General features: G+C 41.1%; 97 protein-coding genes, 7 pseudogenes, 1 riboswitch and 1 other annotated feature (1 of these 106 cut by a window edge). Of the genes and pseudogenes, 66 read left to right on the top strand and 38 right to left on the bottom strand.

Annotation, left to right across the window (positions count from 1 at the left end):
- Window positions 1–26: 26 nt before the first annotated feature.
- Window positions 27–644, bottom strand: a pseudogene (locus LQ216_RS08050) (substrate-binding domain-containing protein); the annotation flags it as partial.
- A gap of 17 nt (window positions 645–661) precedes the next feature.
- Here LQ216_RS08050 and pgmB point away from each other — a divergent pair.
- The 3 genes from pgmB (at window position 662) to LQ216_RS08035 (ending at window position 2,447) form a co-directional block, all read left to right on the top strand.
- Window positions 662–1,315 carry a beta-phosphoglucomutase gene (pgmB, locus tag LQ216_RS08045; protein ID WP_230128655.1) on the top strand — a complete coding sequence of 218 codons (654 nt, stop codon included), beginning with the start codon at window positions 662–664 and terminating at the stop codon, window positions 1,313–1,315.
- A gap of 159 nt (window positions 1,316–1,474) precedes the next feature.
- Window positions 1,475–1,867: a thiol-disulfide oxidoreductase DCC family protein gene (locus LQ216_RS08040; RefSeq protein ID WP_230128653.1), complete on the top strand. Its 393-nt coding sequence runs from the start codon at window positions 1,475–1,477 to the stop codon at window positions 1,865–1,867.
- A gap of 73 nt (window positions 1,868–1,940) precedes the next feature.
- Complete coding sequence (locus LQ216_RS08035; protein ID WP_230128651.1) at window positions 1,941–2,447, top strand: GNAT family N-acetyltransferase; 507 nt, start codon at window positions 1,941–1,943, stop codon at window positions 2,445–2,447.
- Between the two features lie 125 nt (window positions 2,448–2,572).
- On the opposite strand, the gene LQ216_RS08030 is transcribed toward LQ216_RS08035, so the two are convergent.
- Window positions 2,573–2,725 (bottom strand): lmo0937 family membrane protein, encoded by a 153-nt coding sequence (locus LQ216_RS08030; protein WP_230128649.1) that lies wholly within the window; start codon window positions 2,723–2,725, stop codon window positions 2,573–2,575.
- Window positions 2,726–2,943: 218 nt separating this feature from the next.
- On the opposite strand from LQ216_RS08030, the gene LQ216_RS08025 reads away from it, so the two are divergent.
- From LQ216_RS08025 to LQ216_RS07965, 13 genes are all read left to right on the top strand, one after another.
- Window positions 2,944–3,762, top strand: coding sequence for a radical SAM protein (locus tag LQ216_RS08025; RefSeq protein WP_230128647.1), 819 nt, complete (start codon window positions 2,944–2,946; stop codon window positions 3,760–3,762).
- Between the two features lie 562 nt (window positions 3,763–4,324).
- On the top strand, window positions 4,325–4,456 hold the full coding sequence (locus LQ216_RS08020) for an FbpB family small basic protein (RefSeq protein WP_230128645.1): 132 nt from the start codon (window positions 4,325–4,327) through the stop codon (window positions 4,454–4,456).
- 19 nt (window positions 4,457–4,475) lie between these two features.
- Window positions 4,476–4,862 carry a sporulation protein gene (locus LQ216_RS08015; RefSeq protein ID WP_230128644.1) on the top strand — a complete coding sequence of 129 codons (387 nt, stop codon included), beginning with the start codon at window positions 4,476–4,478 and terminating at the stop codon, window positions 4,860–4,862.
- Window positions 4,863–4,889: 27 nt separating this feature from the next.
- Window positions 4,890–5,165: a DUF1232 domain-containing protein gene (locus LQ216_RS08010; RefSeq protein ID WP_230128643.1), complete on the top strand. Its 276-nt coding sequence runs from the start codon at window positions 4,890–4,892 to the stop codon at window positions 5,163–5,165.
- A gap of 36 nt (window positions 5,166–5,201) precedes the next feature.
- Window positions 5,202–5,984 carry a TerC family protein gene (locus tag LQ216_RS08005; RefSeq protein WP_230128642.1) on the top strand — a complete coding sequence of 261 codons (783 nt, stop codon included), beginning with the start codon at window positions 5,202–5,204 and terminating at the stop codon, window positions 5,982–5,984.
- A 194-nt stretch (window positions 5,985–6,178) separates the two neighbouring features.
- Entirely contained in the window at window positions 6,179–7,513 is a 1,335-nt protein-coding gene (locus LQ216_RS08000) for a hemolysin family protein (protein WP_230128641.1), read from the top strand.
- A gap of 209 nt (window positions 7,514–7,722) precedes the next feature.
- Window positions 7,723–8,802 (top strand): YheC/YheD family protein, encoded by a 1,080-nt coding sequence (locus LQ216_RS07995; RefSeq protein WP_230128640.1) that lies wholly within the window; start codon window positions 7,723–7,725, stop codon window positions 8,800–8,802.
- 61 nt (window positions 8,803–8,863) lie between these two features.
- Window positions 8,864–9,850 (top strand): LacI family DNA-binding transcriptional regulator, encoded by a 987-nt coding sequence (locus LQ216_RS07990; protein ID WP_230128639.1) that lies wholly within the window; start codon window positions 8,864–8,866, stop codon window positions 9,848–9,850.
- A gap of 135 nt (window positions 9,851–9,985) precedes the next feature.
- Complete coding sequence (locus LQ216_RS07985) at window positions 9,986–11,416, top strand: sucrose-specific PTS transporter subunit IIBC (protein WP_230128638.1); 1,431 nt, start codon at window positions 9,986–9,988, stop codon at window positions 11,414–11,416.
- 69 nt (window positions 11,417–11,485) lie between these two features.
- Window positions 11,486–12,955 carry a sucrose-6-phosphate hydrolase gene (locus LQ216_RS07980; RefSeq protein ID WP_230128637.1) on the top strand — a complete coding sequence of 490 codons (1,470 nt, stop codon included), beginning with the start codon at window positions 11,486–11,488 and terminating at the stop codon, window positions 12,953–12,955.
- Between the two features lie 257 nt (window positions 12,956–13,212).
- Window positions 13,213–14,187, top strand: a complete 975-nt coding sequence (locus LQ216_RS07975; RefSeq protein WP_230128635.1) for a carbohydrate kinase — start codon at window positions 13,213–13,215, stop codon at window positions 14,185–14,187.
- Window positions 14,188–14,538: 351 nt separating this feature from the next.
- Window positions 14,539–15,417: a methyl-accepting chemotaxis protein gene (locus LQ216_RS07970; protein ID WP_230128633.1), complete on the top strand. Its 879-nt coding sequence runs from the start codon at window positions 14,539–14,541 to the stop codon at window positions 15,415–15,417.
- 44 nt (window positions 15,418–15,461) lie between these two features.
- Complete coding sequence (locus LQ216_RS07965) at window positions 15,462–16,922, top strand: aldehyde dehydrogenase family protein (protein WP_117307570.1); 1,461 nt, start codon at window positions 15,462–15,464, stop codon at window positions 16,920–16,922.
- A gap of 125 nt (window positions 16,923–17,047) precedes the next feature.
- Here the strand turns inward: LQ216_RS07965 and LQ216_RS07960 are convergent, their stop codons facing one another.
- The gene (locus tag LQ216_RS07960; protein ID WP_117307571.1) at window positions 17,048–17,227 is read right to left on the bottom strand and encodes a hypothetical protein; all 180 of its coding nucleotides are present in this window, start codon (window positions 17,225–17,227) and stop codon (window positions 17,048–17,050) included.
- A 442-nt stretch (window positions 17,228–17,669) separates the two neighbouring features.
- Here LQ216_RS07960 and LQ216_RS07955 point away from each other — a divergent pair, with 442 nt between their 5' ends.
- A complete protein-coding gene (locus LQ216_RS07955) occupies window positions 17,670–18,644 on the top strand; it encodes an SDR family oxidoreductase (RefSeq protein ID WP_230128823.1) in 975 nt (324 codons plus the stop codon).
- A 174-nt stretch (window positions 18,645–18,818) separates the two neighbouring features.
- On the top strand, window positions 18,819–21,956 hold the full coding sequence (locus LQ216_RS07950; protein ID WP_230128631.1) for an efflux RND transporter permease subunit: 3,138 nt from the start codon (window positions 18,819–18,821) through the stop codon (window positions 21,954–21,956).
- Between the two features lie 217 nt (window positions 21,957–22,173).
- Here LQ216_RS07950 and LQ216_RS07945 read toward each other — a convergent pair whose 3' ends face one another.
- The 4 genes and pseudogenes from LQ216_RS07945 to LQ216_RS07935 form a co-directional block, all read right to left on the bottom strand.
- Window positions 22,174–23,187, bottom strand: a complete 1,014-nt coding sequence (locus LQ216_RS07945) for a DUF4885 family protein (protein ID WP_230128629.1) — start codon at window positions 23,185–23,187, stop codon at window positions 22,174–22,176.
- Between the two features lie 146 nt (window positions 23,188–23,333).
- The gene (locus LQ216_RS20495; protein WP_354958720.1) at window positions 23,334–23,501 is read right to left on the bottom strand and encodes a hypothetical protein; all 168 of its coding nucleotides are present in this window, start codon (window positions 23,499–23,501) and stop codon (window positions 23,334–23,336) included.
- 32 nt (window positions 23,502–23,533) lie between these two features.
- A pseudogene (locus LQ216_RS20490) lies at window positions 23,534–23,653 on the bottom strand (phospholipase); the annotation flags it as partial.
- An 88-nt stretch (window positions 23,654–23,741) separates the two neighbouring features.
- Window positions 23,742–24,133 (bottom strand): annotated as a pseudogene (locus LQ216_RS07935) (hypothetical protein); the annotation flags it as partial.
- A 171-nt stretch (window positions 24,134–24,304) separates the two neighbouring features.
- Between LQ216_RS07935 and LQ216_RS07930 the strand changes: the two are divergent.
- A complete protein-coding gene (locus tag LQ216_RS07930) occupies window positions 24,305–25,147 on the top strand; it encodes a methyl-accepting chemotaxis protein (protein WP_230128627.1) in 843 nt (280 codons plus the stop codon).
- A 109-nt stretch (window positions 25,148–25,256) separates the two neighbouring features.
- Here LQ216_RS07930 and LQ216_RS07925 read toward each other — a convergent pair whose 3' ends face one another.
- Entirely contained in the window at window positions 25,257–26,135 is an 879-nt protein-coding gene (locus LQ216_RS07925) for a LysR family transcriptional regulator (RefSeq protein ID WP_230128626.1), read from the bottom strand.
- A gap of 180 nt (window positions 26,136–26,315) precedes the next feature.
- Here LQ216_RS07925 and LQ216_RS07920 point away from each other — a divergent pair, with 180 nt between their 5' ends.
- Both LQ216_RS07920 and LQ216_RS07915 read left to right on the top strand, forming a co-directional pair.
- Entirely contained in the window at window positions 26,316–27,506 is a 1,191-nt protein-coding gene (locus LQ216_RS07920) for an MFS transporter (RefSeq protein ID WP_230128624.1), read from the top strand.
- A gap of 206 nt (window positions 27,507–27,712) precedes the next feature.
- Window positions 27,713–29,173, top strand: coding sequence for an aldehyde dehydrogenase family protein (locus LQ216_RS07915; RefSeq protein ID WP_230128623.1), 1,461 nt, complete (start codon window positions 27,713–27,715; stop codon window positions 29,171–29,173).
- An 80-nt stretch (window positions 29,174–29,253) separates the two neighbouring features.
- On the opposite strand, the gene pepT is transcribed toward LQ216_RS07915, so the two are convergent.
- Both pepT and LQ216_RS07905 read right to left on the bottom strand, forming a co-directional pair.
- Entirely contained in the window at window positions 29,254–30,486 is a 1,233-nt protein-coding gene (gene pepT / locus LQ216_RS07910; RefSeq protein ID WP_230128622.1) for a peptidase T, read from the bottom strand.
- Between the two features lie 109 nt (window positions 30,487–30,595).
- A complete protein-coding gene (locus LQ216_RS07905) occupies window positions 30,596–31,078 on the bottom strand; it encodes a QueT transporter family protein (protein WP_230128621.1) in 483 nt (160 codons plus the stop codon).
- Window positions 31,079–31,085: 7 nt separating this feature from the next.
- A riboswitch (PreQ1 riboswitch) is annotated at window positions 31,086–31,130 on the bottom strand.
- A 222-nt stretch (window positions 31,131–31,352) separates the two neighbouring features.
- Between LQ216_RS07905 and LQ216_RS07900 the strand changes: the two genes are divergently transcribed.
- The 3 genes from LQ216_RS07900 to LQ216_RS07890 all read left to right on the top strand — a co-directional run bounded on the left by LQ216_RS07900 (window position 31,353) and on the right by LQ216_RS07890 (window position 34,976).
- Entirely contained in the window at window positions 31,353–32,753 is a 1,401-nt protein-coding gene (locus LQ216_RS07900) for a M20/M25/M40 family metallo-hydrolase (protein WP_230128620.1), read from the top strand.
- 165 nt (window positions 32,754–32,918) lie between these two features.
- The gene (locus tag LQ216_RS07895; RefSeq protein ID WP_230128619.1) at window positions 32,919–34,193 is read left to right on the top strand and encodes an MFS transporter; all 1,275 of its coding nucleotides are present in this window, start codon (window positions 32,919–32,921) and stop codon (window positions 34,191–34,193) included.
- A 321-nt stretch (window positions 34,194–34,514) separates the two neighbouring features.
- A complete protein-coding gene (locus tag LQ216_RS07890) occupies window positions 34,515–34,976 on the top strand; it encodes a hypothetical protein (RefSeq protein WP_230128618.1) in 462 nt (153 codons plus the stop codon).
- Window positions 34,977–35,074: 98 nt separating this feature from the next.
- Here the strand turns inward: LQ216_RS07890 and LQ216_RS07885 are convergent, their stop codons facing one another.
- Window positions 35,075–36,217: a CAP domain-containing protein gene (locus tag LQ216_RS07885; RefSeq protein ID WP_230128617.1), complete on the bottom strand. Its 1,143-nt coding sequence runs from the start codon at window positions 36,215–36,217 to the stop codon at window positions 35,075–35,077.
- A 368-nt stretch (window positions 36,218–36,585) separates the two neighbouring features.
- Between LQ216_RS07885 and LQ216_RS07880 the strand changes: the two genes are divergently transcribed.
- Complete coding sequence (locus LQ216_RS07880) at window positions 36,586–38,805, top strand: GGDEF and EAL domain-containing protein (protein ID WP_230128615.1); 2,220 nt, start codon at window positions 36,586–36,588, stop codon at window positions 38,803–38,805.
- Between the two features lie 79 nt (window positions 38,806–38,884).
- On the opposite strand, the gene LQ216_RS07875 is transcribed toward LQ216_RS07880, so the two are convergent.
- The gene (locus LQ216_RS07875) at window positions 38,885–39,070 is read right to left on the bottom strand and encodes an SE1832 family protein (protein ID WP_230128613.1); all 186 of its coding nucleotides are present in this window, start codon (window positions 39,068–39,070) and stop codon (window positions 38,885–38,887) included.
- A gap of 206 nt (window positions 39,071–39,276) precedes the next feature.
- Here LQ216_RS07875 and LQ216_RS07870 point away from each other — a divergent pair, with 206 nt between their 5' ends.
- Window positions 39,277–40,284, top strand: a complete 1,008-nt coding sequence (locus tag LQ216_RS07870; protein WP_230128611.1) for a nuclease-related domain-containing protein — start codon at window positions 39,277–39,279, stop codon at window positions 40,282–40,284.
- Between the two features lie 235 nt (window positions 40,285–40,519).
- Window positions 40,520–42,058, top strand: a complete 1,539-nt coding sequence (locus tag LQ216_RS07865; RefSeq protein ID WP_230128609.1) for a glycoside hydrolase family 55 protein — start codon at window positions 40,520–40,522, stop codon at window positions 42,056–42,058.
- Between the two features lie 204 nt (window positions 42,059–42,262).
- On the opposite strand, the gene hpaB is transcribed toward LQ216_RS07865, so the two are convergent.
- Together hpaB and LQ216_RS07855 are read right to left on the bottom strand one after the other, a co-directional pair.
- Window positions 42,263–43,711, bottom strand: a complete 1,449-nt coding sequence (gene hpaB, locus LQ216_RS07860; RefSeq protein WP_230128608.1) for a 4-hydroxyphenylacetate 3-monooxygenase, oxygenase component — start codon at window positions 43,709–43,711, stop codon at window positions 42,263–42,265.
- Window positions 43,712–43,839: 128 nt separating this feature from the next.
- Complete coding sequence (locus LQ216_RS07855; protein ID WP_230128606.1) at window positions 43,840–44,814, bottom strand: nuclease-related domain-containing protein; 975 nt, start codon at window positions 44,812–44,814, stop codon at window positions 43,840–43,842.
- 326 nt (window positions 44,815–45,140) lie between these two features.
- Here LQ216_RS07855 and LQ216_RS07850 point away from each other — a divergent pair, with 326 nt between their 5' ends.
- From LQ216_RS07850 to LQ216_RS07840, 3 genes are all read left to right on the top strand, one after another.
- Window positions 45,141–46,700 (top strand): phosphodiester glycosidase family protein, encoded by a 1,560-nt coding sequence (locus LQ216_RS07850; protein WP_230128604.1) that lies wholly within the window; start codon window positions 45,141–45,143, stop codon window positions 46,698–46,700.
- 173 nt (window positions 46,701–46,873) lie between these two features.
- Window positions 46,874–47,725, top strand: coding sequence for an endonuclease/exonuclease/phosphatase family protein (locus LQ216_RS07845; protein WP_230128602.1), 852 nt, complete (start codon window positions 46,874–46,876; stop codon window positions 47,723–47,725).
- Window positions 47,726–47,962: 237 nt separating this feature from the next.
- The gene (locus LQ216_RS07840; RefSeq protein WP_230128819.1) at window positions 47,963–52,468 is read left to right on the top strand and encodes a phosphodiester glycosidase family protein; all 4,506 of its coding nucleotides are present in this window, start codon (window positions 47,963–47,965) and stop codon (window positions 52,466–52,468) included.
- Window positions 52,469–52,787: 319 nt separating this feature from the next.
- Here LQ216_RS07840 and LQ216_RS07835 read toward each other — a convergent pair whose 3' ends face one another.
- Entirely contained in the window at window positions 52,788–53,702 is a 915-nt protein-coding gene (locus LQ216_RS07835) for an FkbM family methyltransferase (protein WP_230128600.1), read from the bottom strand.
- A 254-nt stretch (window positions 53,703–53,956) separates the two neighbouring features.
- On the opposite strand from LQ216_RS07835, the gene LQ216_RS07830 reads away from it, so the two are divergent.
- A complete protein-coding gene (locus LQ216_RS07830; protein WP_230128598.1) occupies window positions 53,957–54,769 on the top strand; it encodes a uroporphyrinogen-III synthase in 813 nt (270 codons plus the stop codon).
- Between the two features lie 49 nt (window positions 54,770–54,818).
- On the opposite strand, the gene LQ216_RS07825 is transcribed toward LQ216_RS07830, so the two are convergent.
- Window positions 54,819–55,163, bottom strand: a complete 345-nt coding sequence (locus tag LQ216_RS07825; protein WP_117307605.1) for a hypothetical protein — start codon at window positions 55,161–55,163, stop codon at window positions 54,819–54,821.
- A gap of 101 nt (window positions 55,164–55,264) precedes the next feature.
- On the bottom strand, window positions 55,265–56,509 hold the full coding sequence (locus LQ216_RS07820; RefSeq protein WP_230128596.1) for a lipase: 1,245 nt from the start codon (window positions 56,507–56,509) through the stop codon (window positions 55,265–55,267).
- Between the two features lie 412 nt (window positions 56,510–56,921).
- Here LQ216_RS07820 and sigH point away from each other — a divergent pair, with 412 nt between their 5' ends.
- A complete protein-coding gene (gene sigH / locus LQ216_RS07815) occupies window positions 56,922–57,548 on the top strand; it encodes an RNA polymerase sporulation sigma factor SigH (RefSeq protein WP_230128818.1) in 627 nt (208 codons plus the stop codon).
- A gap of 80 nt (window positions 57,549–57,628) precedes the next feature.
- Here sigH and katA read toward each other — a convergent pair whose 3' ends face one another.
- The 3 genes from katA to LQ216_RS07800 all read right to left on the bottom strand — a co-directional run bounded on the left by katA (window position 57,629) and on the right by LQ216_RS07800 (window position 60,115).
- Complete coding sequence (gene katA / locus LQ216_RS07810; RefSeq protein ID WP_230128594.1) at window positions 57,629–59,086, bottom strand: catalase KatA; 1,458 nt, start codon at window positions 59,084–59,086, stop codon at window positions 57,629–57,631.
- A 365-nt stretch (window positions 59,087–59,451) separates the two neighbouring features.
- Complete coding sequence (locus tag LQ216_RS07805) at window positions 59,452–59,706, bottom strand: hypothetical protein (RefSeq protein ID WP_230128592.1); 255 nt, start codon at window positions 59,704–59,706, stop codon at window positions 59,452–59,454.
- A gap of 172 nt (window positions 59,707–59,878) precedes the next feature.
- On the bottom strand, window positions 59,879–60,115 hold the full coding sequence (locus LQ216_RS07800) for an alpha/beta-type small acid-soluble spore protein (RefSeq protein ID WP_117307609.1): 237 nt from the start codon (window positions 60,113–60,115) through the stop codon (window positions 59,879–59,881).
- A gap of 380 nt (window positions 60,116–60,495) precedes the next feature.
- On the opposite strand from LQ216_RS07800, the gene LQ216_RS07795 reads away from it, so the two are divergent.
- Both LQ216_RS07795 and LQ216_RS07790 read left to right on the top strand, forming a co-directional pair.
- Window positions 60,496–61,860: a hypothetical protein gene (locus LQ216_RS07795; RefSeq protein WP_230128590.1), complete on the top strand. Its 1,365-nt coding sequence runs from the start codon at window positions 60,496–60,498 to the stop codon at window positions 61,858–61,860.
- Window positions 61,861–62,083: 223 nt separating this feature from the next.
- Window positions 62,084–62,374 (top strand): annotated as a pseudogene (locus LQ216_RS07790) (DoxX family membrane protein); the annotation flags it as partial.
- Window positions 62,375–62,430: 56 nt separating this feature from the next.
- Here LQ216_RS07790 and LQ216_RS07785 read toward each other — a convergent pair.
- Window positions 62,431–62,787: a helix-turn-helix domain-containing protein gene (locus tag LQ216_RS07785; RefSeq protein WP_290369246.1), complete on the bottom strand. Its 357-nt coding sequence runs from the start codon at window positions 62,785–62,787 to the stop codon at window positions 62,431–62,433.
- 157 nt (window positions 62,788–62,944) lie between these two features.
- On the opposite strand from LQ216_RS07785, the gene LQ216_RS07780 reads away from it, so the two are divergent.
- Window positions 62,945–63,817: an SDR family oxidoreductase gene (locus LQ216_RS07780; RefSeq protein WP_230128588.1), complete on the top strand. Its 873-nt coding sequence runs from the start codon at window positions 62,945–62,947 to the stop codon at window positions 63,815–63,817.
- 245 nt (window positions 63,818–64,062) lie between these two features.
- Here LQ216_RS07780 and tnpB read toward each other — a convergent pair.
- Window positions 64,063–65,248: pseudogene (gene tnpB / locus LQ216_RS07775) on the bottom strand (IS200/IS605 family element RNA-guided endonuclease TnpB).
- A gap of 262 nt (window positions 65,249–65,510) precedes the next feature.
- Between tnpB and LQ216_RS07770 the strand changes: the two are divergent.
- Both LQ216_RS07770 and LQ216_RS07765 read left to right on the top strand, forming a co-directional pair.
- Window positions 65,511–65,945, top strand: coding sequence for a DMT family transporter (locus tag LQ216_RS07770; protein WP_230128586.1), 435 nt, complete (start codon window positions 65,511–65,513; stop codon window positions 65,943–65,945).
- A gap of 126 nt (window positions 65,946–66,071) precedes the next feature.
- A complete protein-coding gene (locus LQ216_RS07765; protein ID WP_230128584.1) occupies window positions 66,072–66,437 on the top strand; it encodes a hypothetical protein in 366 nt (121 codons plus the stop codon).
- Window positions 66,438–66,474: 37 nt separating this feature from the next.
- On the opposite strand, the gene LQ216_RS07760 is transcribed toward LQ216_RS07765, so the two are convergent.
- The 4 genes from LQ216_RS07760 to LQ216_RS07745 all read right to left on the bottom strand — a co-directional run bounded on the left by LQ216_RS07760 (window position 66,475) and on the right by LQ216_RS07745 (window position 69,355).
- Complete coding sequence (locus tag LQ216_RS07760) at window positions 66,475–67,518, bottom strand: ABC transporter substrate-binding protein (RefSeq protein ID WP_290369248.1); 1,044 nt, start codon at window positions 67,516–67,518, stop codon at window positions 66,475–66,477.
- 84 nt (window positions 67,519–67,602) lie between these two features.
- Complete coding sequence (locus tag LQ216_RS07755; protein ID WP_230128580.1) at window positions 67,603–68,091, bottom strand: ABC transporter substrate-binding protein; 489 nt, start codon at window positions 68,089–68,091, stop codon at window positions 67,603–67,605.
- An 87-nt stretch (window positions 68,092–68,178) separates the two neighbouring features.
- Entirely contained in the window at window positions 68,179–69,069 is an 891-nt protein-coding gene (locus LQ216_RS07750; protein WP_117308651.1) for a manganese catalase family protein, read from the bottom strand.
- A 61-nt stretch (window positions 69,070–69,130) separates the two neighbouring features.
- Window positions 69,131–69,355, bottom strand: a complete 225-nt coding sequence (locus LQ216_RS07745) for a YuzF family protein (protein ID WP_117308650.1) — start codon at window positions 69,353–69,355, stop codon at window positions 69,131–69,133.
- A 179-nt stretch (window positions 69,356–69,534) separates the two neighbouring features.
- On the opposite strand from LQ216_RS07745, the gene LQ216_RS07740 reads away from it, so the two are divergent.
- Entirely contained in the window at window positions 69,535–70,101 is a 567-nt protein-coding gene (locus LQ216_RS07740) for a bifunctional transcriptional activator/DNA repair enzyme AdaA (RefSeq protein WP_230128578.1), read from the top strand.
- Between the two features lie 20 nt (window positions 70,102–70,121).
- On the top strand, window positions 70,122–70,583 hold the full coding sequence (locus LQ216_RS07735; protein ID WP_230128576.1) for a methylated-DNA--[protein]-cysteine S-methyltransferase: 462 nt from the start codon (window positions 70,122–70,124) through the stop codon (window positions 70,581–70,583).
- A 104-nt stretch (window positions 70,584–70,687) separates the two neighbouring features.
- Here the strand turns inward: LQ216_RS07735 and LQ216_RS07730 are convergent, their stop codons facing one another.
- A complete protein-coding gene (locus LQ216_RS07730; protein WP_230128574.1) occupies window positions 70,688–71,311 on the bottom strand; it encodes a flavodoxin family protein in 624 nt (207 codons plus the stop codon).
- A gap of 117 nt (window positions 71,312–71,428) precedes the next feature.
- Entirely contained in the window at window positions 71,429–72,763 is a 1,335-nt protein-coding gene (brnQ, locus tag LQ216_RS07725; RefSeq protein ID WP_230128572.1) for a branched-chain amino acid transport system II carrier protein, read from the bottom strand.
- Window positions 72,764–72,813: 50 nt separating this feature from the next.
- Window positions 72,814–73,063 (bottom strand) — a binding site (T-box leader).
- A 178-nt stretch (window positions 73,064–73,241) separates the two neighbouring features.
- Between brnQ and LQ216_RS07720 the strand changes: the two genes are divergently transcribed.
- From LQ216_RS07720 to LQ216_RS07710, 3 genes and pseudogenes are all read left to right on the top strand, one after another.
- A complete protein-coding gene (locus tag LQ216_RS07720) occupies window positions 73,242–73,868 on the top strand; it encodes an exonuclease domain-containing protein (RefSeq protein ID WP_230128570.1) in 627 nt (208 codons plus the stop codon).
- Between the two features lie 653 nt (window positions 73,869–74,521).
- A complete protein-coding gene (locus LQ216_RS07715; protein WP_230128568.1) occupies window positions 74,522–77,770 on the top strand; it encodes a family 43 glycosylhydrolase in 3,249 nt (1,082 codons plus the stop codon).
- A 100-nt stretch (window positions 77,771–77,870) separates the two neighbouring features.
- A pseudogene (locus tag LQ216_RS07710) lies at window positions 77,871–78,183 on the top strand (heavy metal translocating P-type ATPase); the annotation flags it as partial.
- 318 nt (window positions 78,184–78,501) lie between these two features.
- Here LQ216_RS07710 and LQ216_RS07705 read toward each other — a convergent pair.
- The 3 genes and pseudogenes from LQ216_RS07705 to LQ216_RS07695 all read right to left on the bottom strand — a co-directional run.
- A pseudogene (locus tag LQ216_RS07705) lies at window positions 78,502–78,834 on the bottom strand (MFS transporter); the annotation flags it as partial.
- Between the two features lie 63 nt (window positions 78,835–78,897).
- Window positions 78,898–79,224 (bottom strand): YnfA family protein, encoded by a 327-nt coding sequence (locus tag LQ216_RS07700; RefSeq protein ID WP_230128812.1) that lies wholly within the window; start codon window positions 79,222–79,224, stop codon window positions 78,898–78,900.
- Between the two features lie 354 nt (window positions 79,225–79,578).
- Entirely contained in the window at window positions 79,579–80,610 is a 1,032-nt protein-coding gene (locus LQ216_RS07695; protein ID WP_230128567.1) for an NAD(P)/FAD-dependent oxidoreductase, read from the bottom strand.
- Window positions 80,611–80,848: 238 nt separating this feature from the next.
- On the opposite strand from LQ216_RS07695, the gene LQ216_RS07690 reads away from it, so the two are divergent.
- The 6 genes from LQ216_RS07690 to LQ216_RS07665 all read left to right on the top strand — a co-directional run bounded on the left by LQ216_RS07690 (window position 80,849) and on the right by LQ216_RS07665 (window position 87,850).
- Window positions 80,849–81,082: an excisionase family DNA-binding protein gene (locus LQ216_RS07690; RefSeq protein WP_230128565.1), complete on the top strand. Its 234-nt coding sequence runs from the start codon at window positions 80,849–80,851 to the stop codon at window positions 81,080–81,082.
- Between the two features lie 460 nt (window positions 81,083–81,542).
- A complete protein-coding gene (locus LQ216_RS07685; RefSeq protein WP_230128563.1) occupies window positions 81,543–84,263 on the top strand; it encodes a dynamin family protein in 2,721 nt (906 codons plus the stop codon).
- A gap of 147 nt (window positions 84,264–84,410) precedes the next feature.
- Complete coding sequence (locus LQ216_RS07680; RefSeq protein ID WP_230128561.1) at window positions 84,411–85,148, top strand: alpha/beta fold hydrolase; 738 nt, start codon at window positions 84,411–84,413, stop codon at window positions 85,146–85,148.
- A gap of 189 nt (window positions 85,149–85,337) precedes the next feature.
- On the top strand, window positions 85,338–86,153 hold the full coding sequence (locus LQ216_RS07675; protein WP_230128559.1) for a basic amino acid ABC transporter substrate-binding protein: 816 nt from the start codon (window positions 85,338–85,340) through the stop codon (window positions 86,151–86,153).
- Window positions 86,154–86,474: 321 nt separating this feature from the next.
- Window positions 86,475–87,131 carry an amino acid ABC transporter permease gene (locus tag LQ216_RS07670; RefSeq protein WP_230128557.1) on the top strand — a complete coding sequence of 219 codons (657 nt, stop codon included), beginning with the start codon at window positions 86,475–86,477 and terminating at the stop codon, window positions 87,129–87,131.
- Entirely contained in the window at window positions 87,128–87,850 is a 723-nt protein-coding gene (locus LQ216_RS07665; RefSeq protein WP_230128555.1) for an amino acid ABC transporter ATP-binding protein, read from the top strand. The genes LQ216_RS07670 and LQ216_RS07665 overlap by 4 nt, the downstream gene beginning before the upstream one ends.
- 100 nt (window positions 87,851–87,950) lie before the next feature.
- Here LQ216_RS07665 and LQ216_RS07660 read toward each other — a convergent pair whose 3' ends face one another.
- The gene (locus LQ216_RS07660; protein ID WP_230128553.1) at window positions 87,951–88,310 is read right to left on the bottom strand and encodes a hydrolase; all 360 of its coding nucleotides are present in this window, start codon (window positions 88,308–88,310) and stop codon (window positions 87,951–87,953) included.
- 185 nt (window positions 88,311–88,495) lie between these two features.
- Between LQ216_RS07660 and LQ216_RS07655 the strand changes: the two genes are divergently transcribed.
- The 3 genes from LQ216_RS07655 (at window position 88,496) to LQ216_RS07645 (ending at window position 91,664) form a co-directional block, all read left to right on the top strand.
- Window positions 88,496–89,647, top strand: a complete 1,152-nt coding sequence (locus tag LQ216_RS07655; protein WP_230128551.1) for a betaine/proline/choline family ABC transporter ATP-binding protein — start codon at window positions 88,496–88,498, stop codon at window positions 89,645–89,647.
- Window positions 89,640–91,199 (top strand): glycine betaine ABC transporter substrate-binding protein, encoded by a 1,560-nt coding sequence (locus LQ216_RS07650; protein ID WP_230128549.1) that lies wholly within the window; start codon window positions 89,640–89,642, stop codon window positions 91,197–91,199. Before LQ216_RS07655 ends, LQ216_RS07650 begins: the two co-directional genes overlap by 8 nt.
- 204 nt (window positions 91,200–91,403) lie before the next feature.
- Window positions 91,404–91,664, top strand: a complete 261-nt coding sequence (locus tag LQ216_RS07645) for a hypothetical protein (RefSeq protein WP_230128547.1) — start codon at window positions 91,404–91,406, stop codon at window positions 91,662–91,664.
- Between the two features lie 23 nt (window positions 91,665–91,687).
- Here the strand turns inward: LQ216_RS07645 and qoxD are convergent, their stop codons facing one another.
- The 5 genes from qoxD to LQ216_RS07620 all read right to left on the bottom strand — a co-directional run bounded on the left by qoxD (window position 91,688) and on the right by LQ216_RS07620 (window position 96,019).
- Window positions 91,688–91,969, bottom strand: coding sequence for a cytochrome aa3 quinol oxidase subunit IV (qoxD, locus tag LQ216_RS07640; protein ID WP_230128545.1), 282 nt, complete (start codon window positions 91,967–91,969; stop codon window positions 91,688–91,690).
- Window positions 91,970–91,971: 2 nt separating this feature from the next.
- Window positions 91,972–92,568: a cytochrome aa3 quinol oxidase subunit III gene (gene qoxC / locus LQ216_RS07635; RefSeq protein ID WP_230128544.1), complete on the bottom strand. Its 597-nt coding sequence runs from the start codon at window positions 92,566–92,568 to the stop codon at window positions 91,972–91,974.
- Window positions 92,568–94,514, bottom strand: a complete 1,947-nt coding sequence (gene qoxB, locus LQ216_RS07630) for a cytochrome aa3 quinol oxidase subunit I (protein WP_230128542.1) — start codon at window positions 94,512–94,514, stop codon at window positions 92,568–92,570. The genes qoxC and qoxB overlap by 1 nt, the downstream gene beginning before the upstream one ends.
- A gap of 60 nt (window positions 94,515–94,574) precedes the next feature.
- On the bottom strand, window positions 94,575–95,537 hold the full coding sequence (gene qoxA / locus LQ216_RS07625) for a cytochrome aa3 quinol oxidase subunit II (RefSeq protein WP_230128540.1): 963 nt from the start codon (window positions 95,535–95,537) through the stop codon (window positions 94,575–94,577).
- A gap of 347 nt (window positions 95,538–95,884) precedes the next feature.
- Complete coding sequence (locus tag LQ216_RS07620; RefSeq protein WP_230128538.1) at window positions 95,885–96,019, bottom strand: BA3454 family stress response protein; 135 nt, start codon at window positions 96,017–96,019, stop codon at window positions 95,885–95,887.
- A gap of 165 nt (window positions 96,020–96,184) precedes the next feature.
- Here LQ216_RS07620 and LQ216_RS07615 point away from each other — a divergent pair, with 165 nt between their 5' ends.
- From LQ216_RS07615 to LQ216_RS07570, 10 genes are all read left to right on the top strand, one after another.
- Window positions 96,185–97,933, top strand: a complete 1,749-nt coding sequence (locus LQ216_RS07615; RefSeq protein WP_230128536.1) for a methyl-accepting chemotaxis protein — start codon at window positions 96,185–96,187, stop codon at window positions 97,931–97,933.
- A gap of 689 nt (window positions 97,934–98,622) precedes the next feature.
- Window positions 98,623–99,120 carry a preQ(1) synthase gene (queF, locus tag LQ216_RS07610; RefSeq protein ID WP_230128534.1) on the top strand — a complete coding sequence of 166 codons (498 nt, stop codon included), beginning with the start codon at window positions 98,623–98,625 and terminating at the stop codon, window positions 99,118–99,120.
- Window positions 99,121–99,297: 177 nt separating this feature from the next.
- Window positions 99,298–99,876: a DUF6230 family protein gene (locus tag LQ216_RS07605; protein ID WP_230128533.1), complete on the top strand. Its 579-nt coding sequence runs from the start codon at window positions 99,298–99,300 to the stop codon at window positions 99,874–99,876.
- Window positions 99,877–99,890: 14 nt separating this feature from the next.
- Complete coding sequence (locus LQ216_RS07600) at window positions 99,891–100,280, top strand: DUF6114 domain-containing protein (RefSeq protein WP_230128531.1); 390 nt, start codon at window positions 99,891–99,893, stop codon at window positions 100,278–100,280.
- A 13-nt stretch (window positions 100,281–100,293) separates the two neighbouring features.
- Complete coding sequence (locus LQ216_RS07595; protein WP_230128528.1) at window positions 100,294–101,460, top strand: hypothetical protein; 1,167 nt, start codon at window positions 100,294–100,296, stop codon at window positions 101,458–101,460.
- 166 nt (window positions 101,461–101,626) lie between these two features.
- Window positions 101,627–102,610, top strand: coding sequence for a BMP family ABC transporter substrate-binding protein (locus LQ216_RS07590; RefSeq protein ID WP_230128526.1), 984 nt, complete (start codon window positions 101,627–101,629; stop codon window positions 102,608–102,610).
- Between the two features lie 20 nt (window positions 102,611–102,630).
- On the top strand, window positions 102,631–104,283 hold the full coding sequence (locus LQ216_RS07585) for a HAMP domain-containing methyl-accepting chemotaxis protein (protein ID WP_230128524.1): 1,653 nt from the start codon (window positions 102,631–102,633) through the stop codon (window positions 104,281–104,283).
- Window positions 104,284–104,469: 186 nt separating this feature from the next.
- Window positions 104,470–105,837, top strand: a complete 1,368-nt coding sequence (locus tag LQ216_RS07580; protein ID WP_230128522.1) for an aspartate kinase — start codon at window positions 104,470–104,472, stop codon at window positions 105,835–105,837.
- Window positions 105,838–106,582: 745 nt separating this feature from the next.
- A complete protein-coding gene (locus LQ216_RS07575; RefSeq protein WP_230128520.1) occupies window positions 106,583–107,524 on the top strand; it encodes a VanW family protein in 942 nt (313 codons plus the stop codon).
- 188 nt (window positions 107,525–107,712) lie between these two features.
- On the top strand, window positions 107,713–108,102 hold the full coding sequence (locus LQ216_RS07570) for a rhodanese-like domain-containing protein (protein ID WP_230128518.1): 390 nt from the start codon (window positions 107,713–107,715) through the stop codon (window positions 108,100–108,102).
- 268 nt (window positions 108,103–108,370) lie between these two features.
- Here the strand turns inward: LQ216_RS07570 and LQ216_RS07565 are convergent, their stop codons facing one another.
- The gene (locus LQ216_RS07565; protein WP_230128516.1) at window positions 108,371–108,676 is read right to left on the bottom strand and encodes a hypothetical protein; all 306 of its coding nucleotides are present in this window, start codon (window positions 108,674–108,676) and stop codon (window positions 108,371–108,373) included.
- Window positions 108,677–108,961: 285 nt separating this feature from the next.
- Between LQ216_RS07565 and LQ216_RS07560 the strand changes: the two genes are divergently transcribed.
- The 5 genes from LQ216_RS07560 to LQ216_RS07540 all read left to right on the top strand — a co-directional run.
- Entirely contained in the window at window positions 108,962–110,683 is a 1,722-nt protein-coding gene (locus LQ216_RS07560) for an ABC transporter ATP-binding protein (RefSeq protein ID WP_230128514.1), read from the top strand.
- 92 nt (window positions 110,684–110,775) lie between these two features.
- Complete coding sequence (locus LQ216_RS07555) at window positions 110,776–112,512, top strand: ABC transporter ATP-binding protein (RefSeq protein WP_230128810.1); 1,737 nt, start codon at window positions 110,776–110,778, stop codon at window positions 112,510–112,512.
- Between the two features lie 277 nt (window positions 112,513–112,789).
- Window positions 112,790–113,221: a DUF4064 domain-containing protein gene (locus LQ216_RS07550; RefSeq protein ID WP_230128512.1), complete on the top strand. Its 432-nt coding sequence runs from the start codon at window positions 112,790–112,792 to the stop codon at window positions 113,219–113,221.
- Between the two features lie 150 nt (window positions 113,222–113,371).
- Window positions 113,372–113,629 carry a type B 50S ribosomal protein L31 gene (locus LQ216_RS07545; protein ID WP_230128510.1) on the top strand — a complete coding sequence of 86 codons (258 nt, stop codon included), beginning with the start codon at window positions 113,372–113,374 and terminating at the stop codon, window positions 113,627–113,629.
- Window positions 113,630–113,852: 223 nt separating this feature from the next.
- Window positions 113,853–115,343 carry the 5' portion of a carbon starvation CstA family protein gene (locus LQ216_RS07540; protein ID WP_230128508.1) on the top strand. 561 nt of this gene lie beyond the right edge of the window, so 1,491 of the gene's 2,052 nt are visible here — the first part of the coding sequence; the start codon lies at window positions 113,853–113,855; the stop codon falls past the right edge of the window.

The following is a 115,343-nucleotide window of genomic DNA, read 5'->3' as shown; positions in this document are numbered from 1 at the left end:
GCGATGTAGAAAAGTGGTCTTTTTTGTTACGCTCTGCTTGGGATTTTAGCAACAGATTCTTGTATGATTCTTTCTGTTGGGATGATTGTCCGGGCAATCGTTTTTTTATTTTGTCTAATTTTAGAAAAGAGAAGCTCAGTTCCTTCTTCTCCTAATCGATTGACTGGAATCCTGATACTCGTCAATGCAGGAGTTAAAAATGGTGAAATATTGGAATTGCTGTAGCCAACTATGGATAGCTCCTCCGGAATCGAAATTCCATTATCAGCCGCTGCTTTATAAATACTCATAACTTTTAAATCATCTGTTGCGACAACAGCTGTAGGTCTGTTTGGTGTCAAAAGAAGTCTTTTGGCAGCCTGATAGGCGCTTTCAACTGTATATCCACTATCAATAACCCATTCGTTCCTTAGAGGCAGGCCATGATCTACTATGCAATTTTTATATCCTTCCAGTCGATCAACAGAAACATGATAATCAGGGGGTGAATGCAAACACGCAATAGCATTATGTCCTTGATCAATTAAATACTCTGTTAAATCGTAATTATCCTGATAGTTATTGGTGTCGACAGAAAAGATATTTTTAAAATCACCGTCTACTTTTCCAATAACTACAATTGGAATATCAAAACCATCTAATTGGTTGAAAAAGTCCTCATTTGCAGGAGAACTTAGATGGAGTCATTACTGATACCGCGCATTATCATTTTTTAGCTTGGCGGCAATTGGCGGAAGAACTAGGGATAACAATAGACGAAGTATTTAATGAACGGTTGAAGGGAGTAAGCCGGATGGATTCCCTGGAGTTGATTTTACAATTCGGAAACCGGCAAAACGACTTTACTTTAGCAGAAAAAGAAAAAATGGCTGAAAAGAAGAACCTTCATTACTGTGAGTTCTTGACCGAATTAACGCCAAACGATGTTCTGCCTGGAATTTTGGACCTTATTGCAAATATTAAAGTCGAAGGAATTCCAATAGGGCTTGCTTCGGTCTCAAAAAATGCAAGCACCGTCTTAAAGGCCCTCCAGTTAGAGAATGCATTTGATTACGTGGTGAATGCTGCAAAAATCAAAAACTCCAAACCCGATCCGGAAATTTTTTTAACAGCATGTAGCCAGCTTGGTGCGGATCCAAAACAGTCAATAGGCATTGAAGATGCGGCGGCAGGAATTGATTCCATCAAAGCGAGCGAAATGTTCGCGGTCGGTGTAGGCAATACCCTCCATAAATCCGATTACCAGGTGGCTACAACTGACCTGCTTCAATGGGATACGATAAAAGCTGAATATAAAAAATGGATAGAAGCGTAGTTCATAAAAGTAAGCTTGTAAATCGAATTGAATTTACAAGCTTTTTTAATTGAAAAACATTCCTATTATAGAATGAGTGATAAGTTATAATTAGAATAAAAGAGAAAAACAAGGGCGTTTATCAACCGACAACTAATCTATTTACCGAGGTGAAAAACAATGGGCGACATAGTTTTATTCGATGGTGTATGTAACTTCTGTAATAGCAGCGTCCAATTTATCTTAAAGAAGGATCCTGAAGCTCATTATAGGTTTGGTTCGCTTCAGAGCGATATTGGTAGAGAACTGATTGAAAAGTATGGATTATCGCAGAGTTTAAATAGCATTGTTCTAATAGAAAATGATAAAAGCTATATAAAGTCCACTGCTGCCTTGAAGATTAGTAGAAACCTGAAGGGTGGCTGGAAGCTGCTTTCTATCCTACATATCATACCAAAGCCGATAAGGGATTTCTTTTACGATATCATTGCCAGGAACCGCTATAAATGGTTCGGAAAACAAGACAGCTGTATGCTGCCGTCACCTGAGTACAAGGATAGGTTCATCGATTAAAGATAGAATGATTGCTTTCATAAGCAAAGGGGCAGGCATAATTCGGTATTATAGAGAAAATGGGGGGATTGTGTTGGCAAGAGATGTGAAGGTTGAGGAATTGAATGTAATTGGAGATAACATAGATGAACTTTCCGAGCTTCTGGTAGAGGTAGTTGAAGATGGTGCGGCAATTGGGTATCTTCCCCCATTGGAAATGCACGAGGCCCGAAACTACTGGGAGTCTCTGTTAAAGCCTAATGTAATTCTATATATAGCCAAAATTAATAATGAATTAGCGGGAAGCATTCAATTACATTTTCCCACGAAACAGAATGGACGTCATAGGGGAGAAATCGCAAAAGTAATGACACATCCTAATCATAGACGAAATGGGATCGGTCGTTTATTGATGCAGAGAGTGGAAGAAAGGGCGAAGCAAGAGGGGTTATCCCTTCTGATTCTGGATACAAGAGAAGGAGACGTTTCGAACCAACTCTATCTTTCCATGGGTTATGTTGCAGCAGGACGAATCCCTAATTATGCGAAGTCAGCGGATGGGCAGTTGCATGCAACCATTCTTTATTATAAGTCTTTATAATAACCATAATTAAATAATAATCGCCTGCTTAGTTCAACTACTTACCATTCGATTAAAAACGAACAAGTAAGGGCTGAGCTAAAAGACTCAATCTCCCTTTAGCCAGCCCTTTTTCCTAAATGTTGCTAAACTTTATTACGCCCTCTCCCTTTCACGAGCTTTATTACCAAAACGACAACAGCAATAATCAATAGAAAGTGTATGATTCCCCCAGCAATGTCCAAAACCAACCCTAACACCCAAAATAGTAGTAATGCACCTATAACTGTCCAAAGCATATTTTCAGCCTTCTTTCTGCTTTATTTTAATTTCTTAGAATCTTTAGTTGTTTTGTTCCCGAAACGTTGTGAGGATAAACTTTTAGAGTCAAGCGTATCTGACGAATATTAAATTTAAGCTGTTTTGTATACAGACTTCCAGATATATGGTATATTTTTTCACTAATTCTTATCCGATTAGCTATGTGCTCAAGTTAGAAAAAGGGTGTGTGATACAGTTGAAATTGCAGGTAACAGATATTGTTTCGAAAAGTATATTAACACCTGGAAAAGGGCAATTAGACGATTATTCGCATTCTTTGAACCCATATGCCGGCTGTGCTTTCGGGTGTTCCTATTGTTATGTAAGGCAGCTGCCTGTTTCCCTATATCGCGAAGAGGACTGGGGAACATGGGTGGATGTGAAGACCAATGCAGCTGAACTATTAAGAAAAGAATTGATAAGAGCTAAGAAAAAAGGTCCGGTCAATATCTTCATGTCTTCTGCAACCGATCCATACCAGCCGATAGAGGCGAAAACTAATTTAACAAGAAGTTTGCTGGAAGTAATGCTGGAAGAGCAGCCGGATTTCTTATTTGTACAAACCCGTTCACCGTTAGTAAAACGGGATATCGACTTATTTAAACAATTCGGCAATAAGATTAGAATTTCGTTGACGATTGAAACAGATAAAGAAGAAATCAGAAAGGCCTTTTCACCTTCGGCTCCGCCCATCCCCGCCAGAATGAAAGCATTAAAAGAGATATCCGAAGCGGGCATCCTGACGCAAGCTACCATCTCCCCTCTGTTACCTTGTTCAAGAGAATTCCCAAAGAAACTGAAAAACATTGCTAGCCGAGTAACGTTGGATGATTATTGGATGGGAGATGGAAGCGGGGGAAGACGTACCGAGAAGTTAGGTATCTATAAAATATATCAACAAACGGGCATGGAAAAATGGTTTAATCCGACTGCTTATAAAGTAGTTCTAAAAATGCTGCAGGCGGAGCTTGGTGAAGTGGGTCTTTCTAAGGAAGGCTTCAGACCGGGACAATAAAAAAGGTTTCTTCATCGCTCGTAAAATTCAATAACCGCTCGTAAATCTGGATAATCGCTCGTAAAATTCAATAACCGCTCGTAAATCCGGATAATAGCTCATAAAATTCAATAATCGCCCGTAAATTCAAATAATAATAGCTCATAAAGTTCAAGAATCACTATTACGATATCAGCCGGCTGCACGGAGAACCGACAACCAGCAAAACTAGGCCATTATCGCACAAATGTGTCCAAAGTGTGAAAATCCATTTACTAAATCATTTGAAATAATAAAAAAACTTTGACACTTTCTGCGTTCATATAATATGATTAATTTAACTAGTTGAATCGTTCTCCTAAAGGGGAGTAGCTTTTACAACAAAGTCGTCATTTCGGAGGTAACACTCCCGGCTTTGTTGGCAACGTGACGTTGTTAGCAAGACCTTTACCGATTGGTAGAGGTCTTTATTTGTTTTTAAAGCCTTTGCCATATCATGGCGAAGGCTTTTTAATTTAGAAAATAATGGCCTGGAGATGGCTTTTCAACTTAATTAACTACGAAGGATTGGAGAGATGATGTCATGAAAAGAATGAAAAGGTCTTTTTCTGAATTAATGCAGAAAAACAAAGAAGAGCTTCTGAAAGATAAATCGCAGCTCGAAAAAATTGAAAAGCGTGTAGATGAAAAATACGCAAAAAGCTTAAATAACTAATAATCCAGGAGGATAATCATTGATACTGAGAAAATACATGTCTCTTTTAGGCATTGGGTCTGCAAAAATCGATCTTGTACTGGAACAGGAGGCATATAAGCCTGGCGATCCGGTTCATGGGTACTTCCATATCAGAGGCGGTACCATCGAGCAGCAATTAAAACGAATTGACTGTGATTTGGTAGTAGCGGATAAAACAGAAATGGAAAAGGTCATTGATTCAAGAACGATTCTGACCACAACGCGTATTAATGCGGAAGAATCGAACAAGATCTCTTTCGCCTTTCAACTTCCGGCTTCTGTTTTGGCTTCGACGGAAGAAATATCATACCGTTTTAGAACAAGGCTCACTTTTAACGAAGGTGTACACAGCAGTGACCAGGATATGATTCAAATCGTCCAGTAACCAAGTTCAGATGAAAAAGGTGATCGTTTGTTCAAGTTTATAAAAAGAATCGGGTTCATTCTAAAGTTCTGGAAGTTCATCCCTTTCCTCATCGACTTTTTCAAATCAAAAGAGGTGGAATCCTCTAAGAAAACGCTGGGAATCTTACTCGTTTTGACATATGCGTTTTTTCCTTTTGATTTAATTCCGGATTTTCTGTCTTTGGTCGGGATCATCGATGATGTGGTTATCGCGGGATTTGTCTTTGAGAGAATGGTCAGAATGGCTCCGGATTCACTTAAAGAAAAGCATGGCTTTATCTGAGAATACAAATAATAAAATGTAAAGAGGAGTAATGTAATGGATGTTTCGCTTTTATTAGAATATGGATGGGTATTATTGCTTTTAATTGGTATTGAGGGACTGCTGGCAGCGGATAACGCGCTTGTATTAGCCATCATGGTTAAGCATTTGCCGGAAGAAGAGCGAAGGAAGGCACTGTTTTACGGTCTTGCGGGTGCATTTGTGTTCCGTTTTGGTTCCTTATTTGCGATTTCCTTCCTTGTCGATGTATGGCAGGTGCAAGCGATAGGTGCTCTTTATTTGTTATTTATCGCCTTTAACCATATATTCAGGAAGCTCATTGTGAATAAAGGAAAAGAAAAGGCTGAGGAACAAAAGGAGAAGAAGAAGTCAGGGTTCTGGGGCACTGTTTTTAAAGTGGAATTAGCTGATATCGCGTTTGCGGTCGACTCCATTCTTGCGGCCGTCGCCCTGGCAGTGACACTCCCAAATACAAACCTTCCGCAAATCGGCGGACTGGACGGGGGTAAATTCCTAGTCATCTTTGCCGGAGGTATGATCGGTCTGATCATTATGCGTTATGCTGCGAATTTCTTTGTTGATTTACTTCATAAAAAGCCAGGCTTAGAAGTAGCGGCCTTTATGATCGTAGGCTGGGTAGGGGTGAAGCTATCGGTCTATACATTATCCCACCCGGAGCTTGCCGTATTGCCTGAAGGGTTTGCAAGTTCAACTGCGTGGAAGGCGACATTCTATATAGTGCTTCTATCGATCGCGGCAGGCGGTTGGTTCCTATCTAAGGAAAAAAAAGAGTTGCCTTCTGAAAATGTACTGAAGTAAATTTATTTGAAGTAAGCTGGTAAATTCGATAAGGTTTAAATATACAAGCTTATATATCCTGCATTGTATTAGCTTTGGCTACACACAATGCAGGATATACATTTGTGCAAGAAATGAATAAAATGGCTTATAATATGAAGAATACAGAAGAGCCCTAATATATTATTATGTAAATCACCTGGAGGTTGGATTTTTTGGGAACTGAAATATTGGTACTTGTCGTACTGATAATTTTAAATGCGTTTTTTGCGGCATCTGAAATTGCGTTAATATCACTAAATGATAATAAAATTAGGCTAATGGCTGAGGGTGGACATAAAAAAGCCAAAATGCTTCAGAATCTTCTTTCCGAACCAAGCAGATTTTTGGCTACTATTCAAATCGGTATTACACTTGCCGGTTTCCTGGCAAGTGCCTTCGCTGCTGGAAGCTTTTCAGGGAGATTGGCAGAAGTCCTACTTGAACTCGGTGTGCCGCTTTCTGAAAGTTTACTGGAAACGATATCCGTCGTGGTGATAACCTTGGTGTTATCCTATTTTACGCTGGTAGTCGGCGAACTCGTACCAAAAAGGCTTGCGTTACAAAAGTCGGAAGCCATTGCTTTTTTCGCCGTAACCCCATTGACGATTTTATCTAAAGTTTCTGCTCCTTTTGTTAAGTTATTAACCCTATCTACAAATCTTATCGTTCGTCTATTCGGTGTGGATCCTAATGCCGAGGATGAGAACGTAACCGAAGAAGAAATTCGGATGATGGTTGACGTCGGTAAGGAAAAAGGAACCATCCAGGAAGCAGAAAAAGTGATGATCAACAATATTTTTGAGTTTGACAATAAAACAGTGTCCGATATTATGACACACCGGACAAGCATTGTTGCAATTCCCATATCTTTCAGCTTAAAAGAGACTGTCCAGGTGGCAAATGTGGAAAAATACACGAGGTTTCCTGTGTATGAGGAAAATATCGATCATATCATCGGGATCCTGCATTCAAAGGATTTGATCCAGTTTGTCGAAAACTCTGATGATGGACAATTTAACCTTAGAGACATGATCCGGGAACCTTTCTATGTTCTTGAATCACAAAAGATCGACCATTTGTTTAAAGAGATGCAAAAAAACAATGTGCATATGGCGATTGCCATTGATGAATATGGCGGAACTGATGGAATCGTTACGATAGAGGATCTGATCGAAGAAATTGTTGGAAATATTTTTGATGAATATGACGAGCTTGTCATCGATGATGAGGAAATCAGGGTACTTGACGAAAATACGTATCTGATTGGCGGAAGAACCAATTTATATGAAGTTGAGGATCTTTTGAAAATAGAATTACCAAATCAGGATTATGATACGTTAAGCGGCTTTGTTATCGGTCAGCTTGGGTATATACCTAATCCGGATGAACGACCGGCCGTCGAATATGAAGACATCGTCTTTACAGTGGAAGAAATGGATGATAGAAGAATCATCAAAGTAAAAGTACATGTTAAGGAAGATGATGAAAGTATCGGTGGCGAGGAATAATTAGTTTTAATGAAAGCAGACCATTACGTTGGGTCTGTTTTTTTGCGCAATAAAATACTTATTTCTCACATCTTATGTCTATACCAATAATGGCAGTCCTCCATAAGATAAAGGACAAGGTGTGGAATGGAAAGAGGGACCTATGTCCAGGTTGTCCATTCCAAAGCTTTCAGTCTTAGCCAGATGATTATAAGGAGGACTTACTAAGCGTGGAGGAATCAACAAATTACCTTGGGATACTGGCTACTCCCAAACCAACCACTCCCCCTTTTTCAAGAGTAGAGTATTATCAATTTTTATCAGTGGAAGGCAGTAAAAGGGGATTGCCTGTTTATATATTTTTGCCGGATCAGGTGAGCTACCAGAAAAAAACGATAATAGGTTATCGTTACTCACTAGAAAATTCATGGGAAAAATCAAGATTGCCTCTCCCTTCTGTTGTTTATGATTGTCTTTGGGATCGGATGAGGTATCAATCTCAGGTAAAATGGCTTAAATCCCAACCGGGCATTACTTTCCTTAATCAAATACTGGTTGACAAAATAAAAATATTCGATACTCTTTTGCAATACGAGGAATGGGCTGCTTATTTACCGCCCACTAAGTCGATTACCTCTATACAAGTCATAGCTGATATGCTTCATGAATATGGTTCCATTATCATTAAACCAGTTCATAGCGCAGGTGGGAAAGGCGTTATCAAAATCATTTCAAAACAAGATTTTCATCTGGCAGAAGGAAGAGACCTCAAAAATCACATCTTTCGAAAAAAATTTCCCAATAGAATCGGTCTATATCAATGGATTCGTAAATTGACAAAAGTGAAAATGCTCGTTCAGCCTTACCTTGAATTCTCAACTCCTGAAGGTTCCCCTTATGATATACGGATACTTGTAAAAAAGGATAAAAAAGGAGAATGGGTAGAGACAGGGAGGGCTGTACGTTCCGGTGTATTGAATGGGTTAACCTCCAATATAAGCGGAGGTGGAGCTGCATATGCCGTCATGCCTTTCTTGGAAAGGCTATTCGACTTAGAACAAAGAATGATAATCGAGGAAAAGTTAAGCTATATCGTTCGAAATCTACCTCCTTTCTTTGAAAGCAAGCATGGTCGAATGGTTGAACTTGGGCTTGATATCGGCATAGACAGGGAAGGGAATGTATGGATTATTGAAGTGAATACAAAGCCTGGAAGGGAGTCGTTCAGGAAAATTGATAACGGAGATAAATATGAAACGGCTTTATTATCTCCACTTGAATATGCGCAGTACCTTTTAACGAAAAAATGAAACATGCGAGGCTCTATCATGTATACTTATCGTAAAGAAAGGTTTTTGTGGAGTTGAAAAAATGGTAACCATTGATGATATTGCAAAAATTGCCGGTGTTTCAAAGAGTACGGTTTCACGATTTTTGAATGGTGGTTCCATTAGTGAAGTTACCAGGAGAAAAATTGAAAGTGTTATTGCTGATACCGGGTATTCCCCTAATAAATTTGCACAAAGTTTAAAAGCCAAAAAGACAAATATTATTGGCACAATCGTACCCCGTCTGGATTCGTTTGCTACATCGCAAACGCTAATTGGAATTGATGATCAGCTTAGAGATCTTAACTGCCAGATGGTCATCTCCAATTCCAGCCAGGATTTATCTCGTGAAATCGAAAATATTCATAATCTGGCCAAACAAAAGGTGGCGGGCATTATTTTACTTGCCGCGGAAATCACCGCTGATCACATAGAGGCCTTTAAAAAGGTTGAAATTCCGGTCATATTGGTTGGTCAACAGCATGATCAATTTCACAGTGTCATTCATGATGATTTTGAGGCAGCCTATGAGCTCGGGGGATATATTCTTGAAAGAGGCCATCGAAAAATCGCCTATTTGGGAGTTACTGAGAAAGATATCGCAGTAGGGGCCAAGCGGAAAAAAGGCTTTAAGAAAGCGGTCGAAGCAAGAAACGATTGCAACGTACATTATTTCGAAACAAGCTTTAAGATCGATGATGCCGTTAAAAAAGTGCCTGGGATCATTGAAGAGTGTAATCCTTCTATCATCGTCTGTGCGACAGATAATATTGCATTAGGTGTGCTTAAGGCGGCATATTCAATGGGGTTGCGTGTACCGGAAGACTTATCCATTACGGGATTTGGCGGTTATGATATTACAGGGATTACATATCCGGGCATCACGACGGCTAAATTTTTTTATAAAGAGGCGGGTCAACTCGCTGCTAGAAATATTATTCAGCTTGTGCAAGGAGAAGAATTAAATAAAATCACACTTTCCACATTTAAAATTATCGAACGAGAAAGCGTTGACAAAAAAATATATTAATCTTATAATCTATTTGAAACCGGTTCCAATGTTTTTTCTCATTAAATGGAACCGGTTCCGTAAAACAGAGTTTTTTTTAAATGAAAATGGAACCGGTTCCAATTATCTAATATAAAGAATGAGGGAGAGAATCAGATGAATTATACCAGCATTGCTCAGGAAATTTTAGTGGCTATCGGCGGAAAAGAAAATGTTGATGCTGCAGCACACTGTGCGACAAGATTACGTTTAGTTTTACATGACGAAGATCAGATAGACCAGGCTAGACTGGATGAGATGGACGAAGTAAAAGGGACTTTCTCAACAGGAGGGCAATATCAAATTATTCTTGGATCAGGGACAGTAAACGAGGTCTATAAGGAATTCGCCAAGCTGACAGGTCAATCCGAGATGTCAACGAAGGAAGTAAGCAAAGCGGGAGCAAAAAAAATGAACCCGCTTCAGAGATTCGTTAAGATGCTTTCCGATATTTTCGTGCCGATTATTCCGGCGATTGTTGCCGGCGGTCTTCTAATGGGATTGAATAATCTATTGACGGCCAAGGACTTTTTCATAGAAGGGCAATCATTGATTGAAGCCTATCCGAATATCGCGGATTTAGCAGCGTTGATTAATACGTTTGCGAATGCCGCATTCGTTTTCTTGCCGATTTTAATTGGCTTTTCGGCGACGCAAAGATTTGGAGGGAACCCTTACCTCGGGGCAGCACTTGGAATGTTGATGGTCCACCCGGATTTACTGAACGGCTATGGCTATGCGGATGCTGTCGCAAAAGGCGAAGTGCCGGTATGGAGTATTTTTGGCTTCGATATTGAGAGGGTTGGCTATCAGGGCAGTGTACTTCCTGTTTTAGTTTCTTCATTTATCCTTGCCAGGATTGAAACCTTTTTAAGAAGAAGAGTTCCTTCTTTTCTTGATAACTTAGTAACACCGTTGTTGGCGATTTTCATTACAGGGGTACTGACATTTATGTTTGTTGGACCAGTTACCCGGAGTGCAGGGAACCTTTTGACTGATGGTCTTGTATGGCTATATGATACGACTGGTTTTGTCGGCGGGGCTTTGTTTGGACTGGTTTACGCGCCGATCGTTATCACCGGTATGCACCACAGCTTTATCGCAGTGGAAACACAGCTTCTGGCTGATATCGCTAAAACGGGAGGCTCTTTTCTATTCCCGATTGCGGCCATGTCCAATATAGGTCAGGGAGCGGCGACACTGGCGGTGCTTCTTCTCACCAGGGATGCCAAGGTAAAGGGAACGGCTTCCGCAGCGGGGATTTCAGCGCTTCTTGGCATTACAGAACCTGCGATGTTTGGAGTTAACTTGAAATTGAAGTATCCTTTTATTGGAGCCATTGTCGGAGCGGCGGTAGGTTCCGGATTTGTTACATTGTTCAAGGTGAAGGCAATCGCTTTAGGGGCTGCCGGTCTTCCGGGGATTATTTCGATTAAACCTGGCACGATTACTTTCTATATTATAGGAATGGCCATTGCCTTTGCGGTTGCATTCCTAGTAACAATCATCCTCGGTAAGCGTGATGCCAGAAGACAAAAAGTAAGTTAATATTAAAAAAAATGGCGGGGGAATCGGAGGAGCGGATTCTCCTCCTTTCATTTAAGGAGCAAAAGAGATATGGAATGGACAAGACAACAACGTTATCGCCGGCTTGAGGACGAGAGCCCGGCAGTGATCCAACAATTGACGCACCAAGTAGAAATGTGTCCATGGCGTCAAACTTTTCATATTCAGCCTCGTACAGGTTTACTGAATGACCCAAACGGATTTTCTTATTTCAACGGATATTATCATTTATTCTATCAATGGTTCCCGCTAGGGCCGGTGCACGGCTTGAAATATTGGTACCATATGAAATCGAAAGATCTGGTGAATTGGGAAGATGCAGGCATTGGGATTAAGCCGGGAGAGCGTTATGACAGCCACGGAGCTTATTCCGGAAGTGCGATTGAACATGATAAAAAGCTTCATCTGATTTACACTGGAAATACACGCGATGAAAATTGGGAAAGACATCCGTATCAGCTTTTGGCTATCATGAACGAAAAAGAAGAGATAACGAAATGGGAGCAACCGGTTATTGCGGAAGTGCCTAATGGATATACAGCCCATTTCCGTGACCCGAAAGTCTGGAAACACGGGGACAGATTTTATGCTGTAATCGGTGCCCAGCGCGAAGATGAAACAGGGTGTGCTGTATTATACAGCTCCCTTAATTTAACAGACTGGAAGTTTGAAGGGGAACTGGAGACGAATCTTCGTGGTTTCGGCTATATGTGGGAGTGTCCCGACTATTTCGAGCTTGATGGACAAGGGATTTTTGTTTTATCTCCACAAGGTCTTCATGCGGCAGGTGATGAATTTCAAAATATTTATCAATCAGGCTATATAATAGGAAAGACATTAAATTTGCCCGATAGAAAGTTTGAACACGGCACTTTCCGCGAGCTCGACAGAGGATTCGATTTCTATGCGCCGCAAACGATGATGGCGCCGGATGGGAGAAGAATCATGATCGGATGGATGGGATTGCCGGAGATCGACTACCCAACGGACAAAAATGGCTGGGCACATTGTTTAACAGTGCCCCGACAATTATCGGTCAAGGACGGAAACCTTATTCAGAAGCCGGTAAGCGAGTTTAAGTCACTTCGAAAAGAAGAGGTGGCGTTTGAGGCTCGTCTCGAAAATGAAGTGAAAACTTTTGATGGCTTCTCAGGCTCAAGATTCGAACTAATGTGTGAAGTCTCTGATTTAAATGTTGAGGAATTCGGCATAGAGTTTCGTGCCAGTGAATCAAAACGAACGGTTATTGAATATAATGCCTTGGAAAAAAAGGTAATTCTTGACCGAAGCGAGTCTGGCGAAGCATTCGGGTTGGAGTATGGAACTTCAAGATCATGCCTTCTTGATGCGGAGAAATTCGTTTTTCATCTGTTCGTGGACACTTCATCGGTTGAAATTTTTATTAATGACGGGGTAGAAGTCTTTACTTCCCGCATTTTCCCGGATGCGGATTGTCAACAGATCCGTTTTTATGCAAAAAAGGGAAGTGTGGCAGTCAGCGCTCGAAAATGGGAACTATAAGTTGCGGATTTCGTGGATCGAGCAGAAACATAAATGATCGAGCAAAAACTAGGATAATCGAGCAGAAAAATAAATAATCGAGCAGAAATACGAATGATCGAACGGAAACAGATAATCAAGTAGAAAATAAACTTCAATAGTGATCCTTAGATTTGAGATCTGGAAAAAACTCCAAAAACCACTCTTAACAACTAAAATTACGTCTAACCACTAAATAAATAATGAACTTTAAAAATTCAAAAGGAGGAGCATCTGAAATGAGCCATTTATATTCACTTGGGGAAGTTCTAATCGATTTTATCCCTCTCCAAAAAGGGAAGGCGCTTAAAGATGTCACATCATTTGAGCGTGCACCTGGCGGAGCCCCTGCCAATGTAGCGGCGGCCGTGGCCAAATTTGGCGGTACAGCTACGATGATTACGAAACTCGGGGAGGACGCCTTTGGAGACTTTCTCATAGAAAAATTGAGCGAAACGGGAGTAAGCACTGACAAAATCCTCCGGACAGCAGAAGCGAATACTGCGCTCGCTTTTGTTTCGTTGCGCGATGATGGCGAGCGGGACTTTTCCTTTTATCGCAAGCCGTCTGCCGATCTTTTGTTATCTGAAGATGAGATAAACAGAGACTGGTTTACAGTAGGGGACATTTTGCATTTTGGATCGGTTGATTTAGTAGAAAGTCCTATGAAATATGCGCATGTTAAAGCGATCGAACAGGCTAACTCAAAAGGAAGCTTGATCAGCTTTGACCCAAATGTCAGACTCCCTCTGTGGGAAGATCCAGAAAATTGCAGGCAAACGATTCTCGCTTTTATCCCTAAGACTCATATTTTAAAAATATCGGATGAAGAATTGCCATTCATCACGAACATCCACCATCAGGAAGAAGCTATCCAATCTTTGTTTGTTGGAGATGTTGCGGTCATCATTCTTACAAAAGGTGCGGACGGTGCTGATTTATATATACAGAGAGAGAAATTTCAATCCAAGGGATACACTGTGAATGTTCAGGATACAACCGGTGCCGGGGATGCTTTTATCGGAGGCTTTCTCTATCAGCTGTTGGAACGGCATGTAAACCAAGCCAATCTGGTAGAAATTTGTGCAACAGGCCACAAAGAGATTCTCGAATTTGCCAATGCCAGCGGGGCACTCACAACTACCGGAAAAGGTGCAATCAGTTCTATTCCTTCTAAAGAAGAAGTCCTGAAACTCATCAACAAAGCAATCTAATTAGAAGGTTCACGCGCCGTCCATACGAGTCAGTCGTTAATAAATTAAAAATCTAATTAGTTTAAAGAGACAGTTATGCTTTAATAGTAAAGCTGTCTTTTTATTTAATTTAAGTTCTACTGAAAACAGTGTGACCAAGCTAAAATGGTTAAAATTTCTTCTGTAAGAAAAAATATTAAATTAGATTAAATTATACTAAAATCATTTCAATAAAATCCGATATAAATAAAATAGTCCTTTTCTACTAATAGTTGTAGAATTTGTTACTAATATACTTGCATGATGCCTATCGCATGTAAGGGTGTATTGATATATCAAAATAAATTTATTGAAAGGGTTAGGTGTGAATACATGCAAAATGGAGTAGCAGTAAAAACGAATGATGGATTACAGCAGAATGACCCTCTGATTAATGCTTTTGTGCAAATTGCACCCCTTCTTAAGGATCTTTTTCCACAGGATTTTAATATCGGGGTGTCGGATAAAGAGAAGCTGTTAAAGGGTATTGGAGGAACCACAATGCCTGCATTGCCAGTCGGGTATATTCTTCAAAGCGGTGATGGAATGTATGAAGCCGCTCATTACAAAAAAATACAGAGAACCATTTTGCCAAAGGAAGTTTTTGGTTTTCCGGTAATAGCAAGTGCGATTCCCCTGCATGATGAGAGTGGAGCTGTAGTTGGTGCTGTTGGTGTTGCAACCAGTATGGAACAATATAATAACCTTTTCGATATTGCGACAAAATTATCCGTAGCAGTTGAACAGGTTAGCGCCACGATTCAGGAATTGGCCGGATCCAATACAAATTTAGCGGGAAATATGCACCAAATTTCGGATCAATCTAATAATGTTTTAAAAAGTGTCCAGGAAATTGAACAAGTAGCCAAGATGGTTAGAGAAGTTTCTGATCATTCGCAAATATTGGGCTTAAACGCTTCTATAGAAGCTGCACGGGCAGGGGAGCATGGCAAAGGATTTTCGGTCGTGGCTCAGGAAATTCGAAAAATGGCCGGAAACTCTAAGGATCATACTGACACGATTAGAGATACCGTTTCAAAAATCGATGGCCTTATATCTAACCTGCACAACTCGATTTCTGTTATTAATTCAGAGTCGGAAAACCAGTCCGCAGCTACGGAACAACTGGCGGCAACCATGCAGGAAATTAGCAGTAACGCCAATTCCTTGGCCGAATATGCAGAGAAAATAGTTAAAGGTGAAATTCAATAAATTAATACCGTGCTAAACGAGTATATCTTAGAGGAGAATTACATATGCAGCGTTATGAAGACTTAAACAAAAGCTTTATCAATGGTGAATGGACTGAAGGGTTAAGTGAACGTACCTATGATATCTTAAACCCTTATGATAATTCAGTTATAAATACGGTACGATTAGCTACAACAAAGCAGCTGGAAGAAACATTTGAAACGGCCAAACAGGCACAAAAACAGTGGGCGAAATCCTCTGCTGAAGAAAGAAAAGCAGTACTTAGAAAAGCAGCCGATTACTTAAAAGACAATCGTGAAGCGATTGTTGATGTGGTTGTTCGCGAGACGGGCGGAACAATCATAAAAGGCCATACTGAAGTTCAGGTGTCGATTGATGAATTAGAAGAAGCTATTATTATCGCCGACGAATTATATCAAGTGAGAGAAGTTCCTTCTATTGTAGAAGGGAAGGTAAACCATGTACATCGCCTTCCACTAGGGGTTATTTCTTCGATTTCACCTTTCAACTTTCCGATGAATTTATCGATGAGGACGATTGCACCCGCTATTGCTCTAGGGAACAGTGTTGTTCATAAGCCGGATATCCAAGTAGGACTTTCAGGAGGATCGATGATTGCGAAAGCTTTTGAAGAAGCAGGACTTCCAAAAGGCGTATTCAATATGATTCTAACTGACCTACAAGAAATTGGAGACGAGATGTTAACGAATCCGGTTCCGGGATTAATTAGTTTCACTGGGTCGACACCGGTCGGAAGACACATCGGTAAGATTGCAGGCGAAAACTTGAAGCGTGTCGCACTCGAGCTTGGCGGAAATGGACCGTTCGTCATCTTGTCAGATGCTGATGTAGACCGAGCTGTCGATGCTGCAGTCTTCGGCAAGTTCCTTCACCAAGGTCAAATCTGCATGATTACAAATCGGATAATCGTCCATCAAGATAAATACGATGAATTTGTTCAGAAATTTGTCGAGAGAGTAAAGGCACTCCCATACGGAGACCCGAGAGATCCGAAAACGGTGATTGGCCCTCTTGTAAATGAGCGCCAGCTTGAAAAAGCAGTAAACGTAGCCGAGGAAGCCATTCGTGATGGGGAAAAGGTTGCGTTAGAAGGAGAACGTATCGGCAATGTTCTAACTCCGTATGTATTTATCGATGTGAAGAATTCTAGTAAACTTGCACAAACGGAAGTTTTTGCCCCAATCGCAACGATTATTAAAGCAGAAACAGATGAAGAAGCGATTGATATTGCGAATGATACCGACTATGGGTTAGCTTCTGCAATCTTTACAAGCGACCTCGTAAAAGGGGAGGAACTGGCCCTTCAAATTGATGCGGGGATGACTCATGTGAACGACCAGACGGTAAATGCCCATCCTAACCTGCCGTTTGGCGGAAATAAAGCAAGCGGCCTGGGAAGATTCGGCAGCCCGTGGATTATTGAAGAGTTTACGGTGACTAAATGGGTTTCGATCCAGCATAAATATCGTAAATTCCCGTTTTAATTAAGTATCACAAATGAATAAATCGTTCATTTTTTAAACTTCCACCTGAAAAAAGCCTGTATTTATGATTAGTCAATAATCAAAATACAGGCTTTTTTATGTGGAAAACACATTCCCATATTACATTAGATTAATGGAAAGTTCTTTTCGTAACGCGGATTCGTATAGTATGGCGGTCGCGGGCCAATCAATGGCATTGGCCAGGTATGGTCATTGTCATAAAGCATCATTACTTTTTCATCTGAATGATTGACTAACAATAACCGGACTTCAGGACTGAATCTAAAGAATTTTTCGTACTGCAAAACGGTAGCCTCCTTCTTTTTTTCCTACCCTTCACCTTATTCAAGGCCTATCAGCATGGAGCAAGTACCGTAGACAATCGGGATGATATTCCAACAAAAGGAATTATGTAGGCATCTTTTTCTGGACCAGGCACTGCGCCCGCTCTTGAAACATACCGTAAAAAGATAAAAAGAAAACTGAATGTGTAGGAGGATTCTCATGAAACATCATTATCAAAAGCATCACATGCATGACATGGAACAAAAACGTCACATGCATGACATGGAACCAAAGCACATGCACCATATGAATGATATGTATGACATGGACGATATGCAGGGCCAAGAGCCAATGTATCAGACGGAGCAAATGCATCATATGGATCCAATGAAACAGATGCACTCTATGGATCCAGTGAAGCAAATGTATCAAATGCACCAAATGGGTCAAGTGCAGCCACAAATGGATCAAATGGAGCCTCCTCATATGCAACAAGTGGAGCAATTGCAGTCTCAATTGCAGCCTCAAATGGTGAAAGGGTATCCGATGACTCCGAACTATGGAAGAATTATACGTTACGAGGATATCCCGCTTAACTTGCCTGAACAGCGCCAGCTCCGCCATCCCGGTTTGGAACGATTCATGGTGCCCCGCCCGATTATTGAAAACCCGAATTATAAAGGAAGCGGAAAACTAAAAGGTAAAGTTGCACTTATTACAGGGGGCGACAGTGGTATTGGTGCAGCAACAGCGATTGCGTTTGCCAAAGAAGGCGCTGACGTTGCGATTGCTTATTTAGATGAACACGAAGACGCGAACCGGACCAAGAGGAGGATCGAGCAACTTGGAGGGCGCTGTATATTAATGCCAGGTGACTTGCGGGATAAGCGGCAATGTGTTGCCATTGTAGAACACACTATGCAAGCATTTGGAAAACTCGATATTCTATGTAACCATGTTGGCATCCAATTCCAGCAATTGGAATTGACTGACATTACTGACGAACAGTTCGATGATACCTTTAAAGTAAACATATATTCTCACTTTTACACAACAAGAGCAGCACTTCCTCATATGAAACCAGGCAGCTCTATTATTAATACTTCATCCGTTGTAACGTATGTAGGGGAGAAGCAGATGATTGACTATACAGCTACAAAAGGGGCTAACGTTGGTTTCACACGAGCCTTGGCAAAGAACGTCATCAAAAAGGGTATCCGCGTTAATGCCGTCGCACCTGGCCGGATTTGGACACCGCTTATTTCGGCAAGTTTCTCAGAAGACCAAGTTGCCGTTTACGGAGCCTTTAATCCTATGCAACGGGTAGCACATCCATTTGAACTTGCGCCAACATACGTCTACCTGGCTTCTGATGATTCACGCTTTGTCACTGCCCAGGTGCTTCACGTAGACGGAGGAGAATCTTCACATTCATAATATTGGCAAGGAATGTACAGCAAGTACTAAACCGATTCCCTTAATCCTTGGGGAATCGGTTTTTGAATTCGAATGAAAAAACAGGTTCTGCATACTTATTGCCATTAATATTAATTTAAAGTTATGAAGGTAAAGCAGGTCGGGATCATACGAAAGACAAAAGGAGAAGAACCGATGAATTTTTTGACGAAATTCAGTTTGAAAAATGCCGTGGCGGTTTTTATTATTTCGTTTTTGTTTATTCTCGGGGGCGTTTATTCGTTTTCGCAGCTTAAAGTCACGCAGCTTCCTGATATTGAATTTCCACAAATTACTGTCGAGGCGGTTTACCCGGGGGCTTCCCCCGATGATGTTAGCAGTAAGGTGACCTCAAAGTTGGAAACCCAATTTAAGTCGATTAAAGGTGCGACAAAAGTAACGAGTTCTTCTTTTGAGAGTGTAGGGATAATCAATCTGGAGTTTCCCATTGATACCGATATGGATGAAATTGAACAGCAGGTTAACACGTTAGCGAAAGATGCTGCTTTGCCTGATGAAGCGGAGGTAGCAGTAAGCAGATTTTCCTTCGGTTCGTTCCCTATATACAATATATCTTTGTTTGGAAAAGGCGATGAGGATATTGATAGGCTATTGCAGGACGAGGTTATCCCGGAATTAAATAAAATCCAGGGGTTGAACAGTGTCTCGGTCGGCGGCTTCACTGATAACCTGGTGCAAATTACGATCGATAAGCAAAAGGCGGCTGAATCCGGTTTGAGTTTAAGTAGTATTAAAGACCAGATCAATGCCAAGTACGTATCTTTTCCGGCGGGGCAGATAAGCGAATCTGATGTGCAAATTCCGATCAGGGTAGAAGAGAATCTGGATAGTGTAAAGAAGCTGAAGGATTTGCAATTGACTGTCTTAGCCCCGGCAGTTCCTGTTTCAGAGAATCCACAAGAAGACGCACCACAACAAGGAAGTGGTAGCGCACAAGGACCTCCTTCCGCTGTGGGCCCCGAACCAGCGGTATTGACAGCAGTTCCTGCACCAAAGCCTATCCTTTTAAAAGACATCGCAAAGGTGGAAACCGTATCTGAAAAAAGCGAAAAAGCCCGTTTTGACTTAAATGACTCCTTATTGATGGCTGTCACGAAAAAACAGGATGCCAATACTGTCGAGGTCGCGGATGAAGTCATAAAGGTGCTGGATCAGTATGACGATGAGCTGGATTATTCAATCGGCCTGGATTCGGCAACGGATATCAAGAAATCGGTGTCCTCACTTGTCAAAGAAGGCTTGCTTGGCGCCCTGTTTGCCTCGCTTGCCGTGCTTTTATTTTTGAGAAATGTGCGCGCCACTTTGATTGCAATTGTCTCTATTCCATTATCACTGCTTATAGGGGCCATTTTTTTAAAGCAGCTGGATATATCACTTAATATCATGACACTTGGAGGAATGGCGGTTGCGGTTGGCCGGGTCGTCGATGATAGCATTGTAGTGATTGAGAATATATTCCGGCGGGTACGGAAAACAAAAGAAAGAATGACGGACAGGGTCATCCTGGATTCCACGAAAGAGATATTAAAGGCGATCACTTCGTCGACGATCACAACCGTAGTCGTCTTTTTGCCTTTAGGATTTGTCGGGGGCATTACCGGCGAATTTTTCCTGCCGTTTGCATTGACGATCGTCTTCTCTTTGTTGGCATCTTTACTTGTTGCGATCACAATCGTGCCGATCATGGCGAAGTTTGCATTCAAGAAAGTCCCGAAGGAAGAAAAAGAAGGGGCATTGCAGCGTGTATATGGAAGAATGATTGAGAAGTCGTTGAACCATAAAGCGATGATTTTGGTGATGTCGTTATTGATCCTGGGAGGCTCTTTTGCGCTTGTGCCGCAGCTTGGTTTTAGCTTCATCCCTAACGAAGAGCAAAATACATTAACTGCTTCGATCGAATTGCCGGAATCGACGACGCTTGAGAGAACTGATGAAGTATCGATGCAAATTGAAAAGATGCTGGATCAGAAGGATGATGTCAAGGAAGTTACGGCAAGCATCGGCAGCCGGGACTTCATCACTGGATTAAAACTGCAGAATAAAGCAAACTACTTTATCAATCTTACCGAGCAGGCAAACGTTCAGGATTCGATTGAAAAGCTGCAATCAGAAATGGAAAGAACCGTGAAAGAAGAAGAACCCGATACAAAAGTTTCAATAGAAGAATTGAATATGAGCGGCCCGCCAACGAACAACAACGTAGACATCGATCTGTTCTCTAATGATTTGGAGGCTTTGCAAAAAGCAGCTAAACAAGTCGAAGATTACATGAACGAAAATGATGATTTGAAATATGTCAGCAACAACTTCACTGATAAGCAGAAACAATATCTTGTTGAAATTAATACAGAAAAAGCAACGCAGCTTGGTTTAAGCGGATACCAAATTCTTGGGACGATTAATGACCAGACCAGCCCCGTGAATGTAGGTACGCTGAAGCTGGACGGCAAAGACCAGGAGGTTCAGCTCGCTTATGATAAAGACTTGAACTCCCAAGCTGATCTAAAGGAAGTTACTTTGTTCTCGAAACGAGGGCCAGTGGCTTTGTCAGAAGCAGCAACAGTAAAGCCGGTCGAAAGCTTTACCTCGATACAGCGTCTGGATGGAAAAGTATATGCGCGGGTGAGTGCTGAGGTCATCATTGATGATGTGCGGGCTGTTTCCGAGGAAATAACAACGGGTATAAAAGCAGATCTTAACCTGCCTGACGGGGTGTCCCTGGAGAGCGGCGGGGGGAGCGATGATACGGTTGAAGTGTTCCAAGCGCTTGGAATGGCCATTGTGGTTGCGATCGGACTTGTTTATTTGACGATGCTGATCACATTTGGAAAAGCGCGTATTCCATTCGTTATCCTATCTTCCTTGATCTTTATCCCGGTGGGGTCGCTGGTAGCCTTGTATCTGACAAAAGAGCCGCTATCCATCTCGGTGATGATTGGATTTTTAATGCTGATCGGGATCGTCACGACAAACGCGATTGTCCTCGTGGACCGGATCGGCCAGAACCGGGAAGAACGCGGCCTGCCCATACGGCAATCATTAATAGAAGCTGGAAAAACCAGGCTTCGCCCCATCTTAATGACGGCTTTTGCGACGATAACAGCCTTGCTGCCGCTGGCATTAGCGACATCTTCAGGAACACTGATTTCCAAGGGATTGGCAATCACGGTTATTGGAGGCCTCACTTCATCAACTTTACTAACATTAATACTCGTCCCTGTCGTGTATGAGCTGTTCTTCTTCCGTAAAGCGAAGGAGGAAAAGATTAATTAAGACGTGAGATGGCGGCTTCACTTGAGAGAGTGAGGCCGCTCATTCTAAAAGGAGCGGTAGCGATTTATGTTCTTTCTAAAAAGGATGAATGACCGTAATAATAATTCTGTGTTAAAAGCAGCCTTTATGGGCTGTTTCTTTTTATAAAGGCATAGGCTTATAACCTCATTCATTCATTTTAATAGGGCCGTTTGTAAATACGTTATAGTCATACTTATTATAGAGAAGCAACACTTGCTTTCCATTCTTGAATCCAGTTCGTTTTCCCAGTTCCGTAGCTTTCTTTTTGCCCAATGTCCTGTAACGAACTGTTTTCGTATCCAATCGATAAGAATAAATCCGGAATGGAGTCGAATCCATTCTTTGCAAGTGCATATAACTGAGGTCCATAGTGAGCCGCCATAATACCTGAACCCGCCGCATTATAAGGATTTTTGCGCAGCCCATTCTTATAGATTTCAAAAATATCTGTTCCGTCTTCTGTCACAAACTTCCCATCTGACACTATTAGGTTTTTCAGGTCATAGCCTGTTACATTTTTTATTTCACGGACAAGATTGTACTTATCATACTTATCACGGGTAAATTGGGTGGAGTCATCCGAACGGCTTTGGATAATATGAACGAATAGCTCCCTCGAATTACGGGCAGAATTCAGTACCTCTTCTAACTGACCAATGAGACCCTTATCTTCGGTCCCACCTACAGTTAGCCTGAAATTATTTGGATCGATAGTAAAGGTCAATTTCAATTCATTTGGAATACTAATTTGGTATTTCTCAAACAGTTCTTTTAACTGCCCATTAACTTTTTGCCGGTTGAATGCTTTTCGTTCTGCGACTTCTACCGCACCGTTTATAAGTGGCTCATCCCGAAACGCTGAATCACGAAAATCATGTTGTCCACCTTTTCCGCTCTGAGCCCATGACATTTCCATAAAATAGGCAGCATTCCTCTCTATTTCAGTCAAGTCGTGTCTAAAATACGAGGAATGCGTATTTTTATATTTGTCGAAGATATGATGATATGGATTTTCAAACTGCTTATTCTGTTCATTGATTTTTCGGTATTTCTCGTCCAATATTTTTGCCCTTTTATCTGTATCACTTTCCCAGCCATTTTTATTTTGAATTATGGTTCCGTCTTTGTTTTCAGCGTCCGTTTTGGCCTGAGTATTTTGTGTGATTGGATTAGTTGCAACGAATGGTATATTGATAGGATTGATATTCATTCTGATTCTCCCTTAAACAATATTCATATAATAAATCTTTCAACTTGTAGTTTCTTGTTAGAAATATCGGTATAGAGATGGAAAAGTTTAGGTGATAATGGTGGAAGATTTATATTAGTAAAGTAAGTGAGGGGAGTTCAACTCTGTTAATACAGAGGAATTATATCCTCTTCCTTTTTCTTTGTTCTTGTCCACATTTGTGCGATTTTCGCATTTTCATAAAACGGTACATAAGTGCGGCGTTCTTGCCCTTTTGGGTATGGCGATTGATTTTGGGGCGCAGGCAATCGAGAAATTCCGTATCGCATTTGCATGGCGAAATTCCCCTCTCTAAGCAGAGATCATGTCTTCGGCAGCAGTTATCGACATCGTTGACCGGAGCGCCGGGACCGCTGCAAGCAGGACCACACCATTTATAGCCGGGAAAGATACAACGTCCCTGACGTCTTTCCTCTCTTTTTCTCATAAACATAAACAACACATCCTTGAAAATTGTATTATTCATAGTTTATGAGAGAGAGCAGGGAAATGGATAGGACAAAGTACCATCTTTTTTAATAATCGGTTATCACTTTACAAAGCTTTTGCAGCCCAATTTTTAAATCATGGTCACTCAGCAGGGAGTAACTGATGCGTATATATTGCTGCTTAGGTTCCGTGGCAAAACAAGCTGAGCCAGGCAGAAAGGATACCTCCGCTTCTTTTGCCTTGTTGAGCAGTGCGTGTGGATCGATTGAATTTGGTAGGGAACACCATAGGTTGAAGCCGCCATCTGGCACTTGAAACGTAACTGTCCCATTTAAACAAGATAATATCTCGCCAATTCTACGAGCTCCCGCCGTCTCTGTTCACTCATTAATGTGCCGGTCGGGTTATGGAAGGATGGGTTGACGTATAGCAGGACCGGCTTCTTTTTTTGGCAGGCATCCTCAAGTAAATCAGCCCGATGAGGATGATAGCGGTCCAATAATTTTTCACAATTTAGACACAAAAAAGCTGTTAAACTAAATTATTTTGTTAAAGTATTCACAAAGTAGGCGATATTAATAGAAGGGATTTCCAAGGTGAAATAAAGATTACATCCTTTGGAATGGATAATTTGAAAGGAAGAATTATTATGAATTCAACGACTAGCCATCCTATGTTAGAAGCTTTCGTTAACATTGCTCCGTTACTAAATGAACTGGTTCCAGAGGATATTACGATCGGTATTTGTGATACAGAAAAGTTTTTGTTAAGTGTTCCCGGCAAGACTTTCTCCCTGGGTATTAAACCTGGTACAGCTCTCCATCCAAATGATGCGATTACGAACGCAATCGTTCAGAAAAGGACAGTAAGGGAATACGTGCCCGCAGAAGTGTTTGGATTTCCGATCATCGCCAGTGCCATCCCTCTTTGTGATGAGAATGGCAATGTAATTGGTGGAGTCGGACTGGGAGCCAGTTTGGAACAGTATAATACATTATTTGGCGTTGCCTCTAAACTATCAGAAGCTGTAGAACAGGTTTCAGCAACTATTCAGGAACTTGCAGCTTCGACATCTATCCTTTCCGAAAGTATGAATACGATCTCTGAACAATCTAAGAATGTTCTTGAAAGTGTGAGCGATATAGAAAAAGTAGCAAACATGGTAAGGGGAATTTCTGATAAGACGAACATTTTAGGATTGAACGCTTCCATTGAAGCTGCAAGAGCTGGAGAATTCGGTAAAGGATTTTCTGTTGTAGCAAATGAAATTAGAAAATTGGCCGGCGATTCAAAAAAACACACAGAAGGTATCAGTGATTCCGTCTCGAGAATTGATCAACTGATCAATAGATTAAATTCCTCAATCTCGACTATTAATAGTGAGACAGAAAATCAATCTGCGGTTAGTGAAGAGCTGTCTGCTACCATGGTGGAAATCAGCGCTAATGCCAAAGAACTTGCCGACATTGCGGAAAAAAGCTTAAAAGGGTAATAATGAAAGACAAAAAAAGATGGTATCTCTTATAGAGAACCATCTTTTTGATTTTTCATTAATTATGAATCGGGTTACCCTCTTTTTAAAATTCATCAAAAAGCATCCATTAGAATAGATCAATAAATCTTTTCGCTGCTCTAGAGAGATATCGATCCTGATTCCAAGCTAATACTGTTTCAGATTGAAGCGAGGTATCATTGATATTTAAAACTTTAATCCCTTCATTCAAAAACGGAGGAATCGATGTTTTGGGTACGATACTTGCACCAATGCCAGAAGATACTAGTGAAAGAAGTATATTTACGTCAGGGCATTCGCAAAGAATGTTCGGGTGAATTCCAACCCGATTACATTCAGCTTTTATTTCGTCATAAATCCCCTCACCCTTTGTCCTATGTATTAAAAGCAGGGGGATATTTTCAATTTCCTTCATATTAATGCTTTTTTTAGAGCCTAAGGAAGACCATTTTTTCGGAAAGACAAAAACATATGGTTCCTGCCCCAATTCCTTCGTTAACAGACCGTTCATTGCTAACGGAGGATGAACGATGGCAAGTTCGATCTCTCGCTTTTCCAGATACCTATTTATTTCGTAAGGGTCTCCTCCCAAAAGTTTGAATGAAACGTTTGGATACTTTTGATTAAACCTTTCAATTTTAGCAGGAAGGTAAGAAACGCAGGAAAGAACGACACCTATGGACAATGTACCTTTCATGCCCTCACCAGTCTCTTTTACTTCGAGTATAGATTCTTCAAATGAATGCAGGATACTTTGAGCTTTTTCATAAAGTATCTTTCCTGCTTCTGTGAGTTCCATCTTCTTTCCATTCCTCTTACGTTCTACTAACGTGACTCCTAGTTCTTCTTCCATCTGCTGAAGCTGCTGGCTTAGCGGGGGCTGTGCCATATGCAGTTTTTTTGCAGCACGGGATATTTGCCCCTCCTCTGCTATGGAAAGAAAATAACGCAGTTGTCTCAGATCCATATTTACACCTCAATATATATGAAATAGATATATAAAAGTAACAATAAAGATATTATTGATATAATTATAGTTGTGTTATTATACCACTGATATAGGTCTTTTTCACAAATTATATATGAATGACCTCTCACAGTAACTGAACGTTGAAGACGCTTTTTCAAAATAGAGGGAGGGAAAATATTGAGCGGACAAAAATTGTGGACAAAGAACTTTATCAGCATTGCAATTGCTAATTTTTTTGTGTTTGCAACCTTTTATTATTTATTAGTTACCTTGCCGTTGTATGCCTTAGAAGAATTGCATGGAAATGAGATGATGGCTGGACTTATCACAACATCATTCTTGATTTCTGCTATAATCATACGCCCTTTTGCCGGGAAATGGATTTCAAGGGTAGGAAAGTATCCAGTGTTAATGACTTCATTACTCATTCTTTCTTTAGCATCAACTTTATACTTCTTTCCCCACTCGGTAACGGCCCTGATTGCTCTGCGTTTCTGCCATGGTATAGGGTTTGGAATGGCAACAACTGCAGCAGGGGCGATTGTTGCGGATCTTATTCCTGATTCCCGAAAAGGTGAAGGAATGGGGTACTATGGATTAGCCCAAAACCTAGGTATGGTTATCGGTCCATTTTTGGGATTAACAGTCATGCAGATGGCTGGGACAAATACGATGTTTACCATAAATGTGCTTAGCTCACTCACGGCATTGATTGCAGGCTTATTCATCCGGCTGCCTAAAGATAAAGCAGTTGCAACCGACGGAGTAAAAGTACAGCATAAGGGGATCTTTGAAAAAACGGCTATCCCTGTTTCGTTGGTTTCGGCGTTTTTCGGATTGGCTTATTCGGCAATCATTTCTTTTGTTTCGGTATATGCCCGTGAAATAGGGTTAGTGGAAGCTTCAAGCTATTTCTTTGTGGTTTATGCTGTTGTCCTACTAATTTCCAGACCATTTACAGGGAAATGGTTTGACAAATATGGGGCAAACGTCATTATTTATCCTGCCATTATATGTTTTGCAATCGGAACCTTACTTTTGAGTTTGGCATCATCCGCTGCGATGTTCCTTTTAGCGGCCGCTTTTATCGGAATTGGCTGGGGAACTGTTTTTCCAAGTCTTCAGACCATTGCTATTCAGGTAGCACCAACAGAAAGGAGAGCTTTGGCAACAGCTACTTTCCTGTCTATATTTGATTTTGGATTTGGCATTGGTTCATTTATGTTTGGCCTGGCAACTTCAAAAATCGATCACGGCTCGTTATATTTTTATAGTTCCTTTCTTGTAGTACTCGGGCTCTTCGTCTATTATCTGCTTCATGGCCGAAATTCAGGAGCCATTAGCAAAGGAGCCATTCAAAGAAGGTAATGTATGGGAAAAACCTTTTTGTATGGAGGGGGCTATTCCTTAAAGAGGGATTTTTAATGGATAAAAGTAATAGAGATTCAAACTTACTAAGCCGTTTCCCTCTTTTTTTGAGCTATTACTTTGACTTCGAGATATTTCAGGACTATAATCCTGATGATAAGTATTCAAATTTTAATTTATTTCATAAACAAAAGGGGTTTTTTACAATGGAGAAATTCAAGAATTTAAATAAAAGTTTCATAAACGGGGAATGGACAGAAGGATTAAGTGAACGCAGGTATGATATTTTAAATCCTTTCGACAACTCTATTTTTTCAGATATTAGCATTGCTACTGCCGGACAGCTTGCAGAGACGTTTGAATATGCTAAAGAAGCTCAAAAGGAGTGGGCCAAAACAACTCCTGAAGAAAGAAGTGAAGTCATCCTTAAAGCGATGGAATTTCTTCAAAACAATAAGGATGAGATCGTTCAGATCATCGCACAAGAAACAGGCGGTACTCTTGTCAAAGCTGGTGTTGAGCTGCATTTAACATTAGAGATTCTTGAAGAGGCAGCTACAATCACTAACGAAATTTATCAGGTTCGTGAAGTACCTTCTGCAATGGAAGGAAAGGTTAACCATATTCACCGTCTGCCTTTGGGAGTTATTTCTTCTATTTCACCTTTTAACTTCCCAATGAACTTGTCCATGAGAACAATTGCACCAGCGATTGCGTTGGGTAATGCTGTTGTACATAAACCTGATATCCAGGTTGCGTTTACTGGCGGTAATATTATTGCAGCAGCATTTGAATATGCGGGATTGCCTAAAGGCGTATTGAATGTGATTCAGACTGATCTGACTGAAATCGGAGATGATATGCTGACAAATCCGATTCCAAAACTAATCAGCTTTACCGGCTCTACACCAGTCGGAAGGCATATTGGTGAAATCGCAGGCAGGAATTTAAAACGGGTAGCCCTTGAGCTTGGAGGAAATAATCCATTCATCGTGCTGGAGGATGCCGATATTGATCGTGCAGTCGATGCTGCCATTTTTGGTAAGTTTATTCACCAGGGGCAAATTTGTATGTGTATCAACCGAATCATTGTCCATAAAGACATCTACGAAGAGTTTTTAACTAAATTCGTTGAACGCGCAAAAGCTCTTCCTTACGGAAACCAGTTGGATCCTAAGACAGTCGTAGGACCGCTAGTTAATGAGCGCCAATTAGAAAAGGCTGTTCAATTCATTGAAGATGCTAAACAAGCAGGAAATGTCTTAGCATTGGAAGGAAAACGCGTGGGCAATGTGTTAACGCCAACGATCTTCCGTGATGTTAAAAACACGGATGCTATTGCTCAAACTGAGATGTTTTCTCCAATCGTATCAGTGATTAAGGCGGAAACTGATGAAGACGCAATTGCTATTGCCAATGATACTGAATATGGCTTAAGCTCAGCAATATTCACTACCGATATTGAAAAAGGAGAACGTTTAGGGCTTCAAATCGATAGCGGTATGACTCACATTAATGATCAAACAGTCAATGATGCACCGAACGTTGCTTTCGGAGGCAATAAGGCGAGTGGCATGGGACGTTTTGGTAATCCATGGATTGTGGAAGAATTCACAGTGACAAAGTGGATTTCTCTTCAGACAAAATATCGCCAGTTCCCATTTTAAGCTGAATAGAATAAATTAACAAAGGCCCTTTCAACGTGTGAAAGGGCCTTTGTCTTTAAAAATTTCAAATCATAGTTCGTTTAATTTTTTTGCTCATATAACTTTGCAATCTCAATTACAACCATGGTCGCTTTAACCATGTTGTCGACGGAAATATACTCGAATTTGCCGTGATAATTTTCTCCGCCTGTGAAGATATTCGGTGTCGGCAGTCCCATGTAGGATAACTGCGAGCCGTCCGTTCCGCCCCTTATCGGTTTGATAACAGGCTCAATGTCCAAGTTCTTCATTGCCTCATACGCAATATCAACAATTTCTTTTACTGGTTCGATTTTTTCTCCCATGTTGTAATATTGATCTTTCAGGTCAAAGAGGATTCGTTCTTCACCGTAAATATCTTTTAGCTCATTCACGATTTTTTCGAAATTTGCTTTTCTGGACTGGAACCCAGCTTTGTCAAAATCCCTGATAATATAATGAAGCTTCGTTTGTTCAACATCACCGTTTATCGAAAGAAGATGGTAAAAGCCTTCATATCCTTCTGTTAATTCCGGCGCTTCTCGGGCAGGCAGTTTTGCGTTCAATTCCATTGCAATTTTCGCGGAATTCACCATCTTCCCTTTGGCAGATCCGGGATGGACATTGGTACCTTTAATTGTGACTTTTGCAGCCGCTGCGTTAAAGCTTTCATACTCTAATTCGCCGAGCGGACCGCCATCGACAGTATAGGCGAACTTAGCATTGAATTTGGCAACATCGAATTTATGAGGCCCTCTTCCAATCTCTTCGTCAGGTGTAAAAGCAACCCGAATTTTTCCATGCTTGATTTCGGGATGGTTAATCAGATAATCCATCGCGGTCATGATCTCGGCAATGCCGGCTTTATTGTCTGCCCCGAGAAGAGTTGTGCCGTCTGTTGTTATTAAGGTGTGGCCTTTATAATGGGGCAATTCCGGGAAGTCCTTTGTTGATAGGATGATTTGTAAAGATTCATTTAATGTAATGTCGTTCCCATCAAAATTTTCCACGATTTGCGGGTTGACGTTGGCGCCGGTAAAATCAGTCGCTGTATCCACATGGGCCAAAAAGCCAATCGTCGGTACCTCTTTTTCCGTGTTCGAAGGAAGGGAGGCCATGACATATCCATTTGCATCGATCGTTACCTCACTCATGCCGATTGCCTTTAACTCGTCGACCAGCATATTCGCTAACGTCAGCTGACCGGGCGTGGTAGGACATGTGTCATTATTTTCGTTGGATTGCGTGTCCACTTTTACATAGGCAATAAATCTGTCAATGATTTCATTTCTCAACTTATTTTCAACTCCCTCAATGATTATTCTTTCATATTATCACTAAAAGGAATGGCCATACACTTAACAGTGCATGGCCATTAAAAAAATATAGATGGTGCCTTAAGGGCTATACCAATTTTTCGAAATTGACACGTTTATGGATGGCATAGATAATCGGGGCTCCGACTAGCAAGACGGCGAATTCGCCGGCGGCTGTTGTTAGCCATGTGAATAGGAATGGCCAGCCCATTACGATGTTGAGTTCCCAGGCAATAATGAACATCGTGAATGTGAAAACAACGGTATTAATCATCATTCTAGCCCAGATGTTCTTTACGTAGCGCATCGCCCCAATGGTTATCAAAAGAGCAATCAAAGATTGTGCTGTGCCGAATAAAATATCTAAGGGCATGGGCGAAAAGAATAAATTGCTTAAAAAGACACCGAGTATGATTCCATACATATATTTTTTATTGAATACGATCAGATGATTGAACATTTCCGGAATACGGAATTGCACTGGACCGAATGCAAAAGGGGCAATTGTTGCCGTAATGGCAATATACAAGGCAGCCAAAATTCCGTTGGCTACAATGGTTTTAATATTCATCTAGTTTCTCTCCCTAGTTTTTTTTCGTGGGATGGTTTCGAACCACGCTCGAGCTAACACTCGAAGGACAATTTTATAGCATAGATGCTATTTAAGTCAAACATCAATTACTGAAAAACCATCCTATTATCCTGGGCATCAAATCCTATAAATCGAGATATCTAGTAGAAATAGAATATATTAACTAGTCTATAATGGGCAGATACTCCCTAGTGCAAAAATTCTAAATATTGTAAATTTACTATGTATCTATGAAACCACAAGGAGGAATTCTATGAAAAAACGCATTATTCCAGTAGCTTTGGCCAGTGCCTTATTATTGGGAGCTGTTGGTGCACCCGCAGCATTAGCAAAGCCTGCTGAATCAGCATCACACAAACTTCCGGTCAAAGTGAGTGACCATTTAGTCACGAAAATGATCAATGTAAATAATATCTATAATACAATTGCTGATTTATCAAAAACACCGAGGGTTGCCGGTACGGAATCCGAATACAAGGCTGTCCAATATATTAAGAAAAAATTTGAATCCTATGGATTTAAAACCGAGATCCAGGAATTCAAATACATTGGATACACCCCTCCTACAAATATTGAACTGTCGGTTGCCGACTACGATGGAACTCTTGCACCCAAACCGTTCACGTTTACGGTAAATGGGGATGTCAGCGGTGAACTGGTCCTTGCCGGAAAAGGTAAAAGGGAAGAGCTTCAAACAGTGGATCTAACCGGAAAAATCGCCCTGATCCAGCGCGGAGAAATCACTTTTGGGGAGAAGGTCCTGAATGCGGCGGAAAAAGGTGCGTCCGGTGTTGTCATTTATAACAATGCTGATGGGGATCTAAATGGCACACTTGGCGAGGCTAACGATAAGTATGTGCCTGTCGTTGGTTTAACGAAGGCTGAGGGGGAAGCCCTGGCGGCGAAAATAAGTGCCAATGCTCCAGTCACAGCCCACCTTAAGGTTGAAGGTGCCGTAACTGGGGAAAATACGTCCCATAATGTCATCGCGACAAAGAAGCCAACTTCTAAAAAGAAAGCAAATAATGACATCATCGTCCTCGGTGCCCACCATGACTCGGTTGCAGGCGCACCAGGAGCAAATGATGATGCTTCAGGAACAGCAATGACTTTGGAGCTTTCACGAGTCCTTAAAAAATTACCGACAGATACAGAAATCCGCTTCATTACATTTGGTGCAGAAGAAGTGGGTCTCGTTGGTTCAAGTCATTATGTGGAGAACCTTTCTGAAGATGAAAAGAGCCGGATTATCGCCAACTTTAACCTCGATATGGTAGGAAGCAAAGATGCTGGCGACCTGATCTTGATGACAAATGATGGACAACCTAACCTTGTCACTGAACTTGCTCAGGCTTCAAGTACAAGACTAAACGGAGCACCGACCCCATATGCGCAAGGCGGACGAAGTGACCATGTTCCATTTGCTGAAGCTGGAATCCCGGCAGCCTTATTCATTCATAATCCGTCTGAGCCATGGTATCATACTCCGGATGACTCACTTGACAAGATAAGTAAAGAAAAGCTGCAAGACGTCGCTGAGATTGTCGGCGCTGCCATTTATGACCGTGCCCGAATCGACGTTCAGTGGCCAAAAGTCAAACACGGCAAGAAACACAAAACACCACATTTATATCATGAACAGGATATAAAATAGGATTACCCATTTAGAGGGCCGGTTCTCTCCGCGTGAAAGCGGGGGAGTTCCGACCCTTTTTTATTTACAATAATAAATTATATTTTCAGTCAAAAGATAAATACCATTGGGATGTTGTTAAGTTTATAATGAAAGGAAAATCATGCTAAAGGGTGGAAGCAGTCAGTGAAAAAAGTTCATTACAGTTGGATTATCTTGGTGGTAACTTTTTTTTCGATTATTGTCGCCGGGATTATCCGTTCCTCTTCAGGCGTGTTTCTTGTCCCATTTGAAGAGGAATTCGGATGGGACCGCGCGTTTATTTCCTTGTCGTTCGCAATCAGTCTCGTAATCTATGGTTTCTCGGGTCCATTTGTGGCGGCGTTGCTGGAAAACGTTGGGGTTAAGAAAATCATGGTGTTGGCCATGTCGGTATTAATGGTTGGCATTGGGCTTACCTTTTTCATGGAGTACTCCTGGCAGCTTATCCTCATATGGGGATTCATTTTTGGCATAGGTTCGAGCGTGTTTTTGACTGTGCTTAGCACGTATGTAGCGAATCATTGGTTTGAAAAACGCAGAGGGCTGGTATTGGGAATTCTAACGGCCAGTACGGCTACAGGACAGCTCATATTGCTCCCTGTTTTAGCCTCGATTGTCGAGAGGTTTTCCTGGAAATGGGCAATGGGGCTTATTTTTTTCCTAAGTGCAGTCATGATTCCATTGATCTTCATTTTTATGAAAAACTCTCCGAAAGAGGTTGGGTTAGCGCGTTACGGTCAAAAAGAGGAAGCCCCAATCGAACCCGTTCTTGAAAAAAAGAACCCGGTTCGCTTGGCGTTTGGAATTCTTAAAGAGGCGGTAAGCGTAAAAACATTTTGGCTTTTGGCGGGAAGCTTTTTTATTTGCGGGTTGTCAACAAGCGGCTTAATTGGTACCCATTTTATCTCTTATTGTGCAGGTTTTGGCATACCGGCGGTTACGGCAGCCGGATTGATTGCTTTTATGGGCATTTTTGATTTGATCGGCACGACCTTGTCGGGCTGGTTATCAGACAGATATGACAATAGGTGGTTATTGTTCTGGTATTATGCATTAAGAGGACTGTCCTTATTGTTATTGCCGTTTGCTTTATCGGAAAACTCGATGTTCTTTCTGGTTGTATTCGCGGTTTTTTATGGCTTGGATTGGATTGCCACGGTTCCCCCTACAATCGGGTTGGCGACACAAACATTTGGCGTGGAGAAGAGCGGGATTGTCTATGGCTGGATTTTCGCCGCCCACCAGGCGGGAGCAGGAGTCGCAGCCTACGGAGGAGGGCTAATCTTTTCCATATTCAATACCTACCAATGGGCTTTTTTAATGGCAGGTGTGTTCTGTTTTCTGGGAAGTTTGTTTGTAATAGGAATAAGGAAAAGTGCAGAAGTATCTGTAGACTCCAAAATAGAAGTGGTAAAATAAGCAGGGCCAAAAACTGTGTGAATCCTGATCGGATCCAACACAGTTTTTTTGATTATATTTCAAATGGACTATAATAGGTCCGATTTAAATAGGTAAAACTTAATATTGTTCATGATTCATCGAACATTTACTATTAAGATTGTAAATTCTCTTGTCTTTCATATGCAGAAATTAAAAGGGTTTTAAGAAGGTGTTGTGGAAAGTATCATGAAGAGCATCCTAAGCCTAACCCTCTCCTCAATATATTTCCATAGTGTTGCCTCCTAAATGTTTCACAAGATATATGCTTTATTTTAAAACTAACGAAAGAAGGTATTGAATGTGAATGGAAACTTTTTTGCTGACTATAAGAATTATATTGTTTTGCCTGTGGAACAAGAAGTTAGTAAAGAAGAATTTGACCCGAAAGATTATGGCACCTATTATATTCTGACGTTATCCCTTTATGATTCTCTGATTTCTAAGTGGAGTGAAGCAACTAAATTCGACATAGACGTAGAAAAAAGTATAGAAACGGTTTTAGCGGAATTCAATAAAAGACATAAAAGCAAGTACCATCTTCAAATCCTTGAATTGGAAAGTGATAAATCGTATTTCGTTCTGGCTTTATCTTGTAAAAATGAAGTGGAAAATCAAGAAGGGATGGACCGGATTCCATATATTGTGGAAAAGAGACTTTCCAACCCTTTTTATACTGGACAATGCTGGTTTAATCTCGTCGGCCAAAGAGGGAGAATGTCCCGGAAACTTTTTTGCTTTTCATTCAGGGAATATACCCTGTGAGTTATGTCCGGACTAATTTCCTGTTAGAAGGTAAAAATTCTTTCGCAAGCGGGATAAAAAGAAAACTCGCCAATCGGCGAGTTTCTTTACGTTCAGACTTATTTTGAATAAAAGTTTTCCGTATAATAAGGTCGCGCTTTATCGTCAAAGGCAACACCGACCCCTAGTCGCTCAAAGTCTTTCTTTAATATATTTTCCCGGTGTCCCATTGAGTTCATCAAGCCTTCGTGAGCGAAGATGCTGCTAAACTGGCCGGATGCAAGATTTTCTCCTGCGACCGTGAAGAATACGTCATCTTCCTTCATTCGATCGAACGGGGATTGCCCTTTCGGATTGGTATGATTAAAGTATTGATTTTCAGCCATATCGGTACTGTGATCACGGGCGGTTCCTCTAACATGGTTATCCCAGGTCAAGATGGGCAAGTCATGATTGACCCTTGTCGCATTGGTGACGTCGAATAATTGATATTCAAGGCCCTCCATAAACTGTTTGCTTCCCTTTGTATAAAAATCCTTCTTGTTTTGTTCAAGGCCTTTGCTCACAACCTGAATCGAAGTTAACGTATTGTTTTGATGCTTATCAAAAAATACAGTGACATAGCTGCCATCTATCAAAAACATTTCGTAATCCCTGTTTGCTTCAAATTGATAGTAGGCCATGCCTTTTCGGATTTTTGTAAGTGGTTCACCCAATTGTTGGAGAACAGATTCCTTAGGGCTGCCCCTCTTTAGTCCTTTTGTTGATGCGATTAAATCCTGGTTCGTGTATAAGCCGGCAACTTTATTGTTTTTATCGTAAGCTGCCATGATAAAGTTTTGATAGTTTGTATGATACGTGTCCCACTTGATTCCATATTCATTATAAGATGAACGCTTAGCCGCTCCAAGCTGCTTTTCAACGGCCTCTTTTGAATCGCCGAGCCCGATATTATGAATGGTGAAAACATCTTCAACAGGTGGCGTCAAAGTGGGCTTTTCGATCTGTTCGGCTTCCGACTCTTGCTCCGCTTGCGGAAGCTGTTCCAATGCTTTATCAAACTGTCCCAGCAACTGGGTAAATCCGCCGTGTATCGTATCGATTGCAGCGGCGAAATCAGGGTTGTCATTGATCGCTTTAAATTCGGATTCTAGCTTTTCCACTGCACTTTGAAAGCCTGTTTGATCTACAGGTTTTCCTAAAAAAGACCAAGAAGCGAATACAACCAACGAAAGTGATATGATAAGAAATAAACGCCTCAATTCTTCTCCTCCATTCTCCTCACTATTCTACCCAAATGGATGCCATATAAAAACCTATAAGACGTGTGTATGATTAAAGGGAGGGTGACATTTTCAACGAAAAGAAAATAAACGGTTAAGGACAGACTTTTTGTATCGATTGCCAAGCGGGGTATCTATTCAATCGGTGAGTTTTAGAAAGAAAGTATACTATATTACATAATAAAGAGTAAACGAGAATTCAGCAAATAAAAATGCTCAGTAACCGAGAGGATGAGCCTAAATCCCCAAAATGCATTGTGGTGTTCTTTTTTTTTTGATATGTTAAAAATAGAACATAAAAAAATCCCAAAGATTTCTAGCATTTGTGACTAAGGAGTATCAAAGCCATGAGAAACATACATACTAGAAAAATAATTATAATTTTAGGTTTTGTTTTTTTTGTATACATACTGAACGAGTTAGCAGAAGCCTTCTTTTCTTCAAAGAAAATAATAGGTTATGTGTTTGATATTGTCATTTTTCTGGCAGTCCTTTCTATTATTTTTTATCTGCTCGAAACGATAGATAAGACAAATAAAGAATTGCAAAAAAACAAACAGAGGCTGAAAAATATTTTTGACACACTGGATATTGCGGTATGGTCTCACGATTTAAAGTCGGATACTTTATTAATTACTCCAGAAATTGTGAAGCTATATGGAAGTTCGGTAGAAGATTTCTATCAGGATTTTGCGCTTTGGAAAAAAGTCATCCATCCTGATGATCTAAACATCTTGGCCGATAGGGAAAAGAAAATCGCGCTTGGGGAAGCCGTCACGAGCATATATCGGATCATCCGCCCTGATGGAGACATCCGATGGATACAGGACCGGGGCATCCCAACGATTGATGAAAATGGGGAAATGGTCTATTTCAGCAGTGTGCTGTTCGAAATAACCGCCAGAAAAGAAAGTGAAGAACGCTATCGCACTTTAGTCGAAATGTCGCCTGACATCATAGCTGTCTACAGCAGAGGGGAAATTGATTATATCAATGAATCCGGCTTCAAGCTGTTTGGAGCATCAAATTCAGATGAGCTGATGGGCGAGCCGATCGGAAAGATTATCCCTGATACAATTCTGAAGCAAATTAACAAAAGTGATGTAACCTTTGAAGATAACTTCGAACGAAAAATGAGGTTTGAATTTCAAGGGGTACGGCTTGATGGCAAGAATTTTGATATGGAAATGACCGTCATGCCGATATTCTATGAAGGCAGAGTGGCACGGCAAATTGTCGGCAGGGACATTTCCAAGCGAAAAAAAGCAGAGGCGACAATCAAATATATGGCCTTTTACGACGCTTTAACCGGCCTACCTAACCGGAATATGTTCAAGATGCATTTGAGTGATGTTTTAAGCTTGCAGGAAAATCAAATGCTGGCTGTAATGTTTTTGGATTTGGACCGGTTTAAGATTATTAATGATACAAAAGGACATATGATAGGGGACCGCATATTAAAAGAGGTCGCCAAAAAGCTTGGGAAGGCTCTTCTTAACGACGGGATTGTTTCACGCCAAGGCGGGGATGAATTCATTATCTTACTGGAAAATATGGATAAAGAAAAAGTGGCCAAGGTCGCACAGCGAATCCTTGGTGAATTTTCTTTCCCGTTCGAAGTCGATTCCCAAGAGTTTTTTATCTCCCCAAGTATTGGTATCAGCCTTTACCCTAGGGATGGATTAGATGAGGAAACATTAATTCAGCATGCGGATACTGCCATGTATCTGGCAAAAGACCGGGGCAAGAATAATTATCAATTTTATAATTCCGGGCTCAAGGGCTTGTCCTCTCATAAGATGGAGCTGGAAAATGGATTAAGAAAAGCGCTGGAACAGGACCAGCTAATTCTTCATTATCAGCCTCAGGTTGATTTGGAAACTGGAGAAATTGCCGGCATGGAAGCATTAGTCCGCTGGATTGATCCGGAGAGAGGGTTAGTTCCGCCAGCGGAGTTTATTCCACTGGCAGAAGAAACAGGGCTCATCATTCCTCTAGGAAAATGGGTGTTAAAAAGGGCTTGTAAGCAAAATAAAGCCTGGCAGAAGCTCGGCTTCAAATCAGTTCCTATAGCTGTTAACATTTCCGTCCGGCAAATCCAAGAGGATGATTTTGTCGATTTGGTCATGCAGGTACTGAATGAAACAGGAATGGACGCCCGTTATCTTGAACTTGAAATCACGGAAAGCATTATGCAGGATATGGAAAGATCAACAGAGATCCTGAACGAATTGAAAAACCTGGGCGTAAAAATATCAATTGACGATTTTGGAAAAGGCTATTCTTCTTTGAGCTATTTAAAACATTTGCCGATCGACAATATCAAAATCGACAAATCCTTCGTCGATGACATTATCGAACATTCCAGCCAGGGAGCCATGGTCAAAACCATCATCGACATGGGCCACAACTTCCAATTCACCGTCATCGCAGAAGGCATCGAAAGCCCGGAACAAGTAGCCTTCCTAAAACGCAACGAATGCAAGATAGGCCAAGGCTATTACTTCAGCAAGCCTTTATCGGAACAACAAATGGAAGACCTACTTTCGAGTGGTGTTTTTTTCTAGATTGCAATCATAAAATATATATACTTTCCTAAAAAGAAGAGTTGCCGTGAATCTCAGCCGGCAACTCTTCTTTTATGGGTCACTTTTCCTTTATCTCATCCAGCTGTTGATAAAGCGATTTCAGTTCAACCTCGATGGCGCTAAGCTGTTTTTCCAGAGGAGAGATGTTCCCGCCTACGGATTCCATTCGTTCCAGGTCATTTTGCAAACGTATGTAGTCTGCTTTTATGTCTTGGATTTTGTATTCTAGTTCGGATTTGGTCATAGGTTGCACCTCGTTTTCTTTATAAATAATTAATATCATAAATGAATGGTTATGTACCAGAAAAATATTTAAAGTGAATAATAGTATTTTTTTACCTATATAGTGACTGGGGAATAACTTGTCTTTAATATTTAGAATTGAACTTGCAGGAATTGAGAAAGATTAAAAGAATATACTAAACAATCTATTTAAAGGAGTGAATACATTTGATTGTTAAAGAACGCACGATCCCGTTAAAGATCCAAGTCGGTGAAGCATTGTTAAGGAGGTACCCAAAGCACTATGTGGACCGGCAGGAATTGCAGGATGAAATAAATAGAAGGTGGGCTGGTTATTGGGGAGAACAGTCTTTGGATTACTATTTAGGTTTTCTGGATGAAAAGAAATATATGATTTTCCACGATCTTAACCTTCCGATGGGCGAATATACCTTCCAAATCGATACCCTCGTTCTTTCCTCTCATTTTGTTCTCATCATTGAAGCGAAGAATATTGCAGGCTCTTTATTTTTTGACAAGGTGTTCCATCAGCTGATTCGAACTAATCCAGACGGTACCGAAGAAGGCTTTCCTGATCCGATCAGTCAAGTAAGGCTGCATGAACTGCAGTTGGGGCGACTTTTTGAGCAGCATCGATTGCCGAAAGTCCCTATTGAATATGCTGTGGTGATGTGCAATAAACATAGTATTTTAAAAACCAATCCCGGTAATCGGAGAGTCTTTGAAAAAGTTTACAAAGCTCCCCACCTCATGCGCCGCGTTCAACATTTGGAAGCGATCTATCAAAAGGAAATCCTCTCTCAGAAAGAGCTTCAAAAAATCAGCCGTACCCTTCTTAAAAAGAATACTCCTCCCAAAAAGTTCTTCATGGATCGATATCTGCTTTCAAAGAATCAGCTTCGTAAAGGCATCCACTGTCCTTCCTGTTTTTCCATCCCGGTGCATCGTGAAAAAAGACAATGGTATTGTCCTGGTTGCGGTATTTATTCAAAGGATACCCACGTGCATGGCTTGCGTGACTATTTTTTGTTGATTGATACGAAGATTAGTATCCAGGAGTTTCGTGAATTTGCAGGTTTGGATTCGCGAGATGTAGCCTCCAGATTGTTAGCTTCAACTAATTTTCCAAGTTCGGGCACGACAAAAGACCGGCTTTACCACCCGCCTGCGGATTTATATAGCGGGGAGATAGTGGGTAAACTGCACCGAGTTTGACTTTCGCTTAAATGGAGGTTGTTTTCGCTTAAATCCCCTTGACTTTCACTTAAATGGTGGGCATTTTCGCTTAAATCACCTCTACTTTCGCTTAAATGACGAGATTTTCCGCTTAAATCAAAATCCCAGCTAATCAATATCGCTTTCCCGCCCGAACAAACAAGGTTACATCTACCCAGACGGGGAATATTATATTACGAACAGTGAATTTTGCTCTGGAATGGAGGCGTTTTTCATGCTATATCTTGATAAAAAACACAATCCTAAAGAAAACGCCAAACTTTTGGCCCAAATAGCAGAAAACAGCAGCGATATCAAACAAGCAATCAAAGAAACAGATACCCTTTTTCAGAATTTCATTCAAAATAACCAGAATTTCGAACAAAACAAACCGCGTTTTTCTTTTAAAAACCTGTCCCGCCTTTTTCTTGCGAAAAGGGCAAAAGCTGAGACCAATTCGTCCAAAACTTTAGTCGATCTCGCGGGGAATGTCTACCCGGACTGGAAGTCGCATTTAGATGTAGAATATCACAGATTACAAAGTAAGATTGATAGAGAAGTAAACGTGAAAGACTTTGGGGCTGCAGGAGATGGAGTGACCGACGATACCGAAGCTTTTAATAAGGCGATCGGTAATGGCTATGTAAAAGTGAATGTCCCTGAAGGTGTTTATATAACGAAAGGAATCAAGCTGCCGTCATGGACCAGTCTCGTTGGAGCGGGGAAGGGCTTTACAACGATAAAACTGCATGATGAGGCACCAAAAGGAAAAAGGCTCATTACAAATCGAAATCACCGTCGGGGAAACCGAAATATACATGTTGAAGGAATGAGCCTTGATTGGAATGTCGAAAGACTGGGTGAGGTGCCAAAGACGGCGACCTGGGGAAACCACTCCAGCTGTTTAACATATGCAAATGTTAAATATGGCTGGGTAATGGATGTGGAAGCGATCAATCCTGGCCTGCATTGCTTTGACGTTTCCTCCACTCTTTACGATTACTCGGGAGACGGGTATCGTGCCCGGGGTGGGAGCGAATATATCTGGCTTGATAACCTGAACGGCTTTGGCTTCGGGGACGATGGGATTACCACTCATCATAGTGACAATATATTAATTTCAAACTCGCATATGTGCGATCCGAGCGGCAGAGCCCATGAGAAAGGTTTTTCGAACTCCAATGGAATTGAAGTGGATGATGGCTCCCGGAATGTCTGGCTTGTGAATAACTCCACTACAAGATGCTTTGGCGGAGTGGAAGTCAAAGCTCACCATAATTCATCCGCGGCAAACAACGTCCAAATCATCGGCCATCTTTCCGTGAATGACAACCGTTCCTATAATTTTCGCCATATCGGCCATCATAAAAGTGGGGATCCAGAGTCCCTAACAGCTCATAATATAAGGGCTACGAACATTGTCGCTATCGCTCCTATCCACACCGAGCTTTATGCCGATTCAACCCCGCGCGGCATGGTCGTTTCGGCTTATAAAAATGTGGTAGTAAACAACTTCACTTTGATCGGTGATCCTGAGTATGATTATAAAGGGAATCCTGTCATCGCGATTCAATATCGTGCGAGAAATGTAGCTCTCCAAAATGTTTCCATAAGAGATTTTAAGAAGGCAGATTGTAATATTAAGATTTTTGGTGGCGATAATTGTGCTGACCACATTCGAATCCGAAATATAAAGATTCGAAATTCAGCACTTCAGACTGTTGAGGTTGGTGCCGGAATAAAAGATATCAAAATTAACAATGTTACTGCATAAGTACAGAGTAGAATTCAAATGGATCGCTGATAAATCAAGAGGAGCAGGAACCAATTAAGGTCCCTGCTCCTTCTCTTAGCGTCCAACTAAAAAGAAACAATCATCCCATCTTTCCCTTTGGATCAAATGAAAGTGTGATAAATATAGAGAACAAATAAACCTTGCTATGCTCTCCAAGGTTTATTTGTTTGGCAGGGAATATTATTAATCCTTTTCTTCTTTAAGAAGATTGTTAACGAGATTAATGGCATGTTCCTTATTATATTGGAAATACAACCCCGACGATAATTTAACAGGATCCCCAAAAAAGAACCTTTCATAAAGAGTCTGCCGGCCTCCGTAGGCGCTTAAGCTCATATCCCAGGCCAGCCTGAATAATTGTACTCGGTCCTTCGCATTGGCATTGGCCCCCTGTAAGTAGAGATCTAGATCGGGCCTTAAATCAGAAGAATCAAAGTCTTTTTCAGTGGGAATGCAAATCAATCCACTTGCCCCGAGCAACTGAATGATTTCCGTAAACCGCGGATAAAGCTTTGGATATGTATTGATGGCCACATTTAACGGATTTAGAGCGGGAACCATCAACCCTCTTTTATCCGGTTTTGCCTCTATTTCTGAGGAATACAGTAGCCCTTTCATCATTTCAATGCCGCATATAATTTCACTAATTTTCTCTTTTACATGCTGGTATTCACTTATATCAATCATCTCTGCCATCAATTGGGCTGTACCCAGGAGCAGCTCCGATTTAACCACTTGCCTTGTAACGGCTTGATGAAGTAAAAAGGTAAGGAAATTTGTGTTTGATAGCATATTCATGGCTATGTTGTAATCTTTGTATAGAAATACTCTTTCCCATGGGATTAACGTATGATCAAAAACGACGATTGTATCCATCTCCTCGAACCTCGAACCTAGAGGGTGATCAAATGGGGAATCATTATAGGCAAAGGATTCGCGGCAAATAAACTTTATATTTGCAGTATTGCTAGGAATGGAGAATGCATACAGATAGTTATCTTCAATATATTTCCCACCTGCAGGCAGTACCATGATCTCATCGGTAATCCCTCCTTGTGTAGCTAATAGTCTAGCTCCTTTAATATACAAGCCATCGCTATCGGCTTTGACTATGCGTGCGGAAATCGGCTCTCCTTCTCCTTCAAAAAAGGCTAAAGAGCGATTATTCTGGGGAGTCACAAAAGTATGGGAAAAAGTCAGATCATTTTCTCTTGCTTGTTCATAAATGCGTTTTATATTCATTCCGAATTTCTCTTTTCCATCAAACACGTCAGAAGCGGCACCAAGGGCCATTACCGCTGTATTCATATAATCAGGGGATCTGCCCATCATTCCCCCTGACAATCGTGCCCATTCAGTCGTTGTCAACCGGCGTTTTTCAAGATCTTCTCTTGATGTCGGAGGTAAATACGTCATCCCCACACGCTCGCCCGTTAATGGTGACAAATAGGTCATGATATCCTTTTTTGCTTGATCAAACTGTAAATCATAAAGCTTGGATTTACTTTTTATGATTCCTTTAAAGGCATAATGCTCGGTAATATCTCCGGTTATCTTTTTTCCGCCGATCCATATGTTGGCGTTTAGTTTCTTAACTCTCTCAACATATTGCTCCCCGTTGATTGCTGGCATTCTTTCACTCCTTGGTCTCGAATTTTAAAGGGATGGAGCAGCGAAGGCTCCAATAAATCTCCATTCTAATCTATACGATTTACAACTTTTCTTTATGCTTCGATCGTTTGGGAAGACGGCTTAATAACTTATAACGGAGAATTAAGAGGTCGGTGGTATATCCTGCCTTTCGTAGTTCCTAAAAAGGGAAGGTTCGTGGATTTTAGCAAATAGGTGCCAGTGTCCGGAGATGATAAATGAAGAAATTCCCGAAATTGCAGATTTGTAATCGTGGAATCAATTAAAGCAAAATAGTCTGAAATTGCAAGGAGGTGGGCCTCTTTAGTATGGGTACGGCATTTGAGGCACTCCCATACACCATGTCTGCGCGCCATTTGAAATGTAGAACATTCTGGGCACTGCAAGCCTGACAGTATATCCTGTTTAGAAATACCGTAGATTTTAAGAATGTTATAGGCTGGATCAGTATGATTTCGTAATAGATGGTCGTGTAAATATCCCAGTTCTTTAGAGGTTATCATTTCTTTTGTATATTTGTTTGTGAACTCTCGAATTTTAGATGTTAGATTTCCAACATGGCTAATTCTCTGGAAAATATTCGAGTTCTCATGTCTGGTTTTCAGGATAGTGGCAGGCTTACTGATCACTATGAGAGATCCTAATGGTAAATCTGAGATCTCCAGAGTTTCTAGCAGGATATTGAATTGAAACTGTTGATTGTCCACCTGCGAAAGGGGATCTGGAAAACCTTCTTCCTTGTCATTGGCAGTCCGAATGAGCTGGTTAAAGGAGCGATCGAAAAATAAGGTTCCGGAGATATTTTTCACTTCAATAAGGAGAGCAAATTTAGAGGAAAGAATCAGCGTATCGATTTGAAAGTGGTAATGTCCATTTGGTAAGCGAAGATCTTGGAAAACAAGATAGTCTTTTTCGGAGAGAGATTTTAAATAATGGTCGACGGTTTGTTCGCCTTTATAGCCAGCCTGTCTTCTAGTCAGATCTGATTCAATTTCGGATCGTTTAGGATGATTTTTTGGCAGGCGTCTTAATAATGTTTCATTTAGTTGGATTCTTATCGGTACTTTTCGTTCCTTGGCAATCAAGAATCGTTCACCCCTTATAGTTTTTTAAAGGAATTCTTCTTAGGAAGTGAATTTCCTGCCTTTTACCGAAATGTTTTTGATGAAAATATAATTCCGTAAAAGTAGATGCTTATTCCGTAGACTTATCGATAATTCCGTAAAAGTAGAAGCTTTTCCCGTAAAACTATTGGAGAATTCCGTAAAAGTGGAGATAATTCCGTAAAACCTAAAAACCGACAGGCTCTAACTTTTACAGAAACTTAAAACGTATGCTGCATTATCAACGTATTAGATTCAGATAATAGAACAAACGGGATATAAGTAAACAATAAGGAGGAAAAGCAAATATGAAATCGATGAAGATTCTTCAAAGGCTGTTAGCTTTCTGTCTTTTGGCTACAATGACATTTTCTGCGCTCCCTGATCTTGTACAAGCAGCGCCGGTGAAGGAACAAGCCCTTCCACTTGGTGAGCCTACCCTCGGAGAAACCCGGAATAAGAAAGAAATTGCTCCGGGGCTTGCCCATATAAGTATCGACCGTGGGTACAGTTCAGAAACCGATGTTTTCATTGTTGATGTAGCCTTTTATAAAACTCGCGAAGAAGCCGAAAAAGTAAAGAATGAACTAAACGCCCAAGGGTACGATTCCCGAGTGAAGAAAATTTCAGAACGGCCTCCCGGCGATCGGGGAAAAGGTCCGCTTGGCTACCTTGTCCGGGTTGGATCATTTCAGTCCGAGAGCGATGCTAACAAATTAAGAGACGAGCTTAAAAGAAAGGGCTATGAGAAGTCCCGTGTGGTATTTTCTGCAGAAGACGGGGGGAAAACTACTGGCCCGTGGGTGGTAAATATTCTTGAAATTGACCCTGAAAAATTTAAAGGACAGATTATCCCTGAGTTAGGTACAGGAATCGTACCTGGAAAGGAAAAATTAACAGCTCTTGCAGCCCGGACTGGCGCAATAGCAGCTATAAATGGAGGATATTTTGTAGTGGGACCGAGTGATGGTACCGAAGGAGATCTTGCCGGCGTGTCCGTGATCGGTGGAAAGTTGATCAGTGAAGCCGTTAACGGGAGGACGAGCCTGCTACTAACCGGAAAAAGGGCAAGTATTGCATCTGTAGAAACACAACTTACCGTTAAAGGATCTGACGGTGCAAAAAGGGAATTGGACGGATTGAATCGCAAGCCCGGCTTTATCAGGGGATGTGGAGGAATCGGTGATACTTTTGACTTTCCTAAGCATGACTTTACTTGTACGGATTCCGGAGAACTTATTCAGTTTACTTCTGTGTTTGGTTCTACTACCGAGCCTGGAGATGGAGTGGAAGTTGTTCTGAATTCAGCTGGAGAAGTTACAGAAGTCCGAAACAGCAGGGGAGGCGCAATTCCGTCTGAAGGTTCCGTTTTAGCAGGAACCGGTGATGCAGCTGACTGGTTATTGGCCCATGGCAAGAAAGGTACTAAAATGAAAGTCAATACAAAGATCCTTGCAGATAAACAGCCGCTAAAAGCTAGCAAGAAAACGGGAATTGTCAATGGTGGCCCGCGATTGCTGCGTGATGGTAAAGAGGATATCACCGCTGTGAGCGAAGGTTTCCATTGGAGCGATAACCCGGAATTCTACTATCGATTTGGTGAACGCCGTAATCCCCGTACATTAGCCGGAGTCACGGAGGACGGCAAGATTCTTTTGGTCACAGTGGACGGACGCCAGCCGCATTATAGTGTAGGGGCAAATTTCAAAGAAAGTGCCCGCATCATGAAAGCTTTAGGAGCGGTTGACGCCGTAAACCTTGATGGAGGTGGTTCGACAGCGATGACAATAGGTTCCGACATCGTAAATCGCCCATCCGATCCGGCTGGCGAACGTGCCATCGGGGACGCGATCATCGTTCTACCTTAAAGAATTTACAAGAAAGGCTCAAAAATAATAAGTTCGGATTAAGGTCAACCGGCAATGGTTGGCCTTTTTTTATGAAATTAACATACCGTTTTTACATTCATGCAATCAAAGCTATAAATTCAATCGTTATCATTCTAATAGAAGAATCTAATCTATGAGGAGGGATAGTGGTTATGAAGAAGATGAAAGTACTATCGAGCTTGATGGTCATAATGTTTTTAATTGTTTCTTTGTCTGGTTTGCAAAACAATGCATTGGCGAAAGATCAAAAATTCAAGCGGGGGAAGTCGGTTGATGTTGAGGTCATGTCGTATAATATTCACCATGCTGAAGGGGTAGACGGCGTTTTAGATCTGGACCGAATAGCCCGGATCATTGAAGAAAGCGATGCTAAAATCATTGGATTGCAGGAAGTGGACAACCACTGGTCGGAACGCAGTGACTTTCAAGACCAGGCAAAATGGCTCGCAGAACGCCTTGGAATGTTTTATGTATATGGAGCTAACCTTGATCGTGAGCCTTTAAAAGAAGGGGAGCCACGCCGGCAGTATGGAACGGCGATTTTAAGTAAATATCCCATTTTGCATTCTGAAAACCACCCGCTAACGAAGATTGGAAATACAGAACAACGGGGACTGCTTGAAGCTACTATTAATGTAAAAGGGAATCATCTCCACTTTTATAACACTCATCTTGCTTTAACCTCTGCAGAACGTGAAATTCAGATTCGAGAAATCAATGATATCGCCGGCCAAGCAAAAGGTCCGAAAATCATTATGGGAGATCTGAACGCAACACCGGAAAGCAAAGAAATGCAGCTTATAAATACCAATTATAAAGATGTTTTTGCTGAAACTCCCGAGGCTTACACTTATCCTGCAAAAAATCCAACTAAGAGAATTGATTATATCTTTACATCCGACGATATTGAAGCAAATGATGTTGAAGTTATAAAAACGCTAGCTTCCGATCATTTGCCGTTAACCGCTGAAATTGAATTGGATAAGGAAAAGTCATCAAATTAGAATCAATAATTCTGTGATTTATATATCGTGATTGGAACCTGGTAAAGTACCAAAAATACTAATATCTAATTACTCTAGTAGCCTGTTGAGAAATATGTTAACAGGCTTTTTTTTATTGTACTTCTTTCCATTTTTACTTTTTCTTAACGAAATCGATACGTCAGGCCAATGTTCTATTAGTAATGTAAATAGTTGTTAATACTATTATTTTACCAGGAGGAAGATCACGTGCATGCCATGAGAAAAGCTATATTCTACTTATTGTCGATTCTACTAATTTCTCAATCTCTGTTATTTCAGCCATCTGTTGGTCCAAACACGGTGTCAGCGGAAACGAATGCTTCCTATTCATTGGGATCTGTTATTGAAGAATGGACAAGGCCCGTTGCTCCCGGTGTTCAAGAGTCATTCATGACAATTGATAGTAAAGTTGGAAGACAAGAAGCGTTTGTCATGAACGTGGATACAAAGAATCCGGATATTCATATTGAAGCAGGTCTTCCGAATGGGAAAGACTTTGGCATGCAAACCGTTCGGAAACAAGCTTCCTTTGTATCAAAGCCCGGTCATGTTGTTGTGGGAGGGGTGAATGCCGACTTTTATAATACGTCAAATGGCATCCCGATAGGTTCTGTTATTCATGATGGTAAAGTTATCCAGTCATCAAACACTGAAACCTTTGGAATCAAAGAGAATGGGGAAGCAATGATAGGCAGCCCTAACCCTGCTTTTTCCATGATGGCTGCGGGTAAAGAAACTAAAATTAGCAGTTTAAACGGAGCACGTGGGACAAATCAGCTGGTAGTCTTTACACCAGATAAGAAGTCGACTGGAACGAATGCTCTCGGTACGGAAGTTATATTAACAGAGGTCACGGGTGATATTCGCACACCAGGAACGGTTTCTGTAAAGGTAGAAAAAGTAATTACCGGTGAAGGGAGTGCCATAATTCCTGAAGGGAAGCTCATGCTTTCCGGCCATGGTACTGCTTCTGAATTATTGAAGAGTCTTCAAGAAGGCCAGCAAATTGAATTGAAAACCTCGGTCGCTGCAGGCTGGGAAGATGTGAAAGAAGCGCTCGGAGGACGTTATACACTTGTGAAAAATGGTCAAAAAGTTCAATTCACGGACAGTTCATTTACAACGACCCGGGCGCCAAGAACGGCAGCCGGGATAAAAGCGGACGGCAGCATTTTCTTTTTAGTTATCGATGGGAGACAACCCGGCTATTCAGAAGGCGTGACGATTTTTGAACTTCGTGACCTTATGTTTGAGCTTGGTGCGGTCGATGCACTGAATTTGGATGGTGGAGGTTCTTCGACATTAGTATCGCGTACAAACGGTGAATGCGGCCTATCTGTCGTTAACCAACCTTCCGATGGGTTTGAGCGCAGTGTGGCGAACTCGTTTCTAGTCGTTTCTACCGCACCTCAGAGTGAACTGAAGCAGCTTGCTGTTCAGCCAGATCGCTTATTGATGCTTGCGGATAGTTCTTTCAATTTTAAAGCAAAGGGAATGGATGCTGCGTTTAACCCAGTTGAAATGACCGGAACACCACAATGGAGTACTTCTGATCAAACGATCGGTTCGGTCGACCCTTCCGGTAAGTTTACGGCAGGGAATACAGTGGCAACGGGCAATATTATTGCGAATAATAACGGTGCGGAAGGTTCATCCAAGATTACTGTTGTAGAGGAATTGTCAGATCTGCAATTGCCGCAGGACAGCCTGACTCTAAAACGCGGAGATGAAGTAAAGCTCGATATAAAGGCTATCTCAAATGGAAGGGCGGTACACGCGAATCCGTCTAATTTCGAATGGAAAATAACCGGAGATATTGGAACAATTGATAGCGATGGAACATTTAAGACCGCAAATAAAACAGCTTCAGGTTCAATCACTGTAAGCTATGGTGATAAGTCCGATACGATGAACATTCAGGTTGGAAAATTGCCGGTCATTCTTGAAACGTTTGAGAACGGTTTGGACCACTGGGTTTCAAGCGGTTCCCGTTATCAGTCGTTATCGATGCGCCAGACAACCTATCCGGAGCCGGCGCGATTTGGGAACCATGCTCTCGAGCTAAAGTATGATTTTACCGGTACGATTGGAACATCAGGTGCATATGCCCATCCTAAGGAGGATATTGTGCTTGAAGACTATCCTGAAACAATCGGGATGTGGGTATACGGAGACGGAAACGGACATTGGCTGCGATCACAGCTAAGGGACGGTAACAATAACGCATTCCCGATCGATTTTGTAAGCAAAATGGATTGGAATGGCTGGAAGTATGTCGAGGCAAGCGTGCCAGCAGGAAAAGTAACACCATTAAAGCTTGATCTTGCTGTACGACTTATGGAAACAAGCAACGATAATAAAAACGCCGGCACGATATATGTGGATAATATCCGTGCCGTATATGGGGAAACGAACGATGATCTGGTTAACCCAACGATTACGAAGGAATATCCAGCTGAAAATGAGGTAATCGTCACAAACGAATTAAAGATCAGTGCTACAGCACAGGACAATGAAGGCGGAACAGGGATTAATCCATCCCGTTTATCAATGTATCTCGATGGCGAGAAAGTACAGGCAGAATTCAATGAAAAAACAGGTGAAATTTCGCATGTACCAGGCAAGCCATTGTTAGACGGCTACCATCAAGCAAAAATTGTTGTGCAAGATCATTTTGGAAATGAAAGTGAACGTGTTTGGCAGTTTGAGGTTGACAGCGATGGAACAGGAATCAAACCAGTCTTTGAAAAAGAGGCTTATGTAGGTAACCCGTTCGAAATCAATCTCCAGACTAGCCAGCTGCAAAATATGAAGAATCTTAAGCTCCATTTTACTTTTGATACAACAAAGGTCAAAAGCCCGCATAAAAAAGTATCGCTGAACGAAAATATTCCAGCTGCCAATGTTATCAGAAATGAGATAACAGAAGATGGACATGTTTATCTTGAGTTACAAAATGTACCTAAAGATAAAAGAGCAGAGGCCATCACAAAATTAGGCAAGCTGCAATTCACCTTACCAACGGATGCGGTTGAGCCTGTAATGGTTGAATTTATTGACGGGTCTGCGGCATTGCATGGTAGTGAGCAGCCAACGAATATTTTTATGCCAGATATGAAAATTGAAGCAAAAGCTCATTACAATGTTTTTATCAACCGGGCTTCCGTCGGGTTTGATAGTAAAATCGTTGTTAAAGATGAAAAAGGCAGAGCTGTGGAAGATGCGGTTGTCCGCGTGGTCTCCCCGCAACATGAGCTTGCTGTTGTAAAGACGAGGAAAACAGTAATCACAAGCGAGCCTGATGAAAACAGCGAGACACTCGTCTCCTTGGAAAAACGCGACAGTGCTGTTATTAATGACAAGCAAGGCGAATGGTTAAAAGTAAAATACGGAAAGCATGAAGGCTGGATAAAATCAGCTGATGTCACCGTTTCACCTTGGGTTTTGGGAACAACTGATGATGGTGAATTAAAAACAAACAGGCTAACTATTTTTCCTGGTGAACTTGTCATCCAGGCACAGAAAGGCAGCCGCTACAGTTTTGAAACCAAGGTAAACGTACTGAATCATCTTGGTTCACAAAAGCCTGAACGATTGAATATCACTCCTGGAGATAAAGGAACGATGAATGTTACCTGGACTAGCTCTCCGCTCACAACGAAGTCAATCGTAGAAGTTAGCGAGACAGTTGATTTCCAGAAGACAGGATTTAGCGGCAAGAATATAAAGAGAATTAATGGGAAAAACCATGAATATGCATTTGATGCAGGTGAAGTACAAGTGCACTCTGCTTCTCTCACTGGATTAAAGCCTGCTACTGCTTACACGTATCGTGTTGGCGATGGTACAGCGACAGGATGGAGTGAAGCGGCAGCATTTACTACTGCGAAAAAAAGCAATGAACCGTTCAACTTTATCTTAATGGGAGATACACAGGCTCCGCCAAATCAAACAGAAAACGGTTTTGGCGTGTTCACTGAGGTATTTAACAAAGCCAAACAAGATTATCAAGATGCATCATTTATGGTCCATGTCGGGGACATGATAGACGACGGGAACTTGTACTCGCATTGGAATGCTTTCTTTGAATCAATGAAAGATCCAAAGCTTGCTGCGTCTACGCCTATTGTGCCCACAGTCGGAAATCATGAGAATATCGGAACGGGTGTGGAAACCTTTAAACATCTCTTTAATACGCCGAAAAATGGCCCTGAACAATTTGAAGGCACGGTCTATTCGTTTGATCACGGCAACGCACATTTCGCCGTGCTAAATACCGAAACTACTAAAGAAGGATTAATCGAGCAAGCGGAATGGCTAAAAAGAGGTATGGCTAAAACCAATAAAAAGTGGAAGATCGTGGTGTATCACCGTTCTCCTTACTATTCAAATCCTGCAGGTGGCAGTGAGACTGTAAAAGAAGTTTGGCCAAAGGTCTTTGATGAACTTAACATTGATCTCGCCCTCTCAGGACATGATCATTCTTATGTCAGGACCTTCCCGCTTAAGAATGGAAAAAAAGCGGAAACGGGAACCACCTATATAATTGCCGGATCGACCGGTAAAAAGTTTTATGCGACAACACCTCAACCATACATGGATGTTTCCTTTGATGAAGACACACAAGTCTATTCAAATGTATCGGTTGATGATAAAGGAATTAAGATCATAGTTAAAACACGGGATGGAAGAATTGTAGATAACCATACTATAATAAAGTGAACCACACACAGTAGGGGATTTCCATAACTGATGGTTCACTCAGGCAAGCTGGCATCTGTATTACAGGTGCCAGCTTGTTTTTATTGAGCGCATTTTTTGGTCGGAATTCCTGCCTTTTACCTAAATATTTTTGATGAAAAAATAATTCCGTAAAGTAGATGCTTTTCCCGTAAAACTTATAGATAATCCCGTAAAAGTCAGATCTTTTCCCGTAAAACTATAGCAGAATTCCGTAAAACCTAAAGATGACAGGCTTTAACTATAAAAGACAATACACCATAAAAAAGACCCCGATTGGATAAAATCGGGGTTTGCCTATTTAGCGAACAGGAGCTTTTTCTATTGTGAAATCAAGCAAATCCATGATCTTTTCGTCTGTGACTAATATAAGATCAGTGTGAATGTAGGCTGAACCAAAAATGTTTTGTAGGTTATCATGATTGAGATTGTCTATTTTTATTACAGTATTATTCTCTTTATAGACATAGACGAAGAAATAGGTTTTTAAAAATGCCCAAAATTCATCTATTTGCATACCTGACTTTTCAATATATTCGCTGTTAAATTCAATCAAGCCCAGCGCAGAAGCACTATTTTCAAATAAGTCCGTCATCCCGTTTAAAACGAAAGCCTCATGCCCTTCAACATCGATTTTAAAAAGGATGGAGTCAGCGGTCTGCTTTTCCTTTAACAGTGAATCAATGGTCAGAGATTTCACTTCTGCTTTTTCAATCATATTGTGAGAAGGTATGTAGGAAGCGGAAGATGTTCCTGACCAATGTTTATCTATAAAAAACGGCGTCTGTTCATCATCTTTATCTGATGCAAAGGCATTTATAATCTTTATTTGCGAACGATTAGGATGAACATCTCTCGATTGCTTTATGTATTTAAGCAAATGCCGATTTGCCTCGATCCCATATAGCTTTGCGTGTGGAGAATAGGTTGCAGAAAAAATGCACTCTCCGTAGTTCACACCTACGTCAATGATCAGATCGGGATTATACAATTCTACAGCATTTTGCCAAAAATGTGTTAGCCGTTTTTGGGTAATGCCATTGCTGATCAACAGCGCTCTGCCACGGTTTTCGTCTGGATTAACATATAGAATGTTGGAAGAAGGTAACACAATTTTGTTCGGAATTTTTGTGAGATTTAATGTTTTATATTTAAGTAAAATCCCCATGTCAATTAACAATTTCCAAGTCTTAGGGTGAATATTCCACATTTTCATAAAGAAAGGCTTCCGAAATGGCACTTTTAGCAACATGCTGTGTCCCTCCTGCTTTTTCATATTAAACTTGGTTTTTACTCTATTATGACTTCTAAAAAAAATATGAAAGTCCTCTATTGCAGAGTATAGATTAACGAAACTTTTACAAATAAAATCCAAGACATAATACAAATAAATATAAGCAAAGTTTCACTGTATTCCCCTTTAATAGAAGGTACAATAGGTATAACAGCATTTCGAAAGGGGGAGATACTTTGAAGAAGAAGTTAGAAGGAAAGCGAATCGCTTTAGTAAGCCAGCGGAAAAATGAAGAATTAAAAAAGCTTGTCGAAAATATGGGTGGAACAGCACTTATACGCCCCGCCCAAGGAACCGTGTTTCTCGATGATTCCAATGTCGAAACGGATATAAACTCCTTATTAATAGGTAACTATGATTGGATGATTTTTACGACCGGGGTGGGTACGGATACACTCCGTAGCATTGCGAAAAAAATGGGGAAGGAACGGGAATTTATTGATGCCTTGGCGACTGCAAAGATAGCGGCGAGAGGCTATAAAACGGTTAATGTTTTGAAAAAGCTCGATATCACACCGATTGTCCGCGATGACGATGGAAGCACGGCGGGTCTGATGCGGGAACTTGCCGCTCATGACTTGAAGGGCTGCCGGGTCGCGCTGCAATTACACGGTGATCCTGCCCCAAAGCTCATCGAATGGCTGAATGAGCAGGGCTGTGAATATAAAGAGATTCTTCCCTATCAACATGTTCCGCCTCAACCTGAAATAATGGAACAACTGATTAATGAATTATTGAACGGGGACATTGATGCAGTCAACTTCACGAGTACACCTCAGGCCCGCTTTTTAATGAAACACGCCCGGGAAAAAGGGGTTGAGCAAGCTATTTTAAAGGCCTTTTCTAACGATGTCGTCGCGGTTGCGGTAGGTAAGGTGACCGCTCAAGCTTTGCGGGAAGAGGGGATAGAGCGGGTGATTTTTCCCGAAAATGAACGGATGGGTAGTGCAATCGTAACTTTAGCCCAGTATTATCAAGGAAGCGAGTAAGAAAAGAAGCAGGATCCAATGAGGATTCCTGCTTCTTCTTATGCAATCGTTAAAATTCACCTTCAGCCTGAGTAAACGGAATGTTCAACCGGCCTTCTACCACACGCAGTCTTTGATTTAATCTGTTCAGCCGGCGTGTATGGCGCTCATCGTTCTGATTCAGGCGGCCGATCTCCTGGTTAATGCGGTTGATTTCTCTGGTTATACGGGCAATTTCCTGGTTTAACCGGGTCAGTTCTCTAACTTGCTGCTGATTCTGCCTTTCCAGCGCGCTTACTCTTCTCTCAAGTGACTGAGGCTGCACCTGTTGTCTGTAAGGATCAACCGGCGCTTGTGGCAAATACTGATTATCAAACTGTTGTGGTGGTACAAATTGAAAATCATTAGGATTCATAGGGTTACTCTCCTTTTTCTATTTGAACTCCTTATAAACTATGTAGGCGCATGCCATGTGACACGGCAAATGCCCAGAGACAGCAAAAAATGCGAAATTGATTATCTTGGCAGCTGATGCAGATTTTCTGCAACTCCGTTATAAAAGCGATAAATGTCAGTTAATCCAATGGCATCTCCCGCATTCATTCCGTTATAGTCCATATGGTCCCAGCCAAACTGAATAGGGAAGTGATTCCATTCGCCTTGTTTCACATTTCCATCATACGGTTTCTCTGCCTGACCGAAAGGGTACTTGGATGAAACGACATTGACCAATCCATCGTTTGGCCACCATGACTTGTCAATCACAGGCTCTGGGCTGCTCCTTGTATACGATCCCATATAACCGCTTGAACCAATAAACAATGGATTCATGGTAGCTATCGGATAGGAATACCCGGTTAAGGGACCTTTGAAGGTTGCATTGCCGGTATAAGAGAAATAGTATACGTTCGGCTGGGCTTTCACCCACTCATTGACTTTTGCCGCACCAAAGGTTGTTAAATCATTCAAGCTGATGTCTTCACTGGTCCATATCGAACTTTTATATACCCGGTCTGCATATTGTACGAAGTTTTCATCGCGTTTCCGTTTTAATCCCCACTGATCCAGCTTGAAATCATAAGCCATTGTTTCACTGTTTGCACCTGACAAGGCACCTGCATTCAAGACCATCTGCTTAACCAATGGCAGCAGATTTCCCTCATCAGCAAATGTGGAACCATTATGCGGAGTAGCAATGCTCGTCACACTGTGTGCCCAGCTTTTCCCGCCCTTGAATAAAGGGGAAAGTCCCTCTTCAGGGTGCTGGCTGAAATATTGCTTTTCTTTGTGATTTCCATTCTTCAGCAGCTCAACAAGGGTTCTCGAAGTCTGTCCACCCATACTATGGCCGACTAAATGAATTTTGTTCGTACTGTCCCATTGACTGTAGATGCCCGGATACGTCCTGCCAAACCGGTCATGCCCGTGTTCCTTTGCATGGGCTGCCCCGTAGTCAACAGCGCCGCCTTTAATGTAGTAGTATAATTCAACAGCCCGGTCCCAGTTGCTGGATACCGGCCCGACAGCGGCTGTATACGTTTTGTGCCCCTTGCTGTTCAAATTGGCTTCAATATCATTGAAACCTCCCCAATATTTAAACCCGGCCATCTCATCCCTGCCCCAACCGGTTAAACCATGGACCAACACGATGGGATAATCGTTACCAGAAGAAGCCGGCGCTGCTTTAACTTGAGCCGCTTGAGGCATTAAAAGAATCACAGTTATTAAAACGCTTACAAAAAAATTTAACACCGTTTTCATTTTTAATCTCCCTCTTTGCATTATTTAAATATTCTGAAATTAATAGATATTATACATACGGGATTTTGTATTTACAAACGATATGGTTTGAGCAGTTGTAGGAATAGAGGATGAAATGGTATGAAAAGAACTGAATTAAATCATTTTCTCCAGAACTGGGGCATTATCTTATAAAACCGATATCAAAAATTAAGATCAAAATCGACAAACCTCGGCATATTGCAATATATTTTCGACACAAAACCCGCTAAATAAGCGGTTTTGTTGGTACGGGTCTTAAATAAAAGTCGATATTTGCTCATATCTTTAAAGGCTTATCTACGGTACTATTAAGAGGTGAAATTTATTCAAAAAAACATCTAAACTCAGAATCGGCGGGGGGATATGGGTGAGTGTAAACTTCGTAGCAGAGATGGTAGAGAAGTATCCAACATTGAAGGATGAAATGTTGGTAGAATTGGTTCACAAAGGTGATAGCGAGTCATTGGATTTTCTAATCAAAAAATACCGTAATGTTGTACGGGTCAAAGCGAGTAAGTATTTTTTAATCGGTGGAGATAAGGAAGACATCATTCAAGAGGGTATGATTGGCTTGTATAAAGCGATTCGGGATTTTAGGGAAGACAAATTGACCTCTTTTAAAGCTTTTGCTGAACTTTGTATCACCAGACAAATTATAACCGCGATCAAGACAGCTACCCGTCAAAAACATACTCCTCTCAATTCGTATATTTCTCTGGACAAGCCTATTTATGAAGAAGACTCCGGTCATACGCTATTGGATGTGATACCCGGGTCAATCGTGATGGATCCGGCTATATTAATTATAAATCAGGAAAATTCCGATAATATGGAAGAAAAAATGGCTGAAATGTTGAGTGATTTAGAAAGAAGAGTACTCTCATTGTATATGGACGGGCAATCTTATCTGGAAATATCCGAAGAACTAAACAAGCATGTAAAATCGATCGATAATGCCCTCCAGAGGGTGAAAAGAAAAATGGAAAGATATATAGATATGAGAGAGGTCACCCTATAATTTTACATAAAAACAGGTATCCGTATAAAAACGGATACCTGTTTTTGAGAAAATGAGAATAAAATTGAGAATTTGATTGATTAAACTTCTTGTGGTACCGCTAAGCCAAGTCCTTCGGCAACGCGTGTGCCGTATTCTCGGTCAGCTTTGAAGAAGTGTTGAACTTGACGAAGTTTGATTTCTTCGATTTCAACAGGCTTCATAGCACCTACGATATTTTCAACAAGACGTGTACGTTCTTCTTCACTCAACAGACGGTATAGGTCGCCGGCTTGAGTGTAGTGGTCATGCTGGTCATAAGCCACGCTGTCGGCAACGCCAGTGATCGGAAGTGGAGCTGGTTTGTTTTCTGGAGATTCTGTTGGTCCGCTAAAACTGTTTGGCTCGTAATATACAGAACCGCCGCCGTTGTTATCGACACGCATTTGGCCGTCACGCTGATAATTATTCACTTCTGCTTTTGGACGGTTAACAGGCAAAGTATTATGGTTTGCCCCAACCCGGTAGCGATGAGCATCTGAATATGCGAATAAGCGTCCTTGAAGCATTTTATCCGGTGAAGCTTCGATACCTGGTACGAATGCGCCAGGAGAGAATGTTGCTTGTTCTACTTCAGCAAAGTAATTCTCCGGATTTCTGTCTAATACCATACGGCCTAATTCGATTAACGGATAGTCCTTTTGTGACCAAACTTTTGTAACATCGAACGGATCGAAACGGTACGAATTAGCATCTTCTAATGGCATGATTTGGACACATAGCTTCCATGCCGGGAAATCACCATTTTCAATGGCATTAAATAATTCTTCAGTATGGTAATCAGGATTTTCGCCTGCAAGTTTAGCAGCAAGATTCACATCAAGGTTTTTGATGCCTTGTTCAGTTTTAAAGTGATATTTTACCCATACGCCTTCACCTTGTTCATTCACCCATTTGAATGTATGGCTTCCGAATCCGTGCATATGGCGGAATGTAGCAGGAATACCGCGGTCAGACATCAAGGTGGTTACTTGATGAAGTGATTCAGGTGACAGGGACCAGAAATCCCATACAGCTGTTGGGTTTTTCAAGTGTGTTTTTGGATCTCTCTTTTGTGTATGGATGAAATCAGGGAATTTGATTGCATCGCGAATGAAGAATACTGGTGTGTTGTTACCAACAAGGTCATAGTTTCCTTCTTCAGTGTAGAATTTCACGGCGAATCCGCGTGGGTCACGAACTGTATCAGCGGAACCAAGTTCACCTGCTACTGTGGAGAAACGAATAAACATTGGCGTACGCTTTCCAACACTTGATAGGAAGTTCGCCTTTGTATGTTTTGAGAGGTCATTTGTTACTTCAAAATAACCATGTGCACCAGCGCCTTTCGCATGAACGACACGCTCAGGTACACGTTCTCTATTAAAATGCGCCAATTTTTCAAGAAGGTGAACATCTTGGATTAAAGTAGGGCCGCGATCGCCGGCTGTCTGGGAGTTTTGGTTATCTCCGACTGGAGCACCCCAGCTGGTAGTAAGATTTTTCTTATTAGTACTCATGAATAGAATCACCCCTAATAGATTTTTTTGAAAGACTATAAACAATATGATAACATTCACTAAAGAAAAATCAATACTTTTTTATAATAATTATAAATAAGGAAAAATACTTGTAATTCAAGCTGATTTATGTATTAAATCGCTAAATGTCCGTTAATATATTTACCGGAACCTGGTATCGAATCTGCATAGAGTTATCGGAAAGAAAGTATTATTTATGAGGATAATTGATAAAAACGAGTGCGAATTGAGAAGACTAATTTCATAAAGGATGAAAAGATAAGCCCCCTTGTAGCATAACAAGGGGGCTGTATCAATTCTTGTGAAAAAATGGGCGTATCAAGATGGCTAATGCCAGTTTATTGCTAGAGTGTCTGTTGTTGCTGTAATTGCTGTGCACATTGTTGAGCGAGCTGCTGAATTTGTTGCAGCTGCTCAGCAGCAGTTAGCTCTCTTTGAGCAAAAGCTTGTAATTGCATTCCTGCTTGAGGTCCGTTTTGCATTTGTTGTGCTGCTTGAGCGTTTTGTTGCTCCTGCTGTTGCAACTGTTGAGAAATTTGCAGGATTTGCTGTAATGATTGCTGTGCCTGCTGTGCTACATCATAAATTCGTTGGGGCATATTTTTCACTCCTTTTTTATTGGTACCTTCATATTGTTACCATTTATTTACCTAAATATGTAATGAACTATTGAACAAATTAAATTGCATGTAAAGATATTTCTTTTTACATGCATACACTCAGCGAGGCTACCTACTCAGTAGGTAGCCTCGAATCCACTATATTCTGTTATTAGCCTCTTGAAGGAGTAGTTGGAGCACCAACTTGTCCAGCCAATTGAGATTGTGCTGTTGCTACAAGACGTTTTGTGATTTCTCCACCAACTGATCCGTTTGCACGGGAAGTTTGCTCTGCTCCTAGTTGTACACCAAACTCAGAAGCGATTTCATATTTTAACTGTTCAAGAGCCATTTCTGCACCTTGTACTAATAGACGGTTACGGCCGCCACCACTGTTACTTCTTGACATGTGTTTTCACCTCCTTGATGATTATGATGTCTAAATTGCACAATCAAATTCAGTGCAAATAATGGAAGTGTTTTAAATTGGTTTTTACTCATAATTGCAAAATACAGAGGGAGTTTCTACTTACTTAATTCCTCCTTAAAAATAATAATGAATGCTCGCTTTATAAAATGCGTTTGAAAAGAAGATTAATCCTCTTTTAAAGAAAACCACCATTATGTTTTTAATTATTTGTTTTAACGAAAAAGTGAATATATATAAATAAAAATGACAAGCTAACACACGGAGAACGAAATTAATTTATTATGAAAAATCACGTATAAATTAAAAAATAGTACAGATTCTATAGTTGTTGTTACTAATCAATCTAAGGAGGAGACAACATGCCACACAGAATTAATCAAGCAGCTCAACAAGCGCAACAGTCAGTTCAGCAGATACAACAACGTGCTCAACAAATGTCTGGACTGGGAATGCAAGCTGGTGGCTTTGCAGGTGCTCAGAATATCATGCAGCCTGGATTTGCCGGAACAGATGCACAGAAAGTAAGACAAGAAATCTCTACTGATTTGAACAACCAAAGTATGATGAACAGCAGGGGCATGAGTGGATACCAACAGTCGCCACAAGCTGGCTTTGCAGGTGGTCAATCCACTATGCAATCAGGCTTTACTGGTGCACAAAATATCATGCAGCCAGGATTCGCTGGCACTGATGGTCAACAGGTGAGACAGGAAATCGCCCGAGACCTGCAAAATCAAAGTGGGATGAATGGTGGGAACATGGGAGGGTACCAACAATTTGCCGGAGCTGGATTTGGCGGAGGCCAATCTAGCATGCAATCAGGCTTTGGTGGCGCTCAGAATATCATGCAACCTGGATTCGCAGGCACTGATGGCCAACAAGTGAGACAGGAAATCGCCCAAGACCTGCAAAACCAAAGTGGGATGAATGGTGGAAGCATGGGTGGATACCAACAATTTGCTGGTGGTGGCTTCGGTGGGGGCAAATCTAGCATGCAATCAGGCTTTGGAGGCGCACAAAATATCATGCAACCAGGGGCTGCAGGGACTGATGCCCAACAGGTGAGACAGGAAATCGCCCAAGACCTGCAAAACCAAAGTGGGATGAACGGTGGAAGCATGGGAGGATACCAACAATTTGCTGGAGCTGGATTTGGCGGAGGCCAATCTGGTATGCAATCAGGCTTTGGAGGCGCGCAAAATATCATGCAACCAGGGGCTGCAGGGACTGATGCCCAACAGGTGAGACAGGAAATCGCCCAAGACCTGCAAAACCAAAGTGGGATGAACAGCGGAAGCATGGGAGGGTACCAACAATTTGCTGGAGCTGGATTTGGCGGAGGTCAATCTAGCATGCAATCAGGCTTTGGAGGCGCTCAGAATATCATGCAACCAGGGGCTGCAGGGACTGATGCCCAACAGGTGAGACAGGAAATCGCCCAAGACCTGCAAAACCAAAGTGGGATGAATGGTGGAAGCATGGGAGGGTACCAACAATTTGCCGGAGCTGGATTTGGCGGAGGCCAATCTAGCATGCAATCAGGCTTTGGAGGCGCTCAGAACATCATGCAACCAGGTGCTGCTGGAACTAATGCACAGCAGGTGAGACAGGAAATCGCGAGAGATCTTCAAAATCAAGGCATGATGAACGGCGGAAGCATGTCCGCTGGAGCAAACGGAAGCAGCATGATGAACCAGGGCGGTTCCATGGGTTATATGCAATAACCCTACGCCCAAAAGAATAGAACGATGGCACCCCTCCAGTTAGGAGGGGTGTTATTGTAAATAAATAAAGACGTTCAAAATATTGGGCAAAATAAAGTATCGTGGGAGTTGAAGGAAAAGTGGACTTAGGAATCTTTATTATAAGACTGGTTGTTGGACTTTATTACGAGCCCACGGCTCTCAAAAATTATTTGGCTGGTTTGGTGGCGGCGGTCCTCAAGGGACAGGCGGATTTTTCGAACAAATTGGCATAAAACCCGGTAAAACTATGGCCCTTTTAGCAGGTTTAAGTGAGTTTGGTGGTGGTATTCTTCTCCTTTTAGGATTTCTTACACCTCTGGCAGCAATTTTAATTATTATTCCGATGCTTGTCGCTATTGTAAAGGTTCACGCGAAAAATGGTTTGTTTTCCGACAATAGCGGTATTGAATATAATGTAGTTTTGATTGCTGTTCGCATTAGGGATCTGGCTGACTGGTCCCGGAGCTATTTCACTCGATGCGGTAATTTTTGATTTGTAGTCATAGCTGGACAAATGCCTGTTTAGCAAGAAATTGCAATAAACAGGCTTTAGCTTTTTTTCTGATTTTGTAAATGTTTAGTCCCCCATTCGCCCATACTATCCAATATTGGAATGAAACTTTTTCCTGTAGAAGTTAACGAATATTCCACTTTCGGAGGAACTTCTTTATACACTTCCCTGTGTACCAGTTCATCTTGTTCTAATTCCCTTAATTGGCGGGTCAATATTCCTTTCGATATGCCGGGTAACAGCTTTTGAAGTTCATTGAACCTTCTTGTTTGCTTACTTAAATGCCAAAGGATGATGATTTTCCATCTTCCCGCAATCATGTTTTGTGTATGTGTAACAGGACAAATCCCTTCCTGGCCGGGCGGAAGTTCTCCTTGCAATCGAATTCGAGCCATGAAAAATCCCTCACTTTCTTTAACGGTACTATTTTTGTGACTATGTCATAAAAATGTGCCTACTTTTAAAAAGTAAGCTAATAACATAATATAAGATTATGCTTGAGAATTAAAGCAAGTAAATTAAATATTAATCAAATAAGGAGATGACTGACATATGTCAAAAATCGTGATTACCGGAGCAACCGGCGAATTAGGCCAGCTTGTTGTCGGACACTTGCTTACTAAAGTGCCTGCAAGTGAAATAGCTGTCAGTGTGCGAAATCTTGAGAAAGCGCCCATGTTTGCCGAGAAGGGGATCGAAGTCCGCTTTGGTGATTATGAGGATCCGGCGTCACTTGAAAAGGCTTTTGCCGGGGCTTCAAAGCTGCTCTTAATATCAACACCGGAAGATGACAGTGTAGCCCGGATTCGTAAGCATGTTGATGCGATTGAAGCGGCTAAGAAGGCAGGAGTAAAACATATCGCTTATACAGGATTCGCTTTTGCAGATAAAGGAGCTTTTCCTCCATTAGGCAATGTACATTTAGCAACTGAATATACTCTTCGTGCTTCCGGTGTTGCCTATACTATTTTACGAAATGCATTCTATCAAGAAGTGTTTGTCAATCCGGGTCTCCAAGCGTTTATTGACAGTGGTGTGATCGTAACTTCAGCCGGAAAAGGAAGGATTAATACAGTAACTCGCGATGATTTGGCGTTAGCAGCCGCAACTGTGCTTGCTGAGGATGGACATGAAAACAAAGTATATGATCTGGCCTCTTCAGAAACTTGGAGCTATGATGACCTGGCTCAAATTCTTTCCGATGTTTCGGGAAAAACAGTGACTCATCAATCCGTATCAGATTCTGAAGCTTTGTCTGGAATGATCGATGCTGGCCTTCCTGAAGGGCTTGCCCACTTCCAGGTTGCTCTTTATCAGGCGATTGCAAGTGGAAACGAAGGCAACACTTCCAAGGATCTGGAGAAACTGATCGGTAGAAAATCAACTTCCATCCATGAAAGTATCACGGAATTTTTGAAAAAATAAATATTTTTCTGAAAAAGGGGGCCAGTTCGGCTCCCTTTTGACGTATCAATAGGTTTCTGCCGAAAAAACCAGATAGGTTGCTTTACTCAAATTTTGACACTCCCACAGCTAAAGCAGTGGGATTCTTTTTTTCCCACATGCCATAAGTCGCCATATCTCTCGACAGGGTTTCTTACCATGAGTTTTCCTATGTCGTTTGAACATTTGGCTCAAAAAAGACAGCGGTGTTACTTACTTGCTATCCATTAGGCTATCCCCGCTTGTCCAGCGGTTAGGAGTCTTATCCCTTCTTTTAGAATGTTCTTGGCTGCGTTGTGATCTCGATCATGATGAGCCCCACATTCACATGTCCATTCTCTAATCGAAAGGTTTTTAACGGCCTTGTTTTTCTTTTCACAACTGGAACATCGTTGCGAACTAGGGAAATGAGAACCTACTACCACTAGATGTTTCCCGTACCATTTACACTTGTATGCTAGCATTCTACGGAACTCAGACCAGGACACTTCTGAAATGGCTTTGGCTAACTTCCTGTTTTTTAACATATTTTTCACACGCAAATCATAATCGCCATCACTTGGTTTTCGCGAACCAGCGAAGAAGAGAGTTTATGCAAAAAGTCTTGTCGGGCATTCGTGATGTCTTCGTGGATTTTTGCCACTTTCCGTTGTTGTTTATGCCAATTGGAACTGCCCAATTTCCTTCTGGAGAGAGACGCTTGAGCCTTTGCCAGTTTTTCTTCCAGTGAACGAAACCATTTAGGATTAGAAATCGCGGTCCCATCCGAAAATGTCGCAAATTCTTTCAGACCCACATCTATTCCGATTTCAAACATGGAAGTTTGTATCGTTTCTATTTCTTGTTCGGTTAGAATCGATACAAAGTATTTGCCTGTAGCCGACCTTCGAACCGTGGCAGAAAGGATTTTTCCTCTCACTTCACGGGACTTCGCAACCTTCACTAATCCCATTTTCGGCAAAAGGAGAAAATCCTTATTTCCCATGCGTTCCATACGAACGCTTCCTATGCCGTTGTTATAGTTGCATTTGGCCTTATAGGATTGAATGTTGTTCTTTTTGTTTTTAAACCGGGGCTTTCCTTTTGATTTATGATAAAATGCTTCCCTAAGTCTTGAAGCGTGCTTTGAAGAGCGGCCCGATCCACTTCGTTTAACCATTTTATTTCTTTCTTCATGGAGATTAGTTCCTTTTGAGCGTTTGAAGCATTAAAAAATTCCGATTTCCATCTATTTTCGGTCAGCTGTCCGTTTTGAACCATCTCGTGTACGATATACCAATAGGCGTTCTTTTTATCTTGTTTGGCTAAAGCTTGATTAAACACAAAACGGCAACACCCGATGGTTTTATGAATCAAAGTGGCTTGTTTATCCGTTGGATACAACCGAAATTTATAAGCTTTATGAATGTTCAATGGTATTAGCCTCCCTTCCCAAAAGATGATGGCAGGTTTATTTTATCAGAACAAGTGTTCTTAAACAACGTATACGCCCTTAAAAAAGAAAAAATCGAACCATGAACGTGTCTAAAGATAGGCCTGGTTCGACCTCACTTTCATCCCACCCCTAAAGAGTGGGATTTCTTGTTCGGGATATCTGTAAACCAGCCTTTATTTTTATCTTTGGAGTATAATATCCTTAATTAGAATTTTTCAGAAGATAAGGAGATTAGAGCCTGTGAAAATCATTTTTCCGTTACTTGCGTTAGCCGGTGGAATGGCGGTTGCCTTTCAAGCTCAAATAAACGGTGGGCTGGGCAAGAAAGTGGGTGCGATAGAAGGATCTTTTATATCTTTTGTAATCGGTACTCTTGTCTTGTTCTTCGCCGTTTTGTTTTTGGGTAAGGGCAATATCCTGGCAGTTTCGAGCGTGCCAAAATGGCAATTGATCGGAGGGATATTGGGCGCTTTTTATGTATTTGTCATGGTGCTTGTCGTTCCAAAGATCGGTGTGGCGCCAGCCATGGTAGCCGTAATTGCCGGACAAATTCTAATCGGGGCGATTATTGATCATTTCGGCCTTTTAGGAGGCGTAAGAGTCCCCATTGACGTAAAGAAATCAACAGCAATCCTTTTGCTATTCGTTTCCCTGTACTTGTATAACCATAAATGAAGCAGAAAGTAGAGATATTTAATGGAATATCGTTCTGTATAAAAATTCTCTTATCAAATCCTCTTTAATTTTTTTACTTTAAACCGATAAATTAAAGATAGGATACAAATAAGAGGGGATACAGCGATGGGAATTAAAGAATTAATAGCGAAAATAAATAAGTCTGTTGATGAGCTTGATTTGGTCACTACAAGAAAATATATCGAAGAGAATTTGGACGTACTGCAGGCAAACAGGAATCTGTTGAAAGGGAATGCAAGGGAATTGCTCCAGATTTTGACAAGCAACACTGAATCTGGTTATGTACCTTTAACAAGGGCGGAGATGGCGACAATCAGCACAATCAATACATATTCCGCAAAGTTTGATGTACGATCCATTAAAGTTACAATCAAAGGAAAAGAACAATTGATATTAAGAAAAGATTTTGTGGATCAGTTAAGTGCCGATGCAAAAATCATTTTAGAGGGAATGGGAGCCATCCCAAAATAAGCTTTAAAAAGACAGGAATTTCGCTAATTCCTGTCTTTTATATGAGATTATCCATTCTGGACCAATGCATGTTGCTAACCGCAGTCTCTGCTAACTCAAAAGTCGTCCGGTACGATTGAAATTGCACATGGCGGTTCACTGCGTACAGTTTTTTTGGTGCAACCAGGAAAAGTGCCAATGATTCATTATATACGTATGTGTCAATCTGTTTAGCTTTTTGGATTAAATCGTCCGGGACGGTCTGAGCAGCCATTTTGGCGAATAATCGGTCAAATGTAGGTAAAGGTGGACCTGTACGATAGGAACCGTCAAATCCGAAAAACTCCCGATGGATAAATGCAGGTGTTCCTTCAGAAAAGCTAGCAAATACATCTGCAAGCATTATGTCCCAATTAGGGTGCAATTTCTTCTCTGCTGATACACGAAGCCAGCTGTTCTTGTTATACTCGGGGATGATTTTTATCTTTACGCCAATATCTAAAGTATTCTCTATATCATATCCAATCAATCTTGCTGCGTCAGTATATCTTTCAGTAGCGGCAATCTCCAATTTTCTGCCGGATGGCCAGCTGCCGGCTTCTTTAAATAATTGCCTCGCTTTGGCAGGATTATATGGCTTTGGCTCGAGGTCTTCTGGGAAATCCTTTGCCCACGAAGGTGTCATGGCGGCGATTGGATTTGCATAGCCCAAGAATCCTTTTTTTATTAAATGGTCCCGATTTACTGATAGATTGAATGCCTCCCTCAAACGCTTGTCATGAAAAGGAATATCTTTCACAAAATGGTTGAATGTGCCGGCCAGAACATGGTTGGCATCCACGGCAATCAGTTTTGCATAAGAGGATGAAATGACTCGAGAGGAAGCGGAGGGAGCTACATCTGTAACGATATCCACTTGACCCTCTGATCGGATGCAAAGCTCCATAGCCTCTGCAGGGGATAGATCATTTCTGAACACAACACGCTGCAAACGCGGTCCCCGTTTTTTGTTCCAATAATGTGGATTGGCCTCCAAGCGTACATATGGCGTCCGGTCTTCGGCTTCGGTAAGCCAAGTACAAGCAAACGGCTTCTTGCTTATAATGGCAATCTGATTATCTATTGAAGAAAACCCTTCTGTTAATACAAATGGTGCGGTACCCCACGGGCCCGGAGCGTCAAGGACTCACCAATGACCTTCCCCACTTCCGTTACGGGCATATCCGAATCCAATAGAATTCCAAAAAAGCTCATTTCCGATATGAAAAGCGCGCATTTTACTGACAGCTAAACCATCAGGAGATGGAAAAATGAAATGAACCGTATCGTTATCAATTACTTCACACCGTGTATCCTCGTGGAAATTCAACCAGGTACCGGGTGGGTGCGGCGCTGTCCAACGCTGGAGTTCCTCAAAGTTTTCTTTCACATGTTTTGAGGTAAAGCGAGTTCCGTCATGGAAGAAAACATCTTTTCTCAATCGCAATTCAAGTGTATAAGGATTCAACCAATTTGCTTCTGTTGCTAATGATGGTACGATATTCCCTTGTGGATTTGCCCGAACTGGTTCCTCCATCGTGTTAAACAAAACAAACAGCCAATTTAGCGGAGAAGGGTCAACTACATAAATCATCCCCGCAGGAATTTGATCCGGTACAGCATCGAGCTCATTCATTTCTTATCCTCCTTATTTCCGGGGTATCGAGAGTATGCTTAACACCACATAAGCCTGCAGGAAAATAAGTCCGGCAGGCAGTTCTTTTTATAGATTGCTCATTAACCTTTTTAGAATTTTTTCATAATCATCTCTGTCAATGCCAGGAGCAAATTCTTCAGGCTTTTCTTCAAAGTCAGGAACAGGTGCTCCTTCCGGCATTCCGTCAATCACCCTTAATGGCTCGCCGGTTTCAGGATTCCTGCCTTTCCAAATCATGCTGATGTCTCGATACTCAGGTTCACCCCATGTGTAAAGAACATTGTACAAGCCTTGATCCATGAATTTTTTAGCCGCATCAAATTTGTAGTTATCAGGTCTTGGAACGGGCATCATTTTTCCGACATCAACGCCGGTCGCTACTTCAAGGGCTTTGGCATATGCGAGGATATGTGTGCCGCCGCGAACCAAGAGGTATCCTGTCAGTTCCCTTACGGTAGGGTTATCGGTCATTTCATAAACCCGCATTTTATGAGTCCGCGCGCCGATTTCCAACAGATAGTTAGCCAGTAAATCCGCAACTAAAACTCCTGTATTATTAACATACTCTCCGTTCCATGGCCTGCCCATCGAATCACCGGGATAAGCTGTTTGAGCAGTTGTCGTATAGTAGAGAGAATATCGTTTGTCTAAGCCCTCTTGCAGGGGTGCTGTGTCTGGATCTCCCGGGTAAGTTTCTCCATATGATAGGAGATTAATCGTATTGGCGACGAGTTCCACATGCCCGAACTCTTCGGCAGTTATGCTCGCTACTAAATCATAAAACGGTTTTAATTTTTTCTTGCCCCGAAAGTTAAAGGATTGAAACATATAGTTATTCAGCGTCGACATTTCCCCGAATTTTCCGCCCATTAATTCTTGTACGTAAGACGCTGCATTCAAATCACCATGTTCCGGTCTTGGTAGCTCAATTTGGATTCTGTTGACGCGTTTAATCATGTAATCCCCCCGATATATTAGGTTACGCCTACATCAATCATTATGTCGGGGGAAGTTTGTATTATTCCATTTTTAGTTTAGGATTAGGAACAACCCAGATGATTTGCTGGGTTCGAATGAAAAAAGAATTGCCTCCCATTTCAACGACAATATGATCCGGCTGTACATTCTTTAAGGTTCCTCGTACAGAACCGCGTGTTGTTTGAACGGCAACCTTTGCACCTACAATTGACGATAAAGTTTGAAAAACGTATGGATCACTCAGGTTCCAGGTAGTATCATTCATGTTAACCGCTCCTCTATATTTCTTTTGCTCGGTGCATTATATGACAGTTGTGCATCATTGGGGATTTGTCTAGTTCAAATTCATAAAAAGGAATCAAGCCCCTGAGAATTAGAAAGCAAGAATGTGAATGTCATAATCCTTTTGTGATGGTATAAATGAAGAGTAAGGGGAGGTGCGGAATGCACACTTTGGATGAGGAATTACTTTGGGATGCTATAAGATCCTGTGATAAAACCTATGACGGTGTCTTTTTTTATGCTGTGAAGAGCACGAGTATTTTTTGCAGGCCTTCCTGTAAATCAAGAACGCCTCTTAAAAGTAATGTGCGTTATTTTTCACTTTCTAGTTTGGCGATAGAAGAAGGGTTTCGCCCATGCAAACGCTGCAGGCCGGATTTGGTACACCCTTATGAAGAAGCTGCCGTCGAAGCGGCTAAGACAATGATTGAACGCGAATACACTGCATCCATTACCCTGGATCGCCTTGCTATAAGGGTTGGGATGAGCAAGTACCATCTTCAACGGGTATTTAAAAGGAAAATAGGCGTTTCTCCACTAGCATATCTGACAAACAAAAGGATGTCGCAAGCAGGGGAATTGCTTTTGAATCATACCGATACAGTCACAGAAATTGCCCTTTCTTTAGGATACAATAGCTCATCTCATTTCTCGGTTGCATTTAAAAACCATTTTGGCTGCTCCCCGACTGAATATAGAAATAAACATAAAGAAGAAATCCGCAATTGACATTCGATGGAGGTTCTCACATGACATATACAACCTATTATGAATCACCCATTGGAAGTCTTGAGATTAAAGGAACAGAAGAAGCGATCACATCGATTCTGTTCAGTGAAAACTGTAATGCAGTGAAGGATGATACTCCCATACTCAGGGAGTGCTATAACCAAATAGATGAATATTTTAAAGGCTTGCGTAAAGAGTTTACATTCAAATATATGACCAATGGCACTGCCTTTCAAAATAAGGTATGGGCCGAATTAGCAAGGGTACCTTACGGGGAAACTGTTTCCTATAAAGAAATCGCCACCTCCATCGAAAATGCTAAAGCAATCAGGGCAGTGGGTGCTACGAATGGAAGAAATAGGTTAATGATCGTCATCCCATGCCATAGAATTATTGGCTCTAACGGCGGATTAACCGGCTATGCTGGAGGTTTGTGGCGAAAAGAGTGGCTGCTTCAGCATGAAGGTAGTTTTCGCGAGTAAATTCCCACACAAAAAAACAGGCGAATCCAGCCTGTTTTTTTGCAATCGTGTAAAAAAGGTGTATCCAAACCGGGACATTTATCATCCAAATCTAATCAGCACTACTAAATAACATTACCTTCCGTGGGAATTGGATGTTCTTTTAACATCTTGGCGAAATGAATTAAGTTATAGGCCATTATTTTCACATGCTGCATCGTATATTCATTTTCGTATCCTTTGGCTTCAATGAAGGATGGACCGGGTCCAGCTTCTCCCACCCAATATGTATCGACATTTGGCGGGATGGTAAACCCGATATGCGATAAGGAATATAGGATATAACTGGAAACGTTCTTAGCACCGTCTTCATTGCCGGTGACAACGACACCGCCTACTTTGTTGTAAAAAATATATTGTCCTTTTTCATTGGTCAAGCTGCTTCCGCCATACAGTCTCTCGATCGTTTGTGTAGCAATACTGCTTTGTACCCCGAGCCATATAGGCGATCCGATAATTAGGATGTCCGCTTCTTTCACTTTCTCAAAAATCTCGGGCCACTGGTCTTTATCACTGACAGCCTCAGCTGTAATTCCATAATCAATCGTGAAATCGGCCATTGTTAAAACTTCTGTCGTTACGCCATTATCTTCGAAAATAGTGATGGCTTCATTAATAAGCGCGCGCGTATTCGATACCTGCGGGCTTTTGTTTAACGTGCAATTTAGCACAAGAGCCTTAAGGGTCATGGGCATTTTCACTCCTTCAGTGGGTATACCCTTTATCTTTCCCTATTGTTGGTTCTCAAAAACTTTACATGTAAAAAGGCCATGCCCTCTCAAAGCGGGCATGGCCATTAACTGAAACTATGAAACTTTCACATCAGTTTCCTCTATTGCCGGAACTTCGCCACTCAATCGACTGAGCGTCATTCCAATCAAGGTCCCTACTATTGCTGGCACAATCCATTCCAATCCTACTGATGAGAAAGGAAGGATATCACTCATGGTTTGCAGTGGTCCTAATTTCAATCCGAACGCGCTCAATCCGTCCATCACGGCAAAGACACCGGTAAACAACATCGCACTGCCATATACTTTTTTAGAACCCTTAAAGTAACGGTTGAAGAATGTTAAGCCGATTAACACGATGGTTAACGGATAAGCCGTAACAAGGAACGGTACAGATACTTTAAGAATTTGGGCTAAGCCCAGGTTCGAAAGCGTGAAGCCAACAAGCGTAACGGCGAGAACAACTGCTTTATAGCTTGCTTTTGGAATGAGGTTTGAAAAATACTGGCCGCACGCTGTGGTTAACCCGACAACGGTCGTGAAGCAAGCCAATGTGAAGATAAAACCAAGCAGTGTTGTCCCGCTTTGTCCCAATAATAGCGTAGCAGAAGCTGACAGGATTTCGGTTCCATTTTCAAACGAACCAGTTGCCGCCATCTTGCCGCCTATTAATCCAAGACTGATATATACCAGTGAAAGCAGGACCCCGGCGATGACTCCAGCTTTTAACGTATAGTTTGTTAATTGCTTTCTGTCGCGCACGCCTCTTTGTTGAATGGAAGTCAATATGACGATTCCGAAGGCCAAAGCTGCCAGGGCATCCATCGTATTGTAACCTTCAATAAAACCTTTGGAAAAGGCTCCGGCTTCATATGCAGCAGTTGGTGATTGCAGTGGAGAATCTAATTTTACAAACCCTGCCACACACAAGACGACCATTGCTAAAAGCAGGGCAGGGGTGATCCAACGCCCCATATACCTTTCCATTTTGGATGGGTTTAAACTGATGATAAATGAAAGCCCAAAGAAAACAGCCGTGAACAAAAGTAAGAATAAAGATGAGTTCATTGATTCGCCAAGGAAAGGTGTAACACCCATCTCATAAGCGACATTGGCGTTCCTCGGAATAGCCAGAAAAGGTCCAATGCTTAAATAAATAACGACCATAAAGATTGTGCTGAATACGGGATGAACACGGTTGCCGATCGTTTGAACGCCGCCTTTTACAAGTGAGACAGCCAGCAACACGGCGAATGGCAACCCGACGCCAGTCAGGATAAATCCAGCCATCGCAAGCCAGTATGAAGTGCCGGATTCGGCTCCCAAAAAAGGCGGGAAAATTAGATTTCCGGCACCAAAAAACATCGAAAATAACATTAAGCCAATAAATAAGGTGTCCATTTTTCTCATTACAATCTCTCCTTTATTATTATATAAAAATAAAAAAACCCATCCCCATATATAGGGACGAGTTTGCGCTCGCGTTACCACCCTTATTCCGCAGCATAATAAAAAAAGACGCACGGCTCTCAGTCAACGTACCATCATACGTGATCCAAAGTAACGGCGGAAAACCCGTCAAAGCTTACTAATTTCAGCTTTGCATCTCAGAGATGATCTTCGGATAAGTCCTGGACACCGGCTTCCACCAACACACCGATTCTCTTTGGAACAGGGGTCTTATCGTACTCTTCTCGTCATTGATTTTTGTTATTACAGATAATCTATCAGAGAAAAAAAGTTATGTCAATATATTTTGACAGTTTACATTATTCAATTATTATTTAACGGTATTGGCATATAATGGGCGGTGTTTTTTTGTGTGTTTAGATGTTTTATATGTTAATAGCTGTTAAAATCCAACTATATACACAAAAATATGGAGGGTATGAACGTGACACAAGAGAATAAGCTTGGATTGCTGGTTGACGTTGAAACGACAGGGTTAGGCCCGGCAACTGATGAAATCATTGAACTGGCTGTGAAACAATTTTCCTTTCAACCAGATACAGGAGAAATTTTAGAGATTATTAATCAGGATACATTCTTAAGAGAACCGAGTTCCCATACAGCAAGGAGAAACTATGATAATGCCTATCAAATCCACGGAATCCCTTTCGAATTAGTGGAAGGCAAAAGCTTTCTGGACGAAAACATCAAAGCCTACTTTAATCAAACTGACGCTGTTTTTGCCCATAACGCCTCTTTTGACCGCAGTTTTCTCTACCATATGTATCCGGAAATAAATGATGCCAAATGGTATTGCACGATGAGAAATATTCCGTGGAAAAGCTATGGCTTTGCGAATGGCAAGCTTCTTACGCTGCTGCAATCACATAATATAACCAATTACCAATCACACAGAGCCATGGATGATATTACATACCTAATGGAATTGCTCAAACAAACCAATCCACAGGGAGATCCTTATCTTAAAGAAGTGCTTGCATATGGCCATATGAGAAGATACCAGCCAGCAGCAAAACGAGAGGGCTGGAAGAAAAGAAAAGCTTAAATTTTAATAGTTAGTTAAACAAGAAGTGAATCCCATTTCCTTTCGATACAACGGAATATTTGTCGTTGCCGGAAGCTTATATAGAGCGGCTGGTATTGCAAAAAAGAATCCGGGCCGTCCATGATGGGAAGTACGTATATAATTACATTTAGACAAAACTATGTTAGTCCCTTTAATAACTTTTGAACACATTCATGTGTATGGGTTTTTAAAGGGATTTTTTTTTATCTTTTTTTAGAGAAGAGTAGTATAACCAGTTACAGAATTTATTCTAAAGTCTCAACTTCCTTAGATAAAAAAGAACACATTAAAATAAGACTGAAAATTACAAAAACAAAGGATTTTATTATAAATACATTTTTTTTTTATATCTGTATGATGAAGAAAGTCTCTTAACAGGTTTTTTTATAATGGGTAATTGATGGGAAGTGAGTTTGTAAATGTACATTTCGTTTGTCAATTGTCATTAAAATTATGGGAGGTATTAAATTGGACAAAAAAAATCTATTGGGTTCATTGTTAAAGTACTTGTGAGCCTAGTTTTTTTACGAAAAAAACCAAGGGAAACAGCAATACGATGTTTGGTATAAAATCAAGTTTATCTACTTCTCTAATGGGTGATAAAAGTGAATTAGAAAATAGGAGGAATCATTATGAAAAGGGTGTTAGGAATACTCATAGCAATCATCCTTTTTGCAAGCACCATTAACATATCTATGAATGTTCGTGCTGCAGATCCAACTATGGATGGTCACGGATTGCTGGGTGAATTCTTTAAAGTTGAAAAAAACCCTGATAATCGAAGTGATATTAATGTATTTAACTTCAATGATAAGCGAGGAGAAAGAGCCGTTGCAAATTTAAATGGTGATTCTTTTATCGACATTTTTAATGAATTTTCAGGAACACCCGATTATAATACTGCTCGTTTTACAGGTACCATAGTACCAGAATTTACAGAAGATTATACCTTCTCTATGGAGGGCGATGATGGATTCAGACTCTGGATTAACGGAGAATTGATTATAGACTTTTGGAAGCAAGAATGGGAGAAAGAACAAGTTAGTACTCCAGTTTCTTTGGAAGCAGGAAAACATTATGATATCAAAGTTGAATATTTACAAGGATGGGGCGGTTCTTGGCTTCGTATGAAATGGGAAAGTGCAAGTCAGGGTAAAGAAGTCGTGCCAGAATCAGCACTTTTCATGCCGATAGAGAAAATTATTACAACTAAAAAAGGTGAATTGACAGCAGAAGTTCAAAAGATAGATTATTTATTAGAAAATTTTGCAGATAAAGTAAAAGAAAGCGCTTTAAAAGACTTAAATGCAACAAAAATAACTGCAGAAGAATTGCTTAACACGATTGATGATCAAGAGGTTAGTGATCGCAAAAGGTCAGAATTATTAATAGAGGAAGCCGAGACCGTATCGATTGCTCGTTCCGATTTTATGAAAGAAATGGGAGTCACAAGTTCTTCTGTTTCTGACAAATTTAACAACCCATTATATCAAGGACAGGACCCGTTTGTAACTTATAAAGACGGATTTTATTACTTTGTATCTTCTAGTAACTTAGACTCTAACAATAAAGTTTATGTATCCAAATCGCGTACCCTGACAGACCAAGGGGAAAAGGTAATGGTATATGATTCCCAAGGAACACAAACTCGTATTTTTGCTCCAGAAATCTTCTTCTTTGATGGCAAATGGTATATTTATTACTGTGCTGACTTAAAAGAATACGGTTACAAACATATGGGAACGGTTTTGGAATCGGTTACCGATGACCCACAAGGGGAATATGAAGATAAAGGTGCCTTATATTTAGGTGAAAATGGTGAGTATAAACAAGCAAACGATTTAACGGTATTTGACTATAATGGACAACTATATGCTGTATGGGGTACCTTAGGCTTCGGAGAACCGATCGGGCCGGCAATTGCTCCAATGGATAACCCTTATACGATTACAGCAGATCGCTCTTTCTTACCAGGTGGCGGCGGGGAAGGTCCTCGTGTATTACAAAAGGATGGAAAAGTATTTATCACAATGTCAGAAGGTAACTTTGCAGGAAATGATTATCGTTTATCTTATTTTACGAATACAGATGGGGATATCTTAAACCCAGATTCTTGGACCCGTACAAATGATGTTTTCGTTGCTACCAGTGATGTATCTGGTCCTGCCAGAGCAGGTTTTGTAAAATCAGCAGATGGTTTGGAAGATTGGATGATTTATCATTCACGTGTATATCAAGATACTGAAATTAACGGGTGGCGCCAAGTTAATCTAAAGAAATTCGGTTGGAATGAAGATGGAACACCTAATTTTGGCGAACCTGTTTCTCCATATGAATGGCAAGAATTGCCTTCAGGTGATTTAGGACAAGGTGATATGTATCAAGCAGAAGATGCAATTCACTATGGTGCTATTACAAAAGACAATAGCCATGCAAATTATCAAGGAACTGGTTATATTAACTTGCCAAAAGAACCTGGTGCTGAAGCAAGTTTTGTCGTAAATACAGAAGAAGCTGGTGATCATATCGTAGGTATGAGATATGCCTATGGTGTACAAGTGGATGGGGAATCTACAAATAGACCTAGGACACAATTGCCTGCAAGAGCAAAAATCAATGTATATGTAAATGGTAAACATGTAAAGACAATTACACCTGATAAAACAGCAATCAGCTGGGATGAATGGTTTACGGCTTCTGAACGTTTGGGCTTAAAAGCAGGTAAAAACGTAATTAGTTATCGTATTGATAATGGTAGTATTGGTAATGTGAATTTGGACCATTTAACTATGTATAAAGCAGATGTACCAAATCCAATTGCTCCAACAGTAACTGCAACGAATTTAACTATGGACTCAAAAGCATTCGTAAATGTAGGAGAAACGTTGCGATTGAATGCAACTGTAGAGCCAGCAAATTATACAAATACAATCAATTGGACATCCGACAATACAGAGGTTGCAGTTGTAAATTCGAAAGGTGTGGTAACTGGAAAAGCAGTAGGAACCGCTACTATTAAAGCAACCATCGATGGTCATGAAGTATCTAGTGTCGTAACTGTTCAAAAACCATCGACTGGTACTTCCCTAGAGATCATGGGCAAAGATGGAGCTGCGGAAATTCGTACAAAAGGTGGAACACTTCAATTAACAGCGGAAGTTCTACCGAATAATGCGACTGATAAGTCAGTAACATGGTCGATCGAAAGCGGAGAAGAAGTCGCTAGTGTATCCGAAACAGGCCTAGTAACTGCAAAAGAAAAGGGTACTGTAGTTGTAAAAGCCACATTGGTAAGTAACCCTGAAATAACTGATACTTATACAGTAAAGGTTGTAGGACTAGATTCTGTTACCTTAGAGGCGAAGCAATCGACACTGTTCCGGACCGAGACGACAGACTTAAATATCAGCGGCAAATATAGTAATGGGGAAGCAGCTGATTTAAACGAAGCAACAATTGAGTATGTGAGCAACAACGAGGAAGTTATTTCGGTAGCGGATGGAGTCATCACTGCTCATGATCCAGGAACAGCAATCGTCTATGTAAAGGTTAGCTTGAATGGTTATACCGTTACCTCGAATCTGTTGACGGTAGTGGTTACAACGAGTATTGAATCGATTGAACAACTTGTTGGTAGGTATGCGGATGATGGTGCAATCGATCATCCATTAGCAAGCCAATTAAGCAAGCATCTAGACCAAGCCAAACATCAACTCGATAAAGGCCACGACAAGCAAGCAGTCAAGAAACTGAACGACTTCCTGAAACATTTAAACAACAAGGGAATGGACAAATTTATTGAGGATGATGTAAAGGAAAATCTGAATGCTGATGCGAATGCTTTACTAAAAACATGGGAAGAGAATTTGTATCATAGATAAACGAGAAAAGAAGAAATAAAGTAACTCCTACTTAAAATAAGCTATAATTGGCTCTATAATGATAATAGTCGGAGTGACGAAATAAGTGTATTTAACAATGAATGATGCTCCTGCTTTAGCGTCAGCCACTGTAGGAATTGCGATGGGAGGAGCAGGAACCGATACAGCTCTTGAAACAGCTGATATTGCCCTGATGGGTGATGATCTGAGAAAACTTCCGTTTACTGTAAAACTTAGTCGAAAAGCATTGAATTCATTAAACAAAACATCAGCTTTTCGATTGGGATTAAGCTACTCGCTCTTGTATTGGTAATCCCAGGTTGGTTAACACTTTGGATTGCGATATTTGCTGATATGGGAGCGACTCTGTTGGTCACTCTCATAGTTTTCGGCTACTCAAGGTCAAAGATTAAGAGTGAAAAATAAGGACTTCTCACAATTGTGAGGGGTCCTTATTAATTTTCTGTAAGTACTAGCAGGAGTGGTGGGATATTTTGACAGGTAATCCAAGTGAATATAAATCTACAAGACTCTAGTTATTAAATAATTTGTTTTTCGGAGGTTAGTTGATTTTAGAATATGAAAAAAGTAGTAGTAAATAAGGTGTATTCATACAAAAAAGGACCGAGCATGGTCCTTTTCTTTTCCTCTGGTTACATATCGGTGAGATAACCATTCATGAAAACGCTCTTTGAAAAAACCAAACCAGTCCAAAAGCTAAAATAGCTACCAGCTGCTATTACCACTCCAATTGCCCCGAGTCCACCTGTCAAAAATCCTGAAACCAGACCTGTTCGACGTCCATAGCGTTGAGAAAGCCTTCCCACTATGAAAGCAGCTAAAGCTGACCCTAATGTAAATAAAGCAGCTGGTAGTCCTGTTACTGCATCTGTTCCAATCATTTGCTGTGCAAGTAGTGCACCTACAGTAATTCCAGCGGCTAATCCAGCCCCACCAAAGATTTGTGATATACTCACAATGATTAGTGTCCGCTTGTATAACCTTTTTAGTTCTTCTTGAGAAATGTCGTAACTATGGTTCAATTCATACGTATTACCCGACATGGTTAAATACCTTAGTTTGAAAATTCATTTTCAAATCCCACAGGTTGTTTTTAATGTTCTACTTTATTGGCGTGGTGCAAACAACATCACTGAAACCCCCACTAAGCAAATTCCTGCACCTATCCAATCGTAAAAATCAGGAGTTTTTTTATCAATACTCCATCCCCATAGTACAGAAAGGACGATAAACACCCCGCCATAGGCGGCATAAACTCTACCGAATGATGGGAACGTTTGAAATGTGGCAATAACTCCATATAAAGCTAAGGATACACCTCCAAGGATACCCCACAAAAACGGTTTAGCCTCTCTAAGCCATAGCCAAATCAAATAACCCCCGCCAATTTCAGCTATTCCCGCAAGTATAAACAAGACAATTGCATAAAAAATTATAATCACTTCCTAAAACACTTTTTTAATGACACTTTCATTTAGACGAGGCCTTATTACCGAATGTGGTTTGCATAAGGATCGTATATTCCCGTAATCAATAAAATACTTAATGATAGCATTATTGATCCTGCTAGTAATAAACCATTGCCAACAATCTTACCGTTCTTTTTGCGTGAAAGTATACCCGAAATAATAAAAATGATTCCAATAGGGAGTAACAGAAGTCCCAATCCAATATTCAAGTTATTTCACTCCTTTTAGAGCTAAAGTAAATGAATCCCCAATCTATATCCCAGCTAACTTCAATGCGTCCTTCTAAATCATCACCAACGGAGATAAGGGAGGACGAAATTACAGCTGATTAGTGATGAATTCAGCGTCCTCCCCGACCCCCAGAAGAAGTGCAGAGCCTCTCTTGTGCTGCCAAGGCTGTCCAAGGAAGTATAATCCTTTGATATTCGTCATTCCTCGGTTATGTATTGGATTGCCTGTTTTATCACAAACTGTAGGGATTTGAATCCAATCATAATTGGAGGAAAAGCCTGTTGCCCATATCACATTTTGTACCTCAAGCTCATGTTGATCTCGAAATTGAATGATGTTTCCAATACAATCTTTCGTTCTGGGATGAAGGGTGATCTTCTTTTCATTCAAAAATTGCTTTAAGTTGTATCCGAAAATCGGATCTCCTTTACTTCTTATTTTTCTACCTATAAAGGAATTTCTCTTCGCTTTTAATATCCCCATGCGATCAAACCACCAGAATATGCTATGTCCTAAAAAGGATAATGGTAAATATCGAATGTTTTCGCTTACAGATAAGTGCACTTCTTTTGTTTTGGTGAGTTCCACTGCAATTTGTGCACCTGAATTTCCTCCGCCGATCACAAGAACGTTCCCATCTTTTAATTGTGAAGGGTTATGATAATCAGAGGAATGAAGCTGACACACATCTTTTGATAGTTTCTTAGAGATCAGAGGGATAGCGGGTGTCTGAAAGGGGCCTGTCGCTACGATGACTTCTTTCGTATGCAAGGTACCTTTGCTGCTTTCAATGGAAAAAGTCTCTCCTTCTTTTCTAAGAGATAAGACTTCTGTTTCCAATTGAATCGGTAAATCAAATGTATAAGCATACTGTTCAAGATAATCGGCTACCTCGTCTTTGGATGGCAATCCGTTTAGGTTTCCACCCATTTTCAAGCCAGGTAGGGAACTATAAGATCGTGGTGTAAATAAAATTAGGGAATCATAACGATATCTCCACACATCCCCAACCCTTTTTCCTTGATCAAGGATTAGAAATCGTTTGCTTGTTTTGGAAAGTTGGTATCCCATCGATAAACCAGCTTGACCAACTCCAATAATAATCACATCGAAATTCATAATATTCCCTCTTTCATATGGGTATATATTCATACTCTCAAAGAAATCCCTTCCCGTCTATTACTTTCAGATCCTCTAAATAATTTCAGAAATGAAAATGGAATTTCCTGAATCTGAATATAAAGGCGAGTTTGTTTTTATGATAATTGGAAAGAAACGAGAAAAGAAGATTTAAAGTAACTCTGCTAAAATAAGCTATAATAGGCTCTATCAATATGGAGTAGGAGTGACGAAATAAGTGTATTTAACAATAGAAGAAACGGCTGATTATTTATCGGTATCTGTACCATATGTGGCGAATTTAATTTCACAAGGAAAAATACGAGTTTTGTATGACAGTGAGGGTGTAGTATTGGTCTACAAGGAACAGTTCAAGACACATTTTGAACAGCTCGAGAAATATAAAATGTTAGTAAGGGAACTGGCGGATGAACCAATCCCAGAAGATCTAGATGTAAAGGATGAAGATTAAGTTCTACCGACCGAAAAAATAAAAACATAACGAATCTATTTATTAAGGGATGGCAGTCAAAGGACTGTCATCTTTTTTAAAGCTTTGATAAGAATCCAACCTTTTTATGAAATGTACAGTGGATCTTGCCAGATGTCCCCCCGGTTCTCTTCCGCACGATAAAATTCTTTTCTCCATTAACGTTTCTTATTCAGTATTCAGGGTAAATAATTAAATGAAAAATATGGATTTATATGAAAAGTATGGTTTAAGAAATTTATAATTTAATCGTATATTAATATTTTTGCAATATATTAATATTAAGTTCAGAAAATGTAAACTGTTTGAAATAACTGAAGGGAAATAGTTTGTTAAAATAATATGTTAGTGATTATAAAATTTTTCAAGAAAATGAATGTGTTACTTCTTTTCTTATTGCATAAACATTACTTTCAAATCTTTTTTACGGCGGAGGACAAAGATGAATTTAGAAAATACGTTGATTACTAAGAAGTTTCATGAAACATTGTTGGAAGATGATAACTCGGCCAATCCCATTCAATTGCTTGGCGAAGATTTCTTAGAGGAACAGAAGAAAGAGGATAAGGAACTATCGCCTATTCGATTTGCGCAAGGCGAGGTTTATTTTGCTCTTAAAGATTATGAGACTGCTATTTTTAAATGGAATAATGTCACGGGAGAATTAGAACCTTGGGCTAAAAAGAATACGGCTGACGCTTATTATGAGCTGGGCAACTTGCCTGCGGCTGAAGAAACATATAAGTCGACTGCGGCTGAAAGCCTGGTTCTGAAGTCAGAGGTGACCTTGCAGCTATTTTCCTTATACATAGAAGAGGAAAAGTTTGACCTTGCCTCCCGTACAATTAAGGACGCGATTTCCTTCTACCCTGATTATCCCAATGTTACAGATATAGGGCGTTCCTTTTTTGAAGAAAAGCAGGATTACAGCAGTGCCGTAGATTTGGCGGTAAACGAGAGTATTCGCACAGAATCACTGCAATGGTTCGATGTTTTGCAGGATTATGTGGATAAAGGCTTTACACAAGAAATGCCTCCGGATTATTTCACTGAGCTGCTGCGAACGATTTACAGAGTGGATCAAGCCCGGTTTGAGAGGCTTGTACTATCGCTTTGGGACGTTTATAAAAAGCAAAAAGCCTATTTTTCTTGGTTGACATCCATCAATCGCTTCTTTTCGGAAGTGGAAGTCGGACCTTACGACACATTTCATGGACTGTCTGCTGCTTATAAAGATACGTACCTTGAATTGCTGCACAAGAAGTATTTCGTAACAGAATTACAGAAAATTGTTCCACAGCTGCTCTCGAATTGGCTGAAGCTTGCGGATCAATCTCATGCTCTGTTTGCATCTGCGGCCGTGTTGTCCTGGAGCGAAATATTCCCCGAAAGCATTCATTCACTGTCTGTGAGTGATGCGGAAAATCTGCTGTTGAATTCCAAAAATCATAGCGATTTATTAGCGGAAAGCAGTGCTTTGTTCCAAGACATCTCAGAATGGGCTGAACAGAACCAATTGGAAACCGGCGTTAAAAACAAATGGATGATCCGTGAACTTATGGATTTACAAACACAGCGCCTGCTAATTGCAGGGACAGGCGGATCAGGGAAATCATCATTTCTGAATAACGTGCTCGGTGAGGAGATTGTCAGGGACGGAGCCTCGGCCTTTATCATCGTAAAGGACAGTGAACATACGGAAATTACAGAGATTGCCGATAGCGAACTTAAATCGGTTCCGGATCTTGAAAGCATAGCCTTAAATCGACGCCAAAGAGAGTCGCTGTTTGAAGTTAAATTCCCGTCAGCTTTTTTACAGAAACGTGGGCTGTCGTTCATTGATACTCCTGGCCTGAACGGAAGCCAGCCGGTAAGGAATGAGGTCTTCAACCTGTTGCATGCTGCCGACGGCCTCATCTTTGTACTCGATGCGAACGCACCGTTTACCGAGAGGGAGCGGGATATGCTTCTTGATATAAAAAGGCATTCGCCGTACATGCAAGTCCATTTTCTGTTAAATAAGATCGATAAAATCAATCATGAAGAAGACGCAATTCGAATCCTTGAAGATACGACTGAAAGAATCCAATCATATTTTCCTCACTCCAAGGTATTTGCGTTTTCCGCTCATTATAACACCGACAAGCAGCTGAGCGATTTAGCTGAATTTCTAACGCTGAACTTCCATGCGAGCTTGGAAGAAGAACGGGCTGAAAAGCTTTTGTATTTTATCCGTAAAACCTTGACTTCACTGTTGGAAAGACGGCTGGACATGGAAAATAAATTGGTCGAATCCATCAACTGGAATGAGGAAATGACCGTCAAGCTAAACGGTGCCATTAATCAGGTCAATGATTTAGAGAAAGAAAAGACGAAGGATATTAAAACCAAGTACCGCCTGCTTAAAGAAGGCGTGAAAAACGATCTGTCTTCCAATATTCCCGAGATCCTGCGCGGGTGCTCTGAACTGCTCCAGGAAGACAGCGACTTCCGCAGGATCCATATTGACTTGAACGAAGTCATGAATGAGAGGATTCGGGAGTATATAGACCATACCGTCCTGCCGAAGTTCCATTCGTCCCTTCAGGAATGGATTTCGGATTCACAAGAGGAATTTAGCCAGAGTCAATATTATCTGGAAGAAATGAGCAATGGTTTTAATGCGATGTATGGGGACGAGAGGATGCAATTGGAATGCGACTTTAAGGTGCTCGACGATTGGCGCCGTGATGCCGATCGCATGACGAGCGGGCTAATTATTGATGATGTCAATATTCTGATGCGTCATACTCCTTCGCAATTGCTGCTAAAGAGTGCCGGCAAGTTGTTTGGTGGCTTTTCGCAAAATAAAACCGCGCTGTATACAAGATATAAAAAGTTTCTCGAGACTGAGGACTATGATGATGTGGCAGCATCCATCACGCGTAAATTCCTTTCCCAGTTCGAGCTGTTTGAAAAATCGCTGGACCGGGATATTGCATTTTTCTTTAGAAACCCATTAAATATATTGAATCGAGCGGTTGAACAGTCCCATTTGGAGATCGATGATAATAAGGTAGCACTCGATAAAATGAGAGAAAATCCTGAAATATACCGTGATCCAATTACACTGTTTGAAGTGCAGCTTCGCCAATATGAATGGATGTTGAACGCCGGGAAATAAAAAAGTTGAGACAGGCGCCTAATTAGGTGGCCTGTTTTTTGTTTTAAATGCTGTATATTCGTCTATTTCTCTAATAGAAAAAGGTATTTCAAATGATTTATCGAAGTAATATGTCAACGCGTTTTATTCTTGTTAGGAGGAAAGCACATGTCTGAAAATTATCCAATTCTACAAGGTGCCGAGCCTTTTTACTTTGCGGGAAATAAGGTTGGAATCTTGGTCATCCATGGCTTCACGGGGTCTACCCAGAGTATGCGTCCGCTTGGAGAAGCGTATGCAAAGGCCGGCTATACGGTATGCGGACCAAGGCTTAAGGGACATGGAACTCATTACGAGGATATGGAAGGGACGAGTTATCACGACTGGATTGCTTCTGTAGAAGAAGGCTTTCAATGGTTGAAGCAACGATGTGATACCATTTTTGTGACCGGCCTATCAATGGGGGGCACCTTAACTTTATACTTAGCGGAAAATCATCCAGACATAAAAGCTGTCATACCAATTAACGCGGCCATTGATATTCCGAATATGGCAGCGGTGCAGCACTCTGATGTAAGGTACTTGGATGCAATCGGTTCAGACATAAAAAATCCGGATAGTAAAGAGCTTGCATATGAAAAGACACCGATACGATCCGTAAAGGAAATTGTTAAATTAATGAGCGGGGTAAAGGAAAACCTCGATAAAATAGGCTGTCCGGCATTGATCTTTGTTTCAAAGGAAGACCATGTGGTACCGCCAAGCAACTCCCAGGAAATTTATGATGAAATTTCTTCTGAGACAAAGCAACTCTATGATTTAGAAAACAGCTACCATGTTGCGACACTCGATAATGATCAATCTTTCATTATCGAAAAAACTTTGAAATTCATTAAGGAAATATAATGATTTGTAATCTTTTTTAGTGCGATTATTCATCATAATGAAATAATATAAAAATCAGAAGATTAGTATTAAGGCAATTAGGTGTCAATTTTTCTTTCTCTCTAAATTAAAAGGTGATATAATATTTTTACTATTTAAAAATACCGAATTATTAAAAGAATGTATGCGTTATGCATGAGGGGGATATTTATGAAAAAAGTATCATTATTACTGATGGCTATGTTATTTGCCGTTATATTAGCTGCTTGCGGTTCAGAAGAGACAGGCAGTGGCGCAAATGGGGATTCTGGATCAGATAAAAAGACATTAAGAGTCGTAACAGATGCCAATTATTCTCCGTTTGAGTATATGGATGGAGATAAAATTGTCGGATTTGACGTCGATTTTGTTAATGCTGTGGCAAAAGAAGCCGGTTATGAAGTGAAGATTGAAAATGTTGGCTGGGATCCTTTATTCCTGGAAGTGAAGAATAAAAGCGCAGACTTTGGTATGTCTGCGATTACGATAGATAATGATCGGAAACAAACGTATGATTTCTCTGTTCCTTACTTCTTATCAACTAATAAGATCTTAGTGCCAGAAAACAGCGATATCAAATCAGCTGAAGACCTTAAAGGTAAAACCGTGTCAGTACAGAATGCAACCACCGGACAGAAATCTGCTGAAAAATTACTAGGGAAAAACAACAAAAATATCATAAAATTTGAAAATAACAATCTAGCAATTATGGAGCTTACCAGCGGTGGAGCGGATGCGGTCGTTGCTGATAATACAGTCATTGAAGAATATGCGAAGAATAATCCGAAACAAAAATTAAAAGTAATTGAAGATACAGGGGCTTTTGAATCAGAATTTTACGGGCTGATGTTCCCTAAAGATAGCAAAGTCAAGGCTGACTTCGATAAGGCTACCAAAAAGATTATTGAGAACGGCAAGTATGCTGAGATCTATAAGAAGTGGTTCAAAGTTGATCCCGATTTAGAGACATTAAAAGAACAACAATAGAAAAAAGATAAATTGCGTAGCCCTCCAAGTAGTGTTACGCAATTTTTAACAGAGTAGAAAGTATAACTTTTTAACTTAGAGAAGTGTCTAGCTACAGCGCCTAGCCCCGACGCACAGGACGTGCTAGTGCCGACGTTGTCACAGGACGTGACGGATGTTAGCCGATGATCCTTACTAGATTTCCTGCGCGGTTTGTCTTATGCTTGTCGGACTTGCACAGGATGTGCTGACGTCGCGTTTGCCACCGGACGAGGCAGTTCTTAGTTGACGTTCCTTGGTTGTTGAACGCTTACGCTTTTCTTATAATAAGGAGAAAATAAGATGGATTTTCGCTTTGATATTATCATGGAATATGCTCCATACCTGGTGAAGGGGACCTTGCTGACAATTGGGCTTTCTTTAGCAGGAATTGCAATTGGTACCGTGCTTGGTTTGCTGATTGGATTAGGAAAAATGATGCAAAATAAGTTTTTAGCGTTTCCTTTTGAAATATACATAACCATTTTTCGTGGTACCCCATTACTGGTACAGCTCTTGTTAATACATTTTGCAGTTGTACCGTTTTTCATCGACAGTACGAATGGAGTCCTCGCGTCTATTATCACGCTCTCACTTAATGCCGCCGCCTACATCGCCGAGATTTTTCGTGCAGGGATATTATCGATTGATAAAGGGCAGATGGAAGGAGCCCGTTCGCTTGGAATGAATCATCTACAAGCGATGAGATATATTATTTTGCCGCAGGCGTCAAAGAGAATGATTCCGCCGCTCGGAAATGAATTCATCGTATTAGTGAAAGAATCTTCACTCGCTTCCATTGTAGCCGCACCGGAACTTATGTACTGGGGAAAGGCCATGCAAGGACAATATTTCCGCGTCTGGGAGCCGTACTTGACTGCTGCAGTGATTTACTTGCTATTAACAATTACATTAAGCTTCTTATTAACTCGCTTGGAAAGAAGGCTGGCAACTGAATGATAAGGGTAGAGAAACTTAAGAAGACATTTGGAAGTAATGAAGTTTTAAAGGATATTAATATTACGATTCAGCCTCAAGAAGTAGTCGTTGTAATCGGGCCTTCCGGTTCAGGTAAATCCACCTTGTTGAGATGCATTAACCTGCTTGAATCGATTACAGAAGGGCATGTTTACATAGAAGGAAAAGATATTACCGATAAAAAAACGGATATCAATAAAATTAGGGAAGATGTAGGGATGGTATTTCAGCAATTCAACCTATTCCCGCACAAAACAGTCATCGAAAACATCATGCTCTCTCCTTTGAAAGTGAAAAAAGTAAAACCTGAACAGGCTAGGGAAAAGGGAATGGCTTTGCTTCGGAAGGTCGGGCTTGAGGAGAAAGCGAATGTTTATCCCGATTCTCTGTCAGGAGGGCAAAAACAGCGTGTCGCGATCGCAAGGGCACTGGCGATGGAACCGAAGATTATGCTGTTCGATGAGCCGACATCCGCGCTTGATCCGGAAATGGTCGGTGAAGTTCTTGAAGTCATGAAGCAGCTTGCCAAGGAAGGCATGACGATGGTCGTCGTAACCCATGAGATGGGCTTTGCCCGTGAAGTGGGAGACAGGGTCTTCTTTATGGATGGCGGTTATATTGTTGAAGAGAATGTCCCGAAAGAGTTATTTGAAAATCCGCAGCAGGAAAGAACCAAGGCGTTCCTGAGCAAAATTTTATAGAATCGGTTCATTTTTTTATTTAAACGATAGATTAAATTTTCACTGCAAAAAGAGACACCATTTGAGTGTCTCTTTTTCTTTCAATGAAGCTAGCAAACACTTAAGTGAACTTTTGTATCTCTTCATCTTGCTGCAGTTCATCTTCTCCTAATATCCCCATTTCTATAACGTGGTTCCTAGCCACCTCATCCCCCAGTTGATAAATGATAGCGTATATTTTCTTAAGCGCATCATCATATCGATGGTTAGCAGGATCTTTATGATATTCAATATAAGGGATTTGGGCACGTACATATGATTGCATATCGGCGTCATAGCTTTCGGTTAAAAGCGTCTTTAGTTCGTGAAGCTCTTCATCGGTTGCTTCTATTTTAAAGCTTGGATTTTCTTCAATAGCAGGACGGCTCAATACATCACCGCTGACAAGATCCACATAATAGGTTTGCTTCATCGATTTCATTACTTCCACTCCTATCTCTTTTTATTCTTTATTTACCACTATGGACGAGAGATTAACCATTTAATTCCTTATATATTTTGCTTAAAAATTTGCTTAGTTTCTAACTTGCTTGCTTAGGGTAAATGTAATGTAAAGTACGCTACATATAAATGATTAATGGGAGTATTGGATGGAGGGGACGATTTTTGATTACGTTTGAGCATGTAGGAAAGACATATCCAGACGGGTTTAAAGCGCTAAAGGATATAAATTTAACGATTCAAAAAGGGGAATTGATCACATTGATCGGCCCAAGCGGCTGCGGCAAAACGACGACCATGAAAATGATCAATCGCCTGATAGAACCGACACAAGGCTTAATCACAATTGAAGGGGAAGATATTTCAAATAAAAATCCCGTAGAGCTGCGAAGAAGTATTGGCTATGTCATTCAGCAAATCGGATTGCTGCCGCATATGACGATTGCGGAAAATATCTCGCTCGTTCCCAGATTAAAAGGCTGGGAAAAGGAACGCTATCACAACAGGGTCGATGAACTGCTCGATATGGTAGGTCTCGATCCGGAAACATATAAGGAAAGATACCCGGACGAGCTGAGCGGAGGGCAGCAGCAACGAATCGGGGTCATTCGCGCTCTGGCTGCCGAACCGCCGATTGTCCTTATGGATGAGCCATTCAGCGCGCTCGATCCCATCAGCCGGGAACAACTTCAGGATGAACTCGTGAAACTGCAGGAAACCATCAAGAAGACGATTATCTTTGTCACCCATGATATGGATGAGGCCATTAAGATTTCGGACCGGATAGCGATTATGAAAGACGGGGAGATCGTTCAGTTCGACACGCCTGAAAAAATCCTTCGGCATCCTGCTAATGATTATGTAAAAGGGTTCATCGGCGAAGATAGGCTTGAGAATGCCGACTCTTCCGGGGGACCCATTGCAAAGGACTTAATGCTGCGGAAGCCTGTAACGGCAAAGCCGTCCAGAGGCCTTGCTGAAGCTCTCAGCCTTATGAAATCATATCGAGTGGACACCCTGCTTGTAACCGACAATCAGGATCATTTACTCGGAATCGCCACGATAGAAAATGTTAAGCAACACTATCAGGATGAGGAAAAAATAGTAAGCGAGATCATGGAGACAAATGTGAAAACGGTAAATATCGATTCACCCTACTCGGATGTGGCAGAGGTTTTTGCGCGAGATGGCGCTCCTACCATTCCCGTTCTCCAAGATGGAAGGCTGGTCGGTTTAATTACCCGGGGAACAATGATGCGTGGCCTTGCGGGAATGCAACCTGTATTAACGACGGAAGGGGACAGCGATCATGGTTAATTTTTTTCAGGCATTGGCAGAGACTTTCCGCGAACGGTGGCCTGATATTTTAATAGGCTTGCAGGAGCATTTATTTTTGTCGTTAATTTCGATTTTTATAGCGGCGATCGTCGCGATTCCGCTTGGGATATATATTTCAAAGAAAAAGAGAATTGCTGAATCTGTGATTGGGGTTACCGCTATCTTTCAGACTATTCCAAGCCTTGCGCTATTCGGCTTTTTGCTGCCGATATTCGGAATTGGAAGTACGACGGCAATCATAGCTTTAACGATTTATGCATTGCTTCCTATCATTCGTAATACCTACACGGGGATTAACAGTGTGCCGGATTCAACTGTCGAAGCTGGAAGAGGGATGGGGATGACAGAGGGGCAAATCCTGCGGATGATTGAACTGCCGCTTGCTATGCCGATTATCATGTCGGGATTGCGCACGGCTGCCGTGATGACGATTGGGGTCGCTACCTTGGCTGCTTTCATCGGTGCAGGAGGATTAGGAGATCTGATTTATAGAGGTTTATCCTCTACAAGAAATGAACTTGTATTAGCTGGTGCGATACCTGTTGCTATGCTTGCGATCATTTGCGACTGGATTTTAAAGCAAATTGAACTGGCAGCAATGCCAAAGGCAAAGAAAAAGCGTTCCTTTGTCAAAATATCTCTGATTGCTGCACCGGTGGCGGCTGTATTATTAGTGCTTGGCATTAGCGCAAACAGTGGGGCAACGCATGAGGATCAAATCGTGGTTGCCGGTAAGAAATGGACCGAGCAATACATTTTGCCTTATCTGATTGAGGCTTATGTAGAAGACAAAACAGATTACGATGTAAAAGTGGAAGATGGGCTGGGTGAAACGCCAATATTGACGAAAGCGATCCAAAATGGCGATATTGACATGTATATAGAATATACAGGGACAGGATTGCTTACCATCTTAAAAGAAGAATATCAGCCGTCCATGACCGCTGATGAAATATATGAAAAAGTAAAAGAAGGCTATAAGGAAAAATACGAATTGGAATGGCTAAATCCGCTTGGATTTGAGAACACATACGCACTTGCCTTAAATCCGGAAACGGCTAAGAAATTAAATGTCACAACCGCTTCCGAATTGGCCCCTTCAACACCTGAACTGGCATTTGGAGGTTCGGCAGAGTTCTTTGAAAGAGAAGACGGGTTTCCCGCTTTAATTGAAACGTATGATTACCAATTTAAAGAAAAAGATAGCCTTGATCCAAACCTTATGTATACGGCTGTGAGGGAAGGGGACGTTGACATGATCCCGGCGTTTACGACGGATGGTCGGATTACCCGTTTTAATCTAAAAGTGTTAGAGGATGATAAGCGATTCTTCCCGCCTTATTATGCGGCACCGATTGTAAGGGAGGATACTTTGAAGGAGCATCCTGAATTAAAAGGAGTAATGAATTCGCTTGAAGGAAAAATTTCTGAAGAAGACATGGCGGAAATGAACGCAAGAGTTGATTTGGATAAAGAAGAGCCTAAAAAAGTGGCCGTCGAATTCTTGAAGAAAAAAGGTTTAATTGAATAAAATACAAAATAAACGAACCGCCCCAGCAGGATTTTAAGGGGCGGTTCGTTTATTTTGTAAAATGATGCATATTCCACAAGAAAGTCAAGCAATAAGGCATACAATAAGTAAAAAAACACCATCCAAATTTGACGAAAATGTGAAATTAAATTTGACAATTTTGTGAACAAAGTGAATAATATATAAAAAAGGAGGCTTACTAAAATGAAATCATATGCAAAAATGTTAAATGCTGTGAAGTATGTGGGTAGTATTGTACTAACACTTGGAATTATCATTTTCTTGTACGGATTTTTTGTAAGCGATTACAGCGCAGTGACTGGGATTGGCATTGGTACAATTATGGGTGCCGTTTTTATCTTTTTAATGGGCGTGTTCTTTGTGGCAACGGAAGAGATGTTGGAGAAAAGATATAAAGGAATTAACGTAGGTCAATTGAAAGCAAAAAAAGGAGCGCCATTGTAGGCGCTCCTTTTTGATAAAACCAATTACATATCCCATACCATGGCTAGTAATGTTCCGAAGACGGTAACTAGAGCTATGATTAATCCGTAGTAGATGTTCCCATAGATTGCTTTTTTATCCTCGGTTTCACCAGCATGCATAAATACTACAACCTGAACGCCTGCTTGTACGAAGGCTGTTACAAGGAGAATCGTCATGCCTACCACAAATGACATGTCCAGGAAGACAACCGAAAGAGCAACTACAGTCAGGAGCAGCGAGAATACATAACCCATTAATTGTTTAGCCGGGAATAATTCTCTCATGTTTACATCATTCCTTTCAGATAGATGAAGCTGAAGATGAAGATCCATACTACATCTAGGAAATGCCAGTAAAGAGAAAAGATGAATGACTTATTGGCTGTTTCAGGTGTCAATCCGCGCTTTTTCACTTGCAGGACGATAAATAATCCCCAGAATAAACCAACTGTAACGTGCGCTCCATGTGTCCCTAAAGTTGTTAATAGGATTGCTGTGAATGCACTAGTTTGAAGTCCTGCTCCAACGTGAACATAGTGAACGAACTCAAAAATTTCAAATCCTAAGAATCCTAGACCGAGAAGAAGTGTGATAGCAAAGAATGACATCATTGCTTTCTTATTGCCGATACGCATGGCATGGATTCCAAGACCAATGGTAAAACTACTTGTTAAAAGCAAGAATGTTTCAATTAGCACTGGAGTGATTTCGAAAATCTGTGCTCCAGTAGGACCATTACCAGTACGATCAACTAGTGTGAAATATGACGCGAATAGCGTTGCAAAAAGCATGATTTCAGCACCCAGGAAGATCCAAAAACCTAAGATTTTTAAGCGGTTTTCTTCCGTACTATATTCAAGTGGCAGCGAGTGATCAATTTTCATTATTTAGCACCTCGCAATTTTGTTTCTGTCTCTTCAATTTCTTTGACAGAGATGTAATGACCGTGATCTTTCTCGAATGAACGGTGAGCCATACAAGCAAATATACCGATTGTTGTAAGGATTACAAGAGGCCAGATGGCGAATACAAAGGCAAATCCCCATACAAAGAAGATCCCACTCATGATAATCGGCATGCCGCTGTTATTGGGCATATGAATTTTTTCATATTCACCCTTGAATAAAACATGGCCTTTTTTCTTAGAGTCCCAGAACGTTTCAATTGAATTAACTTGAGGCACTTTAGCAAAGTTATATTCGGGTACCGGCGTATGGGTAGCCCACTCTAAAGAACGTGCATCCCATGGATCGGAACCGATATCTCTTGAAGCGTAACGAGTGCTGTAGTAGATGTTGTAGACGATCAATACAAAACCTATTGCCATTACAAGTGCACCGATAAACGAAATCATATTGTAAATTCCAAATCCGGTTGATTCGGAGTATGTGTACATACGGCGCGCTTGACCATCCAAACCAGAGAAAAACATTGGCATGAATGCTAAGAGAGTGCCTGCTGCAATAAGCCATGCAGTCCATTTCCCGATTCTTTCATTCAGCATGAAACCGAACATTTTTGGCCAATAGTAAGTGAGACCGGCCAGCATCGCAAATACAACACCAGGAATGATAACCATGTGGAAGTGAGCTACTAAGAACATCGTATTATGATATTGATAGTCAGCAGCTGACATTCCAAGCATTACCCCGGTAACTCCGCCGAGTGTGAAAAGCGGAATGAAAAGCAATGTATAAAGCATTGGAGTGGTAATCGTAATTTTCCCTTTCCAAAGCGTGAACAACCAGTTGAAAATCTTAACCCCGGTCGGTACGGCAATCGCCATTGTTGTAATCGAGAAGATACTGTTTGTCAGTGCTCCTTGACCCATTGTAAAGAAGTGGTGGGCCCATACCAGGAATGAAAGAAGAGAGATTGCAACCATTGAGTAAACCATTGATTTATAGCCGTATAGGTTACGACGTGCAAAGGTTGAGATAATCTCACTATAAATACCGAATGCCGGCAAAATTAAGATATAAACTTCAGGATGTCCCCAAACCCAGAACAAGTTTGCCCAAAGCATATCCATACCGCCGTTACTTGTTGTAAAGAAGTTTGTCCCGAATAGCCGGTCCATTGTTCCCATTATAAGTAATATTGTTAATACAGGGAACGCGAAAACGATAATAGCATTAGTGATTAAAGCAGACCATGTGAACATTGGCATTTTCATTAATGTCATACCAGGTGCTCTCATTTTAAGAATGGTCGTCATAAAGTTAATACCGGTCATTAATGTACCGATACCAGCAATCTGAACAGCAATCATATAATAATTCGTTCCTACCGATTCACTAAATTCGTTACCTGCCAGTGGGAAATAAGAAGACCAGCCTGCATCAGGAGACCCACCAACTACGAAAGAGATGTTGAATAACATCGCTCCGGCAAAGAATAACCAGAAACTTAGTGCATTCAAGCGTGGGAACGCTACGTCACGCGCTCCAATTTGTAATGGAATAACGAAGTTCATTAAGGCCATAATGAAAGGCATGGCCATAAAGATAATCATAACGACCCCGTGCGTTGTGAAAATTTCATTATAGTGCTGTGCATCCAGCAGCTTGTTTTCAGGCGCGGAAAGCTGGGCACGCATCATAATGGCATCTGCCCCACCGCGGAATAGCATCAGCAAGGCAGATATCAGATACATAATACTGATACGTTTATGGTCTACGGTTGTTAACCATTCACTCCATAAATAACCCCATTTTTTAAAATAGGTTAAGCCGGCGAGTATTGCGAGAACTGTAAGGCCAATGGCAACCATCGATGCGTAAATCGCAGGGCTTGGATGTGGTATGGCGAATCTATCAAAAAATTCCATATATTTGTGACTCCTTTCGGGAAGTATATAACTGTCATGTAAAACTAGTTGTTATCAAAATCAAAAACTATTAATGCTCGTTGTGTTCGAATGTTCATCGGAATCGCTTGATTCATGATCTTCATGCTCATCTGAATCACTAGATTCATGATTTTCATGCTCTGAATGCTTATCTGAATCTTTTGATCCATGATCATGTCCTGTTGGAGGTGGACTGAATTCTAAATGAGTTCCAGTGAACGTCGACCTTCCAAGGTGACCTGGTTCTAATAACTCATCGAATTGTTCTTCAGAAAGAGGTTCAGCGGTTTCTTTCACTTCTTCGACCCATTCGTCATATTCAGCTTGAGGCATAGCTTCGACGTCGAACGTATTTTCAGCGAACCCTTTACCACTGAAGTTTGCATTTCGTCCCATGAATTCCCCTGGAACGTCTGCAGCTAAGTGTAACGTGTTAACCATGTCACTCATCGCGTATTTTTGTCCCCCAAGTTGCGGAATCCAAAAACTAGTAATGGGCCCGTACGAATATAGTTTAAATTCAATTGGGCGGTTTGCTGGAATGTTCAAGTAGTTAACGGTTTCGATTCCTTCTTCCGGATAACTAAAATGCCATTTCCAGTTAGAGGACGAAGCATAGATAACTACAGGCTCTTGATCTTCGTATCCTTGTGGAGTTGCTTCAACTTTATAATTGCTTTGGACTGAAACGAATGAAAGGAAAGCGACGATTAAAACCGGAATCCCGACACAAATCACTTCAACCCACACATTCCCTTCAATGTAAGGCGGTTCATAATCTTCACTTTGTTTAGACGCACGATATTTAAATAACAAATAAATTAGAAGTGCGAAAACAACAATGACGATAATCGACATGAGCCAAATCGATAACATAATGTCATTTGCTTGCGTTTCTGCTTGAGGACCTTTAGGATCTAGGACCAATAATGGGTTATCGCAACCCGTTAGCACTGTGGTAATAGTGAAAAGCATTGATAATAATACCAATCTCATTTTCATAAAATACCCCTTTCTTATTTAATGAAGGAAATTGTAAAATACCAAAACAAAATAATTTTGTTTATTATTTCACAAATGTTCTTTAGAACATAAAATACTAGTTCAGACTTCTAGAACTATCGTATTCATATTAGTACCAATGGGGGTAAAAACACAATTAAAAACATGTACTGTCACAAAAAGTTCATGATTAAGCAGGAATTGGCTGGAAGCGTTTTCTGGAAATGGGTTAATTGCTTGTTTATTCATGAAAATTATGAACACTAATTTTTTATGTCAATATATTATTTTAATATTTATTTTATAAATAAATAGAAGCAGGCACCTTTTAAGGTTGACCTGCTTCTCTAATTTGTCCATTGTCTTTTAACTTGTGTGAGTGCTTTGCTGAAGATAACGTCTTCTGTTTCTTCTGGCCTCGCAATTACATTCGTTTGATAGCTTTTTCCTAAATAATCGATTGTTACAGTCACCTGAACCATGTTGTTCATCCTTTCTCATTTTGCTTACAGATTTTATATACCTCTACTATTAAAGGTGAAACCTATGAATAGGAAAATTTTCTTCCAATTTCCTCCATAACTAGTCAAAGTTTGACTGAAAAAACCGATATAGAAAGAGTCAGTAAATTTTAAGGGAGGGAAACCATGAGAAAGAGAGAGATAAAATTAAGTACAAAAATAGTTATGGCATTATTGATCGCCATGCTATTTATTTTGCTTTTGAATGTTTTTATATTGTTTTTTAATACGAAGACATCTGTTGAGCAGTCGATTTCGAACTTCAGCATTAATCAGGCGAAGAACGTTGCCGAAACCTTCGATAGCCGTAAATATGAGAAGTTTTTGGAAGATCAAACGGAATCAAGTGATTATTGGAGTCTTCGGGAACAGCTGAATGATTTCCGAGTAAAAACAGGTGCGGCATACGTATATACGCTTGCAGTAAATGAAGACAAAGAATTATCGATACTTGTAGACGGGTTTCCGAGAGGGTATGAAGATGCCAGTTCAATCGGTTCTCCCACAACTGCGACAAAATACGAAGATATCGAGGATGCCGTAAAGGGAGACTTTAGTTCGACCGATATCGTTGACGATCCAGAATTCGGAAGCTATCTTTCCGCTTTCGCACCTATTAAGGATTCTGACGGAAAAGTCATCGGTGTCATGGGTGTTGATATTATGGCTGATGATGTAAGCGAAATTGAAAGCATTGTCGTCGCCGATAATCTACCTATATTTATAGGGCTTATACTAGTTGTGATGATTTTCTTCAGCGCAGTATTGTTATTTTATATCCGAAAAAGGCTGAAACCACTATCAACCATTACGGAAACAGCGAAAAAAATAGAAGCAGGAAATATAGGCGAAGCCGAGCAAATGATCAATAACCTTACGATAAAAGAAAATGATGAAATCAAGCATGTTACGGAATCGTTTAAAAACATGACCAGCAGAATCAGGGTGATGATTACAAACATTGTTGAAATATCCCATCATTTAAGTAAAACGTCCGAAGAGTTAAACGAACATGTAAGCTCCGTGAGAAGTACTAATAACTCAGTAACAACGATGATATCTAGCATTGCGGCTGGAAGCGACAGCCAAATGCGGCAATCCGAAGAGTCGGTTAAGGCAATGGAGGAAATGGCAGTGGGCATCCAAAGAATCGCCGACTCCTCATCTGCTGTATCTGAAACCTCCACGGACGCAACCGGCACAGTGGCACAGAGCGAGGAAGAGTTAGCCGCGGTAATTGACGAGATCCAGGATGTTGAAGCTTCAATAACAAAGACGGCGTCACGTTTAGAAACTATGGTAAGCGGAGTAGATGAAATTAGCGAAATCACCAAAGTTATTGCGGAAATATCGGATCAGACCAATCTGCTTGCGTTAAATGCGGCTATTGAAGCAGCCAGGGCGGGCGAACAAGGAAAAGGCTTTGCGGTGGTAGCCGAAGAAGTCAGAAGGCTTGCTGAACAAACAAAAACATCAGCAGAAAAAATCTCCCAGTTAATCGGGAACTTCAATTCAGTTACTCAAAATGTTTTATTGGAAATGACTGAAAGTACGGAAAAGGCACAAAAAGGAACGAATTCCATTAAGCAAACGGGAGAAATGTTCAACAGCATTCTTCAATCTGTCCAGAAAGTGAACGAAGAAATCCAGGAGGTATCAGCAGTCACGGAACAAATGAGTGCAGGCTCCGAGGAAGTATTCGCATCCCTTGAGCAGTTTGCGAATATCACAAAGCAGACTGCAGGAAATACTGTTGCTGTGGCAAAAGAGTCAAAAGAAGAGCTCTCAAGGATGGACAAGATGGAAGAAACGACCCATCAACTCAAGGAATTTGCTGAGAAGCTTGATGAGTCGGTATCCATGTTCAAGGTATAATGAATCGTAAATAGCAACTCCGGTAAGGAAGGGTTCCTTGCCGGAGTTTCTTTATGTACTTGAGTTGAGGTAATTTATTAACCTGTGACCTTGTACTGCCCATCGAAAATTTTTTTATCGAGCACAAATCTGTATAATCGAGCAGAAATTCAGATAATAGAGCACAAATTCAGGTAATCGAGCAGAAATTGCGATCATCGAGCACAAATCCGGATCATCGAGTAGAAATTCAAATTATCGAGCACAAATCCGGATCATCGAGCACAAATCCAGGTAATCGAGCACAAATCCAGATCATCGAGCACAAATTCAAAATCATCAATCATAAAACGAAAATGAACAAAAAGAAGGCAAATTTCTTCATGTGAAACCCCCATTTCAAATATAAAGTAGTTGTCAACAAATCATGGATTATATATCGTTTCCAGCGGTTGTGAAAATATGATTACATTTTACAATCGCCCTTCGGAACAAGTATCTGGTTGACAGAGGGCTGTTTTTTTCCTATAGTAGCAATGACAAATTGATAAACTGGCGGCACGGAGAGGTTCATAGCGATAACCCTCTTTAAAAAACTATGGTTTTGATACTTTGAACTTATCAACCATATCTTAAGGAGATGTGGTTTTTCTGTTTTTCTAAGCCTTTTAAGAGTTAGTGTGCAGCGGTATGATAAGGGGAGTTTTTTTATGGCTGGAAGAAAAGATGAAGAATTACAGGATATTACCTTGCTTGGGAATCAGGGGACAAAGTATCTCTTTGAATATTCGCCAGATATTTTGGAGTCGTTCGATAATAAACATCCAAACCGTGATTATTTCGTAAAGTTTAATTGTCCAGAATTCACGAGCCTTTGTCCGATGACCGGACAGCCGGATTTTGCGACGATTTATATCAGTTACATTCCCGGCCAAAAAATGGTGGAAAGCAAATCGTTAAAGCTTTATTTATTCAGCTTCCGCAATCACGGTGACTTTCATGAGGATTGCATGAACATCATCATGAACGACCTCATTGAATTGATGGATCCGAAATATATCGAGGTTTGGGGTAAATTCACACCAAGAGGCGGCATATCGATTGACCCGTATACGAATTATGGAAAGCCCGGTACGAAGTATGAAGAAATGGCAGACTACCGTTTAATGAATCATGATCTTTATCCGGAAAAGATCGATAATCGTTAAATATCAACGAAAATAAACGGGCGGTGGTCTTTCACCGGCGCTCTCTTTTAAAGCTACCCGACATTTAACGGGTCGGCTTTTTTTTTTACGATATTTACCGTGCTTGAGAGTTTAAGTATATGGGTATAAGGTAAAAGGAAAGATGTTTGAATATTATAAAAACTACGGAGGTGCTCTATGATCGAAAGAGAGCAGGAAGTGCAGGTAAAAAGTAATTTTAGCAAGAAAGCATTTTGGACAGCGATGGCCTCGGGATTTCTGTTGCTTGGATTATTGCTTGTATCTTTTGGGATCTCAGGGGTGGCCTATGCCGTTCCGATTGCCGGTGTCGGGGACTTTTATGTTAAGTTTGATAAGCTTGAAGGAACCGGGTATACGTTTTTCCCGAAACTAGGCGAGACGAGCAGCTCTGATTCGGCTCCCCAAGGTACAAACTTAATTAAAGATGTCACCATTACCAATCTTCAGCTCTATAAGGATTTTAAAGTGAATGGGGAGACAATCAGGGTGAAAATCACAGCTTCAAAGCCTGTTAAAATAACTGGTCTGCACCATGATGCCGGGTTAATAGAAGCCAATGCCACATTCCAGAACCTCACCTTAAAGGAAAACAACAGCGATGACTGGACAAAGCAATTCGAACAAACGTCTTCTAATATCATTCTTGAAGATGCAAATCTTAAAACACATTATCTATTCCAGGAAACGATTAATATGGGCGGTATGAAGCTCACTGTCGATAAAATCAATGAGTAGTACGGGGAGGAATCATGATGGGGTTTAAGGGATGGAGAAAGTCGCGTCCGTTTTGGGGAGCCATGGTCATAATTGTAAGCGGTATCACGATACTGTGGGTGCCGATGAATCTATATCTTAGCACATTCCTTCCTGGATCCGTTGCGATGATCGGGTTGTTATTTGGCGGTTTAATCATGCTGACAGGCATGCTTGCCATGTTTTTTCCCAATTCATCGAGAATGCTTGGCATAATGACTATATTCTTTTCCATTTTATCTGTAATTGGGGCATTGGGCGGATTTCTGTTCGGTACGATATTCGGGATTATCGGAGGTTCTTTGTTGATTGCATGGAGACCGGCAGAAGTGAAAGAACCGCAACGGAAACTGGAGATGTCAGAGCGCCCAGCTAAGATAGGGTAAAGGAGACCATCGCATGAAGAAAAAGCTTTTGGACAGCAAACTTATAATTGCCATAATCAGTGTTCACTTTTTATTGTTATTCGCATTGTCTCCTTTTTCTTTTGCCAAAGCTAAAACGGATGATTCGGGCGGATTCGTCATACAAGCCGATCGGGTAGTAGGTACGAATATGAAGCCTTCTGTCGTGTTCACAGAAACATCAAGCAGGGATAAGGTTCCGATGATGCGCATTCATTATGAGGAGGCAGTAATTTATGGGATGAAACTAACTAAACAATTGAATACGCCTCAAGGACCGGTAAGCATTACCTTGAAAGCAGATGGACCTGTGAGAATGAGGGGTATGACTGTGGACACGAGCGCGATTTCATTAAAGGGGGCCTGCCTCAGGACAACTGAAACCATACCGCAGGCCGGCCTTGAGGATGTAACGATGCTGGTCCATTATATGAATGCGGAAGGAAGCAATATTGAGGAGCTTATATTACAAACAGTACCAGGAAATGAAGGACCAGCCAAGCCGAAAAAGACACAAATATTAGTCGATTTAGCACTTCTTCCTTATAATCAAGCCGTGAAAGAAGTCCAAAAAATGTCTGAAGGAAAGGAACCGCTCGTCTGTGATGAGCCTGAAGATGAGGGGAAATCCGATACTTCAAATGAAGCGGCCGCCAATCCAGTAACGGATGCCCAGCTGGAGAAAATAGTTCCGGATGAAGCTGGAGACGTCATCGATGAAACGGTGGAAGACGTGAAGGAGCCTGTGGAAGAAGTAACCGACCAGATCACGAAACCGGTTCAGGATACTGTTAAGAAAACAGTGAAACCGATTAATGAAAAGGTAATAAAACCGGTTGAGAAAAAGCTAGAACCAATCACGAAACCAGTACAGGAAAACCTTTCTGCATCTTGTAAAAGGTTAAGAGATTCAGGGGGTAAAATATCGAAAGAACTGGGGATCGATCTAATCGACGAGGCGCTAAAGAAAGATAAAGCATTGACGGAATTATGCGACGGAAACGCCTCCTTATCAAAGCAGCTGGAAAAGCTGGAGGAAGGATTGACCAGTAAACTCGGACTGGATTTCTTATTCAAGACGCTATCTAATGAAGAACAAAGGTTGAAAAAGATGAAAGAACGGCTTGAGGGTAAAGACGATAATTATATAATTTTATTATAAAGACAGGGGAGAAATCCTTTGTCTTTTTCTATTGTTATAATCTATTTCAAATTTGAAAAATATTATTTTAATAAAACTTAATATTCCGACTTCAATTAAAAGTATCAAATTATGACAATTTATGCCGTTATATATAGAAACACTTTCATGAAAGGATGGATGCTACATGAAAAGAAATATACTTATTCCATTTCTGATTGTCCTGCTCTTAGTTAGCAGTGCATGTTCAAATGGGGAATCATCTGCTAAGGAATCCAAAGAACGGGTTAAGATAGGGATTATGCTTTCCGATGCGGGCTTAGGCGATCAATCCTTTTCCGATGCGGGTTTTGCTGGGCTTGAAAAAGCGAGAAATGAGCTAGACGTTTCGTTTGATTATCGGGAAATATCTGAAACTAAAACCTATGAAAAAGGTTTGGAGGAACTGGTCGAAGAAGAGAATGACCTTATCATCGGCTTAGGGTTTTCCATGCAGGAAGCGATTGATAAGACAGCTAAGAAATATCCCAAACAAACTTTCTTGCTGATCGATTCTGAATCAGAATTACCGAATGTACATACCGTCACCTTCAAAGAAGAAGAAGGTTCGTATTTAATCGGCGCGATTGCCGGCATGAAAACAAAAAGCAATACGGTCGGCTTTGTAGGTGGAATGGATGTTCCGCTTATCCGTAAGTTTGAAAAAGGGTTTATTGAAGGAGTAAAAGCAGTTAATCCCAAGGCGAAAGTCATTTCTGAGTTTGCCGGAAGCTTTGGTGATGACAAACTGGGGCAAAGTATGGCGAAAAAGATGATTGGACAGGGTGCGGATTATATCTACCCTGCAGCCGGCTTCACTGGTGTTGGCGTTTTGCTTGAAGCACAAGCTTCCGGAATCTATTCCTTTGGTGTAGATACCGACCAGTTTTATTTAGCGGAAAAAGCTGTTGCTTCCTCTATGTTAAAACGGGTGGATAACGCGATTTATGATGTGACTAAAGAATATGCATCAAATGGAAAGCTTTCAAAAAAGAAAAGTCAGCTAGGGATTAAGGAAAACGGGGTCGATATAGCACCGATCCGAGTTATTTCGCTATCTGCTAGTGAGCAGGATACCTTAGACGATCTTCGTGAAAAAATTTCTGACGGATCGATTACAATAAAGCCTTAAGAAAGGAGGTTGTCACTACAATGAAGCTGCAACAAAAAATCTTATTGATGTCTATAGTGCCATTACTGCTTTCAGTTTTCATAATCGGATACACGATCTTTGGCATGAAATCTTTAGAGTCTTCCACGGAAAGTATTGTGGATATGTTAGTTGAAGTGGAAGAACTGAACAGCTCGGCAAAAAATTTACAGAAATCGTTAAGCGCATTTTCACTTAATGTGTCTGCGAGCAATGCGAATGATATCGAGCAAGATCTCAAGACAACAAAAACCATTTATAATAAGTTAAATGATGATCTAACAGATAAAGACCAAAAAGAAATTTCTAAAAGGGTCTCTACTAAATTCGATGCTTTAAGCAATGAATCATCTACTGCCTTACAGTCGGAAAACCAAGCAGAAATTAAGCGCCAGTCTTTGCGGACAAAAGGTGTTCAAAATGATATTTATCAATTAAAGCAAGCGATCACGGATCAATATAATCAAATGCAAAAGGATCTGCAAAACCAGATTAATGGAATGGTAACATTTTCAGTTATTGCTTTAATTTTGTTGATTTCTGGAAGTCTATTGTTTTCTATTTTGTTGACTAAACGAATTGTTGGTCCGATTAAGCAGATTACGGAAAGTGCTGAAAAGATAGCTCAAGGAAATCTGGCAGTGGAAAATATTCAAGTGAGTACAAAAGATGAGATTTTCTCTCTTAACGAGGCATTCCGGCAAATGACTGATAATCTTCGCAGGGTTATTGAACAAGTCAGCAATAGTTCCGGCCAGGTAGCTGCATCAGCAGAGGAGCTCATGGCGAGTGCGGATGAAACGATGAGTGGTACCGAACAAATAACGTCATCAATCCAACAGGTTTCCACAGGCGCAGAACATCAAACCAGGATGTCCAAAGAGTCCGTGGGTTATGTAGAGCAAAGTACTTTAGGGGTCAATCAAATTGCCAAGAATGCTTCGGATGTTCTAAAATTGTCGGAAGCAACCAATCAAATGACCAAGCAAGGCTCAGCTTTAGTCGAAGAAACGCTTCAGCAAATGGATTCAATCCATACATCTGTTGAAGAAACTGATCAGGCGCTGCATCAATTAAATAAGCGGTCTGATGAAATCGGCAGCATTCTGAAACTTATCAAGGATATTGCAGACCAAACGAATTTGCTGGCTCTTAATGCGGCGATCGAAGCTGCCCGGGCCGGAGAAGCCGGAAAAGGCTTTGCCGTGGTTGCGGATGAAGTACGTAAGTTGGCTGAACAGACCGGACAATCCGTCTCCAAAATATCGGTCATTACAAGTGATATACAGGCCGATACAGTAAAATCAGTTGAATCCATAGATTTTGTAAAAGATAAGGTTGGTACCGGATTACAGCTGGCACAGGATACAAGGCAGACCTTTAATGTCATTCTCGAATCAATAGAGGAAGTAAGGGAGCATATAAAGGAAATTACGCAAATCTCCACACAAGTAAGCGGAGAAGTAGTACATGTTTCATCAGGAATGAACGAAATATTAAAAGTGGCAGGCAGCACATCTGCCAGTGCATCAGAAGTGGCTTCATCCTCTGAGGAGCAGTTGGCCTCGATGGAAGAAGTGAACGCAGCAGCAGCTTCACTATCAAACTTGGCCGAAGAACTGCAAAGTGCGATATCAAGTTTTAAATTAAAGTAAATATCATCTAATTGGGTATTCCTTCAAAAGGAGTACCCTTTTTGTTTTGCCTTTTTATATTTAATTGTCCTCCTTCAAAATACATTTGTTCATGTATTGTGGATTTTTTATCTTGATTGTTTTCCCTAAAAAGGTGATAATAGAAATTATATTTTAGTGATCATATCAAAAATAGGGGATGTATGAATGAAGGTTGTAAAGTTTGGCGGTTCTTCACTGGCATCAGGCATACAAGTGAATAAAGTATTGAATATCGTTGTCTCTGACCCGGAGCGGAAAATTGTCGTTGTGTCTGCACCGGGAAAAAGACATGCTGATGATGTTAAAGTGACAGATTTGTTGATCGCATGTGCAGAACGGCACCTGCAGCATGGCGAAGCGTCTGAGCTTGAGGATGCCATTATAAGCAGGTATGGGAGCATTGCCGAGCATTTAAATATGCCAGGAGAAATCACCGAGCAAATTCGCGAAGATCTCCATGAATTATTGACAGGGGAGAAAAGTAACCCTGATAGATACTTAGATGCCGTAAAAGCAAGTGGAGAAGATAATAACGCGAAGCTGGTTGCCGCTTATTTTCAAAGTCAGGGTTTGGATGCCCATTACGTAAATCCGAGAGAAGCGGGGCTTATTGTCGGCGATGAATCGGGTTATGTAAAGGTACTGGCTGAATCGTATGACAATCTCTATAAATTGCGGGAGCAGTCTGGTATCATCGTTTTTCCTGGTTTTTTTGGCTACAACAATAGTGGAGAAGTGATTACATTTTCAAGGAGCGGCTCGGATATAACTGGTTCTATTCTCGCAAACGGAGTCAAAGCCGACCTCTACGAAAACTTTACCGATGTGGATGCGGTATATTCTGTAAATCCGAATGTGGTGTCGAATCCGAAGGAAGTTCGCGAACTTACATACCGCGAAATGAGAGAGCTTTCTTATGCGGGTTTTTCCGTTTTTCATGATGAAGCCTTGATTCCGGCTTTCCGCGCGGGAATCCCGGTAAATATTAAAAATACGAATAACCCGGGTGCAGTAGGGACTAAGATCGTGAATAAACGCGATAACACTAATGGACCAGTCGTAGGGATTGCAAGCGATGATGGTTTTTGCAGTATTTATGTAAGCAAATACTTAATGAACCGGGAAATCGGTTTTGGGCGTAGGCTTCTGCAAATATTAGAAGAACACGGTCTGTCTTATGAACATGTCCCTTCCGGTATAGACGACATTTCCATCATTCTAAGACAAGGCCAGATAGACCAGAATGCCGAAGACAAAATTGTATCCCGGATTTATGAGGAGCTGCGTGCGGATGAAGTGAAGGTTGAACATGACCTCGCGCTTATCATGGTTGTAGGCGAAGGAATGCGCCATAATGTAGGGACAACCGCTCGGGCATCCAATGCCTTAGCGAAAGCAAAGGTGAACATTGAAATGATCAATCAAGGATCTTCGGAAGTCAGCATGATGTTCGGTGTTAAAAATAAGGATGAGATAAAAGCCGTGCAGGCTTTGTATGAAGAATTTTTCGCCGCAGTCCCCGTTACGAGATAGATGATTAAGGCCCATTGCATAGACTGCAGTGGGACAGATTCTTATCTGAGTCAATGAAACCGGAGCTAATCCTAGATCGGCGAGTTTTTTATTATAAGGCTGATTTTTCTTGTTCGATTACCTGAAAAAATAAAAGTTAATAGGCGGTAAAATTAGATGGTGCATGATTATAGCCATATTCATAGGAGAATTTCAATTAGAACTTTGATACCTGTGAAGAGCATTTCTCATTTTGTATAAGAGATGGAAGAAGAACTAAAACTATATTTATACTAAACCCCAAAAATAGTTAAACAGCCTAACAATAATTGTTTCCGTTCATCATTAAATAAAGAGAATGAATTATTTAAACAGGGATGGATGGACATGGCTAAGAGGTACCGGGGAAAGAGCTTGAAATCTTTGCCTTCAAAGGGACGCGGGGAATGTCCGTTGTGCCAAAGAAAAAGAATTAAGCTCGTGTACTCATATAAAACGGATACAAACCAAACGATTCAAGTATGCAAGAATTGCCGGCATAAATAATTGTATAAAAAGAAACACCCCCCTCAAAAAAATGGCCCTCTTTGCTTTGATAAAGAGGGCTGCATTATTGGGATTTTTTTCAAAAAAAATAAAATAAAATAACTGGTGCAAAAGTGAAAGATTGGGAATATAATTGTTACAATGAGTTGGGAAATTTGTAAGGATTTTGAAGAGAATAAAGATTGAAGAATAGATTATACGAAACTTTGGGGATGCGGGTGTGAACAATTTGAAAAAAGGTATTCTGTTGTTTGGATTTGTAGTGGTAATCAGTGGTTTCGTCTTATCGGGGGCAGCTTTAGGCTCATCAGAAAAGGAACATCAAGGGATAAGCAATCATGATAAGAAAGAAATGACGCTATTAAAAAAAGAATGGATCGATCCGGAGCTTGTTTTGATTGACTCTAGGAATGGTGCGGAGTTGCAAAAATTAAAAGCATCTGCTATCAGAAACACAGAAAATGCCAAGGAAACGGCCAACCAACTGGAAGTTAAGTATGACCGGGCGATGATCCCTGCTAAATTGCGCAGCAATGGTCAATTAAATCCAGGGCAATCCCGTGTTGTGATCGATAAAAAGGTCCTTATGAAAGAATTTGAAAACTTTAAGGCTTTCCAAAGAGAGATAAAAGTACCAATCAGTGAATCGGCGCCCAATGTTACGGCTGGAGCGATAGCTAATATAGATCAAGCTGTGTTGGGGAGCTTTGTCACTAGATTCAACCCAAGCGTGACGGGAAGAAGCTCTAATATAGCACTGTCCGCGCAAGAAATTGATCAGATCGTTCTGGGTCCCGGAGACCGATTCTATTTTAATAGGATCGTTGGTGAAAGAACCGCTCAAAGAGGCTATCAAAAGGCTATGGAGATCGTTAATAAGGAATTTGTGGAAGGAATAGGCGGGGGAATTTGCCAGACCTCCAGTACGCTTTACAATGCGATTGACAGCGCCGGCTTGGGAATTCTTGAGCTACATCACCATTCGAAGGAAGTCGGCTATGTACCTAAAGATCGGGATGCCACCGTTTCTTATGGCGGGAAAGACTTCAAATTCATAAATAACAAAGATTATCCTGTGCTGATTAAAACTATTACAAACAGGAAAAATGGTACGCTTGAGGTTCAAGTAAGGGCAGCCGCTAAATATGTGGCCAAGAATTGATGAAAAGGTGGAAACGTCAAGTTTCTGCCTTTTTTTCGCGGAAAGGAACTTTCCGAACGGGATAGGTGGAAATACGTTTCTCAGGAGGCAGTTTGGTTGATGAAAGGAGAAGAATAGAAGTATTATAAGAACAGAAGTTATGGTCCATGAAATTTTTTAAATGCGATTTTTAGAATGGAGGATTACAAATGGCGAAAACGTTCAAAGAAATGGTAACGGAAGCACGTGCAAATGTGTCTGGAATCAGTTCGGCAGAAGCCCGTGAGAAGATGAAGGAAAACCCGGACACCTTAGTGATTGATGTGCAGGATGCAAAAGATGCAGGCGCTTGTGGGTTAATTCCAAGCAGCGCTAACATTTCACTGGGAATGCTTGCTATCCGTGCCGATCTTGAGTTACCGGAACATCTGCGTGAACCGCGATTGGCTGATCGCAACAGACCAGTTATCATTACCTGCGGCGCTGGTGGACAGGCTTCTCTTGGAGCGTATCTGCTAAAGCAAATGGGATTCAATGATGTTGCTTACATTGATGGAGGCACGACAGCGTGGAAGGAAGCCGGATTTGGGGTTGAATAAAAATCTGGATACCTCCTTTTTTATGATTTGAAATAGGAAATAACGGTTGAGGAGTTGAAATTCATAACTCCTCTTTTTTATGGTTTTGCTTATATAAGATGAATTTAAAGCTGTTGACCAATATATTTTTGGCTCATTCATGTGAAACCAGGGTTTCACATGAATGCAAGCGTTGCTGAAAGGTTTCTCCTCAGCCTATGCAGTTGGAGCTTAAATGAGACAAAAATCAACAATTATTATTTATCAATGCGTAATTCTTTAGTTCAACTTATATAGTTTGATTTTTCATCTCAATCGTAATAGTTTCCATAATTTTCTCTTTAATTTGCAGCTGTTTTTTTGAGTTTTTCTGCGCTTTTTTCACATTGCTTATACCGATGACATGTCTGACGTTTTGATTGGTTTCAATTAATTCTTTATATGGTTCATTCCGGTACACTTCTTTGAACCAATAGAATTCTAATAATAAACTAATGTTTTGATTGATTTGTTCTTCGTTTGGAGTTCCTGCGACAGACTTAGCTGTAGTCACGGACTCGATTATATTTGCAATTGCTTCAATAATTGGACTCATTTTTAAACCTCCTAGGATATTTGAGCAACTGTCGTTTATACGTATATCTTTTTTATCGTCTTTTTTTTGATTTTGTTAAAAAGTGATTCTTCATGTTAAACATTTAATCCATTCGGATGTTTTAAAAACCAGGATAAAAAATGTATGATATAAATAAGAATAATTATATAATTTTAAGATTTTAGCTTTTCGAAGGTTAATAAAAATATAAAAGAACGTTTTAGATAAATTCCTTTATTCCCGACCTAGCTTTGCATTCTTAAGGAAGGACCATCAGGTGACAGTATGAAAAAAATCTTTTCTTTTCTTAAGCCATACAAGCTGCCGATAGCCGTTGCTCTTTTTCTGATGCTAGTCGAATTGAGCGTCGAACTGATCCAGCCTATCTTAATGGCGAAAATTATTGATGACGGCATTTTACAGAAAGACATACAGACGGTCTACCTGTGGAGCGGCGTTTTGGTCGGGCTCTCTGTCCTGGCTTTTATTTGTGGTATCGTGAATTCATTTGTTTCCTCTCATGTGAGCCAGGGTTTTGGATATGACGTGAGAAAAGGTTTGTTCGCGAAAGTCCAATCCTTTTCATTTACAAATCTGGATAAAATTCCGACATCGTCGCTGATAACGAGAATGACGAATGACGTATCAGCTCTTCAGAATACCGTGTTTATGGGATTGAGAGTTATGCTGAGGGCGCCATTGCTTGTTATTGGTGGAACGATTATGGCTTTGCTCGTGAATTTTAGATTGTCATTCATTCTTCTAATTTCGATTCCGATTATTATTTTCTTTCTTATATGGATTATAAGCCGGGCCGGCAAGCTGTTCAAGTCTGTCCAGGAAAAACTTGATCACGTAAATGGCGTGATGCGTGAAAATTTAACAGGTATGCGGTTAATTAAGGCGTTCCTAAGAAAGGATTTTGAAATTAATCGATTCGAGAATGCGAGCGAACAATTAAAGAAGAAGATGGTTGCTTCCTTCAGGTTAATCGAAACAACGATGCCGATTCTGCTGCTTGTTATGAACCTGAGCATCATTATCATTCTTTGGTTTGGCAGTGAGCAGATTGCTAGGGGAGATATGAATGTCGGAGAGGTTGTGGCAATCCTCAATTATGCCACTAGGATTACCGCCTCCTTCTCTATGTTTTCCTGGCTAATCATGGCATTGTCAAGGGCACGGGCGTCTTCCCAGCGGATAAATGAAGTCTTTGATACGGAAGTTGACCTGCTTGATTCAATAGATGTTGAGGCATCAGCAGAAATCAGGACAGGCAAAGTGGAGTTTCAATCGGTTTCTTTTCGTTATCCCGCAACGGAAGTCCCGGTATTACGTGATATTTCCTTTACTGCCGGGTCTGGAGAAACGGTTGCCATCATGGGAGCGACAGGTTCCGGAAAAACGTCGTTATTCCAGCTGATACCGCGTCTATACGATCCGGATGGCGGAGAGGTGCTCGTTGATGGCCAGAACGTCAAAGAGATTCAGCTTGATCGCCTTCGAAAGCAAATTGGCGTTGTACCGCAAGAGGCTCACCTTTTTACAGGCACAGTCCGCGAAAACATCGCCTGGGGAAAAGCAAATGCGTCGGATGAAGCGATTATCGAAGCTGCCGTAAATGCACAAATTCATGAATCGATTATGAAACTGCCTTTGCAGTATAATACGATGCTTGGCCAAAAGGGAGTCAATCTCTCAGGAGGGCAAAAACAACGCTTATCTATTGCGAGAGCGCTTGTCAGAAAACCAAGGATTTTGCTTTTGGACGATAGCACCAGTGCACTTGATTTAAAAACGGAAGCGCAATTGCTTCACGCGTTGAAGAAATATTCGTGCACAACCTTCATTATTACCCAAAAAATCAGTACGGCGAGAAAAGCAGATTTGATTTTGTTAATGGAAGATGGAAGCCTGATTGCGAAAGGGACCCATGAGCAGATCCTTAAAAGCAATCCTCTTTATCAAAAAATTTATCAATCACAATTCGGAGAGGAGGCCCTTTAATTATGAGACGAATTGCACCTCCTTCCAATTCGGGGCATGCATCACACCCACATGCTGTCAGGAGAAATAAATCAAAGCCACAGGACTGGTCGATGACGATAAAACGGATATGGAAGTACCTAGCTGCTAATAAAGTTTTATTGATTCTTGTTTTGTTCATGATCGTCATAAGCTCTGCGCTAGGTCTTCTCGGACCTTATCTGGTAGGTACGGCGATCGATGACTATATCATGACAAGAGAAAACAGTGGTTTTCTTAAGCTGTTGCTAGGTTTGTCTTTTGTCTATGCCTTTTACTCGCTGTCAACCTGGCTGCAAAACTTTTGGATGATTGGGATTGCCCAGGATACGGTTAAAGTGATGCGCAATGAGCTTTTCGAGCAGCTGCAGAAACTGCCGATTCCCTTTTTCGATCATCGCCAGCATGGAGAACTGATGAGCCGGGTGACGAACGATATTGAAAATGTCAGCTCCACCCTAAACAGCTCGGTTATCCAGATTTTCTCAAGCATATTGACACTTGCTGGGACAGTGGGAGTGATGCTTTGGCTCAGTCCATTGTTGACGTTGCTGACATTGCTAATTGTGCCGTTGATGTTTGCCGGAATGAGGTGGATTACGAGCAGAACAGGCAGGCTGTTTAAGGAACAACAGCGGAATCTTGGCGAATTAAACGGTTTTATTGAGGAAACAATTTCAGGCCAACGAATTGTTAAAACATTCTCCCAGGAAAAGCAGGTGCTCGGCGATTTTATCGAACGAAGCGGAAAGCTGAGGCAGTCTGGCTATTTGGCGCAGGCATACTCGGGATTTATCCCGAAGTTGATGAATGTATTAAATAACCTCAGCTTTGCCATCATTGCTGGAGTTGGAGGAATTCTAGCTTTGAGGGACATCATATCAATCGGGACCATTGTTATTTTTACAGAGTATTCGAGACAATTTACCCGCCCTTTAAATGATCTTTCCAACCAGTTTAATACGCTTCTTTCCGCGGTGGCCGGCGCAGAAAGGGTATTTGAAATCCTGGATGAGGAAAAAGAAGAACAGGATGAAAAACAAGCTGAACGTCTTGAAAGAATCGATGGGAATGTGGAATTTGAACATGTTACTTTTTCCTATGAAAAAGACGGAAATACGATAAGAGATGTCAGCTTTCAAGTTCCAAAGGGTGAAACGGTTGCGCTGGTTGGGCCAACAGGTGCAGGAAAAACGACCATCATTAATTTGTTATCCCGTTTTTATAATCCAGATAGCGGGCGGATTTTGGTGGATGGCCATGATATCAATAGTATTAAAAGGGAAAGCCTGAGACGGCATATGGGGTTTGTGCTCCAGGATTCATTTTTGTTTCAAGGAAGCATCCGGGAAAACATCCGTTACGGAAGGCTCGATGCTACGGACATAGAGGTAGAGGAAGCAGCCAGATCAGCGAATGCCCATTCATTTATCATGAAGTTGCCAGACCAATATGATACGGTTTTAAAACAGGACGGCGGCGGGATCAGCCAGGGACAAAGACAGCTGCTTTCGATTGCCCGTGCCATTTTGGCTGATCCGATCATATTGATACTGGACGAAGCGACAAGCAGCATAGATACAATTACGGAGTTGAAAATACAAGAGGCGCTGCAGCGGTTGATGAAGGGAAGAACCAGTTTTGTCATTGCCCACAGGCTGGGTACCATCCAGCAGGCCGATCAGATTCTCGTCTTAGAGGAAGGTCGGATTATTGAAAAAGGGACACATGAATCACTTCTGAGTGAAAAAGGTTTCTATTATGGACTTTATCATAGCCAGCTGCAGGGAAAAGAACATTTGACCGGATGAAAAGGACTGTAAAGAGTCCTTTTTTGGTTAAACTTCCATTTCTGCCATAGTGCAGCTATGTCTAACTCTGCCTTAAGGCCTGCCATTTAATGAGTCTCCCCTTACACCAAAAGTCCTATTTTAAAACTAAAATGAAACTTATCAGGGTAGTTCTCGTATAATTGAAAGGATATCCCGTTTTCAAAGTGTAAATGCGCAGGAATTGGGGTATTTGATAAGTGGCATTTTTCTACATAATTTTTAAAATGCAGATTGTTAGAAACGGGGAGGTTTTTTTATGAAACGTACAGGTGAATATGTGTTAGGAATTATCGGGGTCATTTTATCAGCCCTCATGACGGGGCTGGGAGCGATATTTATTTTCTTTCAGGGAAGTGAGGATTTCCAACGAGGAATGGAAAATGAATTCGCTAATGATCCGACATTGAACTCCGGCGATGTGGAGATGATTATGGATGGTATGGACATATTAGGACCGATTGGCTGGTTACTTATCGTTGCAGCTATTTTGGGATTTGTGTTTGGGCTAATTGCTGTTTTCTTACTAAAAAGAAAACCTAAGGCAGCGGGAATCGTATTTATTGTTGGCGCCGTCCTAGTTGGTTTAGTCTCTGTTGGAGCGGGTTTCTTGCCAGGGCTTCTTTATCTAATTGCCGGAATTATGTGCCTTGTCCGTAAACCTAAGACGGATGACCCAGTCGTCCTGTAAAGAGATCGGTATCAAGTGGTTAATGGAGTCGTCTATTTCAATGCCAGGAAAGAGAATCAGGGTTGGTTCTTTTTCCTATGAGCATATTTTTTGTAAATCGTAATCATTACGTTTATTATATACATATAAACTATTAATGAGGTGATAAGCTTGAAACCAGAAATACATCCAGACTATCGTAAAGTAGTGTATATGGATACGAACAGCGGCTTTACTTTTTTAAGCGGATCAACGAAACCATCGAATGAGACGATTGATTGGGAAGATGGCAACACGTATCCACTACATAAGGTGGAAGTGAGTTCAGATACCCATCCGTTTTATACCGGACGGCAAAAGTTCGCGGATAAAGACGGAAGAGCGGAACGGTTCATGCAGAAATATAATCTCAAAAAAGAAGACGAATAATACGGAAGCCTGCATCACTAGTTGATGTAGGCTTTTTTTTATTAGATTTTCACTATATTAATATTATTGTGAGAAATCAATTGTTTTAAGACAAGGCTTAATTTATAATTCAAAATAGAGAGAAAATTCTAAATAGAGGAGGGTTGAATACAGCTTAATTCTTTAAATTTGTAAGAAAAGACATCAAACAAAGAGACGAACGAACCAGAGAGGTGGGGAAATATTGAGAGCGCTTAAATCGATTCTTCTATGGGGATTAATTTCCGCTATTGGAGCCGTCAGTTTTGGGGTCGTTGCCTTAAAGCGCGGAGAGAGTATTAATGCAATTTGGATTGTGGTTGCTGCTGTTTGTGTATATGCTGTTGCTTACCGCTTTTATAGTAAATTTATTGCACAAAAAGTATTTGAGTTGGATGATACACGTCAGACGCCTGCAGAGGCGAATAATGATGGAAAAGATTATGTCCCGACAAATAAATGGGTGCTTTTCGGCCATCACTTTGCGGCTATCGCAGGTGCAGGCCCGCTCGTCGGTCCAATTCTAGCTGCACAAATGGGTTATCTGCCTGGAACCCTGTGGATTGTAGTCGGCTGTGTATTAGCAGGCGCCGTACAGGATTTTATTATTTTGTTCGGTTCCATGCGTAGAAACGGAAAATCGCTCGGCGAAATCATTAAAGAAGAAATGGGCCCTGTTACAGGGTTGATTGCGATGGTTGGTATTCTGGGAATTATGGTTATTTTATTAGCGGTTCTTGCTTTAGTAGTCGTGAAAGCACTTGTAGGAAGCCCGTGGGGGATGTTCACGATTGCGGCGACTATTCCAATCGCAATATTCATGGGGATTTACATGCGATACATACGTCCTGGGCGAGTGGGCGAAGCTTCAATCATAGGGATTGTGTTATTGCTCCTTTCTCTATATGGAGGTCAATTGGTATCAGAAAATCCTTCACTTGCAGCCATGTTTACATTCTCAGGTGAATCGATTGCACTGATGATGATCGCTTATGGGTTTATAGCTTCAGTACTGCCAGTATGGCTATTGCTCGCTCCTCGGGATTATTTGAGTACGTTTTTAAAGGTTGGAACGATCGTAGGTTTGGCAATCGGAATTCTTGTAGTGGCGCCAAATCTGGAGATGCCTGCGGTCACTCAATTTATTGATGGAACAGGTCCTGTTTTCTCAGGGAATCTCTTCCCGTTCTTATTCATTACGATCGCTTGTGGAGCCGTTTCTGGTTTCCACTCACTCGTCTCATCCGGTACAACGCCTAAGATGATTGAGCGTGAATCACACGCGCGGCCAATCGGTTACGGAGCGATGCTTACAGAATCATTTGTAGCCGTTATGGCCATGATTGCAGCGTGTGTTTTGACGCCGGGGATTTACTTTGCGATTAACAGCCCACCTGCCGTAATCGGGACAGAACCTGTCGCTGTTGCCGCAACAATCTCAGATTGGGGCTTCGCACTGACACCGAATGACTTAACCGATCTTGCCGATAAAGTAGGTGAAGAATCAATCATATCCCGTACAGGCGGTGCTCCGACACTTGCGATTGGGATGGCTGTCATTTTTTCCGAGGTAATCGGCGGTGATGCGATGATGGCATTCTGGTATCACTTTGCGATCCTTTTTGAAGCATTGTTTATCTTAACGACAATTGATGCGGGGACCAGGGTAGGGCGGTTCATGATCCAAGATATTATT

Source organism: Bacillus sp. CECT 9360 (assembly GCF_918741275.1).
GTDB lineage: Bacteria > Bacillota > Bacilli > Bacillales > DSM-1321 > Peribacillus.
Note: the sequence above shows the minus strand (reverse complement) of the source record. Positions and strands in the feature narration are given on the sequence as shown.

Excerpts from the sequence above, each read along its gene's own strand:
- LQ216_RS07765 (WP_230128584.1), top strand. The coding sequence starts at position 66,072 with ATGGGAATTAAAGAATTAATAGCGAAAATAAATAAGTCTGTTGATGAG.
- LQ216_RS07670 (WP_230128557.1), top strand. The coding sequence starts at position 86,475 with ATGGATTTTCGCTTTGATATTATCATGGAATATGCTCCATACCTGGTG.
- LQ216_RS07580 (WP_230128522.1), top strand. The coding sequence starts at position 104,470 with ATGAAGGTTGTAAAGTTTGGCGGTTCTTCACTGGCATCAGGCATACAA.
- LQ216_RS07650 (WP_230128549.1), top strand. The coding sequence starts at position 89,640 with ATGGTTAATTTTTTTCAGGCATTGGCAGAGACTTTCCGCGAACGGTGG.
- LQ216_RS07880 (WP_230128615.1), top strand. The coding sequence starts at position 36,586 with ATGAGAAACATACATACTAGAAAAATAATTATAATTTTAGGTTTTGTT.
- sigH (WP_230128818.1), top strand. The coding sequence starts at position 56,922 with ATGGTAGAGAAGTATCCAACATTGAAGGATGAAATGTTGGTAGAATTG.
- LQ216_RS07985 (WP_230128638.1), top strand. The coding sequence starts at position 9,986 with ATGAATTATACCAGCATTGCTCAGGAAATTTTAGTGGCTATCGGCGGA.
- LQ216_RS07990 (WP_230128639.1), top strand. The coding sequence starts at position 8,864 with ATGGTAACCATTGATGATATTGCAAAAATTGCCGGTGTTTCAAAGAGT.
- LQ216_RS07560 (WP_230128514.1), top strand. The coding sequence starts at position 108,962 with ATGAAAAAAATCTTTTCTTTTCTTAAGCCATACAAGCTGCCGATAGCC.
- LQ216_RS07755 (WP_230128580.1), bottom strand. The coding sequence starts at position 68,091 with ATGAATGAGCTCGATGCTGTACCGGATCAAATTCCTGCGGGGATGATT.
- LQ216_RS07685 (WP_230128563.1), top strand. The coding sequence starts at position 81,543 with ATGAATTTAGAAAATACGTTGATTACTAAGAAGTTTCATGAAACATTG.
- LQ216_RS07750 (WP_117308651.1), bottom strand. The coding sequence starts at position 69,069 with ATGATTAAACGCGTCAACAGAATCCAAATTGAGCTACCAAGACCGGAA.
- LQ216_RS07550 (WP_230128512.1), top strand. The coding sequence starts at position 112,790 with ATGAAACGTACAGGTGAATATGTGTTAGGAATTATCGGGGTCATTTTA.
- LQ216_RS07585 (WP_230128524.1), top strand. The coding sequence starts at position 102,631 with ATGAAGCTGCAACAAAAAATCTTATTGATGTCTATAGTGCCATTACTG.
- katA (WP_230128594.1), bottom strand. The coding sequence starts at position 59,086 with ATGAGTACTAATAAGAAAAATCTTACTACCAGCTGGGGTGCTCCAGTC.
- LQ216_RS07825 (WP_117307605.1), bottom strand. The coding sequence starts at position 55,163 with ATGAATCCTAATGATTTTCAATTTGTACCACCACAACAGTTTGATAAT.
- LQ216_RS07795 (WP_230128590.1), top strand. The coding sequence starts at position 60,496 with ATGCCACACAGAATTAATCAAGCAGCTCAACAAGCGCAACAGTCAGTT.
- LQ216_RS08020 (WP_230128645.1), top strand. The coding sequence starts at position 4,325 with ATGAAAAGAATGAAAAGGTCTTTTTCTGAATTAATGCAGAAAAACAAA.
- LQ216_RS07620 (WP_230128538.1), bottom strand. The coding sequence starts at position 96,019 with ATGGTTCAGGTGACTGTAACAATCGATTATTTAGGAAAAAGCTATCAA.
- LQ216_RS07785 (WP_290369246.1), bottom strand. The coding sequence starts at position 62,787 with ATGGCTCGAATTCGATTGCAAGGAGAACTTCCGCCCGGCCAGGAAGGG.
- LQ216_RS08040 (WP_230128653.1), top strand. The coding sequence starts at position 1,475 with ATGGGCGACATAGTTTTATTCGATGGTGTATGTAACTTCTGTAATAGC.
- LQ216_RS07730 (WP_230128574.1), bottom strand. The coding sequence starts at position 71,311 with ATGACCCTTAAGGCTCTTGTGCTAAATTGCACGTTAAACAAAAGCCCG.
- LQ216_RS07665 (WP_230128555.1), top strand. The coding sequence starts at position 87,128 with ATGATAAGGGTAGAGAAACTTAAGAAGACATTTGGAAGTAATGAAGTT.
- LQ216_RS07720 (WP_230128570.1), top strand. The coding sequence starts at position 73,242 with ATGAACGTGACACAAGAGAATAAGCTTGGATTGCTGGTTGACGTTGAA.
- LQ216_RS07675 (WP_230128559.1), top strand. The coding sequence starts at position 85,338 with ATGAAAAAAGTATCATTATTACTGATGGCTATGTTATTTGCCGTTATA.
- LQ216_RS07680 (WP_230128561.1), top strand. The coding sequence starts at position 84,411 with ATGTCTGAAAATTATCCAATTCTACAAGGTGCCGAGCCTTTTTACTTT.
- LQ216_RS07605 (WP_230128533.1), top strand. The coding sequence starts at position 99,298 with ATGATCGAAAGAGAGCAGGAAGTGCAGGTAAAAAGTAATTTTAGCAAG.
- qoxD (WP_230128545.1), bottom strand. The coding sequence starts at position 91,969 with ATGAGAGAATTATTCCCGGCTAAACAATTAATGGGTTATGTATTCTCG.
- LQ216_RS07780 (WP_230128588.1), top strand. The coding sequence starts at position 62,945 with ATGTCAAAAATCGTGATTACCGGAGCAACCGGCGAATTAGGCCAGCTT.
- LQ216_RS07600 (WP_230128531.1), top strand. The coding sequence starts at position 99,891 with ATGATGGGGTTTAAGGGATGGAGAAAGTCGCGTCCGTTTTGGGGAGCC.
- LQ216_RS07745 (WP_117308650.1), bottom strand. The coding sequence starts at position 69,355 with ATGAATGATACTACCTGGAACCTGAGTGATCCATACGTTTTTCAAACT.
- LQ216_RS07645 (WP_230128547.1), top strand. The coding sequence starts at position 91,404 with ATGAAATCATATGCAAAAATGTTAAATGCTGTGAAGTATGTGGGTAGT.
- LQ216_RS07945 (WP_230128629.1), bottom strand. The coding sequence starts at position 23,187 with ATGAATATCAATCCTATCAATATACCATTCGTTGCAACTAATCCAATC.
- LQ216_RS07845 (WP_230128602.1), top strand. The coding sequence starts at position 46,874 with ATGAAGAAGATGAAAGTACTATCGAGCTTGATGGTCATAATGTTTTTA.
- LQ216_RS08030 (WP_230128649.1), bottom strand. The coding sequence starts at position 2,725 with ATGCTTTGGACAGTTATAGGTGCATTACTACTATTTTGGGTGTTAGGG.
- LQ216_RS07955 (WP_230128823.1), top strand. The coding sequence starts at position 17,670 with ATGGATCAAATGGAGCCTCCTCATATGCAACAAGTGGAGCAATTGCAG.
- LQ216_RS07615 (WP_230128536.1), top strand. The coding sequence starts at position 96,185 with ATGAGAAAGAGAGAGATAAAATTAAGTACAAAAATAGTTATGGCATTA.
- LQ216_RS07850 (WP_230128604.1), top strand. The coding sequence starts at position 45,141 with ATGAAATCGATGAAGATTCTTCAAAGGCTGTTAGCTTTCTGTCTTTTG.
- LQ216_RS07740 (WP_230128578.1), top strand. The coding sequence starts at position 69,535 with ATGCACACTTTGGATGAGGAATTACTTTGGGATGCTATAAGATCCTGT.
- LQ216_RS07950 (WP_230128631.1), top strand. The coding sequence starts at position 18,819 with ATGAATTTTTTGACGAAATTCAGTTTGAAAAATGCCGTGGCGGTTTTT.
- LQ216_RS07660 (WP_230128553.1), bottom strand. The coding sequence starts at position 88,310 with ATGAAATCGATGAAGCAAACCTATTATGTGGATCTTGTCAGCGGTGAT.
- qoxA (WP_230128540.1), bottom strand. The coding sequence starts at position 95,537 with ATGAAAATGAGATTGGTATTATTATCAATGCTTTTCACTATTACCACA.
- hpaB (WP_230128608.1), bottom strand. The coding sequence starts at position 43,711 with ATGCCAGCAATCAACGGGGAGCAATATGTTGAGAGAGTTAAGAAACTA.
- LQ216_RS07965 (WP_117307570.1), top strand. The coding sequence starts at position 15,462 with ATGCAGCGTTATGAAGACTTAAACAAAAGCTTTATCAATGGTGAATGG.
- LQ216_RS07570 (WP_230128518.1), top strand. The coding sequence starts at position 107,713 with ATGGCGAAAACGTTCAAAGAAATGGTAACGGAAGCACGTGCAAATGTG.
- LQ216_RS07800 (WP_117307609.1), bottom strand. The coding sequence starts at position 60,115 with ATGTCAAGAAGTAACAGTGGTGGCGGCCGTAACCGTCTATTAGTACAA.
- LQ216_RS20495 (WP_354958720.1), bottom strand. The coding sequence starts at position 23,501 with ATGCAAATGCGATACGGAATTTCTCGATTGCCTGCGCCCCAAAATCAA.
- LQ216_RS07590 (WP_230128526.1), top strand. The coding sequence starts at position 101,627 with ATGAAAAGAAATATACTTATTCCATTTCTGATTGTCCTGCTCTTAGTT.
- LQ216_RS07970 (WP_230128633.1), top strand. The coding sequence starts at position 14,539 with ATGCAAAATGGAGTAGCAGTAAAAACGAATGATGGATTACAGCAGAAT.
- LQ216_RS07930 (WP_230128627.1), top strand. The coding sequence starts at position 24,305 with ATGAATTCAACGACTAGCCATCCTATGTTAGAAGCTTTCGTTAACATT.
- LQ216_RS08005 (WP_230128642.1), top strand. The coding sequence starts at position 5,202 with ATGGATGTTTCGCTTTTATTAGAATATGGATGGGTATTATTGCTTTTA.
- LQ216_RS07735 (WP_230128576.1), top strand. The coding sequence starts at position 70,122 with ATGACATATACAACCTATTATGAATCACCCATTGGAAGTCTTGAGATT.
- LQ216_RS07975 (WP_230128635.1), top strand. The coding sequence starts at position 13,213 with ATGAGCCATTTATATTCACTTGGGGAAGTTCTAATCGATTTTATCCCT.
- LQ216_RS07900 (WP_230128620.1), top strand. The coding sequence starts at position 31,353 with ATGAAAAAACGCATTATTCCAGTAGCTTTGGCCAGTGCCTTATTATTG.
- LQ216_RS07980 (WP_230128637.1), top strand. The coding sequence starts at position 11,486 with ATGGAATGGACAAGACAACAACGTTATCGCCGGCTTGAGGACGAGAGC.
- qoxC (WP_230128544.1), bottom strand. The coding sequence starts at position 92,568 with ATGAAAATTGATCACTCGCTGCCACTTGAATATAGTACGGAAGAAAAC.
- LQ216_RS07840 (WP_230128819.1), top strand. The coding sequence starts at position 47,963 with ATGAGAAAAGCTATATTCTACTTATTGTCGATTCTACTAATTTCTCAA.
- LQ216_RS07695 (WP_230128567.1), bottom strand. The coding sequence starts at position 80,610 with ATGAATTTCGATGTGATTATTATTGGAGTTGGTCAAGCTGGTTTATCG.
- LQ216_RS07915 (WP_230128623.1), top strand. The coding sequence starts at position 27,713 with ATGGAGAAATTCAAGAATTTAAATAAAAGTTTCATAAACGGGGAATGG.
- LQ216_RS07805 (WP_230128592.1), bottom strand. The coding sequence starts at position 59,706 with ATGCCCCAACGAATTTATGATGTAGCACAGCAGGCACAGCAATCATTA.
- LQ216_RS07925 (WP_230128626.1), bottom strand. The coding sequence starts at position 26,135 with ATGGATCTGAGACAACTGCGTTATTTTCTTTCCATAGCAGAGGAGGGG.
- LQ216_RS07905 (WP_230128621.1), bottom strand. The coding sequence starts at position 31,078 with ATGAATATTAAAACCATTGTAGCCAACGGAATTTTGGCTGCCTTGTAT.
- LQ216_RS07875 (WP_230128613.1), bottom strand. The coding sequence starts at position 39,070 with ATGACCAAATCCGAACTAGAATACAAAATCCAAGACATAAAAGCAGAC.
- LQ216_RS07820 (WP_230128596.1), bottom strand. The coding sequence starts at position 56,509 with ATGAAAACGGTGTTAAATTTTTTTGTAAGCGTTTTAATAACTGTGATT.
- LQ216_RS07565 (WP_230128516.1), bottom strand. The coding sequence starts at position 108,676 with ATGAGTCCAATTATTGAAGCAATTGCAAATATAATCGAGTCCGTGACT.
- queF (WP_230128534.1), top strand. The coding sequence starts at position 98,623 with ATGGCTGGAAGAAAAGATGAAGAATTACAGGATATTACCTTGCTTGGG.
- LQ216_RS07835 (WP_230128600.1), bottom strand. The coding sequence starts at position 53,702 with ATGAAAATGTGGAATATTCACCCTAAGACTTGGAAATTGTTAATTGAC.
- LQ216_RS07595 (WP_230128528.1), top strand. The coding sequence starts at position 100,294 with ATGAAGAAAAAGCTTTTGGACAGCAAACTTATAATTGCCATAATCAGT.
- LQ216_RS07865 (WP_230128609.1), top strand. The coding sequence starts at position 40,520 with ATGCTATATCTTGATAAAAAACACAATCCTAAAGAAAACGCCAAACTT.
- qoxB (WP_230128542.1), bottom strand. The coding sequence starts at position 94,514 with ATGGAATTTTTTGATAGATTCGCCATACCACATCCAAGCCCTGCGATT.
- LQ216_RS07715 (WP_230128568.1), top strand. The coding sequence starts at position 74,522 with ATGAAAAGGGTGTTAGGAATACTCATAGCAATCATCCTTTTTGCAAGC.
- LQ216_RS07555 (WP_230128810.1), top strand. The coding sequence starts at position 110,776 with ATGACGATAAAACGGATATGGAAGTACCTAGCTGCTAATAAAGTTTTA.
- brnQ (WP_230128572.1), bottom strand. The coding sequence starts at position 72,763 with ATGAGAAAAATGGACACCTTATTTATTGGCTTAATGTTATTTTCGATG.